This window comes from Psychromonas marina (assembly GCF_030161115.1).
Taxonomy (GTDB): Bacteria; Pseudomonadota; Gammaproteobacteria; order Enterobacterales; family Psychromonadaceae; genus Psychromonas; species Psychromonas marina.
The window spans coordinates 213989-329331 of sequence record NZ_BSPQ01000002.1 but is presented as its reverse complement, the minus strand read 5'-3'; the positions used below and the strand labels follow the sequence as shown (position 1 = coordinate 329331).

The following is a 115343-nucleotide window of genomic DNA, read 5'->3' as shown; positions in this document are numbered from 1 at the left end:
TTCATATCAAAAGCATTGGCACTAAAGGTTAAACTGTTTCGATTGGTCTCGTTGTTTTCTAACCACGTAGTTGCTAATGCAAAATTAGTTGGCTCTGACGCTAAATCGCTTACATCCCAGGCCCAAGCTTGGGTATCAAAACCAGGACAATATACTAAGTCATTATAATTATAACGATAATCATCTTCATCACTGTTATAACAGTCATTAAAACGATCATCATCGTCATCAGGGTATGAACGACTTGACGCACCAATCACTAATGTTTTTTCAGTACCATCCGTGTAGGTTACCTGCTGTAGTTTATAGGCACTGCTAAAACCACCATTGCTAGTAAACTCTGGGACGAGCTCAATTGCATTACCATCATAGTCTTCAATATAAGCACGACGTACAAATTCACGTTCACCACCGATGTAAGGCGCTGACGTATAGCCCACAAGGTAACGTTGGTTGCCCATTGTGTCGATTTCATCACTTACATCCGTGATTTTAACATCACTACTCGCATCAGAGCCAAAAACAGTATCCCTAGCATCATCACTTAAATCTAATAACGTATTGGCAAACATGTAACGTTCATAACCCGATGAAGCATCCGCTTGTGCATTTCGCCATGCTTTGTAAGCATTGTAATAACTAAAGTCAGCAGCGCTTTCACTGCCTTCAAATTCAAGCTCACAAATATCATCATCATATTGGCAATCACGATTAAAGGTAAACGGTAAACCGATATCTATGTTACGTGAAATGGCCGCTCTGATTGAAGCGGTCGCAATAAAATTTCCATCATCAGACATTGCTACTGGGTAAGCGCCAACGCTTTCGTCAAGACCATTATCAACATCGATAGGCACAATATTGTAGTATGGTAGCCCCTCTGCCCAACTGCTATTAGCCAATAGCAATGCTAATGAAGCAGACACTAATGTGAGTTTAAATTTCATGTAAAGTTATTCTCCGTTTTGTAACTCTTCTAAATGTTCCCAACGCTCAAAAGCAACTTCTAATTTTTCTTCGGTTGTTGCAAGTTCAGCAAGGAATTGATCCGCATCTTTTTTATCTTTAGTGAAAAACTCAGGAGTATTAATCGCCTCCTGCAACTCTTCAACGCGCGCCTCTAATTGCTCAAGTTCTCTTGGCAATGCATCTAATTCCAACTGCATCTTATACGATAATTTTTTAGTTGGTTTTGATTTTGGCGCCGCTTTTTCTACTTTTGCTTTCTTGTCTTCTTTTTTCTCGATAACCGGTGCTTGTTCACTTTGCGCTTTATGACGTGCAGCATCGGTGAAGCCGCCTACAAATTGCTCAATGTTACCATTACCATCAAAGAACCAAGTATGTGTTACTGTATTATCAACAAAACTACGGTCATGGCTTACTAATAATAGTGTGCCTTTATAGTCAGCTAATAGCTCTTCTAACAGCTCTAGCGTTTCGACATCAAGATCATTGGTTGGTTCATCAAGAATCAATAAGTTATTAGGTTTTAAGAAGATTTTAGCCAATAACAGGCGATTCTTCTCACCACCAGAAAGTGCTTTAACGGGTGTTCTTGCACGCACAGGGTGGAATAAGAAGTCTTGCAGGTAACCTAAAACATGACGTTTAAGGCCATTCACTTCGACTTCCTGCTTACCTTCAGCAAGGTTATCCATCACTGATTTTTCAGGATCTAAGGTATCGCGGTATTGGTCAAAGTAAGCGACTTCTAACTTAGTACCACATTTCAACGTACCAGAATCAGGTTGAAGTTGGTCTAAGAACAGTTTTAAAACGGTACTCTTACCACAACCATTACGGCCAACAAATGCAATTTTATCACCACGCATGATCGTCGTTGAGAAATCTTTAACGATAGGTAAATCTTCATAACCGTAAGAAACGTTTTCAGCTTCAAAGATAATTTTGCCAGAGCGACTTGAAACATCGATATTGATTTTCGCTTTACCCTGAACATTTTGACGATCTGAACGTTCATTACGCAACGCTTTAAGGGCACGAACACGGCCTTCATTACGGGTACGACGCGCCTTGATACCTTGACGGATCCATTTTTCTTCAATCGCTAATTTACGGTCAAACTCAGCATTTTGTTCATCTTCAACACGTAATGCTTCCTCTTTAGCCTCAAGATACTCATCGTAACCACCAGGCCAAGAACTCAAATTACCACGGTCGATATCGATAATGCGCGTTGATAAACGGCGGATAAATTCCCTATCATGGCTGATAAAAACAATCGAACCTTTAAAGCTCAATAAAAATTGCTCAAGCCATTCAATAGTACCAACGTCCAAATGGTTAGTTGGTTCGTCTAGAAGTAGTAAATCAGGGTCATTCACTAACGCTTTTGCTAGCGCTACTTTACGTAACCAACCACCAGAAAGTTCATCAAGGTTAGTATCAGGAGAGATAGCTAAACGATCTAGAATTTGATTAATTTTACTGTCTAGCTGCCATCCATCAAGTTGGTCTAGCTTCTCTTGAAGTTTCGCTAATTTACCGAGTTCTTTTTCGCTGTAATCTGTTTCGATAACCACTAGTTGGTGATGATATGCTTTTAATACTTCACCGACGTTATCCATGCCCGAAGCAACAAAATCGTAAGCACTCATGGTATTGGCAGTCGGCGGATCTTGTTCTAAACGTGCCACTTTTACGTCAGTATTAATAAGTAACGTACCATCATCAAGCTGAATACGGCCATCTAATACTTTTAACAGTGTTGATTTACCCGCACCGTTGCGTCCCACTAAACAAACACGTTCATTGGGCTCAATCACTAAGTTAGTTTTATTTAATAATGGGTTGTCACCAAAGGCGAGCTCTGCATTATGTAAGGTAAGTAGTGCCATTAAATTCTCTTTTATAAGTAACCACTTAGGCCGCGGCGCTAAGCGTTACTATGTTTATTAATAAACACCTAATAGGATGGTAAGGAGCGCTCTTATTAGGATGTGAATTGCTGTAACTGTTGCAGTGAAAACGGCCAGTTCAGTGTTGAACCTGATGCGTTTTCTACAACGGGAATTGTGGTTGCGTATAGCGTCACTAACCTATCTTGTTCGATGATATCTACTTTTTGATAGGTTAGCTTGAGCTGTTCTAATAACTTGATAGCGTCATCACAAAGATGACAACCATCGGTATAATAGAAGGTAACGCAATTAGTCATGCTTAGTTAAAATCCAGCATTGGTGGATTTTGAAGTTACGTTTAAAGTCTTCAGGAATAGACGCTTTAGAGATATCTTTAACGTAAAAACCCAATGCTTTAATCGCTTCAAGGTCTAACTTAAAGTTACGTTTATTATTTGAGAAGATGATTTCACCACCGTCATTTAAACGTTCACTTGCCGAGGTTAATAGTGCAACGTGATCATCTTGAACATCAAATACATCACTCATACGTTTAGAGTTTGAGAATGTAGGTGGATCGATGAAGATTAGGTCATACGTTTCATGGGCATGTTGTAACCATTTAATACAATCTTGCTGGATGAACTGATGTGCACCTTTAATGTTATTTTCAGCGAAGTTTTGCTCACCCCATGCAAGGTAAGTGTTTGACATATCAACACTTGTTGTTGATTTAGCCCCACCTAACGCAGCATGTACTGACGCAGTTGCTGTGTAACAGAATAGGTTTAAGAAATCTTTACCCTTAGCCATGGTACCAATTTTAAGGCGCACTGGACGGTGGTCTAAAAATAGGCCTGTATCTAGGTAATCTTGCAGGTTAACAATGATTTTTGCAGGCCCTTCGTGCATGATAAGTGACTGTTTTTTAGCATCCATACGCTCATATTGCTTACGTCCTTTTTGACGCTCACGCACTTTGATGACTAACTTGTCATCAGAAAGATTTAGCATGTAACGTACCGTAGAAACGACGTCTAAGAAACGGCGACGTGTTTTAGCTAGCTCAATCTCTTTTGGTGCGCGGTACTCTTGAATAATCACGTATTCACCGTAACGGTCAATCGCCACGTTATATTCTGGTAAATCTGCATCGTACATACGGTAACATTCTACGTTTTCACGTTGCGCCCATTTTTCTAATTTTTTAAGATTTTTAGTTAAACGGTTTGCAAATGCTTCTGAGTAGATAGCTGGTTTAATCTGCTGAACTTCTTTAAATACAATTTCAGATTCAGACTCTTGTGCCATCTCAAAACTTTCTTTAGGCTCAAGTTCTGCTTCATCACCACGACCCATTGTCCAAGGATTGATACTTTCAACAGCTTGGCTCTCTGTTTCGCTACTTTTGTGGTCGTGTTTGTTACTGTATTTACTGTTAATATCACCGTAAATATCAGTAGTACTTTGTTTGCTTTCAATTTGTTTTTCGTTTTGTTTTTCAACCACAGGCGCAACAACACCTTGAGCATTGCGTTTTGGTGAAATACGGTAGTTTTTAAGAACACACTCGATTGGACCATTGAAGAACTTGAAGCTTTTACCAGCACGCATACCTAAACAGCTTAATAGCTCAGTATCCATCGCAAACATCGATAGATTCCAGCCAGCAAATGCATCTTTAAAGTGTGCACCTAATTCAGTGTATAGCGTAATCGTGTCACTGAAACCACCTAAACGTTCACCGTAAGGAGGATTTGAAATTAACATCCCCGTTTCTAACTCTTCTGGTGGTAGAATTTTTTTCGCATCTTGCACAGAGAATTCAATCAGCTCAGCAACACCTGCACGTTGTGCATTTTGCTTAGCGATACGAATCATCTCTTGGCTTAAATCAGACGCATAGAATTTTGTATCACAATCTTGAACAGCACGACGGCCGTATACTTGTGCTGATGTTTTCAGTGTTTTCCAACACTCTTCATCATGCATTTTCCATTTTTCAAAACCAAAAGTAGGACGTAATGAACCTGGTGCAATATTCAATGACATCATAGCCGCTTCAATAATCACCGTACCTGAACCACACATTGGATCCATTAATGGTTCACCTTTCCAACCACTACGCTTGATGATACCCGCTGCTAATGTTTCACGTAACGGTGCTTCACCAGCAATCGTACGGTAACCACGGATATTTAGCGGTGCGCCAGAAAGATCTAAATAAATAGAAGCTTTATCTTTCCATAAACGACCATTAAAACGAATATCAGCATCACGCTTTTCAACATTAGGACGCTGTTCATCAAACTTTTTACGGAATCTATCAACAATCGCATCTTTAATTTTTAACGCACCAAACTGCGTATTACGAATTTCATCGTTGCTACCCGAGAAGTCGATTGAGAACGTGCTATTAATATCAAAGTGATCTTCCCATTTGATGTTGCTACAACCTAAGTAAAGATCTAAAGGCGTTAACACCTTGAATTCACTTAATTTAAGCAAAACACGTGATGCAAAACGAGACCATAAACAAACTTTATAGCCTTGCTCTAGTGAACCATTGAAGCTAACGCCACCGGTGATTTGTTTGGGTTCTTCAATTCCCATTTCTCTTAGTTCAACCTCAAGTAACGGGGCTAAACCTTTCGCGGTAGGGATAAAATAACTTTGCATTGTTTGCATAAATGGTTCTCTGGGATTGTATGAAAATAGTAGAAAATAAAACGTCCTGCATTATACGCTTTAAAAACAAAAAAACACGGTAAAAACCGTGTTTTTCATTTAAGCACGATTTAATCGCTAAGCAGAGATGATCTCGCTTAACATCAATACGCCATGGCCTTTACCGCCCGCGGCCCATAATCCATTCGCGCCGAGCTGATAACTGCCAGAAAGATCAAAATGTAACCAGTTTTTTTCCGGGGTTTTCACAAACTTAGCAAGGAACGCTGTAGCCGTTGAAGCACCAGCCATACCTTCACCACTTGAAATATTTGCAACATCAGCAAAAGAGGAGCTAATTTGTTCTAAATGAAACGCTTCAAAAGGTAAGCGCCATAGTTTTTCATTCTGCGTAGCAGCACTGTCGCTAGCTAATTGCGCAAACTGATCATCCATGGTTAATACACAGTTATAATCACGCCCTACCGCCATTTTAGCAGCACCGGTTAACGTTGCAGCATCAATGATGCGCACAGGATTATCATCCTGTGCCGCAATAAGCCCATCGGCCATCACTAAGCGTCCCTCTGCATCGCTGTTTAATATCTCTGCCGTTACACCGTTTTTATAGGTGATCACATCACCTAATTTAAACGCATTGCCACTCACTAAGTTTTCAGCACAACACAGGTAAAGCTTGATACGTTTTGGTAGACCATTAACGATAGAAAGTGCTAACGCACCGGCAAGTGTCGCAGCGCCGCCCATGTCACTTTTCATGATCGACATGCCAGCACTCGGTTTTAAACTATAACCGCCAGAATCAAAGGTGATCCCTTTACCAATCAATGCATATTCCACCAAAGCGTTTTTATCACCGGTTGGATTATAATCTAACTGTAACATCGCACCCGGACGTACACTGCCGCGCCCTACTTGATAGATACCATGAAATTGATGTTCTAGTAGCTCATCACCAGCGATAATTTTATAACTAAGGTGGGCTTTATCAGCAACCACATTATCAATTAAATCCGCTGACTTTTGACATAAATCCTGTGGAGAAAGTGCCTCTGGTCCAAGGTTGATGGTATTACGTACCCATTCCACAATCTGTTTACGCAGAGTCAATGTTTGTAATTCTTGATCAGCCAATTCAGTACCAAAATCAATATTAGCGCCTTTTTTAGCGTTAAATAATCCTTGGCTAAATGCCCAACGTAAATCGCAATCCCAATGCTCGCCCTGCAGTTTAATCTCTGGCAGTGACATACCATCTAGTTTACGTGCTGCTGTTTGGACCTGTGAGAATAACGCTTTGTCTTTATTGAGATGAATAACAGCATGGCCTTCTGAAAAACTTAATAATGCATTCTCACCCCATGTTGGTGACGCGCGTTCAAAACTCAGTGATACTAAAAAATTGTGGCTCATTTTTATTCCTTTTTTAAAACAAAAACGCAAACCAAAGGCCTGCGTTTATTTAACTTATTTACTAGCGATATTAGATCTCATCGATCCAGCATTGTTGAATCGCTTCTAGGATTCGTTCGCTGCAATGCGCTGGATCATCGCTAAATTCATCTAACGCTAACACCCAATCACGCAGGTCTGTGAAACGCACCTGTTGCGGATCTTGTAGCGGATATTTGTCGATTAATGCTAATGCTATCTCTAAAGAGTCTACCCATTGTATGGTCATATTGTTCTCCTTATCGCCTGCAACTAATGAGATGAATTTCCCTGTTATGGTCGGTAACTCACCATTGACTAACACGTTATTATTAAACGCTAACTATGCAATAATGGCAAGGGGTTATATTGAGCAGATGAGTTGCGAGATACAGGCTACGAGTTATGAGTTAGGAACATTGATATCGCAGTAACAAGATGAAAAAACGGAGCCGTTAAGCTCCGAAGTGTTTATTTGATAATGCGATGAATTAATTAAGCACGGTATAACCGCGACCAACAAGGCAGTTGTGCATTACACTATGCTGCTCATTACTATACTGTGCATTAGCATTACGCTTCTCTGCACCATGTCTTAGTAGGCCACTAACAATACCAACTCCAGCACCTATCTTTGCACCTTTCGAACCACTGCCGCCACTGATAGCACCACCAGCAGCACCAATTACCGCACCTTTCGCTGTTGAGCTAACCATATCCTGCCCAACAGAGTTGGTTTCGCCATACTGTACCTGTTGCGAAAGTTGTTGGCATTCGTACATATCAGCATGATATTTTTGCATATCGAGGTTTTGGGTATCAACGATGACGTTGGCAAAACTGGCACTTGAAAAAGCCACTAATAGCATTGAAATCGTGGTCGATTTGATGATGTTCATTTTGTTACCTTTTGCGGTTTAGATGTTTATGCGCAGAAGTATACGGGGCAGCCTGTCATTATCGATATCGCATATGACGCATGGAATCCTACAAGTAGGTATTTATATCAACCTAACTCAATACTTGGTCATATTAGTATAAGGAGATGTTAAGGGAGCTATATTCGTAGTTCAGCTTATACAATAGAAGATGTTTTATTATTCATTCATTTACAGCGTTTAATACGGTCAATTATGCTCAATCACAGACAGAATAAGTTTGACCAACTAACCACAATACAGATGTAACAAACTTCAGCGAAATAGGCACAATAAATTCCTTGGTAAAATTGAAAACTCTCTCCTCAAAAAACTTCACAACTATATCTATTACATTGATACAATAGGCAAAATGGCTTATTCAGCTACTTATCTTAAGGCACCCCATCGTGACGTTTAAATTTAATATCAAGAGCATCTTACTCGCTTGCCTCGTTATCAGTATTGGACAACTGAGCATGGGGCTTGTGATGCCAGCATTGCCTTGGATTGCAAAAGATTTTGCAATTAGCGTAGAGGAAGCACAGTTACTGGTCGGGGTTTACCTGCTTGGTTTTGGTCCTTCACAGTTTCTGTATGGTCCAATTTCAGATTCATTAGGTAGAAAACGCGTACTATTGGTCGGGCTGCTGATTGCCATTTGTGGTTTATTGACCATTATATTACAAGCAGATTCCTTTCAAGGTATGGTGCTGGGACGGTTTTTACAGGGGTTAGGTACAGGCTGTTGTGCGGTGCTTGCTCGGGCTACTGTACGCGATAAATTTAGTGGTAGCGAACTGCCAATGGCATTGTCATATATCATGATGGTGGCTTCCATTACACCTTTAATCGCGCCGATCATTGGTGGTTTTATTAACGTCTATTTTGGCTGGCAAATGGTGTTTATCTCGTTACTCGCCTATGTGCTGATTGCGTTCTGTGTGCTGCTTTTAAAGTTTAAAGAAACAGTCACGGAATATAAGCCAATCCCCTCTCCTAAAAAGATGCTCACACAGTATGCACAATTACTTCGTTCAAGATATTTTATCAGTTTCGCGAGTATCAGTTGGCTTAACTTTAGCTTAATGATCACCTCCGTTTCATTGATGCCATTTATCATGCAAGACCAGATAGGAATGGAATCCGATGAATATGCATTATGGGCATTAATCCCCGCCTTAGGTCTATTATGTGGCGCGACAATATGTAACCGTTTCAGAGTAAAAATCGGGAATAAAAAAATGCTGCTTTGCACACCATTTTTACACCTGATCTCGGCATTGTGGTTATTCTTTTGTCCCGTTGAGCCGCTTTATTTAATGCTAGGTGTGTTTTGGATGATCGTCGGTAACGGTATCGCACTGCCTTGCTCTCAGTCTCTGGTGATGCAACCCTACAAAGAAAATGCAGGAGCTGCGGCTGCGATGTCGGGTGGTGGTCAAATGATCGTTTCTGCTATCGTTAGTATGGGGTTAATGCAGCTTGGATTAGCCCAAGCTTGGCACCTTTCTGGTGTTATCTTACTATTTTCGGGCATTACCCTAATGAATATTATTCGCGGCTTTAACTGCCCAGAATTACAAGAAAACTAATAAGCGCTCACTTGATATCCGTTAAAAAATCAATCAGCGTTGTCGGCTCAGCACAGGGATTAGCTTGACGAACTACTGCGTAAAAACAAAAAAACACCATAAAACGTTTACAAGATAAACGCCCTATAGTGCTTTTTAAAAGCATTAACCGCTAAAGATTAATGATTTTCTGACACGATATTAACCGTATATTTTGGAATCTCGATAACCAGATCTTCATCTTTCACGCAGGCTTGGCAACCAAGGCGTGAATCAGGTTCAAGACCCCATGCTTTATCAAGCATATCGTCTTCAAGTTCGTCACTCTCTTCAAGGGAATCAAAACCTTCACGCACAATCACATGACAAGTTGTACAAGCACATGATTTTTCACAGGCGTGTTCAATATGGATATGGTTCTCTAGCGCGAGATCTAACACCGTATCGCCCTCTTTCGCTTCAACAACAAGACCCTCTGGGCATAACTCTTCATGAGGTAAAAATATTACTTTTGGCATTCCAATAACCTTTATAATTTAACTTTTAATTTTATGTGTGGCGACAAAACAGATGCTCAGGCCAACACCTGACTATTTATATTGTATCAACCGATTGCCCTGTTAAAGCGGCTTTAATCGATGCATCCATTCTTAATGATGCATAATGATCAGTTAACTTATCAATCGCTTTTAACGCTTCTTTAATCGCAGCAACATCTGTACCTTGACCAATTTTAGCTAACACGTCGATATTGTCTTTAATCACTTGGAACTCACCATCATCAAGAAGTTGATGACCATCTTTTTCAAGTGCCCCTTCAAGGTTTTCAATCACACGTTTAACTTCAACCTGTTGCTCGATCAACATACGCGCGTCGATATCTTGTTGTGCAAAGGTTTGCGAAGCACTTAACATCTCCATCACCTGTGCATCGCTTAAACCGTAAGAGGGTTTAACTTCAATATTAGCTTGTACACCCGATGATTTTTCCATCGCAGTCACACTCAATAAGCCATCGGCATCTACTTGGAAGGTCACACGAATATGTGCAGCCCCAGCCGCCATTGGTGGAATATCAGTTAATACAAAACGTGCTAACGAACGACAATCTTTAACTTGCTCACGCTCACCCTGTAAAACATGGATCAACATCGCTGTTTGACCATCTTTGAAGGTCGTAAACTCTTGCGCGCGCGCCACCGGGATAGTGGTATTACGCGGAATAACCTTTTCCACTAGCTCGCCCATGGTTTCAAGGCCAAGTGAAAGTGGTAAAACATCCAGCAATAACATTTCAGAATCTGGTTTATTACCAACTAAAATATCGGCTTGAATAGATGCACCAATAGCCACTACTTTATCAGGATCAATCGATGTTAATACTTCACGTTTAAAGAATTCACTGACCTTTTCACGCACTAATGGTACACGTGTAGAGCCACCGACCATCACGACCTGTACAATTTCATCTAACGAAATTTGCGCATCTTTGACGGCACGTTTACACGCACGTAATGTTTTTTTAACTAACTTTTCAATCAAACGTTCAAAGCTAGCTTTAGTTAAAGTAAGCGCGACTTCAATCGTCGTTAGGTTAATATCGACTTGTTCTTGCGCACTTAACTGTTGTTTCGCGGCGCGAGCTACTTGTAATAACTCTTGCTGAAGTTCTGGGCTTAATTCACCACTGATATTGGCTTCAGATTTGATCCATTCAACAATCGTATGGTCAAAATCATCACCGCCAAGTGCCGAATCACCACCGGTTGCTAATACTTCAAATACGCCTTTATGTAAGCGTAAAACCGAGATATCAAAAGTACCACCGCCTAAATCATAAACGGCAATCACGCCCTCTTGACCAGAATCTAATCCGTAAGCAATCGCAGCAGCTGTAGGCTCGTTTAATAGACGTAATACATGCAAGCCAGCTAAGCGCGCAGCATCTTTAGTGCCTTGGCGTTGAGCATCATCAAAATAAGCAGGTACGGTAATGACCACACCATCAAGCTCACCTTTTAAACTCTCTGTTGCACGCTGTTTAAGTGTTTTTAAAATTTCGCTCGAAGCCTGCACCGCATTAATCACACCACTGCGCGTTACAATTTGTGCAAGGCCACTTTCGTGCGCACTAAACTGATAAGCCGTGTGGGTTTGATCAAGTTCAGCCAAAGATTTACCAATTAATCGTTTAACTGATACCAGGGTATTAAGCGGATCAGTAATCAATTTTTGTTGTGCTGCGAGACCAGTCAATATTTGATTGTCTTCACCGTAATGAATGACCGAGGGCAGCATATCTTGATCATTTTCATCAACTAATGCACTTGCAACACCACTACGTACGGTTGCTACCAGTGAGTTAGTGGTGCCTAAATCGATACCAACAGCGAGTTTATGCTGATGTGGTGCAGCCGATAATCCCGGCTCTGCAATTTGAAGTAATGCCATAACAATTATAACCTTAAATTCTTAGTCGAAGAGCTTCTCTTCAAGTTGCTCAATTTCAGTTTGCAGTTTAAGCATAAATTTTAATTTACGAACACTATTCGCGGTTGCTTCAAGTGCTTCTTCCTGTAACTGTTGTCCAATGTTTGATTCTAAATCATTCACTTGCTGTTGTATATTAGCGCTGAATGCGTCGATTTCATCTTCATCATCTTCGCTGAAAGACTCAATCTGTTCGCGCCACATCATCTGCTGCATTAAAAAGTCGGTATCTTGCAGAGTACGTTGCTCTAAAGCGATATCAAGCCCTGCTAATAACAGCAGGTATTGTGCGCGTAAACAGCTATTCTTTAGCGTTTCATAAGCATCATTAATTTCGGTGCTTTTTTGCATTGCGGTTAATCGCTCTGCGTCTGAAAGCATCACAAATTTATCGGGATGATACTGCTTTTGCAGTTCACGATAGGTATTAGCAAGCACGCTTTTATCGACAGAAAAGGTTTCAGGCAGAGAGAAAAGTTGGAAGTAATTCAAAGTAAGATCCTACTATGAAAAAGAGTGAATAATAACAGGGAGGAGAATTGGAAAGTAATCATTTACAGCCTTACTTTCCAAAATATCAATTAAACGCTGAAGCTTTCGCCACAACCACACTCACCATCGGTGTTTGGGTTGTTAAATTCGAAGCCTTCGTTAAGCCCCTCTTTGACAAAATCAAGCTCGGTGCCATTAAGGTAAACAAGACTTTTTTTATCAACGATAATGCTAACACCTTTGTCGGTGAACATTTCATCGTCTTCGTTTAATACATCTACAAACTCAAGTACATAAGCCATGCCTGAGCAGCCAGAAGTTTTCACGCCTAAACGTAAACCTATGCCCTTGCCACGATTAGCAAGAAAATTAGCAACATGTTGTGCCGCTGGCTCTGTCATTGTGATAGCCAAAATAGACTCCTTTAACTCTGCTTATTAAGCGTTTTTACTTTTGTAGTCATCAATTGCTGCTTTAATTGCATCTTCTGCAAGAATAGAGCAATGGATTTTTACTGGTGGTAAAGCCAGCTCAGCGGTAATTTGAGTATTAGTAATGCTCGCCGCTTCGTCTAGTGTTTTGCCTTTAACCCATTCAGTTACTAATGAGCTAGAAGCGATTGCACTACCACAACCATATGTTTTGAATTTTGCATCTTCAATCACGCCATTGTCGTCGATTTTAAGTTGCAGTTTCATCACATCGCCACATGCTGGTGCGCCAACCATACCGGTTGCAACACTCTTATCATCTTTATCAAATGAACCCACGTTACGTGGATTTTCGTAATGATCTATTACTTTTTCGCTGTAAGCCATGATCTTATTCCTTTATTTAATTTAATCTTTCTAAAACAGTTTCTTAAATACATTAAATTGAATTGAGGCAAAGCAATTTCGTTTCAATACAAGGCGGAGGCGCGGAGCTTGGTGTACCAAGTGAGCACCTCTAACGCAGTAGTTAAGCGAAAGAGCGAAGCATCAATCAATTTTTAGTGGTGAGACCACTCAATACTGTTAATATCAATGCCTTCTTTGTACATATCCCATAGTGGCGACATGTCACGCAACTTACCGATATTTTCACGGATAATTTTAATTGCGTAGTCAATCTCTTCTTCAGTGGTGAAACGACCAATACTGAAACGGATTGAACTATGTGCTAATTCGTCATCACGACCAATGGCACGTAAAACATATGATGGCTCTAAGCTTGCAGATGTACATGCACTACCAGAAGAAACGGCTAAGTCTTTCAATGCCATTACTAATGATTCACCTTCAACGTAGTTAAAGCTGATGTTAATGTTACCTGCAATACGATGATCCATCGAACCATTCACGTAGACTTCTTCCATATCACTTACACCGTCTAACAGACGTGTACGTAGTTTTAGAAGACGTTCATTTTCTTCAACCATCTCTTCTTTAGCAATACGGAATGCTTCACCCATTGCTACGATTTGATGCGTTGGTAATGTACCACTGCGCATACCACGTTCATGTCCGCCACCGTGCATCTGTCCTTCAAGACGAATACGAGGTTTACGAGAAACATAAAGTGCACCGATGCCTTTCGGACCATATATTTTATGCGCAGAGAAAGAGATTAAATCGACTTTCATGTTTTGCACGTCAATTTCAATTTTACCGGCACTTTGCGCAGCATCAACGTGCAGAACAACTTTATTTGCACGGCAAATTTCACCAAACGCTGCAATATCTTGAATAACACCAATTTCGTTATTAACATGCATCAGTGATACTAAAACGGTATCTTCACGCAATGCAGCTTTTAGCTGTTCTGGTGTAACAATACCATCACTGCCTGGTTCTAAATAAGTGACTTCATAACCTTCACGCTCTAATTGGCGACAGGTATCTAATACTGCTTTATGCTCAGTTTTAGCGGTAATGATGTGCTTACCTTTTTTACCGTAAAAGTGTGCAGCACCTTTTATAGCAAGGTTATTTGATTCAGTCGCACCAGAGGTAAATACGATTTCACGCGAATCCGCATTAATTAAGTCAGCAATTTGCTCACGTGCAACATCCACAGCTTCTTCAGCTTGCCATCCAAAGCGGTGTGAGCGAGAAGCTGGGTTACCAAACTCGCCATCCATTGTTAAATATTTCATCATGATAGCTGCAACACGTGGGTCAACAGGTGTTGTAGCTGAATAATCAAGGTAAATCGGTAATTTCATTATTATCTCCACTACTTATCGAGCGATTTTCACGTCCAATTGTGCAGTTTGTTTAAATTTATTATTTTGAATTTCAGAAATCGTTTGTACATGGTCAGTGACCATTAATTCTTCTAGGGTAATACCATCTAAAAAGCTACTGATACGGTCGCTTAGTTGTTCCCATAGTGAGTGCGTTAAACATTGCACGCCATTCTCATTACAGCCACTTTCGCCGGTACATTTACGTACATCAACAGATTCGTTTACCGCATCAATAATCATCGCGACAGAAATTTCGTCACGTGTTTTGCCTAATTTATAGCCGCCACCTGGTCCACGCACACTGCTCACCAACTCTTTTTTGCGGAGTTTTGAAAACAATTGCTCTAAATAGGATAATGAAATCCCTTGGCGCTCAGAAATATCAGCTAATGGCACTGGGCCCATATGTTCTTTAATTGCAACGTCTAACATTGCAGTCACCGCATAACGGCCTTTCGAGGTTAGTTTCATAACACTTCACTTATATTAGAGGGTGAACAAGGTCACATACCTATGAACTTATAAGTGAAGTATAAATACCTGACTAAAATAGTCAACTAAAAAACCACAAAGTTTGGTCAAGTTTATTTTTTGTCTTCTATTTCGTTATTTTTCTCTGCCACTTTTTCTTCTTTTTGTAACGAGATCAATGACTTTTGGATGCTACTGAAGACGCCGCGCCACATACGTAACTCAACGACTTCAGGGCGTGCACGGTTAAAGAAGCGACGAAGTTTCGTCATAACTAGGCCGGGATGCGCGGGAACGATAAAGCGTGTATCAATTAAAGTTTGCTCAAGATGCTTAAACATACCTTCAATTTCATCTGCAAGCGGGTACTCTTCTACTTGCTCTGGATAAGCCTTTGAAGATAAAAACGCCATGCGAATTTCATAACTTAATGTTTGTACCGCCATTGCTAGATTTAACGAGCTATATTCTGGATTTGCAGGAATAAACACATGAAAATTACATTTTTGTAGCTCTTCATTAGTTAAACCGCTATTTTCACGACCAAACACCAGTGCAATCGGGTGTTTTTGACCTTCGATAACTGCTTGCTCACCCATTTCACGCGGATCTAGCATTGGCCAATCTAGTGTACGTGGGCGTGCACTTGCACCGATCACTAAGCCACAGTCTGCAATTGCTTCATCTAATGTATCAAAGCGTTGGTGGTTTTTAAGTACGTCACCCGCTCCCGCCGATAACGCAACAGATTTACCATCGATTTCACATTCAGGATCTACTAACACTAAATTAGATAAACCCATTGTTTTCATTGCACGCGCTGCGCTGCCAATATTACCAGGGTGAGAAGTACCGATTAGAATGATACGGACGTTATCTAGCATAAGTGTTCCTTGAAAAATTAATAAGCCGATGACAGCTTGCTATAAAATAAGGGCGAAGTTTATCAGAATATGTGCGACAAAAAAATAGAATAACGATACCCGTTGTGCTTTATTCAATCACTCATTTATACACTGGGTACTGTTGAAGTTTGCCCTTCGAGTTTGCCTCAAGACGTTCTGTATGACTCTATTTGACGACGCCAAACTGTACGCAATGCAAAAACTAGCATTTTGCACAGCGTCAGACAAAACTCGCTGAGATAACAAGAGCAGATCTCACTCCCCCACCTCCCCCTAAAGCGAACAAAATTTAAACAAAAAAGTTCAACGGAGGCTAATAAACATTTGCACAATTATGTGACCTGTGTATAATTTTGCGCCGAAGGAATCTCCCTTCATGTTCTTTTACAATCTAATGGTGATCCAATGCATCCAATGTTAAATATTGCAATTCGTGCTGCCCGCAACGCAGGTAAAGTAATTGTTAAAGGCTACGAAAGTCTAGAATCAGTTGAAGTTGAAGAAAAATCTCTAAATGACTATGTAAGTAGTGTTGATAAAGAAGCTGAGCTTGCAATTATTGGTACATTACAAAAATCTTACCCTGACCACAGCTTCATCTGTGAAGAGTCTGGTATTATCGAAGGTAAAGATAAAGATCACCAATGGATTATTGATCCGCTTGACGGCACAACTAACTTCATTCACGGCATTCCACATTTTGCTGTTTCAATTGCGTTAAAAATCAAAGGACGCACTGAAGTTGGTATCGTATTCGATCCAATTCGTAACGAGCTATTCTCGGCAGTTAAAGGTCAAAGCTCACAAATCAATGGTTACCGTACACGTACAAGCGATGTGCCAAAACTAGCTGGTACATTATTAGCAACTGGTTTCCCATTCAAGCAAAAACACCATACAAAAACTTACCTTGAAATCTTCAATGATTTCTTCTTAGACGTTGCTGATATGCGTCGAAGTGGTAGTGCTGCACTTGATTTAGCTTATGTTGCCGCGGGTCGTATGGATGGTTTCTGGGAATTCGGTCTAAAACCTTGGGATATCGCAGCAGGCGAACTACTTCTTAAAGAATCAGGCGCAATGATGACTGACTTTAATGGTGGCAATGATTACATGAAATCAGGCAACGTTGTTGCAGCTAACCCTAAACTATTAAAAGAGATGTTAACGATTATTCGTAAACATCACGTTTAATAGTCGCTAGCAGTGAGTGATTGGTAAAATTTCAACCGATGACTAAAATCTGAGCACTAATTATTGACTGAAGCCTCCAAGTTATCACTTTCTTGGGGGCTTTTTTGATCTACACCAACTTACGTTACTATTAATTTGCAATCCTAATTGAAATACCTATGATGAAACTTCCCCTATTCAAGAGAAGTGAACGATTATGATTAAAAATTATTCTGATACACTGTTTGATGAAATGCAATTACTCGCTAAATTCCCAACACACTCTCAATTAGAAGGCATAAAAATTCATAATGATGCCGCCCCAGCCGTCATTAATGCAGCGAAATCACTGTTCGATAAAGGTCTTATCTCACTTCCAGATGGCGGTTATTTAACCGACAGCGGTATTGAAATCGTTGATCATCTACATCGTGTATTAGCGACACTGAGCTAGAAACAGTTGAGTTTTTGAACTCACCACGCTACATTAGCCCTAATTTTCCATACATATGTGATTAGGGCTTTTTATGAAAGTTATCTCCTTTAATATCAATGGGCTTCGTGCTCGCCTTCACCAACTCCAAGCTATTATCGATAAGCATCAACCAGATGTTATTGGCCTTCAAGAGATCAAAGTACATAACGATATGTTTCCTGTCGAAGCAGTTGAAGCGATGGGTTATCACGTCTACTTTCATGGCCAAAAAGCGCACTATGGTGTGGCTATGTTATGTAAAAAGGAGCCTATCTCAGTACAGTATGGCTTCCCTACCGACGATGAAGATCACCAAAAACGCATGATCATGGTGACATTAGAGGATGATAATGGTGAAAAAACAACGGTATTAAATGGCTACTTCCCACAGGGTGAAAGCCAAACTCATGAAACAAAGTACCCATACAAACGTCAATTTTATATGGATTTAAACACTTACCTTAACGAAAACCACACTGCTGATGACAATGTTATCGTGATGGGTGATATTAATATCTCACCACTTGATTTAGATATTGGTATCGGTGAAGTCAATGCCAAACGTTGGTTAAAAACCAAAAAATGTAGCTTTTTGCCTGAAGAGCGTGAATGGCTTAAAAAACTGATGGATTTTGGTTTCACCGATACATTCCGATTATTAAACCCAGAGGTGAATGATCAGTTTAGCTGGTTTGATTACCGTTCTCGTGGTTTTGATGATAACCGCGGTTTACGTATTGATGTGGTATTAGCGACAAAGAAATTAGCTGAAAATACCGTTGATGCAGGTATTGATTACGAATTAAGAGGTATTGAAAAACCTTCAGATCACGCGCCTATCTGGACAGAGTTCGCATAACAATCCTAAACATCATATGAGGGCTTAATTATATTAAGCCCTCATATCAATTAACCAGCACATATCTAGTACTATATTAATACTAATAAAAAATATTTATGCACTTTGTTATTTTGGCTTATATAAGTATTTAAAAATAAACACCTATATCTGAACAGAATAAAGATTTAATTCCACTTTAAAAAACTGCTCAAAAAAACCCATAACACACTGAAGATAAAGGCATTTAGCACGCTTAGACTAAAAAATTAATCTCAGTATGGTATTTTAGACTCGCTATTGTTAAATTTGTTTTTTTAAAAATCATTTAAATTCGTTACACTAGCATCGATAAAAATGACCTATTTATCCTACAAATATAAGAGATACAATGAAATTAAAACACCTGAAATATTCTACCATCGCACTGGCCTTTTTAACCGTTGGTTGTACAACAACATCTGATGCACACAAAGGCGACATAGCTAGTGAGCAAGTTGCCCCTGCTCAATATGCTCAATTTTCACCAATACTAGCAGCATCAAAATTACAAATTTCTGTTCCTAATGCAAAACCAGGTAGCAAAGAGGAAGTCGCTGTCGATAGTAACTTCACCGGTATTGTTAACGATAACTTTTATGTTGATAAAAGCTCAGAAGCATTTGTATTCAAGATGGAAGGTTACAAACTACGTAATGAATTACGTATTATGGAAAACTTCAAAACCAATGATCCAAATACTATTCATCGTTTGAGTGCAGAGTTATTATTAGTTGACCCATATAATTCAATCAAAGATAGCCCTAAAAAAAGAAACGAGATGACTGTTTTACAAGTCCATAACAAAGGGACAGTTGACGACGGAAAACATGGTGTTGGTTATATCCCACACCCACTTCTTCGTGTTGTTTGGTTAGGCGATCGTAACGGTATAAAAAACCATTACTGGGCAGTCATCAAAACCAACGATCTTAACTGTAAGAAAATGGATGGAAAAGTATTGGATCCAGAGTGTAAAAATTCTTATGCAAAAATTGATTTAGGTGCAGCAAGCCCAACTGAAGCAACAAGCTTTGATATCAGTGTTGGTGCTGAGAAGTTAGTCATTGATGTAAATGGAGAAACAAAAGTTGATCACAGTTTAGATTATTGGACACATATGTTGAGCTACTTTAAAGCAGGTGTTTATAACCAATTTGAGAATGGACAAAGTGAAGCTCACTTTAACAAACTTGAATATGTGGTAGAAAATAAATAATCACTATAAATGGCCTTAGATCGTTTAAGCTAACGATTCAAGGCCTTTTTCCTCAATATGCTGTTACTCTAACTAAGCTTTAGGCCACGTTAACAGATCCACATTACCCAATAAATCTAACTGCTGTAAAAATGGCTGTGCTAAAAACAACGCGCCTGTTGTTGGTAAACAACTAAAACTAAAATCTTGTCCATATAAATTAAAATAGATTTGGTAAGCATGCAGATAACCGCGATCATACTGATTCTGTTTTTCCGCGTAGAGGTGATCACCGCAAATAGCACTACTAATACTTTTTAAGGCAACACGAATTTGGTGAGTTTTACCGGTTTTAGGTTTAACTACAAATAAACGTTGCCCTTCGGTTAACGGGTAACTAAAAAACTGCGTAACCGCTAAATTTTCTTTATTGTTGGTAAGTTTCCACATTGAGCGACGTGATTTTTCCATCCCACCTTTTATCAAACCTTGCTTCTTTTTAGGTTTTTTATCGCTTATCGCCAAATAATATTTTTGTATGTGTTGTTTTTTAAACAGCATCGACAGGTCGTTAGCAACCGCCGATGATTTGGCTAATAGTAATAAACCAGAGGTCATTTTATCAAGACGATGTACGCTGTATAATTTTTGCTTTAAGAATTTTTCCACTGCAACCACAACACCAAATTCACCATCTTCACTATGAAAGTTAATATTGTCATGCTTATTTATCACTACAAAATGGGCATTTTCTGAAACAATTGAAAAGTAGTCTTGATGATTCGTCATTATTTTTGTACCGCTAAACAAAGTTGGCCATAATGGGTTAATAACTCCGGTAGTAGCGCCACTATTTCACTGTTTGTTGGTAACTGTGTAAAAACTGCCATTTTTTGTGCGTCATCTGTTTCAAGTGTGGCTAATTTATCAAGCAATAAAAAACAAGTTTGCTGTAAGTTAGCCTCTGCACTGCCCTCTTCAAAATGACTGCTCTGCATGTTATCGATTAGGGTTAATGCTTGTAAGTAACCATTGGCAAAATTAAAAGTGGCATCTTGCTCGGCTGATATACTGTTTTGTATCATCAATTGTAATGGTAAACCTTGCTCAAAGGTTTGATTTACTTGCTGATAGATAGCGAGTACTGTTTGAGCAAAATCACTCGCCATACGTTCACTAGAAAAGCTACTTTCTCCGTTTACAAAAAGTAACGGCATCCATTGTTCAAGTTCCAGTTCACTGCTCGCCATCGCACAAATAAAAGCAAAACCAAAATCAATATCCACACAACGTTCATTTATCTCAGTTGATGCATAAAGTTTTTGTAAGTTGTTATAACTTTCAAGGCATTCACTATTTGACACTTATTAACTCCCATAAAAAAACCCACCAAAAGGCAGGTTTTTAAAATTTAAAACACTGTAAAAGGCTTAAAATAGCACGTTTGACAGTTCAAATAAATCTTCACGGAACGGACGTTTCATATCTTCTAGACAATGAATGATATCATGGTGAACCATTTTACCATTTTGAATACCGATACAACGCGCACTTTCGCCTTTCATTAGCAATTCAACACTAAAAACACCCATACGGCTTGCTAAAACACGGTCAAATGCCATCGGAGCACCACCACGTTGAATATGGCCCAAAATAGTTGCACGTGTTTCACGTCCAGTTTGCTCTTCAATACGTTTAGCAAGTGCATTAACATCTGTTACATGCTCAGTGATAGCAATAATGGCATGTTTTTTACCCTTCGCTTCACCGTCAGCAAGTTGTGCAAGTAACGCTTCTTCACAAAAATCTTTTTCAGGAACGATAACGTATTCACTACCACCAGCAACCGATGCCCATAGTGTTAAATCACCACAGTAACGGCCCATGATCTCAACAATAGAGATACGGTTGTGTGAAGATGATGTATCACGTAAACGGTCTACTGCATCAACAATTGTGTTTAAACAAGTCATGAAACCGATAGTGTAATCTGTGCCCGCAATATCGTTGTCGATCGTGCCAGGAACACCGATACACGGGTAACCCATTTCACTTAGTTTTTTAGCACCCATATAAGAACCATCACCACCGACAACAACTAATGCTTCGATACCGTGCTTCTCAAGGTTTTGAATTGCTTCGCGGCGAACTTGTTCTTCTTTAAATTCAGGAAAACGAGCTGTTCCTAAGAATGTACCACCACGATTGATAACATCAGATACAGAACGACGCTCTAGTTTTACGATTTTGTCAGCATGTAAGCCAGCATAACCATCATAAATACCATAAACTTCGATACCATTTGCTAAACAAGTACGTACCACTGCACGGATAGCAGGATTCATGCCTGGTGCATCACCACCACTTGTTAAAATTCCAATTTTTTTAATCACGCTTTACCTCAACCAATAATGAAAATTATTTTGAATTCAGTTTCACCGTTATACGATCTTTAGAAGGCATATTTATGACACAAGCCTAGTTAATAACAGTGAATGCTGCTGATATATTTTGTGTAAGTATAGTGTACCTTTTTTATATCCATATGCTAGATGCTGATTACATTTCGTTACATAGCAAACATCATAGAGGTACACTGATCACTTTTTCCTTGGCAATGATTATCTTACAGTAGATTGCCTATTTCTTTGTTCTTTCGCAATTTATTCGCTAAAAACAGTGTCATGATACTGTCATGTAAGCGCGTTAAGTTATCAACACTTAATAAATAGGAGATAAAAATGAAAAGTAAAAAGAAGATGCTGCGTAACAAACATATTTGGTACTGCGTGTGGAATAGTAAAAATGCGAACCAAAGCCCAAAATGTGATGCGGTTTATCAACCAACACGCCATTCAAGTAAATAAAACAGTGCATTAGCACTGTTTTATTATTAGCTTTCAAAAATAACTATCCAGACCTTCTCGTTTTACCCTTCAACTTTCATGCATTAAGCCAGTGTATCTGAAGCCACTTTATAAGATGGGTCTTCCATTAAATTAATCTCAACTAACACACCTGCTTTGTGTAATAACTTACGACAGTCTCGGCTCAAATGACGAACATGTACTTTGCGACCTTCACGTTTATAACGTTCCGTTAAAGTGGTAATGGCTTCAATGGCTGACTGGTCAACAACACGTGACCCAGCAAAATCAACAATCACATGGTGAGGGTCATTTTTAATATCAAATAGCTCTAAAAAGTTACTTGTTGAACCGAAGAATAAAGGACCATTGACACTGTAGGTTTTTTCATCTTTTTCTTCATCAAGATGGCTGATTGCGTGGATATGTTTTGCATGTTCCCAAGCAAAAACCAAAGCAGATACAATAACACCAACAAAAACGGCAATCGCTAAATCAGTCATAACTGTTACTGCACTCACGAGCACGATAACAAAAGCATCTTTTTTAGGCACATTCTTCATCATCTTAAAAGACGCCCATTCAAAGGTACCCAATACAACAATAAACATCACCCCTACCAATGCAGCTAAAGGTACAACTTCAATCAAACCCGATGCAAACAGTATAAAGGCAAGTAAGCCCAATGCAGCGGTAATACCCGATAAACGACCACGTCCACCTGAGTTAATATTGATCATCGATTGACCGATCATTGCACAGCCGCCCATACCACCAAAGACACCATTGACCATATTAGATGCCCCTTGCGCAATACACTCTTTATTTGCACGTCCGCGTGTACCGGTCATCTCATCAACAACGGTTAAGGTTAATAGCGATTCAATCAGCCCAACGGCAGCCAGAATTAATGAATAAGGAAGGATGATATATAGCGTTTCTAAAGAGAATGGCACGACAGGTATTGCAAAAGTAGGTAATGAGCCTGCAATCGTTGCATTTTCATCGCCTGACATACTGCGTAAAAAATCAACCACGGTACGTGTATCAAGCGCAGGAACAAAATAAACTAATAATGTAACAACCACAATAGCAACTAATGTCGAAGGAACTGCGTTGGTTAAGCGAGGCAAATAATGAATGATCGCCATGGTTAATAAAACCAGTGCAAGCATAATATAAAGTGCCGAACCCTGTAACCATCCAAATTCACCTGCGGCATTCTTTACTTTGAACTGCCCAAGCTGAGCAAGGAAGATAACAATCGCAAGTCCATTTACAAACCCCACCATCACCGAATGCGGCACCATGCGAATAAACTTACCGAGATGAAAAATACCAAACAGGACTTGTAATAACCCTGCCAGTAAAACAGCAGCAAATAGATATTGCACACCATGCTCAGAAACAAGTGACACCATCACAACTGCCATTGCGCCAGTGGCACCAGAAATCATGCCTGGTCGTCCACCAAAAATAGATGTAATTAATCCCACCATGAATGCGGCATATAAACCAACCATTGGGTCGACGCCAGCAACAAATGCAAAAGCAACCGCTTCTGGTACGAGAGCGAGGGCAACTGTTAAGCCCGATAAAATATCATTTTTAATGCTGTTATTGCTAACATTGGGAAACTCAAACACGCTTATTATCCTTAATTTTTCGCACAATTTTGTGGGCGCAAATTGTAGCGTTTTTTTCATGTAACAGCAAAGCAAACCTTTTTTATATCTTTGACATTAGGTTTACTTGGAAGTGGGTAACTTATTAGCAGTCATTTAAATAAGTATAAAGAGGATTAAAAATGGGAGAAAAAGTACCGCTAAGTTAGCGGCACTTAAATATGAACGCTTTTATTCTTGTTGTTCAGCTTGGGCTAACAGCTCCCGACTCGGCCAAGCATTGAGTACCGCTTTGACAAGGGTTGCTAATGGAATGGCAAAAAACACCCCCCAAAATCCCCATAATCCACCAAAGACCAACACCGCAATAATAATGACAACAGGATGTAGGTTTACTGCTTCAGAAAATAACAACGGTACAATTAAATTACCATCTATCGCTTGCACAATACCGTAAGCTATCATCAAATAAACAAAATCAGCAGAGAGTCCCCACTGAAAAAGAGCGACAACTGCAACCGGAGCGGTCACCGCGGCAGCACCGATATAGGGAATAAGAACAGAAAGCCCAACTAATACCGCAAGCAGCGCAGAATAACGAAGGTCCATAAAGAAAAACACAAAATAAGTCGCCACACCAACAATGAGGATCTCAATAACCTTGCCACGAATATAGTTCATGATCTGCCCATTCATCTCAACCCAAACTTGTTCAACCAGCTTTATGTTACTCGGTAAAAACTGTTTAATACTATTGGTTAGCTGCTGCTTATCTTTAAGCATAAAGACCATCATCAAAGGCACTAAAATTGCGTATACAATCAATGCTGCAATATTAAGTAGTGAGCTAAAGGAGTGTGATAACAAAAAGCCACCGCTATCCAGTATATAAGCGCGAATATTTTCAACTAATAGGGTGATGGTAGTGGGATCAATGGTATCCGGGTATTGAGCAGGTAATGTTGCCAAATAAATTTGTGCTTCATTAAACATACTAGGTAAATCACGGATCAACGCTGCTCCCTGCTTAAACACCGTCGGTAGAATGCCTAAAAAAGCAAATACCGCCAATGAAATAAACAGTAGCATCACTACAAAAGTGGACAGGGTACGGTTCAGCTTAAAGCGAGTTAAATAATTGACTGGCCACTCAAGCATATATGCGAGTATTAAGGCCACAAAAAGTGGTGCGAGGATACTGCCAAAAAAATAAACAGTAGCAAATGCACCGGTTAAAAGTAAAAAAAGAGCACTTAAGTTTGGATCTGCAAAACGGTTTTTATACCATACCGTTAACTGTCTTAACATTTCGCTGTACCTATATGATTAAGGGTGATAATTAATGAAAATGAATTTTCATATCTGAACGATTGATATACGTAGGACTTTTTTTCTAAGAATAAAATAATATCAGACATAGCAAGCTCAGTAGAAAAAATAAGTTTAAGTGAACTGTTGTTAAAATCATCTGTCTTTAATAGCTCACGCTTTAATAAAACTAATGCAAGTGGGCAGCGTATTGAGCTTAAATCCAATACGTTCATATTTTACCTCTACCACTAAAAAAGGCTATTATTACCTTTGCTTATAGATAAGACAATCAACACTTGTCATAAATTCGAAGTGGTGATTGTATTCGTCACATAATATTTTTCAGCCATTTTCTGAGCGGCTATTTTAACGTACTATAAGTATTATCTTTCTCTTTTCGCAAACGAGACATTAATGTGTTCAATAAATCAATAATTGTATCGCTGTATTTTTTATTTCTGTTTCTCTCAGCGCCGAGCAGCGCATCCAACTCACTGCCAGATATTGGCACTGTAGGCGCAGGTGCTCTCACCATTGAAAAAGAGAAAGAGTATGGTTGGGCATTTCGTTTGATGGCCAATCAAGCATTGCCTATCATCCATGATCCTATTTTAAACCATTATATTGAGGATCTCGGACAAAATATTGTTGGCCATGCAGACTCGGTCAAATTACCCTTTAGTTTCTTTCTTGTTGAAGACAGTGAAATTAATGCCGCCGCTTTTCTTGGTGGTAATGTAAAAATACATACCGGACTATTTTTATATGCCCAAAACGAGAGTGAACTAGCAGGCGTTGTTGCTCATGAGGTGGCGCATATTACACAACGTCACCTAGCACGTATGCTAGAACAGCAATCATACAGTAACCCAGCATCATTAGCCGCACTAGCAGGCTCTATTTTACTGGCACTCGTCTCACCCGCGGCAGGCATGGCAGCCATTAGCACCACCATGGCTGTGACCATGCAGTCGCAAATAAACTATACACGTTTACATGAATATGAAGCTGACCGCATCGGCATCACTACCTTATATAATGCAGGTTATGATCCTTATGGAATGGCAAACTTCTTTGGTAAGTTAGCAGAAAAATATAAATATGCATCCATGCCTCCTCAAATGCTATCCACTCACCCACTTCCAGAAACACGTTTAGCGGAAGCCCGTTTACGTGCAGGACAATTTGAACCTAAAAGAGTGAACAGTAATCTTGATTATCAGCTCAGTAAAGCACGCATCACAGTACGCTATAACAGTTTTACAGCGGCGACAGCTATTAATTATTATCAAAGTCAGCTTAAAAACAGTCGATATCAACTCAAAGCTGCCGCTGAATATGGACTAGCACTCGCTTATTTCAAAAATAAGGATTATCAAAAGGCAAATAAGCTAGCAGTACAATTACTAGAAAACGATCCAAATAACCTTTTCTATCTCGACTTTATTACCGATACGTTGTTGGCACTTAAGCAAACAGAAAAAGCGGTACAACTACTTACTCCTTATCAACAAAGAGCACCTAAGAATGCAGTCCTTACCTTGAATTTGGTGGTCGCATTACAAGAACAAAAGAACTACAAGCAAGCGGAAAAGCTATTAGAGAAATTTATACGTTCTCATCCTGATCATATACTGGCGCATATCGTTGCTATTGATCTTTATAAATTAATGAAAGAACGTGCAAAAGAGCATGCGACAAAAGCAAATTATCTTTCACTTCAAGGGCGCTTTAGAGAAGCAAGCCAAGAGATGGGTAGCGCATTGGTATACACAAAAAGTAACTTGGACCAAGCACGCTACAGCGCAAGTATCGACTACTATAAAAAGCAAGATTTACGCTTACAGGCACTACAGTAATAATGATTTAAGCCTCGAGAGCGAGGCTTAGAACAGTATGCTAAAAGACAACATTCCATTTAGCATGAGACTCGACTTTTAATATTTTAATCGTGTCCAATTTTGAAAGGTCGATTAACTTTCTTGGTATATAACTACGCGTTTTGGCATTTAAGAACACTTCAACCACAGGTTTTAACATGTTGTCATTAATATCAATGACCTTTGCTAAATGATGATTGTTCAGCATCACCAAACTACCTGCAGGGTAGATACCCACTGACTGAATAAACTCTCTGACTAAACGGGGGTTAAAATGTGTCCCTCCCCATTTGACTAAAAGCTTCAACACCTCTGAAGGCTCTTTACCTTCGTGATAACAGCGGTCAGCTGTTAACGCATCATACACATCAACAATAGCAGCCATTTGCCCGTAAAGACTTATTTGCCCCCCCTTTAAGCCAAGCGGATAACCATTTCCATCATATTTTTCATGATGTTGTGCAGCAATATCCATTGAAACCTTTGACAAACCAACTGTTTTTTCAAGTATTTTTCGACTATCTACTACGTGCTGCTTCATAATAACAAACTCTTCAGGCGTTAGTTTGCCGGGCTTATTTAATATCTCATCGGGTGTTAACGTTTTGCCAATATCGTGCAGCAAACCGCCAATTCCCACTTCGCAGATAATTTTTTCAGAAAGCCCCATGCTTTTTGCAAACGCCATCATCAACACAGAAAAACTCACTGAGTGTTCAAAGGTATAAACATCCATAGAGCGAATACGAGATAACCCCAGTAATGCATTCGGGTTACGTAAAATTGATTGACTGAGTTTATTAATAACGGGATTGACTTGCTCTAGCTCGATATGTTGCCCCATTTTCGCATTAGACATCATATCGGTGATGAATTCGCCCGCCATTGAAAAAGCAACTTTAGCCTTTCCCATCTCTTCTAGTGCAGTGAATTTTTTAGGTTGGTTATCCACTACTTTTGTTAATGGACTCTTTTCTAGCTGCGGTTCTTCAACCAAGAGATCCAGCCCTTTCTCCGTATCTATCTCAACAAGGGTAATACCTGCAGCAATAATCTTTCGTATTTCAGTGTCTGTTTTTAGTTTAAAACTATTTAAGACAAAGGGATGATTTAACCAATCACATTTTAGATCGTGGATATACATCCCTTCCCTCAACTGGCTAACACTAATTTTTTTTAACATGTCATTCACTATAATGTCGCCATCTCTATCTACCAAAAAATTGGTTAATAATGGCCTCTAAGTTATCTTCAAGTTGTTCTTCGAAACTGTCTAAACTCTCTCCAAAAAAAGAAAGATATTGTCCTGCTTTAGGTGAGGTTAGTTTTTTATTAACTAATTGAAACTCTAATTCAGGTAAATTTTTATCTAATCTCGGTGCAATTACCCAGATAAGATAGGCGTCAGAGCAGGCCTGCAGCTGAGTTTGGGCAAAATCACAAAACTCACTAATGTATTGGATACCATCAGGTCCTAATGAACCAGGTTCCATTCGAAAAATTACCGTCAATTTTTTATTTTCAGGGAAATTGTCTTTTGACACAAGCATTTACCTCCTCATTTTTAAGCTAATCATACAGTAGCCTCCAAATAAACCTAAAAAATATAATTGTCATCAGCGTAATTGGTGATCGACGCCCTAAAAACATCTATCAATAAAATTGATTCTCACATTTAAAACTATCAAATATTATTATGGAAATTTTAACGGTACTATAATTGGGCTTTACACTTAACGCATTGTTTATTAAAGCACAAAAATATATTCTTATTAACGCGTTATCTTTTTAACGCATTGTTTATTAAAGGAGAAAAAATGAAAATGGATAACCTTAACCTTATTAGCTATTTCACATGGAGCGTGAATTTTCACGGCGAGCACTATGCACTCTAACCCACTTTACTCAGTAAAAAGTCATCAACAAACGGGGAATCAACCCCCAGTAACGAATTCAAATAATGTATTCGAAATCGTTAAAGATTATGGCGTAGCAAAACAGAAAAAAGCGTTTTCTAACTCGCTCATTTTGGCTATTTTTGCAGGCGCTTTTATCGCCATTGCTTTTGTATTTTATACCACTGTTACGACGGGTGCTGGAGATGCGCCCTGGGGAATAATGAAGCTCGCTGGCGGATTAGCATTTAGCTTAGGGCTAGTGTTAGTGGTTGTTTGTGGTGGAGAACTGTTTACTAGCACCGTACTGAGCAGTGTTGCTTGGACACAGGGGCTGTTTTCAACGAAAGCCTTACTGAGCTGCTGGTTACGTGTTTACCTTGGTAACTTAATTGGCGCGATGCTGATTTTAGGCTTGGTTTTACTCGCAAAAATGCAACTTTTAAATGGTGGAGAATGGGGTATCAATGCAATGCAAATAGCCCAGCACAAACTACACCATAGCTGGGGACAAGCCTTTGCATTAGGTGTTTTATGTAACCTATTAGTTTGCCTAGGTATCTGGATGACATTTAGCAGTAAAGACATCTTAGCTAAGGCCTTATTACTGATTTTACCTGTAGCAATGTTTGTCAGCAGCGGCTTCGAACATAGTGTCGCAAATATGTTCATGGTGCCATTAGGGATCGCCATTAATGCATTTAGTCCAGAAAGCTACTTTATATCACATGGTTTTGCAGCGAATGCATTTGCAGACCTAACATGGGGGCATTTCATCGTAAATAATTTGATCCCAGTAACCATTGGCAACATCGTCGGCGGCGCATCTTTAATCGCACTCGCTTATGCCAACAAACCGAAACAAACAATAAATACAATGGAAGCAAATCATAATGCTTCCCCTGTTCAAACACATAAAAATTCTCAAGGAAATACACCGATGAAAAATAAATTAAACCAATTAACTGTTAGTGATGTTATGCAAAAAAATACACTTCAATTTTCAGCAGACCGTTGTATTTACCAAGCATTAGCAACACTTAGTGAGCACCCACTTAGCGCAGCTCCTATCGTTGACGATAAGGATCAACTTATCGGCTTTGTTTCAGAACAAGATATTTTACGTTTATTATGGTCTGAAGAATATTCAGCAGACCTTAGCTACCAACTAAAAGATGTAATGCAAACAGAAATATTAACGGTTGATGCTGCACAACCTATCTCTGCACTACTTGAGTTTATGGTGGTAGATAAAGAAAAGCTATTCCCTGTAAATCAATCAGGTATGTTGATGAGTTCGCAATACCAAAGTTACGAACAACGCTTAAAATCAGCAAGTGCGCAACAACCAAGTATTTACCCTGTTGTCCATAATGGTAAAATTTGTGGCGTAATTTCACGTAAAGAGTTGACCAAATTAATGGTTAAACAATACCAACCAAATGACCAAACGGGTAAACAAGCAGCATAAGTAAAAAATCACTCACGTTCAGATCTCTATAAGTTATAGCAGAGCATGATAACGTGCAGTTAAAAGCGAAAAGGCAAAACCTAAGATAGGTTTTGTCTTTTTTTATAGTTGTTAACAAGACGTTTTGCCTCAGCAATAATACAGCTACGTAGTGGGTTTTCCCCGACATCTTTACGCCATATCAATGCCAAATTTCGTGTCATGTTAAGATCCGGTGTTGGTAATATAACCAAACTCCCGTTTTTTACATCTTGTTCAACATCTAAGTAAGGTAAACACCCTAAGTAAATACCGTTCTTAACCAATGCTTTAATAACGGATACACTTTCATACTCTTTATAAACATCAATATTTTCAATTAATCCGTGAACAGCACCATCAAATATATGCCGAGTACCCGAGCCTTGTTCACGCAAAATCCACTGAGCCTGCTCAAGCTGTGCCATGTTCACTATAGGGAGGTTCGCATAAGGGTGAAAAGTACTACTGATAATAACCAGGTGATCTTCAAATAAATTCTCTTGATGAACACGACTATCGTCATTACGCCCCTCAATAATCCCCATTTCCTGATCGTGATTAATAACGCCATCAACAACATGCTCAGTATTCTCTATTGTTAGCTCTATACGAAGCTCAGGGAAATCAGTATCAATTTTACTGATAAGCTGTGGAAGTAAATGTTCAGCAAAAGTTTGACTAACAGAGAGTGTAAAAGTCCCACTTATAATTTGTTGGCCATGTAAACCTAACTCTATTTGTTGGGCATCTTGTAAGAGACGTTTGGCTTTTGGTCGTAACCAACGTCCCCAGTGGCTTAGCGTCAAACGGTTACCTTGCCTTATAAACAAAGGTCTATCGAGCACATTTTCAAATTGTGAAAGTGACATACTCACTGCCGATTGAGTCATTGATAATTTTCGAGCTGCAGCGCTAACACTCTCTTGACTCGCAACCGCATCAAAAACAGTGAGTTGTTTTAAGGTATATTTCATTAGTTCTCTCTATATAACCATCAATTAAAATGATACTAAGTAGCTTTAATATAACAAACCCTATATAACTAAACAAACCTTAATAAATCAGGGGGGAAGCAGTAAAAGTAATTATAAGATTAGAACCTGACAAGGGTACGAATAGAGCAGGCATCTATTTTAGCCTTGTACAACAGTAGGATAACTCAGATGCTGATTTGGATGTGTCGCGACACACGACATCTACCAAGCGACCTACCGCATCATTTGCGGTAAGCAACTTACCTAAAGCAAGTAATTGATACTCAGAGAGGCTTGTATTGAACATATTAGGCTCATTACACAATATCGTTGCTGATTGAGTCTGATCATTGATACAGCTATTGATATTCATCAGCACTTTCTTTGATAGAAAATATTATGCGGTTGCCGTATAGATAAGCTTTCATTACAGTTAGTTTTCGTAGTTCAAGGTAATTATTAAAAAGCAGTTGATGACGATTATTTGAACGCACAGATAAAGAAGATATTTATATGAATTTAGATGCCATTAACCACAACAGAAGTTAAAAAAGTAAACCGCAACTTATATAGATAAGTCGCGGTTGTATTTTAATCACTACAATTGCTGTGAACGATTAATTTTCTAGCGGCTTTGCTTTAATGGTGGTTGGTTCAGAAACAGGTTCATCTGCAATATGTTTACCTTTTGACGTTTTAATAACATAAGTCGTTATCATCAGCATCGCAATCACACCGAGTGTAGTGGCGATATCAATACCTAATCCAAACCCTAAGGTGCTGCTATTAAGAATAAACGTGATAACAACCGTGGTCATAAACATTGCAGGTACCGTCGCTACCCAATGTAATTTATTATGGCGCAATAAATAAGCAGAAGCAGTCCATAACATCATCACAGCAGTGGTTTGATTAGCAAACCCAAAGTAACGCCAGATAATACCAAAATCAACTTGCGTTAATACGGCACCAAGAACAAACAGAGGCAATGCCATTAATAAACGATTACGAATCGATTTTTGTGGCATATTGAAATATTCAGCCATGATCAAGCGACTTGAGCGGAATGCAGTATCACCAGAAGTTATCGGCAAAATAACCACACCCAGGAATGCAACAATACCACCAAACACACCTAACAGACCGATAGAAGTATCATAAACAATCGCACCAGGTCCGCCAGCACTTACCGCTTCCGATAACGCTTCAACACTACCAAAGAATGATAACGCCAGTGCACACCAGATAAGTGCGATAATACCTTCACCAATCATTGCACCATAAAACACAAAGCGACCATTACTTTCATTTTCTAAACAACGCGCCATGAGTGGCGATTGTGTTGCATGGAAACCAGAGATAGCACCACAAGCAATAGTAATAAATAGCGCCGGCCATAACGGCATATCATTAGGATTCATATTAGTGAACATCATGCTCATCTCGTAATCACCTAATAAACTATGTTCACTTGAGAAGCCTAATGCAACCACAAGGCCTACCGACATAAACACTAGTAGCGCGCCAAAGAAAGGGTAAAAACGACCAATGATTTTATCGATTGGCACGATGGTCGCAATCACGTAATAACTAAAGATGATAATAACCATCGTCAGCATCGGCATTGCTAAATCAGTTTGTTGATTAACCAAGTTAGTTAACATGCCAGCAGGCGCAGAAACAAACACAACCCCCACGAGCAATAGCAGTACTAATGCAAAAATATTCATGAAGTGTTTTGCACCATTACCTAGGTACTTACCGGTAATAGCAGGTACAGATGCCCCGCCATTTCGTACCGATAACATGCCAGAAAAGTAATCATGAACAGCACCGGCAAAAATACAGCCTAATACAATCCATAACATCGCAGCAGGCCCATATAACGCGCCCATAATAGGTCCAAAAATAGGCCCTACTCCGGCAATATTAAGTAGCTGAACGAGGTAAACTTTACTTTTTGACATTGGCACATAATCAACGCCATCTGTTTTACTAAAAGCAGGCGTTGTACGTTCGCTTTTTATACCGAATACTTTTTCTATGAATGCGCCATAGAAAAAGTATCCACCGAGTAACAATGCAACACAAAATAGAAACCACAACATATGTTTAATCCTTTAAGTTAATATAAGTAGTCGTTACCATTCAAGGTGCATCATTTTACTCAATGACAAATTACGTTGGTTGATAACGGGTAGATACACTTTCTATTAACCTAAATACAATGTCACTCAGCCATTAAGCCAGTGGTCATATATCAGTTTTAGTGGCAGCGATAATAAATTAAGTGGTTTTATTATATTTCAGGGTTTTCTTAATGTAGTTGGAATCGATCCTTAAGCATTTTCAGATAACGGCGACTTACTGGCGCCACAGCACCACTCACCGTCACGATTTCCGCCAGCGCATTATCCAATAATTTAATCTCGCGAATGGCATTAGGATTGATCAAATATTGTCGATGGCAACGTAATAATTCTGTTTTCTCCTCTAATATTTTTAAACTTAATGAGCAACTCGTTTCTGCTGCACCTTTATCACTTTGCTGGCTAATAATATGCACACCAGATTGATCACTATATGCGACCTCTATTTCACTCGGTTTTAATAACAGGTAGCGATTAAAACCTGCACAGGGGATCAAGCTTAACGGCTTATCGGTTAATACCTGATAATTTTCCTGCTGCATTTTACATTTAACGCGCTTTAAGGTTTTTCGTAAGCGACAAGGCTCAACCGGCTTAAGAATATAATCAAAAGCATTGTCTTCAAATGCTTGTAATGCATACTCATCAAAAGCAGTCACAAAAATCACTTTCGGCATAGTCTCAGGATCTAACATACCTAACATCTCAATCCCGTTGATTTGTGGCATCTGAATATCCAAAAAAATTAGATCTGGCTTTAACTGATTTACCTTTTTAAGTCCCTCGATAGCATTATTGCAGGATGCGACAACCTCTATAGTGACCTCCTGCTGCTCTGCAATGAGTGCGATTAATTCATCACGCGCATATTGTTCGTCATCTATCACGATCGCTTTTAACATCCTCATCTCTCCCCTTGTGGTGATTTGTTAAAGGGAAACTTGATTTTAGCGCAAGTAGTACTCCCTTTTTCGCAGGACATTCGCAGTCCATACTGCTCACCAAAACAATTCTTTAGGCGTTTATCCACAATTTGTAAACCCAAACCTTGTTGTAATTCATTATTATTTAGGCAATAGGTGCCTGCATTATCAATCACTTTCAATACGACAAGCCCATTTTGTAAATACCCAACAACATCAATAATGCCATTTTCAAGCTGTGTGGAGGTTCCATGCTTAATGGCGTTCTCCACCAAGGGTTGTAAAGTGAAAGTGGGTACATACTGCGATAATAATACTTCATCAATATTAATATTCACCGTCAGCCTATCTGAGAAGCGAGCCAATTCTATTTCTAGGTAAGCATGAATATGTTTCAACTCATCCTGTAGCGTAACCGACTCAATATTGTGCTTCAAATTACGACGGAAAAATTGCGACAGATGCACAATAAGCTGGCGTGCTTTATCAGGGTCTTGTCGTATCACGGCGCTGATCGTATTTAATGCATTAAACAAAAAATGCGGATTAACCTGCGCTTGCAGTAAACGCAGTTCAGCCTGTGTCAGTAAGGTTTGTTGATCGTGATAACGACTATTTAATATTTGATTGGAGAGCAGCTTTGCCAACCCCTCCCCTAAACTAAGGTTAAGCGATGAGAATAACTTCTGTTTTGGCTCATATAACTTAATTGTACCTAATACTTGGTTTTCACTGCCTAGTAGCGGAATAATTAATGCAGCCCCCAGTTTACAATGATCACTTAACGAACACTGATAGGCGATCTCATAGCCATCAGCAAAAATGAGTTCTGCATTATCGATCGCTTGCTTAGTATGTTTGGAAGAAATGACCGTTCCAGGAAGGTGGTGATCTGCCCCAATGCCAATAAACGCCATAATCTTTTGACGGTCAGTAATGGAAACCGCCCCAACCCCCGTTTCTTCATAAATTATTTGCGCTACTTTTTGGGTATTTTCTTGATTGAAACCACCACTTAAAATACCCACGGTACGCTCAGCAATGGTTAATGCTTTACTGGAAAAAGAAGCGGAGTACTTTTCATAAATGGTTTTTCTATCCTGAATAATACTCATAAATAATGCAGCGCCGACAGAGTTCGCGATAATCATCGGTAGTGCAATCGTTTCGACTAGGTCTAAGGCTTGCTCATAGGGCTTTGCAACCAGTAAAATAATCGACATCTGCATCACTTCAGCAATCAGCAAGACAACCAAAGCCAGAAAAGGGTTGAAAATTCTTTCTATTAAACCTCGGCGCATATAATAAAGGTGCACTAACCCACCCAGTAACCCTTCAGATGTAGTGGATATTGCACAGGCAACATCAGTAAAGCCGCCCATCGAATAACGATGAATCCCCCCGGTTAACCCAACCGCAAAACCAACCACGGGCCCGCCTAGCAAACCGCCCATCACCGCACCTATCGCACGAGTATTCGCAATCGCATTTTCTATTGCCAAACCAAAATAGGTACCAAGGATACAAAACAAGCTAAAGATGACGTAGCAAGTAAGTCGATGTGACAAACGACCAGAAAGCATTGTTAAGGGCATAAATAGCGGTGTTTTACTCAACAAGTAAGCGAGCACAAGATAAACGCTAAGTTGCTGTAATAATGAAAAGATAAGTTCCATAAACATTTTCCGAAAATACAAAGAAAAACAGCTAATTATTTAAAACTAACGCAATGGTTAATAATGCAACGCTGAATTGCCAACGATTTTATAATAGGCAAGCTAGCGACCGAGGAGCAACGGGTATATACTCCCGTTCTTTAAAAATTTTGCAATAAAGTGGTGATATAAATGAGTGTTGATGCAATTGGTTTATCTTCAGAGTTATTAAAAGCGGTTAAGGCTTGTGGTTACAAGACCTTAACGCCAGTTCAACAACAAGCGATTCCGATGATCCGTTCGGGTGTTGATATTCTTGCGAGCGCACAAACAGGTACCGGTAAAACAGCTGCATTTAGCTTACCGATTCTAGACCTAATCGCTAAAAACAGCGGTGATAAAGAAGCGAATAATCGCACGATTAAAGCGCTGATTTTAACGCCTACACGTGAGCTTGCACTGCAAGTCGCTAAAAATGTCAGTGAATACAGCCAATTTATGCCACTCACATCAGGTGTAGTAACGGGCGGTGCAAATGCAGATCCACAAATAAAAATGTTAAAAACAGGCGTTGATATATTGATAGCGACACCAGGGCGCTTACTTGAGCATCTTAATGCGCGTCACGTCAACCTGACTCACATAAAACATTTAGTATTAGATGAAGCGGATCGTATGTTAGATATGGGTTTCTTAACCGATATTCAGCAACTATTAGATGTCATGAAGCAGAAACATCAAACCGTCATGTTTTCAGCGACCTTCTCTCCAAAAGTGAAAACATTAGCGAACCAGTTATTACATACGCCAAAAACAATTGAAGTATCTCCATCTAACTCAACGTCAGGTAAAGTAAAACAACAAGTTTACTGGGTCTCTGAAGTACGTAAGCGCGAACTATTATCTGAATTGATCGGTGTTAAGAACTGGAAACAGGTATTAGTTTTTGCAGGTACAAAAGAGAGCGCAAACCTACTTGCTAAAGAATTAAAACTCGATGGTATAAAAGCAGCGGTTTGTCATGGCGATAAAACGCAAGGTGCACGTAATAAAGCTATTGAACAATTTTCACAAGGTAACGTACGTGTTTTAGTCGCAACAGATGTTGCTGCACGTGGTTTAGATATCCCAGATCTTCCTTATGTTGTTAACTTCCACCTCCCTTTCTTAGCGGAAGATTACGTACATCGTATCGGTCGTACAGGTCGTGCAGGTAAAACAGGGACAGCTATTTCATTAGTTAGCCCAAAAGATGAGCAATTCTTAGATAATATCGAAACATTAATTGGCCGTCAGTTCGAACGCATCATCTACCCAGGTTATGAAATGAGCGATCAATATGAATCTGATGATGGAAGCACCGTAAAACCGCTTAAGAAAAGCCGATATAAAGCAACACAAGAGCGTAATCAAATAATCGAACGTAAAAAAGCAGAAAACACCCCTGCAGCGATACGTCGAGCAAAAGCTCAGAAGCGTAAAAAGCGTTAATAAATAAGCAATAAGTACACGCATCAACCAGTTAATCGTTAATGCGTTTATTTATTGCTCATTCAAAACATTTAACGCAAATAATGTTTGACGAGACCCGCACAACTCCGTAATATCTCGTCTCGTTGACAGGGCAACAGCCTTTCAACACTAGTTACTAACTAGCAGATGTAAACTGTAAATACAATTTCGGTGATTAGCGCAGCTTGGTAGCGCACCTGGTTTGGGACCAGGGGGTCAGAGGTTCGAATCCTCTATCACCGACCAAATTTTTAAAATGTGTTTTAAACATGTTTCAGAAACCAGCTACGCGCCCTTAGCTCAGCTGGATAGAGCAACGGCCTTCTAAGCCGTAGGCCACAGGTTCGAATCCTGTAGGGCGTACCATTTTAAAAAGTATAGTGGCGGATGTAGCTCAGTTGGTAGAGCCCCGGATTGTGATTCCGGTTGTCGCGGGTTCAATCCCCGTCATTCGCCCCATCTTTTTTAAGAATGCGTGTAGAAAAAGAAGTAAAAGTTTAAATAGATGCGGAAGTGGCGGAATTGGTAGACGCGCTAGATTTAGGTTCTAGTATCGTAAGATGTGAGAGTTCAAGTCTCTCTTTCCGCACCATTTAAACAAAGTAACAAAGCAGTAAGTTCTCGGTGATTAGCGCAGCTTGGTAGCGCACCTGGTTTGGGACCAGGGGGTCAGAGGTTCGAATCCTCTATCACCGACCACATTTTAAAGGCCGCCTTTAAACGCGGTTTTTTCTGTCTTAGGACAGTGCAATGCCCTACTACTTAGATAGTTAAGGTATTGAATAAAAAGGTTAGTGGCGGATGTAGCTCAGTTGGTAGAGCCCCGGATTGTGATTCCGGTTGTCGCGGGTTCAATCCCCGTCATTCGCCCCATCTTTTGATGTAAAAAGCAGTAAAGTTTAAATAGATGCGGAAGTGGCGGAATTGGTAGACGCGCTAGATTTAGGTTCTAGTATCGTAAGATGTGAGAGTTCAAGTCTCTCTTTCCGCACCATTTAAACTAATAATGGATTTTGAGAAAATCGGATTTAGGTTCAGCTATTCTCAAAGTAAGCGTAAGAAGTTAGAGTTCAAGTCTCTCTTTCCGTACCATTTAAACATATTAAAATTAATTAGTGATTAACACCCCCTACTAATAAATTTTAAAAATTCGGTGATTAGCGCAGCTTGGTAGCGCACCTGGTTTGGGACCAGGGGGTCAGAGGTTCGAATCCTCTATCACCGACCACATTTAAAAAAACCGCTCTTGTAGCGGTTTTTTTATGTCTAAAATTTACCTTATAAAGCTGATACCAATTACAGTAAATAGTTGATCTATTTTACTGGTTAAAACAACTTACTTCTACGTTGTAAATTTCGCAAAGGGAACAACCATTTACGTCAACTTACGCCTTGAATTAAGCTGTTTTTCCTGCGCAAAATTTAGATCACATAATTAATGTAATCGGTATTAGTTTCTACATAAGACACCTCAAAAATTCGCCCTATTTTTGGCTAAATTTACAACCTTCAAAACCCGTAAATTACAATCGGTGTCCAAAACGTATTAACAACTAGTAAATAATGCCTCTGTTTATTTATGTTTAAATAAACAATAGCCCCAAATTTACAGAAATATATTAAAGGAAAGATTAAATGAAATGCCCTACTTGTGAAAAACAAATTGGCTTAGATTGGCTTGAGGATGAATGCATTGAACCAAATTTAGATTTTGATTGCCCACATTGTGATGAAGTACTTCGTTATGAAATAGATGAAGGGACCTACCTTGGTGCGCAGCATATCACTATAGAAGTAGTTGATGATTAAGAACTTTCTTCAAACTTTACAATGAAGAAAGTACTAAACGATATGCTTGGTTACCTATTAGAGAACAATGTCATCAAATCAGATAGGAAAGTAATACAGCTCTGTTTATAAAAGTACTATATACCTAATGGCAATTTGAAGACAAAGACCCATAAGATTAAGAAAACACTCCACATTAATAAGAATGATAAGCTAAATGGCAGCATCATCGATACCAGCGTACCAATTTTCGCGTTAGGGTTGTATTGCTGTGCAGTGGCCAAAATAATACCTAAGTAGCCGAATAGTGGGCTAATAATATTAGTGACAGAATCACCGATACGAAAAGCAACTTGAGTCAGTTCAACCGGTAGTCCTGCAATCAACATGGTGGGGATAAATACTGGAGCCATCATACTCCACTGCACCGCGGGCGAGCCCATAAAAATATTCAATATCGCACTGCTGATGATAACAAATAACACTAACAGGATAGGGTGAATCGAAAAGCTTTCTGCAAAGGCACCAAAATTAGCAGCCAGAAAACCTGAGATCTGACTCAGTTTAAACACATAAATAAGCTGTGATGCAAAAAAGATAAGCAATAGAAACAATCCCAGCTGACCTAAGCTTTTTTGACAAGCAGCAATAATATCTTTTTCAGTTTTAAAGGTGCCCGATAACCAACCAAAAGTCAGTCCACTTATCCCGAAGAGAAATGAAACTAATACCGGCAACCCTTTCACAACTTCACTGCGCCCCAGCATAGTCCCCTCAGCAGGGCTTAACCAACCATCAGGATGAATCGCTGCGACGAGTATTAGCGTCAGTGTGCTAAAAAAAACAATCGCGGTGAAAAGTAGCGCCCTATCATCATCTGTATTTGGCAAGATAACGTCATCGGTCCTATTAATATCAATATTAGCCAATCTCGGCTCAACGATTTTTATCGACACCAGAGTACCGACCATAATCAATAAGATAACGCTAGCTGCAAGAAAGTAATAATTAGCTAAAGGGCTAACGATAATGGCAGGATCGACCAATTGGGCAGCAGAAGTACTGATGCCAGCAATCACGACGTCATAAGTAGTCATAAAAATAGTGGCATGTGTACCGCCTGCTACGCCTGCGAAGGCAGTGGCAAGACCGGCAAGAGCAGGCCTCCCTGCAGCCTGATAGGTACGACAAGCGAGTGGAATCAGTACAATATATCCCACAGAACCAACCATATTAGATAAAACGCCAAGCAATAAAATGGTTGCAGTTAATTGCCATGTCCCGGCTTGTTTTACCGCTCTTTGAACGCTGTAACCAATCAGACCAGAAGAATCAGCAAGACCAATACCAATAATGGCGACGACAATTATCCCCAAAGGCGGGAAGCGGATAAATGCTTCAACGGAGCCACCAATCCACTCTCGTAAAGCCGCGGGCGAAATTAAGTTCTGAACAAATTGCTGCTCTTGTCCGGGTAACTGATAATGCCAACCTGCATAATGACCTACACAGGAAAGTACAATGACAAAAATGGTTAGTAATATAAATAAAAAAACAGGATGAGGTAACTTATTACCCCAATGCTCAATACGATCAAATATCGATTGCCTGCTATTTTGATTTATACTTTGTTGCCTAGAAATCATAGGTTAAGCCAGCATAATAGGTCGTGCCTCTAATAACCTCTGAGTAAGCTGCTGTGGTTGGATCTGAGATATCTTCATTAGTGATATTATTGACACCTAATTTAATAGAAGCCGCATAATTAATAGCATATCGAAGACCTGCATCAAGTGTCATGTAAGCATCATTAGGCGTTAAATCCTGTCCTAATTCACCAACATGTTCACCGCGGTAATGCACGCGCGCAAACGTATCTAAATCATTAGTGGCAAACCATGTTATCGCGGCTGTCGCTTGATGCTTTGAGGTACCACGAACGGTACTGTTTGTATCATTATCAATGGCGTCTAAATAAGTGTATGAGAGATCAAGCATAGCGCTATCAAAGCCCTGATTAAACGCAAACTCGGCACCTTTAATCGTTGCGCTACCGATATTATTGTAACGGTAATCATTACCGCCTAAAAATTCAGTTTGAATCATATTGTCGATATTATTATAAAATACCGTGACATTGGCAGTGGTGCGATCTAATTCAAAATAGGCACCAATTTCATTAAAGTTACCCGTTTCAGCTTCTAAATCTGAATTACCAGAAATAGTGCCTCCACCTGCAACAGGTGCTGAATACTCATCATAGCTTTGGACTATTTGTGGGGCTTTAAACGCAGTGCTATGGCCTGCTTTTAATGTCCATTGCTCGGTTAGTTGACTGGCAATATAAACACGGTAAGTAAATTCTGTTCCATACATTTCATCATTATCAACGCGCCCACTCAAGGTTAAGACTGAATCATTGTTTATATTCAGATTTGCCTCGGCAAATGCACCTAATTGCGTACGGTGAATAACGTCATTATTAAAGAAATTTGCGGCGCCCGATAGTTCAGTGCCACGTGCATCAAAACCAAATGCGATACCATGTCCAGCTACATCCATTGATGCTTTAGAATCAATGCCATAAGTCGTTTCAGAAATGTCAGAGCTCGGCGTATCAATATATTGAACATCGTAATCATCGTAAAATACACGGCTGCTTACTAAACCATTCGCAAAATGGTAATTGTGCATTGCACTTAATTTAACCGTTTGTCTTTCTTGCTCAAAAGCACGCCCACCAAAAACCTTATCGCCAAGTTGGTCTTCTTCAGAGACTTGTAGTTCGAGCCCTACATCATGATCATCATTAATTTGATAATCTAGCTGATTGAAAATATTGTAATTATTACGCTCACGCAATTTAGTAAAGCTAGGGTCTTGTTCGTAAAAAGCTTGGTCGACATGTAAGTAATTACCAAATACCGTCCAGCTTAATTGTTCAGTCAAAGGCGTTGATAAATACAAGCCTATTTGCTCACCATTACCACCTTTGTCTTGAGCATTGTATTGCCCCTCAACACTGATAGCCCCCTCAGTAAAACCGCTATTTTTTCGGGTTTTAACACTGACAATACCACCCATCGCATCAGCACCATATAAAGAAGACATAGGGCCTCGAATCACTTCGATATTGTCCATTGCGATAGTTGGGATAAAACTCAACCCACTGTCGTTACCACGAAACATTGCTTCGCTACTGTAGTTGCGGTGACCATTCATCAGTACTTGTGTATAACCCGAGTTAAGTCCGCGAATTGCAACTCCACGTGTGCCATTGGCATTGTTGCTTACTGTTACACCAGGGGTACCGACTAATACATCACCAAGATCTTGAGAGAGTTGTAACTGATCGGCTTCATCTGGCGAGATAACGCTAACAGTGGCTGGTGCCATTGCGATCGTTGCATCTTCACTTGCACTAGCAGTAATAACCATGACATCCCCCACTTCTGTCGATTGCTGAGCGTTGACCATAGAGGTTAAGAATAGGCCAGAGAGTGGGATTATTTTTTTCATGTAAAGCGCCATCGTTATAAGATTTTTAATGATAACGATTATTACTTAGTTAGTAATAGAATGATATATTACGCAATGATTTTAAAGACAAAATTTTATATCAAAAAACAAAAGGCAACAGAAAGGCGAGTTATTTAAAGCTTACAGCGTTTATTTTAATATTACTGACTGAAGATACACGGCGTAATATTAGAGAGCCATTCATGTCGCACCTTATCTTGTTATTAAGTTCCCAACACAGATCAACCAATGCTTACACAAATATCCAATACCCCCCCCCGCTACCATAAACTAGCAAATATAAAAGCAGCGCCATAGGTCAATTCCCCATGAAATACATAACAAAATAAAAGCAACAACCAAAATAATAACCATTATCTCTTTCGGTTCTAGTTTTTTAAAAAGGCTTTTCAATAAATGCTGTATAGTAGGCAAACACGAGGTATAATAAAAAAATCAAAATCATAAAGGAATTAATGATGGAAAAAACAACCCATCCAGAGGCAGTTTCCTCAGTATTAAAAGTTTTCAGTATTCTTCAGGCATTAGGGGATCAGAAAGATATTGGTGTTTCGGAATTATCACAACGCCTGATGATGTCTAAAGCAACAACATATCGTTTTCTACAGACAATGAAGATGCAGGGTTATGTCGCACAAGAAGATGAAGCGGATAAATACTCTCTCACGCTGAAACTGTTTGAATTAGGTTCGAAGTCACTTGAATATGTCGATCTCATCAGTTTAGCTGATAAAGAGATGCAACTGATTTCTGAAAAAACCAATGAAGCACTACATTTAGGTGCTTTGGATGAAACTTCGATTATCTACATTCATAAAATTGACTCTAATTATAATTTAAGAATGCAATCAAAAATCGGTCGCCGTAACCCAATCTACAGTACTGCGATTGGTAAAGTGTTACTTGCAGATAAAGAAGAATCATTCATTCGTGAAAAATTATCTCATGTCGAATTCATTAAGCACACAGAAAAAACATTGGAAAATACCGACCAACTTTTGTCTGAACTGCAGGTAGTTAAAGAGCAGCATTATGCAGAAGACAACCAAGAGCAAGAGCCGGGTTTACGATGTATTGCAGCACCTATTTACAATAGATTTGGCACTATCATTGCTGGTTTATCTATCTCATTCCCTACTATTCGTTTTGATGAAAAAAGAATGCCTTATTACGTAGGTCTGTTACATCAGTCGAGTAAAAACATTTCAAATCAGCTTGGGTATCACGATTACCCAGTGAAATAAATCGCCGCCAGACTACTGCATTTTTATTCTTGTTTAGTCGCGTCGATTGTATAGTTAAGGTTTACGGAACATTTTGCCGTATTGGGAACAGTTATTTAACTGTTCAGCCTTAACTAGCCTCAGTTCAAACAGCCCACTTTTTAAAAGATATGGACCATATAAAAGTAGAAGATCTTCATTAACAATATACAAAGTTCATTCCAAGCTAAAGCAATGATTATCGACTCTACTTTAGCGCGACAATAGAGATCACAAGCAACCAATATTCCTTATTACCCGTATATTTCTCACGACTTCCTCCTTGCTTACTCAATTTTTTAACTACTCTACAAATTTATTGACCCAATCGAGATCTCCCTCTTAAGGTTTGCGCTACGGTAGTTTTTTTGAAGAAAAAGAGTATCCAATGAAAAAAATTAATCAAGATAGACTTATTCAGCACTTTATTGAGCTGGTAAAGATAGACAGTGAATCAGGAAATGAATTAGCTATCGCAGAAACACTCAATACACAGTTAACCGCATTAGGGTTTTCTGTTCAAAAGCTGCCAGTGCCTGCCGATATCTCTAATGGATTTAATATTTACGCACGCTTACCGGGCACATTACCCGGTAGCATTTTACTAAGCTGCCACATGGATACTGTCAGCCCAGGTAATAATATCGAACCTATCATCATTGACGGTGTTATCTATTCAAAAGGTGACACGGTATTAGGGGGCGATGATAAATCAGGCATTGCTGCCATTATGGAAGCAGTTCGCACACTACAAGCAAACAAGCTCGCGCATCAAACCATTGAACTTGCGTTTACTGTGTATGAAGAAGGTGGATTAAACGGTTCTAAAAACTTCGATATTAGTTGTATCAAGTCTAAACAAGCGATAATTTTCGATTCAGGCGGCGACATTGGTACGATGATCACGGTTGCCCCTGGCCAACAGAACTTACGCGTGAAAATCACAGGTAAACCTGCACATGCAGGGCTCGCACCAGAATTAGGTATTAATGCGTTAACCGTTGCTGCCGATGCTATTTCTCAAATGAAACTGTCACGTATTGATCATGAAACCACTGCAAACATTGGTATCATCAATGGTGGTAATGCGACCAATATCGTTATGCCATCACTTTACCTCGAAGCTGAGACACGATCGCTTGATGATGCAAAATTGAATGCACAAGCAGCACACATGGAAGCAGGTTTTAAAGCCAGTGCGTTAAAATTTGGTGCTAAAATTCAAATACAATCAACACGCTCATATAATGCTTATCAAATTGCAGAACAAGATGAGCTGGTGACAGGTATTGCAGCGGCATTTACAGCCAATGGCATCACACCACAAACTAAATCAACCGGTGGCGGCAGCGATGCCAATATTTTCAATGAAAAAGGGATCAAATCGGTCAACTTATCAACCGGAATGGCGCAAGTACATACAACTGAAGAGTACATCAGCATTGCAGATATGGATGCCATCACTGAGTTTTTGGTTACCTACCTAAGCATGACCAAATAAGTCAGTTAATCACCGCAACATCTTAAAGCCACATCTTATTGTGGCTTTTTTATACCGAGTAAAACTAACTCACTTAGCGTTACTTATTAACCCTTCATCGCCCTATTCAAAGCATTTCTTTACTTCCAACGCCCTTTTCCTATTATTAACAGAGAAAAAACCACTGGTATTACAATATTACTTAACAATAAACTCATAAATTGATGAGAAACAAATATTCAACTAATAAAGATTGATAGAGTTTCTCGGTTCCAGTGATAAAAACTAGGATAAGTTCCCCTTAGCTACGGCTAAAAAGGGATATTTAGCATAAAAATAGATTTTACAGGAGATAATATGACAAGAGCAGAGGGAGGCATTCAAGCAGTTGATTTAGCTGTTAAACCATTTGGTTGGCTATTATTAGCAATATTTGTCGTGGGTTACTATTTTATTGCTGCCGAAGAAAAATACCATATCAACAAAGCAAAACCAGCACTGTTTACCGGGACATTTATGTTCATGTTACTGGGCGGTTATTACGCAGTAAATGGACTAAATTTTGCAGCATTTGATACCGAAATAGCACACCTCATTTTAGAAATAGCAGAAATTTTCTTTTTCTTATTCGTGGCGATGACATTCATCGAAGCACTTATTGAGCGCAACGTATTTGATGCGTTAAAAGAGAAACTGCTAAAAGCAGGTTATAACTATAAAAAACTGTTCTGGGTAACGGGTTTATTAGCATTTTTCATCTCCCCAGTTGCAGATAACCTCACCACGGCACTGATTCTATCAACCGTCTTGATCACCATAGAGAAAAACAACAAAGCATTTTTAGTACCTGCTGCGATAAATATCGTTGTGGCAGCCAATGCTGGCGGCGCTTGGTCTCCTTTTGGAGATATCACCACGCTGATGGCATGGTCTGCAGGCAAAGGCTCATTTATTGACTTCCTATTTTTATTCCCTGCGTCGATTATTGGATGGGGTATTACCGCTTTCTTACTGTCCCGTTTTGTGCCAGAGGGAACACCTGAAAAGATTGAAGGTAGTGAACCCGTGCAAATTCATAAGGGTGGTAAAGTGATCATTGGGTTAGGTATTTTCACCATCATTTGTGCGGTATTAGGAAAGCAATTGATGCATTTACCACCTATGTGGGGCATGTTATTTGGCCTTTCATTATTACAACTTTATGCATACAGACTTAAAAAATATCATAATAACGATATTCAGATTTATAAATCTGTTTCCAAAGTTGAAAATGACACATTACTATTTTTCTTTGGTATTTTAGCAGCCGTTGGTGCGCTTCACTTTGCCGGTTTCTTAAGCCATGCCGCTAAGTTATATACGATGTTTGATCCGATGTATGTAAATATGGGCGTTGGTTTCTTATCCGCGATTGTTGATAATGTCCCAGTTATGTCCGCTGTTTTAAAAGCAGCACCAGATATTCCGTTAGCACAATGGATGTTAGTCACATTAACCGCTGGTGTCGGTGGTAGCATGATCTCTTTTGGATCCGCTGCTGGCGTAGGTGTAATGGGCAAACTAAAAGGCGTTTATACCTTTGGTGCGCACATGAAATATTCATGGACAATCGTTATCGGGTACTTTGCATCCGTTGCCGTTTGGTACGCTCAATATGAAGTATTAGGTTTTTATATTAAACCCGCAGTGCAAGTTGTTGCCGGCCACTAAATAAAAACAGTGTATCACTTAATGATAGGTTCTCGGACTTACTGAGAACCTACTTATTTGTTAACGATCAAATCCCCTTCCACTCATAACACTAAAATGATGAAAAACTCATAATCGTGATAGACTAAGGATCAATTTTAAGGAGAGTCAACATGGCTAAACAAAAGAAACGGGTAAAAGCGCTAGCGCAACAACCTGAACAAACACAAAAACAGGTAGACCTCGGACGAGGCACGATTAACCACTCTGCACTTGGCGCGCTGGTCACTAGTAAAGTATTTAGTATGAGAGTTGAAAAAGCGAAGAAAGGTAAAGGTTCTTTTAATCGTAAAGCAAAACACTCAGGGAAAGAGTGTTATCAAATAGCCGCTTAACCATCAGCGATGATTTGATAACACTTTTTTAATAACCGTTTTTAAATAGTGTTTTCAAGAAAAATCTTTAAATAACATTCTTTAGAGCAAACCTTAAAGCAAAATAAACGAGCCCCAATCATCACCTTCACGGGACTCGTTAATCAATAAATTAAAGCGCAGCTAACACTGTTTCTGCACTGCTCGCTTCAAACTTCTCTGCTTCTTCAACGTTTAATAGTGTGACAACACCATCTTCAATGACCATCGCATAACGCTGCGAACGTACACCACCAAAACCTTCTGTATCCATGCTCAGCCCCAAAGCCTGAGTAAAGCTAGCATCACCATCGCCTAACATTAATAACTCAGAGGCGTTATGCACTTCGCCCCATGCTTTCATGACAAAGGCATCATTCACCGAAACACAAGTGATTAAATTCACACCTTTAGCTTGGAACTTATCAGCAAGCACCACATACCCTGGTAGATGCGCTTCAGAACAGGTCGGCGTAAATGCGCCAGGCACAGCAAATAAAACCACTTTTTTATCCGCAAATAACGCGCTAACATCGTGATTAACCATTCCATCAGCGGTTAACTGGCTTAAGGTTGCTTTTGGAATTTTTTGTCCTAATTCGATCATGTTGAAATCCTTTAATGATGTGAACAATCTAAAATAATGTGTTGTTAACCCATTGGTTAACGCTGACAAACTGACTTATTGTTTCTTGCCTATTAACTACAATTTCCGCTTAGTCATTCAGGTGTCGCTTCACTTTGCTTAACTAATAACAAAGCGGTTTCATGTTGAGCATGCACAAACGCATTGATCGCGAGGTCAGATAACGCACTCTTTTCATCCAAAGTATTAATTTTTACTATTAGATTCGCTTGTGGGTGATACTCCAATACCGACTCACAAATTATCTGTATATTTCTAATCGAGTTAACGGTTAAAATAATACTCGATGAAAGCTCTATTTTCAGTGATTCCAGTACCGGTTGTTTATCTAAATGCCCAAAGTAAGCGTTATAGCCTCTTTTTCTAGCCAGCTGCACATGCTGTAAATTATCAGAAATGATCAAGAATTTTTTGTTTTTACCTGCTAACTCCTCGGCCACGATACGACCTAACGTCGCAAAGCCACAAATAACAATATGATGGTCAATTTTCACCGGAGTGATTTTATCCGCTTCAAAAAATTCAGTAACAAACAGCGCGGCAATCTTATAGATATTATTGACCATAAATGGCGTGATAATCATCGACAACACCGTGACTAAAATCAGAAAGCCACCGAGCTCCTGCGAAAGTAGTTGTTGGCTTGTCGCCAAGGCAAAAATAGCAAACGAGAACTCCCCGACCTGACAAAGCGCTAACGCAGATTTTATCGCATCACTTTTATTCGACTCTTTTCTTATCAAGAAATACACAACCAGCGCTTTTATCAGCATCGTCGACACTAATACCGCAGCAACAATATGCAGATGACTCAAGAAATATAATACATCTATCTTAGTACCAATCGAAAAGAAGAACGCCCCTAATAACAAGTCTTTATAGGAAGCAATGTCCGATTCGACTTTGACATGAAACTGACTTTCAGCAATGATCATTCCCGCAATAAAAGCGCCTAATGAGTAGGTAAAGCCCATCTCATGTGCCAATAACGAAGCACAAAGCACAATAGTCAGTACCGAACCAAGAAACATCTCCTCCATTCGTGCACGACTAGAAAAATGTAATAACCACTCAATGATTTTTTTGCCTAAGGTGAACATAAAAACAATCACCAATAGCGCATAAAGTGATGTTTTTAATAACACATCGCCGACCGATAATCCCTCTTTGGCTAAAAATCCGATCAATAACAAAATAGGAATAACAGCGAGATCTTGGAAGATTAATATCGCCACTGACTTTTCGCCATAGGGTGTCACGATATCTTTAGATTTTTTAAGGTAAGTAACCACAATCGCTGTGGACGACAAGCTAAAGGCAAGCGCAATAATAATCGCCGAGGTGAGATCCAGCTGCACAGCATAAAATGCAATCAAGAAAATAATCACAGCACTGCCAACAACTTGCACAAAACCATTAATAAAAATGATTTTTCTGAGTCTTTTAAGTTTATTAAAAGACATCTCCAGACCAATCGTAAACATTAAAAAAACAATGCCAAATTCACCAATTAATTCAAGGGCACTAAGGTCTGATTTACCATTAAAATCAAATATATTACTGATAATGGTACCAGTAATAATGTAACCAACGATGTGCGAAATAGAAAACTTGGTCAACACAATATTGATGATGCTAGCAATTGCCAACGAGATAGAAATTATAATAAGTATCGAGTCCATTCTGTCCCCTTAGAATAAGTATGGTTACTATGATCAATAAGTTACACGTAAGATCTACAATAAACTCTTTTTTAAGAAAACAAAAGATAAAAAAGTTACCAATTTGAATTTTAAAAAATCCCATGAGCGCCCCAATCAAGAGAAACACTTAAATGAGATAAACAACGATATTTAGCCATTTCTTATTTTTTACCTTATACTGTAAAAATTGAATGCGGCATATAATGTCAACAATCAACAAAATAATACTTTACCTAGATTAAGGAAATAGAATGAGCTTTATTACAACTCCGCTGGTGATCTTCCTCATTTTCGTCGCACCGATTTGGCTCGTGCTTCATTACCGAGCAAAAAAACAAAGCAATCAAGGCTTAAGTGCTGACGACCAAAAGAAGATGCAAGCATTAATTGAACGCACCGAAACACTACAAAAACGTTTAGTAACACTAGAGCAAGTGTTAGATAAGGAAGCACCGAATTGGAGGAAGAATGATTGATAAAAAACTTTATCGCGATCCGAGTAATGCTAAATTAGGCGGAATTTGTGCAGGATTAGCACGCTACTTCGACTGCGAAATCTGGTTAGTAAGATTAATCACCTTTTCACTGTTCCTCTTTAGCTTAGGTACATGGGTGATCGTCGCTTATATCGCTCTCTATTTTATCTTAGATGAGGCGCCACAAAAATTTTCAGAAGAACAAGCGTTTGCCTCGGCATACCAGATGAAAAATAAAGCTTGGAAAACCGGGCAAAGTGCGCATGACATTCTAGAAAAAATAGACCAAGACCTGAACAAGTCAGAAAAAAGCATAGAAAATTTAGAGTCTTACGTCACCTCATTTCGCTTCACTATGCATCAGAAATTTAAATAATATGGCTAATGGGGTTTTATCAGACGAAAGGTAAGATTAATACGTGGGGCAACACTACGCTGCGTTTTAGGAATACTGTGTTGCCAATAATGCTGCAACGCTCCATGCATTAAAATCAGACTATTATGCTGAAGTTCACAGGCGACCTTCTGCAATTTATCGCTGTTATGTTTTAATAAGAAACGGCGCGTTGCGCCTAAACTGTAAGAAGCGATCACCGGGTTTATCCCTAATATCTTCTCATCATCGGCATGATAACCAACTGAATCTTGCCCATCGCGATATAAGTTCGCGAGCACACAATTAAAATGATAACCCGTCAGCCTTTCTATCTCTGTTTTTAACACCATTAAGCGCGGTGTGAAATCAACCGTTTGAACTAATTTCTCATACCCACCATCGGCACTCACCCCATATTCACCATACCAAGCGGTTAAACGAGGTTGCAATAAACGTTTACCGTATAAAGTAATCGTCTCTTGCTGCCAATTATTCACATTTAAAAGCTCTTCAAATAGCGCCGTTGCTTCTTGATCGGGCAATAACAGTTGCCAACAAGTGATCATTCCATCGCTGTTAATCAGTTCAATTGGCAGTTCATCTTCAAACAGTGATAACGTCATTATCTATTCTCATGTTATTTATCTCTGCCAAAGAGAATACGATAAACTCTGTATTGATGGTAGCTCATTAACAAAACCAAGGCGTCGGGCTAAAGCCACGACCTACAAGGAATGATGAATTTCGTAGGTTGGTCTTTAGGCCAACGGGTTTAATGGTTTTGGTGTTATTTTAAAATCATTAAAACTACGATGCTGCGCGATTTATAAACCCAAAAAAACGTCGGACTAAAGCCACGACCTACAGGGTATCGATGGTTTTCGTAGGTTGGTCTTTAGGCCAACGGGGTTTAATGGCTTTAGGTGTTATTTTTAAAACAATTAAAACCACGATGCCGCACTATTCATAAACCTAAAAAACGTCGGGCTAAAGCCACGACCTACAAGGAATGATGAATTTCGTAGGTTGGTCTTTAGGCCAACGGGTTTAATGGTTTTAGGTGTTATTTTAAAATCATTAAAACCACGATGCTGTGCGGTTTATAAACCTAAAAACGTCGGGCTAAAGCCGCGACCTACAAGGAATGATGGTTTTCGTAGGTTGGTCTTTAGGCCAACGGGTTTAATGGTTTTAGGTTTATTTTAAAATCATTAAAACACGATGCCGCACTATTCATAAACCTAAAAAACGTCGGGCTAAAGCCACGACCTACAAGGAATGATGAATTTCGTAGGTTGGTCTTTAGGCCAACGGGTTTAATGGTTTTAGGTGTTATTTTAAAATCATTAAAACTACGATGCTGCGCGATTTATAAACCCAAAAAAACGTCGGACTAAAGGCACGACCTACAGGGTATCGATGGTTTTCGTAGGTTGGTCTTTAGGCCAACGGGTTTAATGGCTTCGTAGATATTCTTTTTTAAAATCATTAAAACCATAATGCGACAGCAACTCATAAAGCCTAAAAAACGTCGGGCTAAAGCCACGACCTACAAGGTATCGATGGTTTTCGTAGGTTGGTCTTTAGGCCAACGGGGTTTAATGGTTTTAGGCATTATTTTTAAAACAATTAAAACCACCATGCTGTGCGGTTTATAAACCTAAAAACGTCGGGCTAAAGCCACGACCTACAGGGTATGACGAATTTCGTAGGTTGGTCTTTAGGCCAACGGGGTTTAATAGCTTCGTAGATATTATTTTTTAAAACCATTAAAACCATGATGCTGCGCGATTTATAAAAAACACAAAAAGTCGGGCTAAAGCCGCGACCTACAAAAAATACTGTCGCCCACTTAATCAGATTCGTTTTGCAGGTTTCGCTCTTTTAATGCTTTTAGTCGGTATGATGCAACTTATAAATGCTTGCACATCGTTCATGTTGCGTGGTTTTAATGTCTCTAACTCTGTAAAAAGATAATCAGAGAATTTCAGCATTGACTCGTAGGTCAACCAATTAATCTCTGCCTTAAAGTTTATTTCAAAACCACAAAGTTCTGACGCATGTTGCGTAACAGTCGGCTTAATGAAAAGATATTGCTTAGGCTGCGTAACAAACAGAAAATAAGAAACGATTGTCCACTTCGCGATATTAAACTCTTCTAAAACGCGGCTGAAACTTTCAAAACGCTCCTGCAGTGGCTCTTTAGAATACAAAAGCTGATACAGAGATAATGACAGTTTCTTCTGTGCATTTTTCTTTGCTAACGTTTCTCTTAACTCTTTTTTTTCTGCAGCAGGAATCAGTCTACTCGCATTCACGACAGCGAGAATATTATCGCTGATCTGCTGATAGTCAGCAGTAATAATGCAATCAATTAACAACTCTTCATTTAACAGTTTTTGTGCTTGTAGATGTGCTTTTTGAGTGTCGTTATGCAGCTCTTTTTTTAAATCTTCACTATAAAACCCATCAGGAAAACGTGTTAAAAAGCATGAAACTAATTGCTTTAAACTCTGATATTTGAATTTAGATTCCGACTTTTGAGTGTGCAAATTATCTAAAACAGGATGATGGGCATTTTTATACTCAACATGTTCAAGCTGGACATGTTTTAACGATAATACCTTCTCGCCTGCACCGACAAAAAAAACTTTAACGCTGTCATCACAGCTATTAGCAAGTACTTGCCCAAGTCCCCAATCGGCAATCTTTGGATGTCGAACGCGTTCGCCTTTTTTATACTCCACTTTCTTGTTCCTTTTTTTGCATCTGAAATTTAAGGTAGAAAAAGCGTAGTACCTGGTCATTATTTAATCAATAAAATCGGATAAAAAACACCACTTTTATTGATTAAAGTAACAGCTGTTACCTGCTTATTACCCGTTATGTAGGGCTTCACTGCCCACTATACACTGACACACCATTATTAACTCAAGATACTGATTTTTATATGTGCTGGCAGTTGATAGAATCGATGTTCACTATTCTAAATAAGAACATTAATGGCCAATTTTAATACTCATTTCAATGTCGCTGCAGTAGCAACCTGCCTAACAGCCGCAGCCCTGTTATCAGCCGAGCATATCAACCTTAATACGGCACTTGGCTTATGGTTTTTAGGCACCATCGGCGGATTATTACCGGATATAGATTCCGACAACTCCACCTCTCTGGATATCATTTTTAATTTATTTGCCTTTAGCGCAGTGTTAATTATGCTGCGCTATGTGAGCACTGATATCGTTAGCGCGGCAGGAATACGACGATTCAGCTTGATCGAACTCATTGCTCTGCCCATTCTTACCTACGCGATAATGAAATATGTGATCCGTCCAATATTTGAAAAAATCACCGTACATCGCGGTAGTTGTCATTCATTACTGTTTTTACTGTTAATGGCACTCATTACCACCCACTTAGTGTGGCGATTAACTTCGCAAGTGAGCGAACAAACAATCCTCATCGCTTGGCTTGCAGGCGGTTTTATATTTCTGGGTGGCGTTATACACCTGCTGCTAGACGAGTTATACAGCGTAGATTTAAGCAATATCAGAATTAAACGTTCATTTGGTTCAGCACTGAAATTAGCTGAATTTAAAAACAAAACCATCACTCTGCTAACCATTATCGCGATTGCTGGACTCGCCTATACCGCCCCACCACCAACCGAGACACTCACTACATTAACGAACTGGTCGAAACTCAAATTAATGCCTAACACAACCAAGGCAGAGTAATCACAATGAGCAACACTATGCCAAGCATCAACTGATCACAGGCATCCACCCAAGGGCAAACAGGGTGATTTTAAAAATATTATTTTACTCAGGCAATTTCATCTTGAAGGTCAACCTAACATTGTTAGGCGAACACCTGCTGAGGATAGTTTTCTATCGTCTTTTAAAACAAAGCTCACAGGGCGAGAAACTAACGCCTTGCATTGAGTTGTATTAAGTAACTTTTGCAGTTTTATTGATTGGCGCAAACAAGCAAATTATCTAAGCGGCCTGTCTGGTGTCTGACTGTAAATAAGATAGTATCACTAAAAAAATAGCTTACAACATGCCATTTCACCCAAAAGATTCAAGTGCTTATAACACATTGTTTTTGTATTACTTTTAAACAAAAAAATAAAGGTAAAAACCAAGTACCGAAAAAATCTTCAATGGAAATGACAACAACTTCCGTTGTGAAACCTAAACCACCAGTGAGTTTTAGAGAATCAAAAAACCATTGGATTCGAAGCAATACGCCATCGGCAAGAGATAAAAAAAGAAGTAAACGACCGCCGTGATATTACGACCGCTTTTTTATAGCAACTACAGTAAATAGTTGCTTTATTATGCTGGTTAAAATCGTTCAAGCAGATAACACATTTAACCAGCAACATGGATGGGTGGATATACTCACACTAAAAACGATAACCAAGACCAAGCATAAAGCTACTGCGTGTACCAAAGCCCGCTTCCATCAGTAAATCGATGTTAGGGGTTAAGCCAACTTGCCCACCAATTAAACCATTCCATTTATCTTCAAGATGCTGTTCAACAACAAATTTACTCGAACCAAGATCCCCATCACCACCGATCCCAATATCACGCAGTGTACCGGTAAATTTTTGCTCAACGTTTTGATACATCGCACCAACCCACACCTGAATCGCATGTTGTTTATATTTGGTCATATAACCAACTCTTGGCGAAATAACAATTGAGCTGATCTCACCATCTAAAATATTCAGATCAGTAAGCGTATAATTACCATCTACCATCGCAAACCAATTACCGATACCACCCACTAAGGTCGCACCTACACCATAGGTTGGACCATCAAATTCCAATTCAAAATCAAACGGTATCGGACCAATTCCCCCACCTATACCGCCAGGAAACAAAGTAACGGCGACAGGTGCGAGACTACTGCCTCGTGTATAACCAAGCACACCATACAGATTTAAAAAGGGCAAAACCCACGCATCGGCTCTTAAGGTTAATGTTTCCGACTCTTGGTGTGCATTACTGGTCTCAATATCAACAATCCCATCAAAGCTGCCACCATTAGGTCCATAAAAATCGACGGAATCAACAATCAAAGGTTGATTCATTTTCATGTAATTAAAACTAAAGCCATAGGGTTTAGGCAATTCATAACCACGGTCAATCGCATCTTGGGCTAAAAAAGGCAAGCTTCGGTTGTAGCGTTCAGAGGAAATATTAGTGACGGTTGCATGCACCTGAACACTAACCAATAGCGTCGTTAGCAATGAAAAAATGCGAGGTATTTTGAACATAAATTATTGCACCTTTAAAAGTCATTATTCAGCAATTAATACTGAATGATAGAAATATATAATTGATTGTAGTTAACAAGTTTGTAGAACAAGCGTGATAAAGGTCACGTATTTTAGACTATTTTGATTATTAAACATATATATTTATCTAGCTAAATCATTCTGTTGACTGGTTTTTGAGCGGAATATTCTTTTTTTAGTATGGTAAATTGCCAAATCAAATAAATGACTAGGATTTAAATAATGAATAGAATTTACGCGGGGAAAATGATGACCAACAAGACGAGGGTAAACGCCTTTCGATAGATGAGCGGCGTTAATCGTTATTATCATGTCAGAAGTTGTAACGCAGTGTGGGGGAGTTAATAAGTAAAAATAATGATCTTGTTAGTGCTTTTACACTCAGTTAAAAATAACCTCAATGCAGGATAAAAAGAGCATTGAGGTTATTCCGAGTTTAGGCGCTTAAATACTCATGCCAAGCACCTTGGTACATCTGCATTGATTCCTTTCTTAGCTTCGCAATCGTCGCTCTTTCTATATCATTTAAGGCGCGATTCTCGCTGATTTTCTTACGTTCAATGTGTTGAATCTGTTCATAGTTCTCATGCTCTGCCCCATTTTTAATGATTGAGAATGCTTCAAGGTGCAATTGCACTTCCGCAACAATCTGAGTTTCAGGTAAACGCACTAATAAACTTAAATCTCTGTAGCCCGATGCCCCCGGGGTTTTAAAACGATTTTTTATACGTAATATTTCAGTTTGTTGTTCGAGTGATTCAAATACATTCACCAATGCAGAGACATCTGATGAAACAATCGAAGTACGCGCCAGATCAGTTATCTGCTCGCTATGACCACCCAGTTTACTATTGATTTTATTCATCGCACGCGCTTCTGATTTCACACCAGACGACAGCGCCTGTGTGCCCGTTGCGAATGCAATAAGTTCGGTTATATTTTCTAGTTCACTTTGCCCTGAGATTGCACGTTGATAAAGCAGTTCAAAGTCATTAAAAGGCTGGTTAATATCAAGCGCCTGAAACGATTTAATACTGTAAAGGCCTTGAAGGTTTTTAGCATAGCTATGTTGAAGGTTGGATTGAGTGAAAGGTAAAAGCTTACTTTCATCAATACTCTTAAACTGTTTAACGGGGGTTGCATGACTCTGAGAAGAGATAGCAAATAAGACAAAAAGGGTTTGAAATAATTTATTCATTAATGCTCCCAATCTAATAAGAGGCCAGATTATTCTGCCCTCTTACCCATCATGAGGCTTAATATGTCATTTTCAACTAATACAGAGAGGTAAAGATGCAAGCTGCGACAGCGGTCACAAAATACGGTTCACCCGCTATTATCTTTACATTTGATAGCGCCTATCACAGTCCATTTTGCTAGAAATTAGCACTTCAAACCACACCATCATTGGTCATCATATTCCCCCTCATTACGCAATTTTTTGGTCAGTTTAATATTATAAAGTGATTTGAAATTGGGAAGCTAACCAACGACAACCCTTGTTCATGCAGAAACCACCATGCTTGTGATGAAGCATCAGTTTACAATTGAGAATGCTCTGCCTATAAAATCAAGCATCAAAAAACTAAGCAGTAACACACGATAAAAATATCGTTTCTGCAACGCAAGAATTGAGTGATTCAATGCTGGTTAGTCTTATTAGACGATAATGGATTAGCCCATAAAGACAGATTAACTAATCGCTGACAGTCAAAAATATTGCTCATTCAGATAAAACCACCTAGAAAGTAATGATTAAGGTGCTATTGTTTACAATCAATGAATTAAGACTAATATTGATTTATTATTCACTTTTTTAAAGAAATGCAATTAAGGCGACATAACCAAACCATGTAATGAAAATATCACATAAGTTAAAGGTCTGATTCGCTTCTATAAAGCACAACAACCTTTGCAACAGCATTTAAATCTATTTAGTCCGTCACCATTTACAAGCTTTCAATAAGGACAATAATGCACAATAAAATAATTAACTGGTATCAGCATAAACATATCGATTATCAAGGTAAGAACAACCTCTTTCAGCGAGAGTCGCAGTTAGCAGTGCAGCAGCTCTGCGAAAGCCTACTTGAACCGATTGAAAAACAATTCGGTAGCGTCACGATCACCTATGGTTTCACCTCTTTTGAACTGCTTAAATACATTAAAAAGAACAGTCCTGGCGATATGTCACCTCAACTTGACCAACATGCAGCCTATGAATTAAACAGTCTAAAAAATAGAATATGCCAACGAGATGGTGCTGCTTGCGATATTCTCGTCGCAGGTTACGAAAACCAGATGCATCTTATTGCAGAGTTCGTTATCAATGAATTACCTTTCGATAGGTGTTACTTTTATGGTAGTGAAAGCCCGCTTCACATCTCCTTCGGCCCAGACAACAAACGTTATTTACACGTTAAGCAACGAGCTAAAAATGGCAGGCGCAATATAGGCAGAGGTGCAACAGGAAAAAAAGCACTCGTACTACTGCAAAACTCAATATAGATAGGTAAACATCGATGTACAGCAATAAATACCCCCATAAATCAGTTTCCAAGTAATACCAATGGAATTTGATAGGTGATCAGAGTTTGCGCAGGAAAAATTATTACTAATAAGGCGTGAGTTGCAGCCTTTCGAGAGATTAACTTCGTTAATCCTCTATCGGAGAATTAAATTAAAGACTTTAATTCTTTAATAGTTGTTCTCACTTCATAAAATCGTATGGAACGATTTTGAACAGCTTTAGCTGGCCACGCAGTGGTGGAGAACAGGATGTTCGGAATAAAACTCACAACGCAGTTAGGGATGATTTTAACCAGCAAGAATGATCACTTTATTAATTCCTTTGGTATAAGTACTTGGACACTGATTTACAAAATATTCTTCGCGATTTACTGGTTAGAATATGGCAACATTTATTTATTCAAATCTAATCAAGTAATTCTCGTAAAAATAGATAAAATTTGCTATATTCCGTCACCCTTTGAATTTTGTAAGTTTATCGGTACTGATAACTACTATCAAAGTGGTAAAAATTTCTAACCGGAGTGTTGCAATGAAAGTTCGAGCATCCGTTAAAAAAATCTGTCGTAACTGCAAAGTTATCAAACGCCACGGTGTGGTGCGTGTTATCTGTGTAGAGCCAAAGCATAAACAACGCCAAGGCTAATCCAGATTTTGGATATCAAAAGATTCTAGCTTTATAGACTAGAATAGAGTTTTTTATAATCATCATTTGTAGAGCATCCTTTCGGGCTTTTCACAAATGAATTTCACTTAATTTAAGGAGTGCATAGTGGCCCGTATCGCTGGCATTAACGTTCCTGATCATAAGCATATCGTTGTTGCATTAACTGCAATTTTTGGTATCGGTAAAACAAGCGCACAAAAAATCTGTGTTGCAACTGGTTTTGCTGAATCAACGAAGCTTAAAGATCTGGAAGAATCACAAATCGAAGCTATTCGTACTGAAGTAGCTAATTTCACCGTTGAAGGTGATTTACGTCGTGAAGTTTCTATGAACATCAAGCGTCTTATGGACCTTGGCTGTTACCGTGGACTTCGTCATCGTCGCAGCTTGCCTGTACGTGGACAGCGTTCTAAAACGAATGCTCGTACTCGTAAAGGTCCGCGCAAAGCAATCAAAAAATAAGGGTAAGAGATAATGGCTAAGACTCCAACTCGTGCTCGCAAGCGCGTTAAAAAGCAAGTTGCTGACGGTATGGCTCATATCCATGCGTCTTTCAACAACACAATCGTCACTATCACAGATCGCCAAGGTAATGCTCTTTCTTGGGCAACTGCAGGTGGTTCTGGTTTCCGTGGTTCTCGTAAATCTACTCCGTTCGCTGCACAGGTTGCTGCTGAACGTGCTGCAGAAGCAGCTAAAGAGTACGGTCTTAAAAACGTAGAAGTTTTTGTAAATGGACCAGGACCTGGTCGTGAATCTTCGATTCGCGCACTAAACGCGGCGGGTTTCCGTGTGACTAATATTACTGACGTTACACCAATCCCACATAATGGTTGTCGTCCACCAAAGAAACGTCGCGTTTAATCGCAACTTTCTAAGGTAATTGGAGAAAGAACAATGGCAAGATATTTAGGTCCTAAGCTTAAGCTTAGCCGTCGCGAAGGCACTGATTTATTTCTTAAATCTGGCGTTCGAGCGATCGATTCTAAGTGTAAAATCGATAACGCACCTGGTGTACATGGTGCGCGTAAACCGCGTCTATCTGACTACGGTTTACAACTACGTGAAAAGCAAAAAGTTCGTCGTATGTACGGTGTACTTGAAAAGCAATTCCGTAACTACTACAAAGAAGCAGCTCGTCTGCAAGGCAACACTGGTGAAAACTTACTTCAACTTCTTGAAGGCCGTTTAGACAATGTTGTTTACCGTATGGGTTTTGGTGCTACACGCGCTGAATCACGTCAATTAGTAAGCCACAAAGCGCTAATGGTTAACGGTACAGTTGTAAACATTCCTTCTTTCAATGTGAAAGCTGGCGATGTTATTTCAATTCGTGAAAAAGCTAAAAAGCAAGCACGTATTGGCGCTGCATTAGAAATTGCTGGTCAACGTGAAACGCTTGGTTGGGTTTCTGTTGATACAACGAAGATGGAAGGCACATTTGCACGCCAACCTGAACGTTCAGATTTATCTGCTGAGATTAACGAACAGTTAATCATCGAACTTTACTCTAAGTAAAGTTAACCGCTAAGAGAGGACATAAATGCAGGGTTCTGTAATTGATTTTCTAAAACCAAGATTAGTTGATATCGAACAAGTCAACGCAACGAGAGCAAAAGTGACTTTAGAGCCACTTGAGCGTGGTTTCGGCCACACGTTAGGTAACGCACTTCGTCGTATCTTATTATCGTCTATGCCTGGCACAGCGGTAACTGAAGTCGAAATTGATGGTGTACAACATGAGTACAGCACCAAAGAAGGCGTACAAGAAGATATCCTTGAGATTCTTCTTAACCTAAAAGGTCTAGCTGTTAAGCTTGAAGGTAAAAACGAAGTATTAGTTAGCTTAACTAAATCTGGCGCTGGCCCTGTTACTGCAGGCGACATCATCCATGATGGTGATGTAGAGATAGTCAACCCAGAACACGTGATCTGTCATTTAACGGGCAATGCTGAAATCAGCATGCGCATTAAAATTGAATCAGGTCGTGGTTATGTACCAGCTTCATCACGTATTCATACTGAAGAAGATGAGCGTCCAATTGGTCGTCTATTAGTAGACGCGACATTCAGCCCTGTTGAGCGTATCGCTTACAATGTTGAATCAGCTCGTGTTGAACAGCGTACCGATTTAGACAAGCTTGTTATCGATATGGAAACAGATGGCACACTTGATCCGGAAGAAGCAATTCGTCGCGCAGCTACAATTTTAGCTGAGCAATTAGACGCATTTGTTGATTTACGTGTAGCAAGTACGCCAGTTGTTGAAGATGATACGCCTGCGTTTGATCCAATTCTTTTACGCCCAGTAGATGATTTAGAGCTAACGGTTCGTTCTGCTAACTGTTTGAAAGCAGAAACGATTCATTATATCGGTGATCTAGTACAATGTACTGAAGTTGCACTTCTTAAAACGCCTAACTTAGGTAAGAAGTCATTAACTGAGATCAAAGATGTTCTTGCGTCTCGTGGACTATCTCTAGGCATGCGCTTAGAAGACTGGCCACCAGCAAACCTAATCGAAGATTAATAAACTAATCGTCGAATAACAAATAATAAGGATTAAGTCATGCGTCATCGCCACAGCGGACGTCAACTTAACCGAAACAGCAGCCATCGTCAGGCTATGTTTCGTAATATGGCAAGCTCAATTGTTGAACATGAAGTAATTAAGACTACTTTACCTAAAGCAAAAGAACTTCGTCGTGTAGTTGAACCTTTAATTACACTAGCTAAAACGGATAGCGTTGCTAACCGTCGTTTAGCTTTTGCTCGCACGCGTGATAACGCGGTTGTAGCTAAACTATTTAATGAATTGGGTCCTCGTTACGAGGGTCGCCCTGGTGGTTACACACGTATCATTAAATGTGGTTTCCGTACTGGTGATAAAGCTCCTATGGCTTACATCGAGTTGGTTGACCGCCCAGTAGTAGCTGACGAAGAAGCGTAAGCCTCTTTTAAGGATCGTTTTATAACGATCCCTAAGTTACTTTAAAAAAGCCGAACTTATGTTCGGCTTTTTTGTGTCTGGAATAAAGTTTTCAGTTTTTAGCTGTCAGCTATCAGTAAATTAAAAAGGTCCCAGATCTTTTACCAATCAAGTAAGGACACGAATATATTGATGAAAACTTATTATATGCGTGTCTCGTGCAATTTTACTCTCGCGATAAAAACCAAGCTAGGGCAATCCATCAAATTGAACTACCTGCGTAAATAGAGGTTGTAACTCCAATTTTAAAGGCAGTTTTTTACCGTTTTGATAACGAAAAGGGGCAATGAGCGTAAAGCCAAATAAGGTCATAAAACGATTAATCAAACGCACTTCGATAATCGATTGCAATTGCTGTTCTTGAGGAGAATATTCACAGTGCGGTAGCTCTTTTGCCAACCATGGAAACGCTGTATTAATCTCTTTACCTAACTGTTCCACGTTACCATGTTGCTGTAAACGCCAAAAACTAAAAGCCCAACACATTGAAATCATCGCATCATCAGAATAACCGTCTAAGTAGCCCCAATTATATTCATCAATATAATAGTGAAGCAGAGGAACAAAAAACGCATGAAGCCCCTGTGATTGATAAAGCGTTTCCCCCTTTTTAGTGAGACTAAAAACACCTTTTTGCAACTTAATAAAACCAGATTGCTGTAATAAAATATGGGTAACATGCATGGCGTTAAACTTATCTTCCGTGCCGCCAGAAAACTCGCTGATACTTAGCGTTTTTTCATATTTAGCCACCACTAAATGAGGCAACAGTGCGGCCGCTTTTTTAACTGTTTTAGTGGGTAAGTTGCCCTTTGGTGTCGCCTTAAGCTTGCCACCATTTTCAATAATGTCAGTAACAACCACCTCAACATAAGCCAATATAGGTGCGTGAAAGGTATCGCACTGCGGTGCATTAAAACGCACATTAAGCGCCTCATTGCACTTAGCATTTATCCAACTGTGCATTATTTCAGCCGATAAACCACAAAAGTCCTCAATACTCTGTTCATTGTGTCGTTTCACTTTATGGTCTAAAACAACCTGCAAATCATCCGCCGATAAATCAGGGTGCATTAGCAGCGTATTTTGCAGTACTTGCGCGATGTTTTGCTGTATAACAGCACCACTGTTCATACAAAATTTTTTATATTTCTTACCACTGCCGCACGGGCAAGGGGCATTCACTTTTACTTTCATATCAAATATTGCCTACTATCTGGTTAATTTTTAGATTAAAAACAGCATTATTGCAAAACACACTATGCTAACGGCTTTTGTTCGCTTATAAAAGCCTATAAACACTAACAATGAGCTGGTCCCAACAGACAAAGAGCGCATTCGCTTCCATAAAGCACAATAACGTTTTGCAAAAGCATTTGAATCTATTTAGATTATTAAAGGCCGTAATCATTTACGGCCTTTCTCATAAGGATTCAAATGTTCAATAAACTACTCAACTGGTATTAACACAAGCACAATGAATACCAAGGTAAAATCAACCTATTCAAAGTGAATCACAAATAGTACTACAACAACTTTGCGCTAACCTACTTGAGCCGATTGAAAAACGATTTGGTAAAATCACTATCACCTACGGTTTCACCTCGTTTGAATTGCTTAAATACATTAAAATGAACAGCCCCGGTGATATGGCCCCTGAATTAGATCAACATGCAGCTTTTGAGTTAAACAGCATGAGTAATCGCATTTGCAAACGAGATGGTGCTGCCTGTGATATTTTTGTTGAGGGTTACGAGAACCAGATGTACATCATTGCAGAGTATGTGATCAATGAGTTACCTTTTGATAGGTGTTATTTTTATAGAAGTGATCGCCCTATTCACATTACCTTTGACCCTGAACATAAACGTTACTTACACGTTAAACAGCGAGATGAAAATGGAAAGCGAAATGTCGGCAAAGGCGCGACGGGTGAAAAAGCACTAACTTTACTACAAAACTCAATTTAAGTAGGTAAAACATGGATGTACAACTGTTTACAAAATTGGTTAAAGAGATAAAAGTCGGCAAACAGTTACCCGATGCCGTTTACCTACACAAAGATGCATTCAGCGCACTGCCTAAAACACTCAAAGGTTTTATTCCTGCAGTCGCTAAAGCACTTAATATCGAAGAAGATGAGTGGAATTTAGTAAAATTATTCAAGAAAGACTTTCGTTTATCACTGCTTCACTATCCAGACTTTTATCAAGATTCATACCCCGCTTTAAAGAAAAGCATTAACGTAGATTTAAGTAAGTTATCTCATCGCATTACAGAGTACGCCAAGTCAGAAAACCCACCGATTCTACACCGAAAAGAAACCATGGTATTAACTGACAATACGTATTATGAGCATTTCACACAACTCACATCAGAGGGTGAAAATGCAGGATTATATGAGAACACGCGTTTGATTGGCTTTAAACAATCTTGGTTAAACTTAATAACTCGTCATGGTTATGAACTCGTCGATGGACGACTATTTCGCAGCTCTGCCGTGATGGAAGCGACAAACGAAAACAGCATTGACCGCCATAAAACAGCGATCGTGCGCCATGATTTATCTGCACCAATGAAAACACTCGCCAAAAGTGGTTTTTTAGAAGGCGATTACAGCATCTTTGATTACGGTTGCGGGCGTGGTGATGATCTGCGTGAACTACAGGCACACGGGTTAGATGCGATAGGATGGGATCCAAAATTTCAGCCCGATAACGATAAAGTTACCTCAGACATTGTAAACATAGGGTTTGTTCTTAACGTCATTGAAGACCAAGATGAACGATTAGAAGCACTATTAGGTGCATGGGAGTTAGCCGAGCAGTTTTTAATCGTATCGGTAATGCTTGCCAACGAGAGCTATATCAGCCAATTCACCCCCTACAAAGATGGCGTTATTACTTCACGTAATACCTTTCAAAAATATTACGCACAAAGTGAAATTAAAAGCTATATCGAACGCCATTTAGACGAAGTAGTAGTAACAGTTGCCCCCGGCATCTTTTACATATTCAAAGATAAAATAGCAGAGCAACATTACTTACAAAAACGTTATAAACGCCATAGTAGTTGGAAACAGCTCTCCTCACCTGAGCCAACCAATACCCGCGTACTACAAAAAGATAAAGCCAAATTGCTTATTACACAAAATGAGTCGCTTTATAACGATTTTTGGCAAACCTGTTTAGCACTAGGACGTATACCTGCCAATGAGGAATTTGAACAAGCAGAACAAATTAAGAGCCTTACTGGTGCATTTAAAAAAACCTTTGCGCTACTTGCCGAACTTTATGACACTTCAGAGTTTGAACAAGCACAAAACAAACGTAAAGAGGACTTACTTGCCTACTTTGCGATGAGCCTATTTGAAAAGCGTAAACCTTATACTCAACAACCAGAAAACTTAAAACGAGATATAAAAGCCCTATTTGGGGAATACAAAACAGCACTTAACCTAGCCAAAGAACTACTTTTTGCTATTTCAGATGTGGAATTAATAGAGCCGCAATGCATAAAAGCACACCAAGCACTTCCTGCAAGTGTGCTCAATAAAGGCCACTCTCTTTTACTACATAAGAAGTTTTTATCAGAGCTACCTTTATTACTAAGAATATATGTAAATGCTGCCCTGCAGATGTACGGCGAGATAGATGACGATATCGATTTAGTTAAAATCCATATCACGTCAGGAAAAGTGACACTCACAGGTTACGACGATTTTGAAAATAAAGCAGTCCCTTTCCTAAGAGAGCGCATCAAAATAAAAATGGCAGAGCAAGATATCGACTTCTTTGATTACGTAAACGAAAACAGAAGACCACCACTGCTTAACAAGGGGGCTTATCTTGATGAGAGTTTCGCTAATTACAAAAAACAAATTAGTTTTGATAGACGTTTAGCAAAATTATTAGGCTACGAGAACGGTAACGATGTACTACTGTCAAGAACCGAGTATGATTTTAAATTACATAAAGAAAACAAACACCAAAGTGGTTACACTTTAAAATCAAATTAGACTTGGATACATTCAATGCAAATAGATAATGCCCACATATTACCCTCATCAAGTTCTCTTGATATCCAAGCATTTAGTCGTATTTTTAAACATACAACAAACTCATACAAACTAGTATTCTTTCGTGCATTATTAACAACACTAGAAACAGATAGAACGGTGGAAATTAATTCACAAAATCTAGTCTGCAATATGCTAACGCATGCATGGTTTCCTGCGGTTCATTTTAAGCTTAACCTTGGCTCTCAGGACATGATTTTAAATACACTGGCTTCACTTAATCTTACTCAAGTGAATATTGCGAACAGTAAAGGTTCACCTTATTTAAAAGTGTTTTCAGAGGTTAAACAAGTTTTAACAGATGATGTTAACAACCAATTACTGACATATGTACCTTATCGCTTATTACAACCTTTTTTTCATAACGAGCTAAAAGGTAAGCCAGATCAGAAAAAGAACGCTATCACTGCAGAGCTATCCATAACACGCTTTCAAACCGATAAGCCACTATATAAAATTGAACAATGCACAAATAAAAAATCATTAAAACTCACATTGCATCCAGAGTGGTTTGAGTATTTGAATAATAATTTAATCATTATAAAAAGCTGGGTCGAATTAAACTGGTTACAATATCTACAAACTAAAAACCCAAACTCTCCAGCAATCAGCAATAAACTTTGCTTACCTAGTAAAAGAGAAGCACTGACGAACCAAAGAGCATTTTGGAATGAACTTTTGAAGCAAGAGAGCATGGCCTGTATTTTTAGTAATGCAAATTTAACAACACAGAATTATGAACTAGACCACTTCATCCCTTGGACATATGTAGCACATAATCAGTACTGGAATTTATTGCCAATATTAGACGCTGTAAATTCATCTAAGAGTAACCACTTGCCAGCTAAAGGTAAAACGGTGGATCAATATGTAGATGCACATTACAGAGCAATAATACTTGCAAATAAGTTACAAAAAGAAAAAATAATTGACGATTACATTCTCGTTTTACAATGTTCTGAAAGTGATTTATTTAATCACTCAGTGTTTAAAGAACGCTTCACTCGCATGCTTGAAACACTCATTGATTCAGCAGCACTTCAAGGCTTTCAGACAAGCTGGATCTGGAAAAGACCTAAACAACACACCAACACTTGTATAAAAACACACCACGCAACCACTTGACGTTTTAGATTTATTTTTATCTATATTTGATGCCCTAGTTAATGCTATTCAGGCTATAATTTTATAGAATACCAATCTTTTCTGTTATTCCAATAACGTCTAAGCAAATTCAGGCACGTTAAGGGTAACAAACTATACTTATTATTACGTCAAACTTAACGTAAAAGGTGTATTATGAATAATTCTCAAGATGGATACTGTTTTTCATTCCCAGCAGTAAGTGGTATGCAAGCAGGCAAACCTTTCTATATTGCAACCTGCCCCCTTAGTACTATTCCCAAGATATTCGTATTCGATGAAGATGAAGTACCGCCAGAACTGCGTGCACAACGTACCTTAAATAAATCCCGTATTCCTGAAATGGTGCGTTACTTAATCGAAAACCCCAAAGATTACGTTTTTTCTGCATTAACCGTTTCAGTCGCTTCAACGGTTACCTTTACTGAATCTGGCATTTCAGGGCTTGGTACATTAAGCGTGCCTATGGATGCACAAATCCTTATCAATGATGGTCAGCATAGACGTGCTGCAATAGAAGCTGCGTTAAAAGAAAAACCTGAATTAGGCCACGACAATATCGCAGTACTATTTTTTGTCGATGAAGGCTTAGAGCGAAGCCAGCAAATGTTTGCAGACTTAAATAAATACGCAATTAAACCCAGCCCTTCTCTTGGCGCGTTATACGACCTTCGCGATGAAAGTTCAGAACTTGCTCGTTACCAAGCTAAACATATCAAGCCTTTTGTTGGTTTTACCGAGATGGAAAAGTCCAGCATCAGCTCTAAAAGTAGTAAATTATTTACCCTAAGTAGTTTAAAACAAGCGAATCGCGCACTACTGGGTAAAGGCATGAAAGAAGGCTTCTCAGAAGAAGAAAAAATACTATCAAATGAATATTGGCAAACCGTATTTCAAGCAACACCAGAGTGGCAAATGATATTAAATAAAGAGCTGTCACCCTCTCAATTTCGCCAAGAATATATCCATGCACATGGTGTCGGTTTACACGCACTCGGATCATTAGGTTGTGCTTTATTAACAGCCAAACCAAATGATTGGAAAGAAGCGATTAAGCAACTCAAAAATGTAGATTGGCGTAAGTCTAATCCGCAGTGGGCCCAACGTAGTATGCTACATGGCAGACTTAGTAAAGCCTCAACCAATATTATGCTCACAACCAATGCGTTAAAAATGGCATTGGGGTTGGCGTTAACGCCCGATGAGCGCACCTTAGAAAATAAACACATAACAGAAGCAGAGGCCTAACATGGCAGACTTATTCAGAGCCGATGGCCTAGATGAAGAGCAAGTAGATTATATTGAGAACGAGTTTTTTGCTGGTTTTCAACGCTACAACAATCATAAAACATTACCAGAGCAACTAAATCAATACAGTGCGCTTGATGACGAACTCAAAAATGCAGTGAGCGCCAACCTGTGTCGAGACCTATTACGTGAAGAGCAAAACCACGAAGGGTTTACACTTAAGCATTTTATCAATGATGTACAAACAGTTTATTGTGCCGATAACCGCCCTTGGGTAATTGGTTATAGTGGTGGTAAAGACTCCTCTGCAGTCGTTACCTTAATCTATCTAGCACTATTAGCACTCGATGAAAATAAACGGACTAAAAATATTTTCGTGGTTGCATCTGACACCTTAGTTGAGACACCACTGGTTATTGATCATGTTAATAAATCGTTAGAGAATATTGGTAATCAAGCTCGACGCGACAACTTACCTATCACTACACATAAGGTATTACCTAAACCAGATAAAACATTCTGGGCTTGTTTGTTGGGTAAAGGCTACCCTGCCCCGACACAAAGCTTTCGTTGGTGTACAGAGCGAATGAAAATTGATCCTGTGAGTGACTTTATTAAAGATAAAGTGGCTCAACACGATGAAGTGATTGTTATCTTAGGATCTCGAAGTCAAGAAAGTGCATCACGTGCGCAAGTTATCGCGAAACACAAAATAGAAAATACTCGCTTAGCTCGTCATACAACTTTAGCAAATGCATTTATCTACACCCCAATTGATACTTGGAGCATGGATGATGTATGGAAAATATTGCGTGCTTGTAGTTTAGATGTGACAATTTCACCAATGGGTATTGGTAAAAAATGGTCAAACAAATATGACCTAGAATGGGAAAACCCGTGGGGCTCAAAAAATATGACCCTGTGGAATTTATACAAAGATTCATCAGACCAAGGCGAATGCCCGATGGTAATTGATGACAGTACCCCTTCATGTGGTAACTCACGTTTTGGGTGTTGGACTTGTACCGTGGTCACCAAAGACCGCGCGATGGAAAGCCTGATTAAAAATGGTGAAGAATGGATGCAACCATTATTGGATTTTCGCAACATGCTTGCCGAAACCGGTATTCCAGAGAATAAATCTAAATATCGAAATTTCAAAAGACGTACGGGTCAAGTTAGCTACCAACGCGCTAAAAGTGATGAAGCACTGACAATAGATCGTGCTCATGTACCAGGCCCCTACATGATGAAATTCCGTAAAGAATGGCTAGAGCATCTACTCACCCATGAAAAAAAATTCAATGAAGATGGATATAAAGTTACTTTAATAACTAAACCTGAACTGCATGCAATTCGCCAAGAGTGGTTAAACGACCCGAATGAACCAGATTGGGCAGACTCACTACCTACTATTTATCATAATGTATACGGCAAAGCTCTCAATTGGGTCATCAATGATAATAACAATTTTGGTGCTGTAGAAGCTCAAATTCTTCATGAGTTAGGTGAGCAACATGATGTCTCTGCAGAGATGATCCAAAAGCTACTTGATTTAGAGATTTCCTTAGAAGGGCTAAGTCGCCGTACTGGTGTTTTTGATAAAATTGGCAGTCTTCTTAAACGAGACTGGGGTACGCTAGAAGAGATAAAAGAAAAGCATAATAACCTACAAAGTAAATCTGATTTTGATATTCATAAAGATCAGATTCAGCAATATGAAGTAGAGCTTGCTAAATTAGAACAACAAAGCAAGGTGGAGATATAACATGATAATCAAAAACCTCATCGTCAATAACTTCCGTGTATTTCGTGGCGTACATGAAATTGATTTAGCACCTCGTACTGAAAAAAAAGCGAACAGTGCTAGTCCAATCATCTTATTTGGTGGTTTAAATGGCGCAGGTAAAACGTCTATTTTAAGTGCTGTACGTGTCGCACTATACGGCCGTATTGCTTTTGGCCGAGGCCTATCAACACCAGAATACCAAAAAGAACTGGATGCATTAATTCATAATGGTGTAGGTATTTCTGATAAAAAGTCCTCGATTGAGTTGGTATTCACCCACAGCCATAACGGCATTGAGAGTGAGTACAAAGTTACAAGGGCATGGGAGCGTGGTAAACGCGACAAATTGACCCTAAAACAAAACGACGCAGAACTGACACAGCTTAGTTACGACCAATGCCAAAGTTTCTTAACAGAGCTTATTCCAACAGGTATCGCTGACCTATTCTTTTTTGACGGAGAAAAAATTGCCGATTTAGCTGAAGACGAATCAGGCCAAGTATTACAAACAGCGGTTAGACGCTTACTCGGTATTGATATCGTTGAACGCCTACGCAATGACTTAGCTATTTACTTAAAGCGACATGATGCGGCTGCCATGCCAGCGAATATCCGAATTCAAATTGAGAAATTAGATAAAGCGCGATTAGACGCAGAACATGAAGCGATCGCATTAACCAATGAGGCCTCATTAAGCCGAGCAAAAATCGATCTCGTTGCTAAAGAAATTGATAATGCGGAAATCGAGCTATCTTCTCGCGGTGGTGCTTGGGCAAGTAGCCGTGAGCAAGAAAAAGTGAAACAGCTTACATTAGATGCGGAGCGAAAAGAACTTGAAAAACTGTTGCGTAGCGAAATTGAAGGCGACTTACCTTTTTCATTTGCACCTAATACATTAAAAAAATTGCTAACCCAATTAAGTGAAGAAAAGGCGGCTAAGCAAACAAATAGTTTTAACAAAGAGCTCACAGTGTTTATGACAGAGCTAAGTTGGAAATTAACTGCTGAGTTGGGCGATGCAACAGCCGCGATTAAAGCCATTGAAAACAGTTTAGGTGAACGGGAATCAAATCAAAAAAACACCGAGATTAAACTCGACATTTCAGACCGTGAGTTAAGTCTTATTGAGTCTAAAATCAACGTACAATCTCCTGCATCTTTTAAACGGTTTGATAATGCACGAACACGTTTATCAGAAGTTGAAGAGCTAATTGCAGCTCTCTCTGTCAATATCGCGCGTGCACCAGAGCAAGAGCAGCTTGAAACACAACTGAATAATGTTAAAGCGTTAACAACAAAACGTACTAAAGCAATTCTAGAGCATAAAGAGAAAACAGAAGCGGCAAAAAAACAGTACCGTGAGGCGATTGATTTAGCGCGTAAGATTCAAAAATTACACGATAAACATAAAGTCGCTTTTAATGCCGAAACGTCTCTCGTCAATGCACAAAATGCACATATCATGCTATCTGACTTTAGCGAGCAACTCACTGCGGTACGTGTTAAACAGCTAGAAACTGAATTTATTAAAAGCTATCAAAAACTAGCTAGAAAAGACGATTTAAAGCTTTCTGCACGCATTAATACCACTACCTTTGATGTAGAGCTGATTGATGACAAAGAGCATGCAATAAGCCGTAAAGCGCTCTCAGCGGGTGAAAAACAAATTTACGCGATTGCTATTCTTGAAGCGTTAGGTAAAACATCGGGTAAGAAACTACCGATTATTATCGATACACCATTAGGTCGATTAGATTCAAAACACCGAGACAAACTCATTGAACATTATTTCCCAGAGGCAAGCCATCAGGTAATTATCTTATCAACTGATACAGAAATTGATGAAAGCTACTTTAATAACAAATGCTTTAAAGATGAAATTTCTCATGCCTTTGAAATTCAGTTTGATGGTGCAACCAAATCATCAAGCCTGAAAGAAGGTTATTTCTGGGAACAAAATAGTAAAGCTACATTGGAGGTAAATTAAGATGCTACCCAACCGAATGAACTTAAATAGAACCACTGAAGAGCAGTTAAAAAAACTAAAGCAGTTTACAGGCATTTCACCGAATGTATCGTCACGTATCGCGTTTTACCGCTCGATTGAATCTGATTTTAGGTACTCAGCGACAAGTGCTAAAAAGCTAGATGGCAGTTTGGTATTAGATAAAGTGACGTGGTTAGGTGATACGCAGCTAGTGACGGAGTTGACACTAAAACTGGCTTATCCAGATTTTAATGAAAGAGAGAAAATGGCAGCTTGGGCAGCACATGTAGAAGATGGGATTGCTTCTTTGAGGAATCATAAGAACATTGCAAGCATTACAAATGCATTATAATTACTTCATTTGTGAATATGCTAACGCATTGAATCACTAGTTAAAATAGGGCTAGTGGCTTATTGTTTAAAAACAAAAGCCACGCCTTAGAATATTTAGAAGTGCATTAGACATGATGACAGATCCAGTAGCCACTACAGCTTGCTAGTTCTATTTAGACGCATTTTAAAAAATAAGCTGGTCTTTAATTCAAGCTGTTACAGCATGGTCTATCAACTCACTTTTGATAAGAGAGTACTAATCTTTTACAATTACCATGCACACTTGAGAAAAAAGTAGGGGAAGACTCCCCCTAGATTAATAACACTACAGAGCTTCAATATTTGGATATTCAGAAAGGTCAACAGTTACATTTTCAGGAAAATAACATCCAATACTAAAGTTTTTAAATATGTGAGAGGCTAAAGGTAAGCTAATTTGAACCAGCTCGGTACTTGTTTGTAAATGTTTTCTTAGGGCTTGTAAGTCTTCTAAACAAAAAAACTTAGATCCATCTAAAATTCGCCAATCAACTTTATCTTTAAGATAACACCTCATCCCCTCAGAACAATCAATAGTATTGATTCCATCTTGAGGAGTGCCATTATTACAGCCAACAATTATGACCGCATCGAAGGGTGAGCACACAGTTTTTTTTGATAACTTTGTCATATTTTTTCCTTTTAAGCGGGCTACATTATTAGTGGCCGGCTTTACAATTATAAGGCTTATTATTGTGGGTTCGGCAATTTTAGCCTAGATGGTAAGACCAATTGACCATCATAATCAATTGTCTCCCCATCAATAGTTCTAGCTGCGGCAAAATCTGATTGTAGCTCTTTTCTAGATTTATCAACCAAGCCACCATCTAGCACATAAGCAAGTAGCCTTATTGCTAATTTTTTACCTGAAACAAGCATTTTCTTCTTAATAGGTTCATAGATAACGCCATACCAGACAGAATGTGGCTTATCAATTGCACTAAAGAAGCCTCCTTCATCCAGTTTTTGAATTTTATGTATTAAGTCGTCTAAACTCTGCGTTGAGCCTTTAGACATGATGCCACCTATTGTCGCCGCAAATATTTGCTGGCCGACAGGGCGAAAAAATAAATGGCCTTCACCATAGAGTTCTGAAGATTTAGATACTTCCTCATATGTAAATTTTCTTAATTGGACTGAACTAGTCCCCTGCACCGCACGCTCGACATTTGGTAAGGTTAATAAGCTATCAATTAAGTTATTAACCTCGCTTTTACCAACTTCAAGTTCATCATCACTTGGCCTAATAGGAACCACTCCTTTAATTGACTCCCCCCAGAAGGGAAATTTATGACCTAAGTAACCTTCAGCCATATCCTTTATTGTTTGCAGAGTTGTGAAATTAACACTTCGGCCGCTAATTGTATTGTTATCCATATTTACAACTTTAGGTTTTGCTAAGTATTCATGATGAACTGATACATACTTTGCCACTAAAGCAAAACCATTGTCTTCATCAAGCTGGTTCAGTTGTCCTTGCGTAAGGCTAGCTGCCATTTTATTTACATGAACAAATATTGATCTTACTCTTCGCTTAGACTGTTCACGAGTTTCACCTTTGACAACAGCTGATATAAATTCAATGCCCATTTTTTCTGAAGCAAGAGCTTTAATTTCTTCTTCTGTTACTTGATATATTTCCTCTAAGGTCTCACGTTCTAATACACTATTAACAAGGTAAGCTCCCTTTTTATCCCTTAATTGTAATTTTCCCTCCTTAATTAGTAACAATAATCCTTTAACACCTAAAAGCCGATGCTGTCCATCTAATGCATATAGTGAAATATCTTTGTCTGTATCTTTTTTTGATACATCTAATAAACCGTAGTGGTCATTTTCGTCTAACGGGGTAAATGTTGCACTACTGATCTTAGCTCTCCCCTCTTCATCCCAATTATCTGATGAAGGGTCATCAACCCACTTCTCAGAGATAACCACCAATACAGCAGGGAATTTGTGCCCAGGCTTTCCAATAAGATATTGCGCTAATGATGACTCGCGGGTAAAATCTAACGGTCTTTGAAGCACTTCATCTATGGTGTCTTTATCCTTAATAATTTCATTTGTTTCAGGATCGAGTTTGCGTCTAAAAAGAGGTAACTCTCTAGCAAAGTTAACTTTATTCCCAAACCATTCAAGATCAACAGCTCCAATAAATGATTCAGTTCCCCCCATTATCATCTTTTGAACAAGCATGCTATCGCTATGAAATGCGTGTCTTTTCATGAGAGTTCTTAACGTATCTATTTCTTCTTTATCTCGCTCTTTAAGTACAATATTAGTTATGCTCATTCTCTACTCCTCGGTAAATTTAATTTTATTTATAGTTGGATTCAATTCTCTAACTAGCTCTTTTTCTGCTAACCTCGATTGCTTTTTTGTTGCCGTAGTAGCAACCCAAACTTCAATATTGTTATAATGACTAAAAATCCATTTTTTCAATAAGTCGTTTTTTTCATTTTTAGGTAAATGTTCAGTTAATCTTCGATTTAACTTGTCACTTCGGCCTATATACCCCCAATCGACAGAGATTGATAGCCCATATACCTTACGGTTTATACATAAAGCATAAACCCCCGGTTTCGTAGGAGACATTAGTGCGGCACTTGTCAAGCTACCGTACTTAACCCATTGAAGACATTCAATCTCATTATTACTCGCAATACTTACCATGCTAATTAGCCACGTTAGAAATAATTGCGACAACTAACCCTCTAACCTCCAATGCACTCAAAATCCGTTTTGATGGAAATTCAGAAAGGAATTCCACGATACTGGTTAATAGTTTTGACCTTAGTTCGTAAGAAAAGTCTTCTACATCATCAAACATATCTGACTCTATTACTTGAAAGTAACACTCATCATATGCTGCTTCTAGGTTTTGATAGATAGCATTGTTATTGCTCATACCCTCATAACAAAGCTCATTTAAAATTTGACCTAACTCTCCATCATGTGGCAGAATTAAGTTGTTTGTAAAACTAGTGATATTAAATATTCCCATTTTATTACCTCGTTATACTTTATGAGTCCAGTTGGTAGCCGTTCCTCATAATAAAAATTCGAGTACATTGCAGTACATCCTGTATTTGCAAACTGAGGTTTGTTTTTAAAAACAAACCTCAGTTCTTAAATACATAATAGCTCCAAGGTAATTAATGTCAAGCATTAATCTTAATGTTTTTAAAAACAAATGCGAATAGAGTGTTATTTGTTGGTATGTTTTTAAATTAACAACTGCTTGTCAATTCAAAAAATATAACGCCTTAAAATAATTACATTACAAACTCAGAAAAAAGCTCTTCTAATAACTCACTGTAGTATTGCGAGACAGGAATGTTTCCATATAATTTATTGCTTGTGGTAGGCGTCAAATTCAATTCAAAGTATATAACTAGAGAAGATTGCAATGATTGTGGAAAATAGTCTTTGATGAGTGAAATAGATAATAGATCTATTGCAGGTTTGTTATTAATTAACTAATCATAAATGAAGTTTTCAATCGATTAGATTCAAAACACCGAGACAAACCCATTGAACATTACTTCCCAGCGGCAAGCCATCAGGTAATTATCTTATCAACTGATACTGAAATTGATGAAAGCTATTTTAATAACAAGCACTTTAAAGATGAAATATCTCATGCCTTTGAAATTCAATTTGATGGCGCAACCAAATCATCGAAGCTGAAAGAACGTTATTTCTGGGAAGAAAACAAAAACACTGCACTGGAGGTAAATTAAGATGCTACCCAACCGAATGAACCTAAACAGAACAACCGAAGAGCAGTTAAAAAAACTAAAACAGTTTACAGGGATTTCACCAAACGTATCTTCACGTATCGCTTTTTATCGCTCTATAGAGTCTGATTTTAGGTACTCAGCAGAATCGGCGAAAAAGTTAGATGGAAGCTTGGTATTAGATAAAGTGACGTGGTTAGGTGATACACAGTTAGTGACAGAGTTGACACTTAAACTGACTTATCCTGATCTTAATGAAAAAGAGAAAATGGCAGCCTGGGCGGCACATGTGGAAGATGGCATTGCTTCTTTGAGGAATCATAAAAACATAGCCAGCTTTACAAATGCATTATAGGCACTTAATTTATTTATACGGGAAGGTCATTAGCAACTAATCACCTTGATTTTGATATTATATAGAGCATTAACATAATTCTTTTAATGCTCTATATAACTGACGTGGTTAGGCGAAACACAACTAGTGACAGAGTTAACGCTTAAACTAACTTACCCTGAAAAAATGGCAGCCAGGGCTGCACATGTGGAAGATGGGATTGCTTCATTGAGAAATCATAAAAAGCTACTTGATTTTTTTATATGACCTAAGTCAGATACCTTAGCTAATTAAAAGTAGTTATTAGGCTTTAATGCGTTTTCCCATTTGTGTGCCGAAACCGCACCAATTTACATTTATAACTACATAGTTATACGCAGACAGAAGAAAAGATTATTTATCCATATAATTGAAATATATCTTTATATAATCTTTCAACTTGAGCGTCTAACCATAAACCAGGTTTATTCATTAGATCTTCCCAAGGATAAGAGTGAATGTCAGAGCTTTTAACCATATTATGATAGCTACATAATGAAATTCTATTTGCACCAATTGTGGGTCCTCCTAGTGAATATGGGAACAAATGATCCTGTTGCATTTTCCCTGGTAAACTACAGGTATACCCCCATATCAACTTAGAGTTACAGCTTTCATTTTGGTTATTACTCGGAAACCCTCTTTTCCCTTGGATTTTTTCTTGAACTTTGAGCTTACTAAGATGGCAAGGTAAGTCTATTTCTTCCAAATGTTGAGGATGTAATAAAGCAAGTTTATCAAAAAGACTTTTATTCGGCAGAGTAAAAGTCTCAAGCCAGCCAATATTTAGAGATTTTTGTACTGCACTTAAATAAATTTCAGCAGCTTGTATTCTTGATCTCATTTCCAATCACGTAATGTAATATTTATTTCTTCTTCATTTCCACCATAAAGCGTAAATTTAATAGTTAAACATAACGGGTCCTGCGAAGGTTTATTTAGATCAACTTTGGGCAGTTTTAAATACTCGCCAGTAGGTTTAAATTTTATAGCATCTGCGACACTGCTTTTTGAATCAACAATAACAAAATGCATTGCACTCAATGATTTTTTAGTTATTTTAAAATACTTTCTACTAGCCATTGGTATTGTTTTCTTTGCCCCTCTTTCAACCCTTGTTGTTGAGCTATTTTTTTGGATAGCTTTACCATTTTGATTAATATGTTTAGATTCAATTTCTATAAACAACTGATCTCCTGATAAATAGTCCCATATATCATATACTTTCGCCGGCAAGCTACCTTGTTCAAATATACTTTTAAATACACCTATTGCTAATTTTTTAGATTTCTCAACCCACCGAGTTCCTTTTTTCACGTACTGGGAAAAATTCCAATCTGTTGTGTTAAAGTTTAGACTTAATAATAAATCTTCCCACTCATCAGAGTCTGGTGCTGAGTTTCGATTGGCTAGATACGAAAGTACACCAACAATAAATGCATCACACATAATTTTGTGGCAGTAATCTCCTGTACCAAAAAAAACAGATTTTTCTTGAGGAAGCTTGACGCATTTTTTTAGTTCATCAAATGCCATTGATATTTGATTTGCAAGCTCAGCAGGCTTCAACTCATTTGTTAATATAGACTCACTGTAATAATTATCAGATATAAGTTTTGAAAGATACTTACAATCATATTGGTGACCTAAATATTTTGGTGAGGTTGGTAAAAAATCATTAAACCTTATATCATCATGGAAGCCATTTGGTTTGTTCGTAAAACTGTTAAGAGACTGCTTGCAAAGTGTTGCAACTGCCTCCATTGATTTATGACTTGGGCTATTCTTAGTGTAGCCATCCAGATGAAAGGCAAATGTTAACCACTCTTTATGGAGGCTTGCTAACGGTGTTGCTTCTGTAGTCACTTGTGCAAAAATTTTTGCAAGGTTTCTGCCATTATAAAACTGCCCACCATTATTTAGTAATAAAACAACAGGTATCGGGTTATCTCTTTGTACACATTTAGAGTCACCTAACCCTGTTATCCTATGTTGACCATCAATTATCCACAATGGAAAGTCTTTTTGGGAAGAAGGCAATGGTATGTCTATCTCAATAATATCTGTTGCAATGCCAGCTGCACTTTTCATTTGCTCTACTTGGATCTTAGGAGGGTTTCCAACACACCGCTCAGATAGTAATACAGGATTAGGCATGAATTCTCCAGTACCATTAAATGTAGCCGTAATTCTATCTTTATTGGCTTTTATTAACGGTCTTTGCCATTGTTGTACAGGCGGAGCTAATACATTTGATGCAATATCAATATTGTGGGTGTCATCTTTGAAGTTTGGAACTTCTGCAACAGAAAGAAGCTCTTGTGCCGTTAAAAAACCTATATATATTGGAAACTCTTGATTTCCAGATACAATGTTTTTTTGTAATGCATGGATTTTCATAAAATACCTAAATAATTAATAGTTTATAGTTTATAGTTTATAGTTTATAGTTTATAGTTTATAGTTTATATAATATACACTAACTAATTGATATTTATACCACCTATAGACATGCAGGATATAAATAATAAGAGAAATCAGTCACACTTCAAACTCAGAACACAACCCTTCGATTATCTCACTGTAGTATTGTGGAACAGGCGCATTTTCACATGCCTTATTAGTTGAAATAGATGTTAAATTCAGTTCAAAATATTGAATTAAAGAATTGTGTAAAGAATGTGGAAAATAGTCTTTGATGAGTGAAATAGATAATAGATCTATTGCAGGTTTGTTATTAATTAACTTATCATAAAATGAAGTTTTAAATCCTCCTTCAGCTTTCGTTTCAAAAAGCTGCTTCTTAGGTGCATCACCACTAGAGGTAAGCACAATATTTCCTTGTAATTTAACTTCCCAGAAGCCATCTTTTTGTAAACGCCAAAATGGATATTCAGGTCGCTGACTCTTTATTTTTTGACCATATATCTCAAGCAAAAACTTTAGTTGATCATAAACTTCATACTGGAAGTTAAATAATCGTTGGTGGCCATTCTTGTACTGATTAAGTACATATAAAATCAATAAGGGTTTGTGTATTGCTGTTTTTATGCCTAACTTCCAACGTTTAATACCAGAAAGCTTTTCTTCTAAATCTAACATTTCCATACTACTCATTACACAAACCCCGAACCACTCATTTATTTATACATTATCATTATCTTATAATTTAAGATCGAAGAAGAAATCAGAAAGCATTCTTCCCCAATTGCCACGTATATCTTGCATATCTCGGCGCACTCGCTCCATTGCCTCACCTTCACATCGTGCCCATGAAGAAAGTAACAGTTTCAATAACTCACGATGTTCATCAGATAGCTTATTATAAAACTCATAAAACTCATGATCTTCATTGATAGTCACTAAAGTCACACCCGCTTTAACCGCAACATCAAAAAAAGCGCGACTATCTAATTTTGCTTCCAAGAACTTCAATTTTTGGTTATTTTCAATTGTTTCAGTTGCTTTTTGTTTTGCTTCTTTTTGAGGGATACTACTTGTAAACTCAAACTCTTTTGCCAGCTCAGAAATTTGATCTACTTTACTTGTATTTGTTGCAAGCTCTTCTGATTTAGTTTTATAACCCCCATCAACACGAGAGGTAATAACGGCATCAGATACTTTTTCTGCATAAGACACTTCTGTTTTCGCATTTACACAGCCGACTAAGCGTTTATCGTTAGGCATTGCTTTACGCAAGTGTTTAATATTTCGCTTTATCTCAGAAACGATTTGATGCATAAACCAACGATAAGGATCTTCCTGTTTGAATACTTTCAGAAACTCTATTTCGTTATCTTCATAACCATTTAAGTGCGCTTCTTTTTTAAGATCAATATCTTCGAAATTTACGGCAGCTTGTTTATTATTAGTGACACCAAAGAATTCATCCAAAGCAGGTTCAAAGGCGACTTCCACTCCCCACCAGCGTTCTTGTGGTTTTCCATTTGTAAGAATTTTAGTTAGCTCTAACTCTCGTTTGGCACGGACAATAGAGATACCAATATTATCGGCACAGTGCTTGCCCCACTCAGTCCCGCCTACTTCTGTTTTTATGTCAGGAAGTGAACGAATACTGCCGTGACATTCTTTATCTACATGTGAATAGGTAATCGTTACTGTCGATGACTTGCCTTCACCTAAATCAATCTCGATCTCTTCTGGCTGTTCAAATTGCTTAAACAAACAATTTTTTTCATATGGCGTTGGTAGCTCTTTTAACGAAGTATTGTTTAACAAATATAGTGGGTCATTAGCTTTAAACGCTTCCTCTATAGTAATCGTTAAGGCTACTTTTTTTACATAGGACTTGAACAATATTTCACATCTATTTTCTTGGATGAAATGGCGATACATCCGCCCTACTAATCGCTCAGAATGCGTATATATTGATTTACTGGTTTTCCAGTTTACACGGTCTAATTTTGACCAAACAATTAACGTACCAGTGTTAGATTGAGAAGCTTTACTTGCCTCTAACCATTTTGAAGGTATTTTTTCTTCTACCGGTACTGGTACTGATTCAATATCACCCGACTCAATTAAATCAACATCTAAAAATGTTTTATATGTTTTCCCATTTTTCCAACTCCATACATCGACCCTTCTACATTGAGAAATTGATGCATTAGGAAGTCCCATTCCAAATTTACCAATACCATTGGGATCATCTTTATGGCTTGAACCACCAAATTGCAATGCTTCTTGCAAAATTTTAGGGTTCATACCAATGCCATCATCTAAAATGGCAATTTCTTCTAACTGTTGAAGTTTGCGCTTTGTATTGACGGTATAGCCATCGATACAAAGAAGTTGAACTGTTTTAGCTTTTGCTTGAATACTGTTATCGATCAATTCTGCGATTGCGTGAGCAGCTGTTTTATAACCGTTATCACGCATTGATTTTATTGCCAGTGACGCAGGGATGATGTTATGTGACATTTATATTTCCAGTAATTTTTCTTATTTAAAATTAAACAATTAACATCAATGTTGGTCGTTTATCTATACTCTTTGCTAATTAAAACTGCGCTTTACCTTTACCAATCTTCAAACATATTTTCAGTGCTGCCTTCTTCAGGTTCTGCAATAATAGATTCAATAGAAGTCAACGCTGCGGTAGGGTCTAACACTGATTTAATATAAGCAAGTCCTCCATTTGCATACTCTTCAAATATTAACAGCGCTTCTTTAAAATTAGCTTTTGCCATCATTGAAATATCATCTGTTTCTGCTAATGCCAATGAATAAATAAATGGGATATCTGAAATATCATCAAAAATGCGTAATGGTATTGGCTCACTACTTTTTGAAAATTTGTATCGTTGTTGCTTTTTGTACCCCAAGGATGCTGCAAAAACTAGAGCGCTTTTATTTGATGGGAATAACTTTTCTTTTTTTAAAATTTCGAGTAAATCTTCATGCTCTTCAGGTCGACGAACTCTAATATCATCGATACGTTTTGATTCAATAGCCATTATGCTTCCTCTAAAGTTGAAAATTCGAAACCTTCATCTGAATAACGTAAATATTCATTGTCTTCAATGTTTTTAGCCACATCCGTTGTTGAATGATGTATTAATCGATATGAGTTACCAACACGTTCAGCACAAGCGCTTTTCACTGTGCCATTCCACTGAGAATTAGATACGAAAATAATGACTTGGTCTGCAAGATTAGCAACACGTTCAGCTACTTTAAAGCGATAATCATCATCTAGTGCGCCGAATGGTGAGTCCATGACTAATGGGTACAAACCTCCTTTGAAGAACTTACCGCCTTGCTCATGTTTTTCTTTAGCTAAAGATATAATGCTCGAGATAAATGATAAACTGGTTACTTGCTTTTCACCTGTCGATTGCTCTTTTGCTTCAATATCACCATATTGAGATCGCTTTTCAATTTTTAACTGAAAATCATTATCTATAAACGCCCTTACATCTTTTCTAATTATTTGACTAAAGGTTTTGTTAACTCGATCAGATAAATTTTCTCTTACCTGATTAGTAAAACTTTCATTTAATTCTATAAATGCTTTCGCCACATTATTTGCAGCTGTAATCCTCCATACAACGAGTGAATGCTCTTTTTGTTTTTTTTCTAGTTTTTCTAATGTTTTTGTTTCTTGAATAAGCTTCGTATTTAATTCTGGAATTTTTTCTTCTAAATGGTAAATATCCCTATTAAATGCTGTTAACTCTCTTCCTAATTCTTTACTTAAGTCTTCTAACGCATTTATTTCATTATGCTTTATCGACCCAATCTTCAGACCAAGTTCTGATATTTTATCTTCGTTATCTTTTTTAGTCTTACGATTTTTACTTTGCTGCTCTGATAATTCTTCTGTATTTTTTTTATAATCTAAAAGATTATTTTGTTGATTCTTAATTAAAGATGAGACACTCGAATATACCTCATCTAATTCATCATTACCTGCTGATTCTTTTGCTTTGGTTAATGCTATAAGCACCTCACCTTCACCATGAATTGGCCTACCGCAAATACAACTATCTTGTTCAATCAGATCGTCAATAAATGGAGCTCTGACCTTGTAAGGCAATAATCCTTTTTTACGATTAAGGTCTACTAGCGCTTCACACTTATCAACTAACGTTTGTGATAAAACAACAGCTCTATGTTTATCTATAAGCTCTTTTCGTAAGCGTTCATTGTTTTTAATATCATCCTCTATTCTTTCGTTTTCATTATTGAGTAACGAACGTTGTTCTTGAAAGTGCTTGGATTCTTTAAAGCCTTCTAACTTTTTCTCGACGTCATCTTTGCGTTTTACTTTTTCCTGTTTATCTTGTTTTAACTCAGCCAATTTCTTATTGAAATTATCTAAATCAGTACCCATTTGTGCCACATCGCCAGATAACGTTTGATAGCGTTGGTCAGATGTTTTTGCATTTATTTTACGAAAACTTTCAGAAGCTTTTTTCAGATGTCGTTCTGCACGCTCTATTTGCTTAAGCCCCATCAAACGTTTGATTGCATCTTTTATTTGACCACTCTCATTTACACCGGCTAACTTTTCTATTCGTTCGCCATTAAAGAAAAAATAAGGGTGTAGACTTTCAGGTAATACCTTATTAATTTCAGAAGTTGGAGTTGTAATAGGTTTGGTCTGCCCATCTTGTTCTGTTTTATTTATTTTGAACTCTATAGTTTTTAGATCTTCGACTTCATTATTCGGCAACTTCCTAAATTTAGCACTCCGTATAACTTCGTATTTGTAGCCATCTTCTTCAAAATTAACAGTGATGCTGAGTTCAACAATTTGACCGGTGTTAGCATTATGTACTGACGCTTCATTTAAAATATGCTCAGTCCCAGTATCAAAATCAGTTTTCCCATAAAAACACCACTTAAATGCATTTAACAAAGACGTTTTCCCGCTTCCGTTAGCCCCATGGATAACGGTAACATTTTGCTTGGGAGAACAAGCAAAATTGAGTGTCGTTTCTTTCCAAAACTGTCGGAAGTTCTTAATGGTAATCTTTTTAATTTTCACTCTTCACTACCTTTTCAATTAATTTAACGACACTTTCAATTGTTTCTTTTTCTTTTGATTTATTTTGCTTTAAGTCTGAGATATATAAATTTGTTTGCTCAATGGTCATTACACTGTGCAGAATCTGTTGCTCTTCTTTAGTGAGCCCGTTAATAATTTCTTTTTGAGTTTTCATTGCAACTGTACTCCGTGCATGTCAGCAAGGTTTAATAATAGGGTTTCATTTTCTTTTCTGTTTTCAGCCAGATAATTGTATTCCAAGCCGCGTCTAACTTCTTTTTCAATAAGTGCAGGATTCGCATCTTCACCGTTAGGGGGCACGACAATGAAATCGTAAATTACGGCCTCTTCTTTACCAGGAGAGCGCCTTAGAACTCTTCCTCGGCGTTGTATAAACTCCCTTGGATTTGAGGTTGAAGAGATAACAAATGCTTGTTTAGTGGCAGGCACATCAACACCTTCATCTAGACATTTAATCGCTACGATGGCATCAAGTTCGCATCGTGCAAATTTATCTAAAATATTCTTTCTTTCTTCTAAGCTCTCTGTCGCTGTAAATTTTCGTGTTTTTATGCCTAATTCTTGCCCTAACATACTTAATACTTTTTCAATCTGACGGCTACCTTCATCATCAGTATGAGAGCCACAATATATTAACGTATGTTGCAACTGATTATTTTTTTGTAGTTCTTCTAATTGATTTCTAAGAATAATTAACTTATTAGATGCACCACCTAACAGTAAGTCCATCTCGTTCTCTGCTTCCAATTTACTCTGTTCATCATTTTCAAGTTTTTTTGTAATAGCTTTATAGTCTTGGTATTCGTCATAGTTAAATTCACAGACAGATGGGTAATAACGATATTTAACTAGATAACCAGCATTTATCGCATCTTCTAAAGAGAACTCAAAAACAGCATCACCGAAGTAATCAAACAATGCTTCAGTACCTTCTTCGTCATTATGCCTAAATGGTGTGGCTGTTAACCCTAAACGATACTCTGCATTCTTCGGTAATGCGTCTAAATAAGTAGGAGAACCTAAATTATGAGCCTCATCAGCCACAATCATGATGGGTACTTTCACACCACGTAATAAACGCTGAAAATTTTCACTCGCCAATGTCGCATTGGTAACCATTGCTTTGACAATACCCGATTTGTGGATTGATTGATGTGATAATTTTTCAGACAAAGTCTCTCGCCAATTTAAGCTTTTTTCATAGCATTTTGTCGCTTCAAAACCAAATTCTGCAGCCTCATCATGCCATTGATCAAGTAAATGTTTCAGAGGCAATACAAATACAATAAACAAAGGTTGTTTTTGCTTTATAAATTTATTTTTTAGTTTTTGAACTGTTGCCAAGGCAGTAATTGTTTTGCCTGAACCTGTCGCCATTACATACATACCATGGCCTTTATTTTCGCTCCAATTTTGCATCGCTTTTTGCTGGTAAGGCCGTAAATTAATATGTGTACCTTCGTTTTTCTTCGGATAATTTTTTTTCTTTGCATCTGAAAAGCTATCAATACCTGCTAATAATTTTTTAGAAGGAGTGAATACTTGATAAAATGCGTCTTCGCCAATCCATAAAGTATTAAATCGATCTTGAATTGAAATAATACGTTGTTGCTCTCTAGTTGTTTCATCAACATATACATCAATATATTCCCAATTACTCTTAGCATTGCCGGTTAAATTGAAAGAGCCATTGAATGCAATTTGGTTATTTTCAACGTCGGTAGCAATCCCCATTTTTGCATGAAATAGATTATTTCCACCGCTTAATGGATACGATATTTTAAAGTCTAAAACTCCCGCGACAATCAAATTACTTAAAAGAGTACGACTATCTATATCCATTAATGCCAACTCATCTAAAACAAAGCTTTCTAACTCATTTTGCATTTGATCAATAGACTTAATTTCAAACCCTTTATTCATCGCTTCCGCATCTTTCACATTAAGGTTAGGGGAGATAATCCAGCGACTTCTCCCCTCATTTAATGCAAATTGGTGAATACCATTTTTGACATCTGCAAGCCAGTTTGACGAGAAATAACCGACACCGACATCAAATGTTTTAGCACACGATAAAACTGGCGAAAAAAAATCATCGTTAGGATTTTGATAACCAGTTGTTAAATTAAGTGGGATAGAAAGATTTTTAAACGTCATTAGAAATTCTCAAATTCATTAATCATTTGTTCAAAAGAGTCATCAACATCAATAATAAATTCTGGTTCGTTTATACCTTTTAAGTTATTACGTGACTCTAATGCTACATTTTTATTTTTAGCATGTGCCCTTAAGTCTCTAGCAACTGTATTAGTGGGAAGGTCAGATAGGCGGTAAAATTCATACAAGAATAATCTTTCATTACGATCTATGTAGTGATCTGCTATAGCAATATCTTTAGCGATAGTTAAAGCTTGATTTTTGGCTCGAGGTGATAACTTTGAAAAATCTCGCATTAAATCTTCTTTAGTCGATTTTTGTTGCAATGCGTAGATACTGCGAATAAAGACTTTGTATTTTTCAGATTCACTCAAGAAAGATAGTTTATAAATATCTTTTCTAATTTGCCTTATTTCTTCTTGGGTAACTTGGCCATCAACTTTAGCCATAACTGCAGCTATTTTCCCAACTAATAAAGCATACTTTATATCATTACTTTTGTGATTTAAACGCCCAATTTTATTAAAAAAAACAATAGGGACCGCAATTAAAGACTTCTCAATATTAGCAACAGATCCATTAACAATTTTTGGTAAACACTCTAAACCTGAGTTGGTTAATAGGTCTTCAAATTCATTAAGTCCTGACGAGACTTCTATATCGATAAATTGAGCTTCATCTATTAAATCCCAAGTCCCAACAAAATAACCTTCATTTTGAATTTGAGAACTTATCTCTGCTAATAACATTAGCTTCTCCTTGGTATGCACCCACAATCAAAAATCAAAATCAAAATAAAATCACACACGCACCACAAGATAAAGTAATAGTAAACACCTGATATTACACAACAAATTATCAATTGCATACAATTCTGCGGAAGAAAAAGCAAAAAAATTACTTGTTATTCATCTATTTTTGAAGATTCATTTTCATCTACTTTTATTTTTTACATTTGTGTTTATAAAATGATGGATTTCATTTGGAAGCTTTGTTTGTCGATCTTTGTAAAAATTCGACTATTACCTGTAGTAGTAATGAAACACATACTCAAATTCAATTAGATTTTTTATTCCTGTTAAGAGTTTAAAATAACTCATACTGAACAGGCTTATTCATTGGAAAATAAAAAAACAGCGCTCAAAGGGCTTTGAGCGCTGTGATAATTGCGTTACTAACTATTACACTTTAGTAAAGATTAAGCGTTCTAGTTCTAGTCCCACTTTTACAAAGTTTAGGTCTAGTTGGTACAAGCCTTTCTCTAGTTTAACTTGCAGGCCTTCAACGGTAATCACTTTACCGTCGGTGCCGTTCACGCCGAGTGACATACTGAAAATGCCATTTAAGCTTAAGCTACAAGACGATTGTGCTAGTGAGTTACGGTCGTAACTAATCAAACCACTACATTGGTAAACACCCGCTTCGGCAACTTCAATAATAAGCGTTTTATTGGCTTTACAGTTAAGCTGAATATCGCTTTCAATCGCAATAACATTATTTGCTACAAGCTCGCTGCTTGCTGCAAACGCTTTAATCGGCTCGTAGGCTTTCAGCGGGCGATTCATCACTGGCGTATCGATAATGAAACGACAGATGTTCATTGCACAACGTTGCAGTTCACCAATGGTTAATGTGCCCTTTTCTAATGCTTCAAGGGTATCGTCGCCCATGCTGTTACTTTCTGCACCATCGTTTTCAACCACCATGTATAGGTCGTTTTGCGAGCGAACCATGTAAGAGGTATAGGTTTTATCCTCTTTGCCCGCTTCAATTGGACAGTTCATTTTCGCCCACCAGTCGGTCATCACGATACCTTGATAACCCCATTCTCCACGTAATACAGTGGTGTTTAGGTCATAGTTCGATGCGGTCCAATGTCCGTTGATTGGGTTATAGGCACTCATGATGGTTGTTGCTTGTCCCTCTTTTACCGCCATTTCAAAGGGTTTAAGATGAATTTCACGTAACGCACGTTGCGACATCACACTGTCTACATCCACGCGCGCTGTCTCTTGGTCGTTCGCTGCGTAATGTTTGATTGTGCCTGAAACGCCCGCTTGTTTAAGGCCACGTGTCTGCGCTGCGCCCATGGTACCGGTCATTAATGGGTCTTCTGAAAAGTACTCAAAGTTACGACCATTTAATGGGTGACGGTGAATGTTAATACCAGGGCCTAATAATGTATCGATATGATTGGCGTTTAGCTCTTCACCGATAAGGTTAAATAACGCTTCGTTTAACGGTGTATTCCACGTACAGCCTAATAATGTACCGATCGGAACTTGTGTTGCTTGATGTCCACTGTCCATGCGAATACCAGAAGGGCCATCGGCAGCAGCGGCAACCGGAATACCTAGATTAAACAGGCTATCGGAAACACCACCAAATGCAGAGGCGGTGCCCGGTGTGACTTTAGGGCTACACATGCCTTCGCCACGGACAATCGTTGCCAGTTGCTCTTTGCTCATCTGCGCGACAAAATCGGTTAATGAAGCACGACCTTGTTTCACATCGATCAGTTTAATGCCTGTATCACCCGTGATTGGGTGTGAGGTTGGCATGTTATCTTTGATGCGATCAGCTAATGATATGGTACGTTGTGGTACGTCTTCAAAGGTAGCTTGATAAAGACCATTGTCACTTAATACGCCCGGTTTTAAACGGATGAAAGGTTTAACTGGCGCTAATACTTCACTTAACGTTTCAGTCACTAATAGCTTTTCTAATTCAAAGGTCGATGAAAGTGCTTGTGCGTCACGCACACTGCCGCCGCTATAGAACTGATAACTGCCCGCTTCTAATACGTAGCAGTTTGCATTACCCGTTACGCCACTATCGTCAAAAGAGGCAAGTGTAGTGAGTGCAATTGAAAGTCGTAATGTTTCATTTTCGCCCGGCTGTAAGCTTTTGGTTTTTGCAAACCCTACTAATTTACGTGCAGGTTGACCCAGTTTGCCTTGCGGTGCTGAGACATAAAGTTGGATAACCTCTTTACTGCTATGCACTGCCCCCACATTTTCGACGTTAATATCAAAATGCAGCACTTGTTCCGCGCCGATGCCTTCAACATAATGCGCAACAAGCTTCTGGCTAAAGGTGGTATATGACAGGCCAGCACCAAAAGCATATTGTACGGCTTGCGGGTTAAATGTTTCGAAGTAACGATAACCGACATAGATGTCTTCTGCGTAGAAGTTGTAATCTAAACGTCCAAAGTTGGTTGATGATGGGTAGTCAGCCAATTGATAAGCGATGGTATCGGTCAAACGGCCGCTTGGTGAAACATCACCGCTTAACAGGTCTGCTAGCGCATCACCGCCTTCCATACCTGCAGCCCAGCTGTATAACACCGCTTGAATTGCGTGTTTGTTTGAAATGCTATTTAACCATGACATGTCCATAATATTGGTGACATTAAGCACCACAATGACGTTATCGAAATGGCTTGTTACTTTTTCAAGCATCAATAGCTCTGTTTCGGTTAATCGGTAGCTACCTGCTGTATCGGCATTATCTTGGTCTTCACCTGCGGTACGGCCGATAAAAAACAGGGCTTTATCTGAATTTTCTGAGGCTTGTTGAACGATTTCATCTTCAAGCAGCATCTCTTGTTGGAACCAAGGTTCCGCAGCCCAGCCGCCACCGCCATCATCAAAGGGATGATCTGCAATCCACGTTTCGTAGATGCTCACAAGGGATTCATTGATCTCAATAGCGGCATTAGCGCGCAGGCCTTCAAGCGCACTCACTGCATATGGCACATTCACCGCACCGCCCGAACCGGTACCACTGCGGTATGTGTTTATTTGACAGCGACCAAAAAGTGATACTTTCTCACCTTTTTTTAACGGCAATGTCTGATTTTCGTTTTCTAATAATACGATACCTTCACTTGCGGCTTGGCGACTTACAGGTACAAGGTTTTTCTGAGCGATGCTAATTTTTTCAGTTTGCATATCTGTCTGTCCAACTCAATAAATGGGAAATAGGATGTTTTCAGTTAGTTTCGCTGGTTATACCAAAGGAATTAATAAAGTGATCATTCTTGCTGGTTAAAATTATTCCTAACTGCGTTGTGAATTTTGAAGTGAGAACAACTATCTCCTGCAACTCACGCCTTATTAGTAATAATTTTTCCTACGCAAACTCTGAACACCTATTAAATTCCATTGGTATTAGGCGTTGCCTGCTGGTAGATTTTAAAGCGCGACAACACTTTAAAATCCCCTTTCGGTGCAACTCTCTATACCCATTGCCAATCAATATCAAAAATAGAGAGGCCCTGTAGGTTGGGATTTATCCCATCATTCCTTTATTGACGGCCTAAAGACCGACCTACATGAAAAGCATTAACAAAAATGCTGGGGTTAGATAGCTTTCCTGCTTACAGGTTGCCAACTTTTACTGCTACTGAATAAATTTTTTATCGTTATCATATTCGCAGCTTGTTGCGTTGTACTAACGTTGAAAAATATTCTAGAAGGTATAGAACGCTTTTGTGATTAAAAAGCGTCAAGTACTAATACTATCGTGTCACCCTTTATTAACCGTGAAACCCAACAAACCAATTAATGATCAATGCATTCGCCAAGTCGATAAAGAAACCACATACCAATGGAACGACGATAAACGCACGATGGGCAGCACCATACTGCTGTGTTACTGCGGTCATATTAACGATTGCAGTGGCGGTTGAGCCTAATGTTATTCCTCCAAAACCTGAGCTGATAACGGCGGCCTCGTAATCTTTGCCCATAAAGCGGTAAACGATAAAAACGGTGAACAGAACCGATAATAGCGCCTGTAAAATCATCACGGTGCTTAGGTAAGCGAGTGCACTTTGTAGTTGCCAAAGTTGCAAGCCCATTAACGCCATGGTTAAAAACATGCCCAAGCAGATATCGGATATCAGGCTCAGCCCTTTTTTGGTGCCCGCCTTTATCTCTCTTTTTAGGACTAACGTTCGGAAGTTACCAATACATATCCCTGCGATCAGGCAGGATACAAACATTGGCAGTTGTAATCCGGTTTCTGCAATCGCAGCATCTAATAAGTAGCCAATCATCAAGCTGACGTTTAACATTAACCACGCATGCAATACAGAGAAGTGATCCAAGTTAACGTGATTTTCGTGGCTGATACCAATGTCTAAATCATCATCTTTATTGGTTTTAAGTTTATGACGATTGATCAGGTAGTTGGCAATAGGACCGCCCATTAAACAGGCAAAGATCAAACCGATCGTATTACTGGCAATCCCAATTTCAGAAGCCCCACTTATACCCATCTGTTCAAAAATAGGTGCCCAAGCAACGGTTGTTCCGACACCACCAATCAGTGAGATAGAGCCCGACATCAAGCCTAATATTGGCTCTAAGCCAAAGGCAGTGGCGACACTTACCCCTAATACGTTTTGTAAGAGAATATAAATAATGGCCAAGGCGGTTAAAATCAGCAGCGGTTTTCCGCCTGAGATGAGGCTTTTGAAATCGGCATTCAAACCAATTCCGGCAAAGAAATAGAGCAGCAAGATATCTCTAACCGCTAAATCGAACTCTATCTGTTTATCTAAAAAATAATAGAAGAGCGCGACAACCGCAGCACAAACAAAACCACCAATCACAGGCTCTGGAATACTGTATTTTCGTAACAGCGGCGAATGCTGCGTGGCGAACTTACCTATAAACAGCAAAATGATTGCTAAGGTAAAGGCGACAAATCCTTTAACATTAATGATTTCCATAATTTTCCTAAATTAAAATGGCGATAACTGAATTAACGCCATGATATATAATTTACTATTATGATGTCAGCACTTTCCTCTCGTTTTAATGGTTGAAATTGTGTTACTGGTCAATAACCCCACTAGATTTTATTCCTCACTGTCATTATTCTTAACACTCAACAATGTTAATGAATTGTTATTTGCCAAGTGGCTGTTAACAAGTTAAGTTGCCTTTACTATTAAATTCAGGGAAGAATATGAAAATGCCACAAAGAGATATTACGCTGCGATTTTTAGCGGAAACACAGGATGTGAATTTTGGCGGTAAGGTGCACGGTGGTGCCGTGATGAAGTGGATCGATTTAGCGGCTTATGCCTGTGCTGCAGGTTGGAGTGGTCGTTATTGTGTAACCGCTTATGCGGGTGGCATTCGTTTTGTTCAACCGATTCATGTCGGTAGTTTAGTCGAGGTTGAAGCGAAGGTTATTTATACCGGTAAGTCATCAATGCATATCGCGTTAGAGGTGAACGCCTGTGATCCTAAATCGCTTAATCGCCGTTTAACCACCCACTGTATTGTGATTATGGTGGCGGTGGATCAGAATGGACACTCGGAACGTATTCCTGAATGGGTACCAGAAACAGAAGCCGATATTAAACAGCATGATACGGCAATTAAGCTAATGAATATGCGTAAGAAGATTGGCGAAGAGATGCAAATTTTTGTGGAATAGCGACCTCAAACACCTTTGGCTTCAATACAGTCAAAGGTGCGTTGCCTCCCCTTTAAACAAGCGCGCTTTTATCTAGCTCATTTTGCAACAGTTCTCGGCCATTAGTTTCGATATGTTCTAGAAACGCAGAGGCGATGAGCGTTGGTCTTTTTGAGCTCGACCACATAAAAAACCAATGTGAATCTATCGGTAACTCATTAACAGGTAAACGCACCAACCCGCTTTGTCCCCCATAGGTTAAGGTATGTGCTGAGATAATAGATATCCCCAGTTTCGACATCACCGAATGTTTAATCGCTTCATTACTTTCAATGGTCATCTTTATATTTGCTTGCAACTTATGTTGTTTAAGCAGTGATTCGATAGCATAACGGGTGCCCGACCCTTTCTCGCGCATCAAAAAAGGGGCTTCACATAATTGTGCGAGACTAATGGTGCTCTGTTTAGCCAACGGGTGATCTTGATGTGCAATGGCGACCAGTGGGTTTTCTAAAAACTCAAGGCTGTGTGCTTCGATATCACGCGGAGGATGGCTAAACACATAAAAGTCATCAATCCCCTGCTTCATGCGTTCAATGGTTTGTTCTCGATTACCGATGGTTAACTGGATATCAATATCTGGGAATTGCTCACAAAACGGGCCAAGCAGATGTGGAATAAAGTACTTTGAGGTCGTTACCACCGCCAGCCTGAGGGTGCCTGATTTAAATTCACGTAGGTTACCGAGGGTCATATCTAATCGGCTGAAGCTATCGAGCACTTCAACTGCTGTTTTTACTAACTCTAAACCTACCTCGGTAAACACTAAGCGTCGATTAACATATTGATACAAAGGCTCGCCAATCGCATCACTTAGTTTACGCATCTGAATAGAAACAGTTGGTTGCGTTAAAAACAGTGATTTGGCAGCTTCATTAATGCTGCCTTTATCGTGCACTGCTAATAATATTTCCAACTGCCTCATGGTGCCAACATGGGCATGTAATCGAGATTGCATAACGACTCACTTATTGCGCTGATTAGAGTTTTATTCAATATAGATAATAATCTATATTGCAATTAGATTATATCTATTTTCATCTATCTTTCTTTTTTGCAATACTGCTGTCATTAACAAGAAACAAGCACTTGCGCTGATGTGGGCTGTTTTACGCTTGCTATAACTCTCTTAGTATATTGATTTTGAATGGCAATGAAGAATATAATAGCGCCAATCTTTACCACCTCAATACACAAACGCTAATAGGGAAGTAACAATGAGTAAATTTAAAGTCGCTATCATCATGGGTTCTCAATCTGATTGGCCTGTAATGCGCAATGCTACCACGCTGCTTGAAGAATTTGGTATCCCCTTTGAAGCGATGGTGGTCTCTGCTCACCGTACCCCAAAAAGATTATGCGAATTCGCTGAATCTGCTGAAGGCAAGTATGACGTAATTATTGCTGGTGCAGGCGGCGCGGCACATTTACCAGGCATGGCAGCAGCAATGACATGTGTTCCTGTGATTGGCGTTCCTGTGCAAAGTAAGGCACTAAAAGGAATGGATAGCTTGTTATCTATCGTGCAAATGCCAAAAGGTGTTGCTGTAGCAACGCAAGCGATTGGCGAAGCGGGTGCATTTAATGCGGGCCTATTAGCGTCGCAATTACTGGCTATGCATGATGAAGAATTAAAAAGCAAAGTGAAAGCTTGGCGCCAGAAACAAACTGAAAGTGTTGCGTGGGAGGTAGAATAATGCGCATCGCGATAGTGGGATGCGGACAGCTTTCTCGCATGATGGCCCTAGCAGGTTTACCGATAGGTCTTAAATTTAGTTTTATTCACGATGATGCAAGCCAAAATTTAGACTGTGTTGAAGGTTTAGGCATTATCGAACGTTCACCTAATCCGACAAAAAATGCAGACGGCACAAACAGCTATGATGCTGATGCAATCGCCGCGCTTTATGTCGCACTGGGTGAACCTGAATGTATTAGCGTTGAAAAAGAACAGGTTGATCTTGCTTTAATGCAAGCCCTAGCGAAATGTTGCCCTATCTACCCAAGTGTTGAAGCGATTGAAGCTTGCCAACACCGTGGTAAAGAGAAGCAACTGTTAACTGATTTAGCTATTCCAACCTCGCCTTATCTTTATAACGCAAGCGCCATCGAAGCAGGTCAAAAACTGGGTTACCCAGCGATGGCGAAGTCTTGTACTGAAGGTTATGACGGTAAGAATCAGTGGGTCATTAAAAATGACGCAGACGCGCAGGCTTTCGACAAACTTGCAATGACTGATTACATCATCGAAGCGTTTGTGAAGTTTGAAAAAGAGATCTCACTGGTTTCTGCACGCAGCCAAAGCGGTGAAATCGTGCATTATTCACTTGCTGAGAATCATCACGAGCAAGGTATGTTAACGCACTCAATTGCGCCGGCACTGAATATTCCAGCACATCTTCAGCAACAAGCTCAAGATTACATGGAAAGCCTGCTGAACAACTTAGAGTATGTTGGCATTCTAGCGATTGAGTTTTTTGTGGTTGGCGATGCACTGATGGTCAATGAATTAGCACCACGTGTTCACAACAGTGGTCACTGGACACAATTAGGCAGTATTACTTGTCAGTTTGAAAACCATGTTAGAGCGTTAGCTGGTTTAACATTAGGTAGCACAGAGCAAATTTCGATGACCGGTATGTTTAACCTTATCGGTACCGCTCAGCCTCCTTTGGATGCACTAACAGCAAACAGTAAGCTGTACTGGTACAACAAAGAACCTAAAGTGAAAAGAAAACTGGGTCACATTAACTTTATTGTTGAAAATGAACAACAGGTTAGAGAACAGATAGCACAATTAGCGGCGAGGGATTAATCACCAAACCGACTCATTACCTTTCTACCCTCCCCTAAAAATGACTGTTAGTCCTTAACAGTCATTCAAGTTCATTTCCAGCAATGATAAGAGCACAACAATTTTTATTGTGTTCTTTGCATGCAATTTTTTTATATGGAGATGGATTAAATGCTTGGCAATCGTTTTGAGAATATTAACTTAAAGGGAGATATCTTTGGTGGTGTGACAACCGCAATCATCTCTTTACCCTTAGCACTCGCCTTTGGTGTGGCTTCTGGAGCCGGCGCAGAAGCGGGTCTTTGGGGCGCTATTATGGTGGGCTTTTTTGCTGCCCTTTTTGGTGGCTCCAATACGCTCATTTCCGAACCTACCGGCCCAATGACGGTGATCATGACGGCGGTATTAACCAGCATGATGGCAAAATACCCCGAGACGGGCATGGCGATGTCGTTTACGGTGGTGATGATGGCCGGTGCCTTTCAAATATTACTGGGTACGCTGAAACTCGGAAAATATATCACCCTAATGCCCTACAGCGTAATTTCAGGATTTATGTCTGGTATCGGGGTTATCTTAATTATTCTGCAGTTATCCCCTCTTTTAGGGCATTCAGCCCCTGCCGGTGGTGTTATTGACACGCTATCAGTCCTTCCTGATACCGTGCTTAATATGGATGTCAGTGAGCTCTTTTTAGGACTACTTACCCTAGGCGTTTTATTTTACTTCCCTAAACAATACAGAAAATATGTGCCCGCGCAGTTGGTGGCATTAGTCGCAGTGACGTTGTTATCGGTTCTGTTTTTTGATGCCGACAGCATTCGCCGTATTGGTGAAATTCCTGCCGGTTTGCCTTCGCTGGTGATGCCGCACTTTAACGCAGAGATGATCACTAACATGGTATTAGATGCCTTAGTGTTAGGTACATTAGGCTGTATCGATACCCTACTAACGGCGGTTATTGGTGATTCACTGACACGTAAAGAGCATGACTCAGATAAAGAGCTACGCGGCCAAGGTATCGCCAATATGATCTCTGGTCTGTTTGGTGCATTGCCTGGTGCAGGTGCAACAATGGGCACAGTAACCAATATTCAGGTCGGTGCCCGATCGCCTGTATCTGGCATGGTGCGTGCGCTTGTTTTAGCATTAGTCGTGTTAGTCGCAGGTGGCTTGACCGAGCCGATCCCGATGGCCGTGCTAGCGGGTATCGCGGTATATGTTGGTTTTAATATTTTAGACTGGAGCTTTATTCAACGCGCCCATAAGGTCAGCCTACCCGGTATGGTGGTGATGTATGGCGTGATGTTATTAACCGTGTTTGTGGATTTGATTGTGGCTGTCGGTCTCGGGGTATTTATCTCTAATATCATTATCATTGAACGACTCAGCCGCGAGCAAGCACGTAAAGTAAAAGCGATCAGTGATGCCGATGAAAACGATGTACCACTGACGGATAATGAACGCATATTGTTGGATAAGGCCGATGGCAAGGTACTGTTTTTCTATCTTTCAGGGCCGATGATATTTAGTGTCTCAAAAGCAATATCACGCCAACATGCGAGTATTTCAGATTATCAGGTGATGATTTTAGACCTCTCAGATGTCCCGATGATCGATGTCACCGTTGGGTTAGCGCTTGAAAATGCAGTAAAAGATGCGCAGGATGCCGATTGTGAAGTATTGCTATTATGTCCGAATCAGGAAACGCGTCAGCAGTTAGAGAAGTTCCATGTGCTAGATTTAATCAACAGCCAACACCATTATCATCACCGAGAAGAGGCACTACGTGTTGCACTTGAACATGTAAGCGATAGGTGATCCGCCCTACTGTTCGCAACGTATAATTAGGTAAGCGATGGTATTTCCCCTGCTATCTTAGAGGAAATACTATACTGTTTACAACCATCACGGTGACAACGATTTAGGGGAATATTATGATGCTCGTTTTTTATATTATTTGTGGCTGTTTGGTTTTTGCACTCTCAGGTTTATTGATGCAATTTAATCGCCGCGCCATTTACCGACGTCGTATCATTCGTCACTTTGCAGCGCAAACTCACCCCAAGTTATTCACTCTTTCACAAGCGCAAGAAGATAAGATAAACCAATGCTTTTTAAAACGCATAAGTATTCAAGAGTGCATTGACCAGTTGTAGTTTGATCTGTATCGCTTATAGCAGGCCCTTAAAGTAGGAACTGAGCAGATGCTTAACCTTGAGTCGGTTCAGGATGTTTGAATTGCCAATAGGTATGTGCAGCAAGCGTGGTTAATACAATGGCAGCACCAACCATATCACTATTACTTGGGGCATCTCCCAGAATAAATAAGACATAGAGTGGGCCAAAGAATATCTCCCCTAGCAGAATAAAACTCACCTCTGGCGCGCTAATTAACGCTGATGCTTTGGAAACCAACAAATAAGCAGCGGGTAACATAACCCCACCCATTAGGAACAGATAGATATATTGCTGCATGTTTAATTGCAAAGGTGACGCACCGTTAAACCCTGCAAAAATCATAATGATTATGCCTGCAATAAGAAGGATCAGCTCTGCATTACGCCCTTTATTGATACTCAAGCAGATAAGGTAAATAGCAAAGAAGATAGCGCCAATCAACGCATATAAATCCCCTTGCCACAGTGACTGACTCGGTGCAAAAGCAAAAATAACCCACACACCGGAAATAACCGTCGCAATCGCAATTAATGTAGAGCGAGCAATACGCTCCTTGAGAAAGAAAAAGGATAATATTACGGTAAATAGTGGCGCAGTATTAAAAATAGTCACCGTACTTGAAACCGTGGTTTTATCCAATGCCATCACAAATCCGATCGCACCAACTGCAAATCCGATACCGGCGACGAATGAAGAAACATTTAGTTCACGTACATTGCTAAGCAGCTTTTTAGGTGAACGTAATAACAACACAACCGACAGTGACAAGGCCATAAAACCACCTCGCCAAAATAACAGATCCCAGCTAGCAGCTTGGGTTAGTTCGACTAATAGGCTATCGGCACTAACAATCAGCATACTGGTGAGTACCAGTAGATAACCTGATATTTTTTTATTGAGCATGGGTGTTCCTATAATAGAGGGGAGCTTAAAGAGTAGATATCAAAGCATTATTTCACACGTATTAAATGATGCGATAGCCCTGCGACATCAACAACTAATACTTGAGAGCGCTGCATCTTGTCGACTTGGTCAATTGCTTGCTTGGAGTAATCACGTTGATGCATCCACGACATCGGAGTTGAAAAACTATCTTCACTGACAACAAACGTATCTTTGAACATCGCATCAGTATCACCACCCGCACTATCGATACTCACAACCCAAGCGCGTTCTTGAAATACTTGTACACTTTTACAAGCGACAACAAATTGTGACCATTTTTTTAATAATTGAGTTTGGATATTATGTAACTGAATCATGATAATCGGCTTTAGATGAGGTAAGTGTTTGAATCTATGTACTCTGCTTCGGCTACATAGTTTGGATGCCTAATTTATAGATTAAAAGCGCTTAAATCTACTACAAATGAAAAATAACTGATCCACCTGTAGGTCAGACTTTAGCCCGAAAAATGAAAGCAGTTGTTAGCTGTTAGCTATTAGCCGTCAGTAAGTTCAAATGCAGCCCTCCTGTAGGTCGTGGCTTTAGCCCGACAGATTTTTAAGCGGCGGGTTGCGTGTAGCTAGCAACGAAAGTCAAAACAACGCCCTTGGCGTGTCGGGATAAATCGCCGACCTACGAAATTCACCGATCCCCCGTAAGTCGCGGCTTTAGCCCGACAAATGAAAGCAGTTGTTAGCTGTTAGCTATTAGCGGTCAGTAAATTCAAATGCAGCCCTCCTGTAGGTCGCGGCTTCAGCCCGACAATCATCATAAAACCTATAAACAGCTCCCTAGTAGGTCGCGGCTTTAGCCCGACAGGTTTTTAAGCGGCGGGTTGCGTGTAGCTAGCAACGAAAGTCAAAACAACGCCCCTGCCGTGTTGGGATAAATCGCCGACCTACGAAATTCACCAATCCCCCTGTAGGTCGCGGCTTCAGCCCGATAGGTTTTTAAGCGGCGGGTTGCGTGTAGCTAGCAACGAAAGCCAAAACAACGCCCCTGCCGTGTCGGGATAAATCGCCGACCTACGAAATTCACCAATCCCCTGTAGGTCGTGGCTTTAGCCCGACAATCATCATCAAAAACAAAAAACGCTCCCCTGTAGGTCGCGGCTTCAGCCCGACAGATTTTTAAGCAGCGGGTTACGAGTAGCTAACAACGAAAGTCAAAACAACGCCCCTGGCGTGTCGGGATAAATCGCCGACCTACAAAATTCACAGCGCCCCTGTAGGTCGTGGCTTGAGCCCGACAATCATAATCAAAAACAAAAAACGCTCCCCTGTAGGTCGCGGCTTCAGCCCGACAATCATCATAAAACCTATAAACAGCCCTCCTGTAGGTCGCGGCTTTAGCACGACAAATCACCAAAAACAGTTCCTCTGTAGGTCGTGGCTTTAGCCCGACAATCATAAAATCTGCGAAAGACAAATCAAGTTCACCGACAAAGCCCAACACTTTGTAAGGCTATTTTGTGATCCAGTTGGATGTTTTTTAAACAAAACGCTTAAAAACACAAGATTGTTGACAATTTGGTTGTTTTTTAATCTATAAAGACTATATTTCCAACAAATAAATAACAAACTGTTAACAAACAGGCAAAGAATGATAGAAACTAAAGAGCAAATAAAATCAGATAATTTAACCGAACGCTTAATAGAAGCGATCGTAAATGGTGAATATCCTGCCGGTAGTAAAATATCTGAGCCGGAGTTAGCACGTGTCTTTAATGTCAGCCGTGGGCCATTACGTGAAGCGATGATGCGCGTTGAATCGCTTAATTTAGTTGAACGTATTCCCCATGTCGGCGCACGAGTTGTGACCCTGAGTTTAGGAAAATTAGCGGAAATTTATGCGGTACGTGAAGCGTTAGAGGGAATGGCTGCCAATCTTGCATGTAAACATATTACCGATTCAGAGATAGCAACCTTAGAAGAGTTATTAAACCGTCATCAATCCCATATCGAAGAGGTAGATGGCGCTTCCTACTTTTACCAACAGGGTGATTTTGATTTTCACTACCTAATTATTAAAGCCAGTAAAAATCACCAGCTAATCGCACTATTATGCGATCAGTTGTACCACTTAATCCGCATGTACCGTTTCCAATCACCACGTTCAAAATCACGTCCAGAAAAAGCCCTATATGAACATTTTGCCATTTTAAACGCGATCAAAGCACGTGATCCTGAATTGGCCGAAATGTTGATGCGCAGACATATAAAAAGCAGTCGCCTTTTAATCGAAAATGAATTGTTAGAGGAGTAACACAATGAGTCCAGGTAAAAAATTTAGACAAGCGATCATCAATAACAAGCCGCTACAGGTTGTTGGCACGATCAACCCTTACTGCGCGATGATGGCTGAGCAACTGGGACATCAAGCTATCTACCTTTCAGGTGGTGGCGTAGCAAATGCTTCTTACGGTTTACCCGATTTAGGCATGACCTCACTGAATGATGTGATTGCTGATGTGCAACGCATTACATCGGCAACAAGTTTACCTTTATTAGTGGATATCGATACCGGTTGGGGTGGCGCATTTAATATCGCGAAAACTATTCGTGATATGGAAAAAGCCGGTGCTGCTGCGGTACATATTGAAGATCAAGTAGCTCAGAAACGTTGTGGTCATCGCCCAAACAAAGAGATCGTTTCAACTCAAGAGATGGCCGACCGCATTAAATCCGCGGTGGATGCACGCAGCGATAAAGACTTTTTTATTATGGCCCGTACCGATGCATTCGCCCAAGAAGGATTAGAAGCCGCAATTGCACGTGCACAAGCTTATGTCGCAGCGGGTGCCGATGGCATTTTTGCTGAAGCGATTAAAACCGAAGCCCATTACCGCGCATTTGCTGCAGCGATAGATGTACCACTGCTTGCCAATATTACCGAGTTTGGCCAAACCGAACTTTGGAATAAACAGCAACTGGGTGAATGGGGTTGTGCCATGGTGCTCTACCCTCTTTCAGCCTTTAGAGCGATGAATAAAGCGGCGGAGTTAGTTTATAAAACCTTGCTTGCAGATGGCGATCAAAAAGCGGTTGTAGATATGATGCAAACACGCATGGAGCTTTATGAATACTTGGGTTATCACGACTACGAGCAGAAGTTAGATGCGCTGTTCGCAGATGAAAAGAGTAAATGAAAAACATAGCTGTCAGTAAGCAACAGCTGTCAGTGGTTAGCTATCAGTTAAAAGTCGCGAGCTACGAGATACGAGCAGCGAAAACAAAAGTTCAAAGCTTGAAGCTAGAAGGCAATAAAGTTTGCGTGTCGGCATAAATACCGACCTACAGGGGAAGCTCAATGTTTTGTAGGTCGCGGCTTTAGCCCGACGGTTTTTCAAGCTTCGCTTGCTTGTCGGCATAAATACCGACCTACAGGTGAAGCTCAATGTTTTGTAGGTCGTGGCTTTAGCCCGACGGTTTTTCAGGCTTCGGCTTGATTGTCGGCATAAATACCGACCTACAGGTGGAGTTGAATCTTTTGTAGATCGTGGCTTTAGTCCGACGGTTTTTTTAACGCTTCGGATTGCTTGTCGGCATAAATACCGACCTACAGGGGGAAGCTAAATATTTTGTAGGTCGTGGCTTTAGCCCGACAGCAGGTGGAGTTGAATGTTTTGTAGGTCGCGGCTTTAGCCCAACAGCAGGTGGAGTTGAATGTTTTGTAGGTCGCGGCTTTAGCCCGACAGCAGGTGGAGTTGAATGTTTTGTAGGTCGCGGCTTTAGCCCGACAGCAGGTGGAGTTGAATGTTTTGTAGGTCGTGACTTTAGCCCGACAGCAGGTGGAGTTGAATGTTTTGTAGGTCGCGGCTTTGGGCCGACGGTTTTTTAACACAATAAGTAACTAACAACTATTAAGGAAAATATGATGGGTGATAAGAATATTGGTGGTGCAGGACTACGTGGACAAAGTGCTGGCGAAACAAAATTATGTACGGTCGGACAATCTGGAAGTGGTTTAACTTATTGTGGATATGATGTTGCTGATCTTGCCGCAAACGCCACCTTTGAAGAAGTTGCTTATCTGCTCTTTAATGGTGAGTTACCAACACAACAACAGCTTGATGATTACAAACAAGAGCTGTTTGCGCTGCGCGATCTACCCGATGCATTAAAAGCGGTGTTAAGACTTATTCCTGCTGATGCGCATCCGATGGATGTGATGCGTACCGGTTGTTCATTTTTAGGCAACCTAGAGCCTGAGCAGGATTTTTCACAACAGGTACGTGCAACTAATCGTTTATTAGCGGCCTTCCCTGCGATCATGTGTTACTGGTACAAATTCTCACATGAAGGCGTAGAGATAAATTGCCAAACAGATCAAGCCTCACTGGGTGGTCACTTCCTTAAACTGCTTAATGGAAAAACTGCCTCTGAGCAACATCAACGCGTGATGGATGTATCACTGATTTTATACGCAGAGCATGAGTTTAACGCTTCTACTTTTGCGGCACGTGTCTGTGCTTCTACCCTTTCAGATCTATTCTCTTGTATCACTGGTGCGATTGGTACGCTACGTGGCCCACTGCATGGTGGCGCGAATGAAGCGGCGATGGATATGATTGAAAAGTTCAGTTCTCCTGAAGATGCTAAAGTGAAAATGGCGGGTATGTTAGAGCGCAAAGAGAAAATTATGGGCTTTGGTCATGCCGTTTATCGCACCTCGGATCCGCGTAATATTATTATTAAAGAGTGGTCGGAAAAATTGGCGCAGGAGAATGGTGATAGCAGCTTGTATGATATCTCTGTCGCCTGTGAAGAGTTTATGTGGGACACCAAAAAGCTATTTTGTAATGCCGATTTTTTCCATGCATCGACCTACAATTACCTCGGTATTCCAACCAAACTGTTCACTCCTATTTTTGTCTGTTCTCGCCTTACAGGTTGGGCGGCACATGTGATGGAGCAACGTGAAAATAACCGCATTATTCGTCCAAGCGCAGATTATACCGGCAGTGAACCACGTATCGTGGTGCCTATTGAGCAACGCGAACAGCACTTCCAACAGTTAGCGATGCAGGGGTAATTTATGAGCACTACTATGAATAGCAATTACCGTAAACCTTTACCGGGTAGCAACCTAGATTACTTTGATACGCAGGAAGCGGTGAATGCAATTAAGCCCGATACTTATCAAAAACTACCTTATACATCACGTGTATTAGCTGAAAATTTAGTACGTCGCTGTGCTCCAGACGATCTATTTGATGCGCTAAGTCAGTTGATTGAACGTAAACAAGATTTAGACTTTCCCTGGTATCCAGCACGTGTCGTTTGTCATGATATTTTAGGGCAAACCGCATTAGTTGATTTAGCTGGCCTGCGTGATGCTATCGCAGAGAAAGGTGGCGATCCGGCGAAAGTAAATCCGGTTGTTCCCACACAGTTGATCGTGGATCACTCGCTCGCAGTAGAACATGCCGGTTTTGAGAAAGATGCCTTTGATAAAAACCGTGCCATTGAAGATAGACGTAATGAAGACCGTTTTCATTTCATCAACTGGACTAAAAACGCCTTTGAAAATATTGATGTTATTCAGCCCGGCAATGGCATTATGCATCAAATCAATTTAGAGAAGATGTCACCCGTTATCCAGAGTCGCGATGGCGTTGCATTCCCCGATACCTTAGTCGGTACCGATAGCCATACGCCACATGTTGATGCGTTGGGTGTTATCGCCGTTGGCGTCGGTGGTTTAGAGGCAGAAAGTGTGATGCTCGGTCGCGCTTCCTACATGCGTTTACCCGATATTGTAGGCGTTAACCTATTTGGTAAACGCCAAGAGGGAATTACTGCCACCGATATTGTATTAGCGATAACTGAGTTTTTACGTAACCAAAAAGTAGTTTCCTGTTATCTGGAGTTTTATGGTGAAGGTGCTGCGGATCTCACCCTCGGCGATCGCGCGACTATCTCTAATATGACCCCTGAATTTGGTGCTTCTGCGGGCATGTTTTATATCGATCAAAAGACCATTGATTATCTACGTTTAACCGGTCGCGATGAGAAACAGGTTCAATTAGTAGAAAACTACGCTAAACAAACTGGCCTTTGGGCAGACTGCTTAAAAGAGGCGCAATATGAACGTGTATTAAGTTTTGACCTCTCTTCTGTAGGACGGAATATCGCAGGCCCTTCTAATCCGCACCGTCGTGTGGCAACCGCAGACTTAGCCAGTAAAGGGATCTCGGGTGTTGTCGAGAATGAAGCGGGTAAAATGCCCGATGGCGCGTGTATTATTGCGGCGATAACCAGTTGTACTAACACCTCTAATCCACGTAACGTGATTGCTGCGGCGCTGTTAGCCAGAAATGCGAATAAGCTTGGATTGACTCGTAAACCTTGGGTAAAAACCTCCCTCGCACCCGGCTCAAAAGCGGTACAACTGTATCTTGAAGAAGCCAATTTATTAACTGAACTAGAACAGCTCGGCTTTGGTATTGTTGGCTTTGCATGTACCACCTGTAATGGTATGAGTGGCGCGTTAGATCCGAAAATTCAGCAGGAAGTCATTGAGCGTGACCTTTATAGTACGGCGGTACTTTCTGGCAACCGTAACTTTGATGGTCGTATCCACCCCTATGCAAAACAAGCGTTTATCGCGTCTCCACCACTGGTTGTAGCCTATGCTATTGCCGGGACGATACGTTTTGATATTGAAAAAGATGTGCTGGGTATTGATGCACAGGGTAAAGATATTCTATTAAAAGATATCTGGCCAAGCGACGCTGAAATTGATGAGGTAATTCAGCAAAGCGTCAAACCTGAGCAGTTCAGAGCGGTCTATGAACCAATGTTTGATATCAAGGTAGATTATGGTGATGATATTTCAGGTACTGATCCGCTTTATGATTGGCGCCCACAAAGTACTTATATTCGCCGCCCTCCTTATTGGGAAGGTGCATTAGCGGGTGAACGTGCACTTAAAGGGATGCGTCCGTTAGCCGTACTGGGTGACAATATCACTACCGATCATCTCTCCCCTTCCAATGCAATTATGCTCGACAGCGCAGCAGGCGCTTACCTCGATAAAATGGGTTTGCCGGAAGTTGATTTTAACTCCTATGCAACGCATCGTGGTGATCACTTAACCGCACAACGCGCCACTTTTGCGAACCCAAAACTGTTTAATGAGATGGTATTAGAAAATGGCGAAGTAAAACAGGGATCACTCGCACGTGTCGAACCAGAGGGCGAAGTTAAAAGGATGTGGGAAGCGATTGAAACCTACATGCAGCGTAAACAGCCATTAATTATTGTCGCAGGTGCGGATTATGGCCAAGGTTCATCACGCGATTGGGCGGCAAAAGGCGTACGTTTAGCAGGTGTTGAAGTGATTGTTGCCGAAGGGTTTGAACGTATTCATCGTACTAATTTAGTCGGCATGGGTGTGCTTCCCGTTGAGTTTATTAATGCTGAAAACCGCCATACCTATGCGATTGACGGTACTGAAACCTTTGACGTGATTGGTGAGCGTAGCCCCGGTGCCCTATTAAGACTGGTCATCAATCGCACTAATGGAGAGAGTATTAATGTTGCTGTTAAATGCCGTCTTGATACCGCTGAAGAGGTCTCTATTTACGATGCAGGCGGTATTTTACAACGCTTTGCACAGGATTTTCTGGAGTCGTCTAAAGCAAGGGTTGAGGTATGAGTGAGTCACAAACAACATTCAAACCACAATTAAAAGTCCCTGCGACTTATATGCGTGGCGGCACCAGTAAAGGTGTGTTTTTCAGTTTATTAGATCTGCCTGAAGTAGCACAAGTTGCCGGAGAAAAACGCGATGCGCTGTTACTGCGTGTGATTGGTAGTCCTGATCCCTATGGCAAGCAAACCGATGGTATGGGCGGCGCAACTTCAAGCACCAGTAAAACTGTAATTGTTTCAAAAAGTGATAAAGCTGAACACGATGTTGATTACCTATTTGGACAGGTCGCTATCGACAAAGCCTTTGTGGATTGGAGCGGAAATTGCGGTAATTTATCCGCCGCCGTTGGCGCCTTTGCGATTAATGCAGGGCTCGTAGACTCATCACGCATCCCTGAAAATGGGGTTGCCGTGGTGCGTATTTGGCAGGTTAATATCAGCAAAACGATTATTGCACATATCCCTATCTGCAATGGCGAAGTGCAAGAGAGCGGTGACTTTGAACTCGATGGTGTGACTTTTCCTGCGGCTGAAATCAGCGTGGAATTTATCAGCCCATCCGATGCAAAAAATGCGATGTTTCCTACAGGAAAGTTAATCGAAACCTTGGCAGTACCAGAGATTGGCAGCTTTCAAGCAACCATGATTAATGCGGGAATTGCCACGGTGTTTTTACAGGCCGACGCACTTGGTTATTTAGGCACAGAAGGTCAAGAGGCGATCAATTCAGATCAGAAAGCACTGCAACGCTTTGAAACGATTCGTGCTCATGCGGCATTAAAAATGGGGTTAATCGACAACCTCGCAGAAGCCGTAACACGCCAACATACGCCTAAAATAGCCTTTGTCAGCCCTGCTCAAGCGTATCTTTCGTCGAGTGGGAAAAGCATCAGTAGCGAGCAGATAGACCTCAATGTACGCGCATTATCGATGGGTAAATTACACCATGCAATGATGGGCACTGCAGCCGTTGCCATCGGCACCGCGGCCGCAATACCCGGTACATTAGTCAATTTAGCCGCAGGTGGCGGAGAACATACCTCGGTTACTTTTGGTCACCCCTCTGGGACGTTAAAGGTGGGTGCACAAGCGAGTCAACAGGATGGGCAATGGGTTGTTGAAAAAGCGATCATGAGCCGCAGCGCACGTATATTGATGCAAGGCTGGGTGCATGTTCCAGCTTCAACAATCTAGGTTAACGAGTTCGAGATTAAGAAAAGGAAAATAATCATGTCAGCATATCAAAATGAGTTTGAGCAAGCTAAAAATGATCCACAAGCGTTCTGGGAAACACAAGCAAAAGCGATTGAGTGGTATAAATTTCCAAAAACTATCTTACATAAAGATGAAAACGGCATCGACCGTTGGTATGCAGATGGTGAACTAAATACCTGTTTTCTTGCTTTAGATTACCATGTGTTAAATGGGCGAGCCGATCAGGTCGCCCTAATTTATGACTCACCGGTAACGGATCAAAAACAGCAATATACCTATAAGCAACTGACCAATGAAGTCTCGCGCACTGCGGGCATGTTGGCCGAGATGGGCGTTGTTAAAGGTGATCGAGTGATTATTTATATGCCGATGATCCCTGAAGCGGCAATCGCGATGCTTGCCTGTGCACGATTAGGGGCGGTTCACTCGGTGGTATTTGGTGGCTTTGCCGCAAATGAATTAGCTATTCGCATTGAAGATGCTGAACCAAAGGTGATCATGGCGGCTTCTTGTGGTGTCGAAGTACAAAAAATAATCCCTTATATGCCGATGGTCAATCAAGCGATTATGGATAGTCGCTGGAAACCTGAAAAAGTGATCGTTTATCAACGTTCGCAGTGCCCTGCTGAGCTTAATGCGAGCCCATTAGTTGATGATCGTGATGTCGATTGGTCGGCACAATTAGCGCTTTCTAAACCCCATGACTGTGTGCCCGTTAAAGCAACTGATCCGCTGTATGTATTATATACTTCAGGCACCACGGGTAAACCCAAAGGCGTGGTACGTGAAAATGGCGGCCATGCGGTGGCGATGAAATACAGCATGTCGACCATCTACGATGCAAAACCGGGCGAAGTGTACTGGGCGGCATCAGATGTGGGTTGGGTTGTTGGCCATTCATACATCGTTTATGCGCCACTTATTCATGGCTGCACCACGGTATTATATGAAGGTAAACCAGTACGAACACCCGATCCCGCGGCTTTCTGGCGCGTCTGCCAAGAGTATGGAGTGAATATTCTATTTTCAGCACCCACTGCGTTTAGGGCGATAAAAAAAGAGGATCCTGAAGGTGAGTTAATCAAACAATACCCGATGCCTGAATTGCGCACTATTTTCATGGCGGGTGAACGCTTAGACCCGCCGACATTGGCATGGGTTGAAGAGAAAACACAACGACCTGTGGTAGATCACTGGTGGCAAACCGAAACGGGTTGGGCGATTTCTGGCAACCCACTAGGCTTGCAGCAGTTTCCACAAAAACCGGGCTCTTCAGCGAAACCTACACCGGGTTTCGACGTGCAAATTTTAGATGAAATCGGCGAACCAGTAGAAGCGAACAAACAGGGCTTTATTGTAATTAAACGCCCGCTTCCACCGGGTTGTTTAGCGACGGTATGGCGTAACCACGATCGCTTCCAGAGTGGTTATTTAACCCAGTTCCCCGGTTATTATGTTTCCGGTGATGGCGGTTATATCGATGAAGATGGTTACCTATTTGTAATGGGACGTATCGATGATGTAATTAATGTCGCCGGTCACCGTTTATCAACGGGTGAAATGGAGGAGATATTAGGCGGTCATAACGATGTTGCTGAGTGTGCGGTGATTGGAGCTCATGATGATCTGAAAGGTCAGATTCCCTTTGGCTTTGTGGTACTCAAAGATGGTCACTACAGTGTTGATGGCAATATCGAAAAAGAGTTACTGCAAAAAGTACGAGATGAGATAGGCGCAGTGGCCAGTTTTAGAAACGTGATGATTGTAAATCGTTTACCTAAAACGCGCTCGGGCAAAGTATTACGTCGCACCATCAAACAGGTTGCCGATGGCGATCAATATGTCATTCCATCGACCATTGATGATCCAACTAGCTTAACCGAAATAGAGAATGCGTTTAATCCCCTCTAACAGTTAGTCATTTTTTACTAAATCCATTCTTGAGGTTTCATTACCTTAAGAATGGATCCATCACTCCCCAATCGTGATAAATCAATTTCCTTTAATAAAGCTGTGATCAACCTAGCATGCAGTGCAACTCAACATAGTAAAAAGCATTATTTATCCAATACTTAAATATCAAACGATAGGAGTATAAATAGTGCCATTAAAAACATTCAGCCAAGGCCGACGCATCACCCTGATTTGGCTGTTTTTATATTGCTTAACCTTAGTCGCCAGCGTGCATTGGTTATGGCAATTTAGCTATCAGCAATTGCAAACCCAAAATCAGCAGCAGCTAGACCGTTTTAGCCGCCACCTCGAAAGTCAACTTGGCCATTATGCCTATATCCCACAACTACTATCTCATCAAGAGATTGTCATTAAAGCATTACAACTGGCTGACAACAGTGCTCAACTAGAATTAACCAATCGCCACCTTGCCTCAGTCAATAATATTATTGGTTCATCGGACACCTACTTGTTGGATGCCACAGGGACGACGATTGCAGCGAGTAATTGGCTGACAGCGACCACTTTTATCGGTAATAACTTTGCGTTTCGCCCTTATTTTCAAGATGCAAAACAGGGATTAAGGGGGCGTTATTTTGCGCTTGGTTCGACTTCCGGTAAGCGTGGTTATTACTTTTCTTATCCGGTTATCTATGCAGCGGAAGTGATCGGAGTGATTGTCGTAAAAATGGATATGTCATCGATAGAAAAAGATTGGCTGGGTAAAGAGCAGCTATTTTTAGTCACCGATAGCAACGATGTGGTGTTTATCTCCTCGGAAAAAAAATGGCTTTTTAATAGTTTATCGCCCCTTTCAGATAACATAAAAGAAGAGCTGTTAAAAAGCCGTCGTTACCTTGACAGTGCGATCAACTCGCTTTCTACGAAGGGAGATTTTAGTGAAAATTCAACACTATTAAGTGTACAAAACAAACATTATCTATCGCTGATCAACGATACCAGCCGTGAGGGGTGGAATATTCGAGTATTAGCGCCTATTACGCCGATATTATTCAATATATCCATGCTGATCATGTTTATCTCTTTACTCTATATGCTGTTGTATTTAATCACTACGCTAATCAAACAGAAACAAACAAGGCAAGAGGAACAAGTATTAGCGGAGGTGAAAGCCAAACAACAGTTAGAATTTACCGTAATGCAACGCACATCAGCGCTGCAAGCTGAAATAGAGGAACGCCATAAAGCGGAACGCGCTTTACGTTCGACACAAAAGGAGCTTATTCAATCCGCCAAATTAGCTTTATTAGGACAACTGTCCACCAGCATCAGTCACGAATTGAATAACCCGCTAGCGGCGATACGTAGCTATGCAGAAAATGCAGTCACATTTTTACAACGTGATAATTTAGAGATGGTTGAAAGCAATCTATCACGTATTATTTTTCTCACCGAACGAATGGCAAAAATCAGTGCTCAGCTTAAATCATTTGCACGTAAATCCGATGGTCAATTACATATTATCAGCTTGCAGCCAGTGATCTTAGCGGCGCATGAACTGTTAAAACCACAATTTAAAGCCAGTCAAACCACCTTAACAATGCAACTTCCGGAGCAGCCGATAGAGGTAAAAGCTGAGCCTATTCAGTTGGAGCAAATTATCGTTAATCTGCTTTCAAACGCGATGCAAGCGATGCAAAAGAGCGAGCATAAACAAGTTGAAATAACACTGACTATCGAAGCTAATATTGCCATCATCAAGGTGCTTGATAGAGGGACGGGGATTAATAAAACAGATTTACCCCATCTTTTTGAACCCTTTTTTACCACCAAAGAAACGGGATTAGGATTAGGTTTATCTATTTCACAGCAAATTATCACCAACATGCAGGGTAAATTATCCGCACGCAACCGCCACTCACAGGGCGCGGTATTTAGTATTTCGTTACCCATTGCAAAACAGAAAAACACCAACAAGGAAACCCTATGAGCGCAGTATTTTTTATTGACGATGAAGTTGATATGCGTTTGGCTAATCAGCAAACCTTTGCATTAGCGGATATTGAAACACTGTTTTTTGCGGATGCAGAATCGGCACTGTTAGCGATGAAGCAAGAGCTGCCCCTAGTGGTCATTTGTGATATTCGTCTGCCCGGCATATCTGGCGAGCAGCTATTAACCACCTTGCAACAGCGAGACAGTGACCTACCGATTATTCTTATTACTGGGCATGGTGATATTTCGATGGCGGTACAAGCGATTAGAAATGGCGCTTATGATTTTATCGAGAAACCTTTTTCCTCGGATAGGTTGATCGAAATAGCACGCAAAGCAATTGAAAAACGTCAATTAACTTTAGAGAACCGAGAGCTTAAAAAAGCGTTACAAAGCAAAGAAACACTCGGCCCACGCATTATTGGTAATACGCCTAGTATTGAGCAATTAAAACAGATGATCTACCGTGTTGCCGATAGCCACGCCGATATTCTGTTATATGGTGAAACGGGCACCGGCAAAGAGTTAGTGGCACGTTCATTACATGAACAAAGCCAACGTAGTGCCAACAATTTTGTCGCGGTAAACTGTGGCGCAGTCCCTGAAAACCTGATTGAGAGTGAGCTGTATGGTCATGAAAAAGGTGCTTTTACCGGTGCTGACTCTCGCCGTATTGGTAAGTTTGAATATGCACAGGGCGGTACCCTTTTCCTTGACGAAATAGAGTCAATGCCGATGCAAGCACAGGTACGCTTATTACGTGTATTACAAGAGCGCAGTGTTGAACGGATCGGCTCTAACAAAGCAATAGATTTAGATATTCGTATTATCGCGGCGACCAAAATAGATCTCAAAGAGGCACCCGATTTCAGACAAGATCTCTACTACCGTCTTAATATGGTCACGCTCGATTTGCCGCCATTGCGACAGCGTAAAGATGATATTCCTAGACTGTTCCATCACTTCTTATTAGTCGCAGCAGCACGTTACGGAAAAGCCGCTCCTGCCCTGCCCGCCAATGCATTACAAGCACTGCTAAGCCATGATTGGCCGGGTAATGTGCGTGAGCTGAGAAATGCCGCAGAACGTTTTATTTTATTAGGGTCGTTATCGGATTTGAACGAATCAAATAATGATGTCAGTGCTGGGTTAAGTTTAGCGGAGCAGGTCGAAGCCTTTGAAAAAACCTTGATAGAGCAAGCCTTAAGCATGACCAGTGGCAGTATTAAAAATACCATGTCAGCGCTCAATTTACCGCGTAAAACCCTTTACGATAAAATGCAAAAGCATGGTTTGGAGAAACAAAACTTTAAGGGGGAATGAATAATAGCTGTCAGTTTTTAGCTGTCAGCTATCAGCTATCAGCTAATGGCTGAAAGCTGAAAGCTACTTTTATCTATTTGGTAATTATCTCCGGTCCCATCATCATGGTTGGTAACCAGGTTGAAACCCATGGTACATAGGTGACGATAATCAGGAACAGGAACATCACGCCTACTAACGGTAATGATGCTTTTACTACTTTCATCATCGACAGTTTGGCGACCCCGGCGGTGACAAATAGGTTTAACCCCACCGGTGGCGTTATCATGCCGATCTCCATATTTACCACCATCATAATACCGAGGTGAATCGGGTCGATACCTAATGCAATGGCAATTGGGAATACCAATGGCGCAACAATGATCAACAGACCAGAGGGTTCCATGAATTGACCACCAATTAAGAGCAGTACATTCACTACAATCAAGAACTCAATCGGTCCAAGCCCAGCTGATAACATCGACTCTGTGATCATTTGCGGAATACGTTCTTCCGTTAATACATGTTTGAGGATCAGTGCGTTAGCAACAATCAGCATCAGCATGATAGTTAGTTTACCCGCTTCATACAGGGTGCGACGTGTATCTTCATGACAGAATACGTGTGAGGCTTTTCTCCACCACGCTTTATTGCGCTTCTCTTCCGGTTCATTCTCAGAAAGCGGCCCCATATCTTTATAGATAAAGTTGGAGATAAAGAAGGCATATACCGCTGCTACTGCTGCCGCTTCTGTTGGCGTAAAGATACCGCCATAGATACCACCAAGAATAATAACGATCAGTAATAAACCCCAACCTGCATCTTTTGCTGAGTTTAATACTTCACCCCAGCCTACAAAGGGTTGCGGTGGGATGTTTTTATAACGTGCATAAATATAGATAGCGATCATCAACATCAGACCCGCTAACAGTCCAGGAATAACACCACCGAGGAACATGCGCCCCACCGATACATCGGTCGCCGCAGCATAAACAACCATTACGATTGAGGGAGGAATCAAAATACCTAGGGTACCCGCGTTACAGATAACGCCCGCAGCAAAATCTTTGCTGTAACCGTTCTTAACCATACCGGCGATAACGATACCACCAATGGCTACTACCGTAGCTGGGGATGAACCAGACAGCGCGGCAAACATCATACATGCCACCACCGAGGCCATCGCTAAACCACCGCGTAGTGAACCAACCAAGGCAATCGCAAAACGGATAATACGTTTCGCCACCCCACCCGTCGCCATAAAGCTAGAGGCAAGAATAAAGAAAGGAATCGCTAATAACGTATAGTGCCCAGCAAAGGCGTTAAATAACGTTTGTGCCACAGAAGCAAGTGAAGCATCTGAATGCACAAGTAGGAATACAATGCTTGATAACCCCAGTGAAACCGCAATCGGTACACCTATCATCATCAATACAATTACCATTAAAAACAACATTAACATAGCCATTAGTTGTTCCCCTT

103 protein-coding genes and 8 tRNA genes (2 of these 111 running past the window's edge) are annotated in these 115343 nt (G+C 39.7%); 55 read left to right on the top strand and 56 right to left on the bottom strand.

Annotated elements, in window-relative coordinates; all coding sequences use genetic code 11:
* The 7 genes from QQK09_RS05635 to QQK09_RS05605 form a co-directional block, all read right to left on the bottom strand.
* Positions 1-947, bottom strand: the 5' portion of a protein-coding gene (locus QQK09_RS05635; RefSeq protein WP_284203132.1) for a DUF3466 family protein. Its footprint begins 874 nt before the window's first position; only the first 947 of its 1821 coding nucleotides appear in the window; its start codon is at positions 945-947; its stop codon lies off the left edge, out of view.
* 6 nt (positions 948-953) lie between these two features.
* On the bottom strand, positions 954-2861 hold the full coding sequence (gene uup, locus QQK09_RS05630) for an ATP-binding cassette ATPase Uup (protein ID WP_284203130.1): 1908 nt from the start codon (positions 2859-2861) through the stop codon (positions 954-956).
* 95 nt (positions 2862-2956) lie between these two features.
* Positions 2957-3181, bottom strand: a complete 225-nt coding sequence (locus tag QQK09_RS05625; RefSeq protein WP_284203129.1) for a glutaredoxin family protein — start codon at positions 3179-3181, stop codon at positions 2957-2959.
* Positions 3174-5543 carry a bifunctional 23S rRNA (guanine(2069)-N(7))-methyltransferase RlmK/23S rRNA (guanine(2445)-N(2))-methyltransferase RlmL gene (rlmKL, locus tag QQK09_RS05620; protein ID WP_431312581.1) on the bottom strand — a complete coding sequence of 790 codons (2370 nt, stop codon included), beginning with the start codon at positions 5541-5543 and terminating at the stop codon, positions 3174-3176. The genes QQK09_RS05625 and rlmKL overlap by 8 nt, the downstream gene beginning before the upstream one ends.
* 126 nt (positions 5544-5669) lie before the next feature.
* Complete coding sequence (gene pepB, locus QQK09_RS05615; protein WP_284203127.1) at positions 5670-6965, bottom strand: aminopeptidase PepB; 1296 nt, start codon at positions 6963-6965, stop codon at positions 5670-5672.
* A gap of 70 nt (positions 6966-7035) precedes the next feature.
* Positions 7036-7233: a Fe-S cluster assembly protein IscX gene (gene iscX, locus QQK09_RS05610; RefSeq protein WP_284203126.1), complete on the bottom strand. Its 198-nt coding sequence runs from the start codon at positions 7231-7233 to the stop codon at positions 7036-7038.
* Positions 7234-7474: 241 nt separating this feature from the next.
* Positions 7475-7882, bottom strand: a complete 408-nt coding sequence (locus QQK09_RS05605; RefSeq protein WP_284203125.1) for a glycine zipper family protein — start codon at positions 7880-7882, stop codon at positions 7475-7477.
* A gap of 428 nt (positions 7883-8310) precedes the next feature.
* On the opposite strand from QQK09_RS05605, the gene QQK09_RS05600 reads away from it, so the two are divergent.
* Positions 8311-9495: a multidrug effflux MFS transporter gene (locus QQK09_RS05600; protein ID WP_284203124.1), complete on the top strand. Its 1185-nt coding sequence runs from the start codon at positions 8311-8313 to the stop codon at positions 9493-9495.
* 158 nt (positions 9496-9653) lie between these two features.
* Here the strand turns inward: QQK09_RS05600 and fdx are convergent, their stop codons facing one another.
* From fdx to trmJ, 8 genes are all read right to left on the bottom strand, one after another.
* Positions 9654-9992 carry an ISC system 2Fe-2S type ferredoxin gene (gene fdx / locus QQK09_RS05595; protein ID WP_284203123.1) on the bottom strand — a complete coding sequence of 113 codons (339 nt, stop codon included), beginning with the start codon at positions 9990-9992 and terminating at the stop codon, positions 9654-9656.
* A 76-nt stretch (positions 9993-10068) separates the two neighbouring features.
* Positions 10069-11925, bottom strand: coding sequence for a Fe-S protein assembly chaperone HscA (gene hscA, locus QQK09_RS05590; RefSeq protein ID WP_284203122.1), 1857 nt, complete (start codon positions 11923-11925; stop codon positions 10069-10071).
* A gap of 21 nt (positions 11926-11946) precedes the next feature.
* Entirely contained in the window at positions 11947-12456 is a 510-nt protein-coding gene (gene hscB, locus QQK09_RS05585) for a co-chaperone HscB (protein ID WP_284203121.1), read from the bottom strand.
* Positions 12457-12545: 89 nt separating this feature from the next.
* Positions 12546-12869 carry an iron-sulfur cluster assembly protein IscA gene (gene iscA, locus QQK09_RS05580; RefSeq protein WP_284203120.1) on the bottom strand — a complete coding sequence of 108 codons (324 nt, stop codon included), beginning with the start codon at positions 12867-12869 and terminating at the stop codon, positions 12546-12548.
* A 24-nt stretch (positions 12870-12893) separates the two neighbouring features.
* On the bottom strand, positions 12894-13274 hold the full coding sequence (iscU, locus tag QQK09_RS05575; protein ID WP_284203119.1) for a Fe-S cluster assembly scaffold IscU: 381 nt from the start codon (positions 13272-13274) through the stop codon (positions 12894-12896).
* A gap of 173 nt (positions 13275-13447) precedes the next feature.
* Entirely contained in the window at positions 13448-14662 is a 1215-nt protein-coding gene (locus QQK09_RS05570) for an IscS subfamily cysteine desulfurase (protein WP_284203118.1), read from the bottom strand.
* Positions 14663-14677: 15 nt separating this feature from the next.
* Complete coding sequence (gene iscR, locus QQK09_RS05565; protein ID WP_284203117.1) at positions 14678-15157, bottom strand: Fe-S cluster assembly transcriptional regulator IscR; 480 nt, start codon at positions 15155-15157, stop codon at positions 14678-14680.
* A 113-nt stretch (positions 15158-15270) separates the two neighbouring features.
* Positions 15271-16041, bottom strand: coding sequence for a tRNA (cytosine(32)/uridine(32)-2'-O)-methyltransferase TrmJ (trmJ, locus tag QQK09_RS05560; RefSeq protein WP_284203116.1), 771 nt, complete (start codon positions 16039-16041; stop codon positions 15271-15273).
* 426 nt (positions 16042-16467) lie between these two features.
* On the opposite strand from trmJ, the gene suhB reads away from it, so the two are divergent.
* The 4 genes from suhB to QQK09_RS05540 all read left to right on the top strand — a co-directional run bounded on the left by suhB (position 16468) and on the right by QQK09_RS05540 (position 19806).
* Positions 16468-17256, top strand: a complete 789-nt coding sequence (gene suhB / locus QQK09_RS05555) for an inositol-1-monophosphatase (RefSeq protein ID WP_284203115.1) — start codon at positions 16468-16470, stop codon at positions 17254-17256.
* 196 nt (positions 17257-17452) lie between these two features.
* Positions 17453-17689, top strand: coding sequence for a TIGR02647 family protein (locus QQK09_RS05550; RefSeq protein WP_284203114.1), 237 nt, complete (start codon positions 17453-17455; stop codon positions 17687-17689).
* Between the two features lie 73 nt (positions 17690-17762).
* A complete protein-coding gene (xthA, locus tag QQK09_RS05545; protein ID WP_284203113.1) occupies positions 17763-18569 on the top strand; it encodes an exodeoxyribonuclease III in 807 nt (268 codons plus the stop codon).
* 370 nt (positions 18570-18939) lie between these two features.
* Complete coding sequence (locus QQK09_RS05540) at positions 18940-19806, top strand: polysaccharide lyase family 7 protein (RefSeq protein ID WP_284203112.1); 867 nt, start codon at positions 18940-18942, stop codon at positions 19804-19806.
* A 72-nt stretch (positions 19807-19878) separates the two neighbouring features.
* Here QQK09_RS05540 and QQK09_RS05535 read toward each other — a convergent pair whose 3' ends face one another.
* From QQK09_RS05535 to pfkA, 3 genes are all read right to left on the bottom strand, one after another.
* On the bottom strand, positions 19879-20574 hold the full coding sequence (locus QQK09_RS05535) for a TIGR01621 family pseudouridine synthase (protein ID WP_284203111.1): 696 nt from the start codon (positions 20572-20574) through the stop codon (positions 19879-19881).
* Positions 20574-21149, bottom strand: coding sequence for a UPF0149 family protein (locus tag QQK09_RS05530; RefSeq protein ID WP_284203110.1), 576 nt, complete (start codon positions 21147-21149; stop codon positions 20574-20576). The genes QQK09_RS05535 and QQK09_RS05530 overlap by 1 nt, the downstream gene beginning before the upstream one ends.
* A 66-nt stretch (positions 21150-21215) precedes the next feature.
* Positions 21216-22178, bottom strand: a complete 963-nt coding sequence (pfkA, locus tag QQK09_RS05525) for a 6-phosphofructokinase (RefSeq protein ID WP_284203109.1) — start codon at positions 22176-22178, stop codon at positions 21216-21218.
* A 348-nt stretch (positions 22179-22526) separates the two neighbouring features.
* Here pfkA and QQK09_RS05520 point away from each other — a divergent pair, with 348 nt between their 5' ends.
* A complete protein-coding gene (locus QQK09_RS05520) occupies positions 22527-22652 on the top strand; it encodes a hypothetical protein (RefSeq protein WP_284203108.1) in 126 nt (41 codons plus the stop codon).
* 83 nt (positions 22653-22735) lie between these two features.
* On the opposite strand, the gene QQK09_RS05515 is transcribed toward QQK09_RS05520, so the two are convergent.
* Together QQK09_RS05515 and QQK09_RS05510 are read right to left on the bottom strand one after the other, a co-directional pair.
* A complete protein-coding gene (locus QQK09_RS05515) occupies positions 22736-24298 on the bottom strand; it encodes a SulP family inorganic anion transporter (RefSeq protein ID WP_284203107.1) in 1563 nt (520 codons plus the stop codon).
* Positions 24299-24508: 210 nt separating this feature from the next.
* Positions 24509-25585: an AI-2E family transporter gene (locus QQK09_RS05510; RefSeq protein WP_284203106.1), complete on the bottom strand. Its 1077-nt coding sequence runs from the start codon at positions 25583-25585 to the stop codon at positions 24509-24511.
* 419 nt (positions 25586-26004) lie between these two features.
* Between QQK09_RS05510 and bepA the strand changes: the two genes are divergently transcribed.
* Entirely contained in the window at positions 26005-27447 is a 1443-nt protein-coding gene (bepA, locus tag QQK09_RS05505) for a beta-barrel assembly-enhancing protease (RefSeq protein WP_284203105.1), read from the top strand.
* A 40-nt stretch (positions 27448-27487) separates the two neighbouring features.
* On the opposite strand, the gene QQK09_RS05500 is transcribed toward bepA, so the two are convergent.
* Positions 27488-28651: an HD-GYP domain-containing protein gene (locus tag QQK09_RS05500; protein WP_284203104.1), complete on the bottom strand. Its 1164-nt coding sequence runs from the start codon at positions 28649-28651 to the stop codon at positions 27488-27490.
* A gap of 25 nt (positions 28652-28676) precedes the next feature.
* The gene (locus QQK09_RS05495) at positions 28677-29012 is read right to left on the bottom strand and encodes a hypothetical protein (RefSeq protein ID WP_431312578.1); all 336 of its coding nucleotides are present in this window, start codon (positions 29010-29012) and stop codon (positions 28677-28679) included.
* A 340-nt stretch (positions 29013-29352) separates the two neighbouring features.
* On the opposite strand from QQK09_RS05495, the gene focA reads away from it, so the two are divergent.
* Positions 29353-30834 carry a formate transporter FocA gene (gene focA, locus QQK09_RS05490; protein WP_284203102.1) on the top strand — a complete coding sequence of 494 codons (1482 nt, stop codon included), beginning with the start codon at positions 29353-29355 and terminating at the stop codon, positions 30832-30834.
* Between the two features lie 80 nt (positions 30835-30914).
* On the opposite strand, the gene QQK09_RS05485 is transcribed toward focA, so the two are convergent.
* The 5 genes from QQK09_RS05485 to QQK09_RS05465 all read right to left on the bottom strand — a co-directional run bounded on the left by QQK09_RS05485 (position 30915) and on the right by QQK09_RS05465 (position 36578).
* Complete coding sequence (locus QQK09_RS05485) at positions 30915-31829, bottom strand: LysR family transcriptional regulator (protein ID WP_284203101.1); 915 nt, start codon at positions 31827-31829, stop codon at positions 30915-30917.
* Between the two features lie 154 nt (positions 31830-31983).
* Entirely contained in the window at positions 31984-32202 is a 219-nt protein-coding gene (locus tag QQK09_RS05480) for a hypothetical protein (RefSeq protein WP_284203100.1), read from the bottom strand.
* Between the two features lie 244 nt (positions 32203-32446).
* Positions 32447-33937: a carbon starvation CstA family protein gene (locus QQK09_RS05475; protein ID WP_284203099.1), complete on the bottom strand. Its 1491-nt coding sequence runs from the start codon at positions 33935-33937 to the stop codon at positions 32447-32449.
* A gap of 209 nt (positions 33938-34146) precedes the next feature.
* Entirely contained in the window at positions 34147-34887 is a 741-nt protein-coding gene (gene btsR / locus QQK09_RS05470; protein WP_348532700.1) for a two-component system response regulator BtsR, read from the bottom strand.
* Positions 34884-36578, bottom strand: a complete 1695-nt coding sequence (locus tag QQK09_RS05465; RefSeq protein WP_284203098.1) for a sensor histidine kinase — start codon at positions 36576-36578, stop codon at positions 34884-34886. Before QQK09_RS05465 ends, btsR begins: the two co-directional genes overlap by 4 nt.
* Positions 36579-36749: 171 nt before the next feature.
* Between QQK09_RS05465 and QQK09_RS05460 the strand changes: the two genes are divergently transcribed.
* From QQK09_RS05460 to QQK09_RS05415, 10 genes are all read left to right on the top strand, one after another.
* On the top strand, positions 36750-38048 hold the full coding sequence (locus tag QQK09_RS05460; RefSeq protein WP_284203097.1) for a DEAD/DEAH box helicase: 1299 nt from the start codon (positions 36750-36752) through the stop codon (positions 38046-38048).
* Positions 38049-38238: 190 nt separating this feature from the next.
* Positions 38239-38315, top strand: a tRNA-Pro gene (locus QQK09_RS05455).
* Positions 38316-38358: 43 nt separating this feature from the next.
* Positions 38359-38435 (top strand) — tRNA-Arg (locus tag QQK09_RS05450).
* A 17-nt stretch (positions 38436-38452) separates the two neighbouring features.
* A tRNA-His gene (locus QQK09_RS05445) sits at positions 38453-38528 on the top strand.
* A 48-nt stretch (positions 38529-38576) separates the two neighbouring features.
* Positions 38577-38661, top strand: a tRNA-Leu gene (locus QQK09_RS05440).
* 30 nt (positions 38662-38691) lie between these two features.
* A tRNA-Pro gene (locus QQK09_RS05435) sits at positions 38692-38768 on the top strand.
* Positions 38769-38866: 98 nt separating this feature from the next.
* A tRNA-His gene (locus QQK09_RS05430) sits at positions 38867-38942 on the top strand.
* 36 nt (positions 38943-38978) lie between these two features.
* Positions 38979-39063: transfer RNA gene (locus tag QQK09_RS05425), tRNA-Leu, on the top strand.
* Between the two features lie 157 nt (positions 39064-39220).
* A tRNA-Pro gene (locus tag QQK09_RS05420) sits at positions 39221-39297 on the top strand.
* Between the two features lie 407 nt (positions 39298-39704).
* Positions 39705-39878: a hypothetical protein gene (locus tag QQK09_RS05415; RefSeq protein ID WP_284203096.1), complete on the top strand. Its 174-nt coding sequence runs from the start codon at positions 39705-39707 to the stop codon at positions 39876-39878.
* A gap of 116 nt (positions 39879-39994) precedes the next feature.
* Here the strand turns inward: QQK09_RS05415 and QQK09_RS05410 are convergent, their stop codons facing one another.
* Together QQK09_RS05410 and QQK09_RS05405 are read right to left on the bottom strand one after the other, a co-directional pair.
* Positions 39995-41503 carry an AbgT family transporter gene (locus QQK09_RS05410; RefSeq protein ID WP_284203095.1) on the bottom strand — a complete coding sequence of 503 codons (1509 nt, stop codon included), beginning with the start codon at positions 41501-41503 and terminating at the stop codon, positions 39995-39997.
* A complete protein-coding gene (locus QQK09_RS05405; RefSeq protein ID WP_284203094.1) occupies positions 41493-43376 on the bottom strand; it encodes a TonB-dependent receptor plug domain-containing protein in 1884 nt (627 codons plus the stop codon). The genes QQK09_RS05410 and QQK09_RS05405 overlap by 11 nt, the downstream gene beginning before the upstream one ends.
* Before the next feature lie 479 nt (positions 43377-43855).
* On the opposite strand from QQK09_RS05405, the gene kdgR reads away from it, so the two are divergent.
* The 4 genes from kdgR (at position 43856) to QQK09_RS05385 (ending at position 48223) form a co-directional block, all read left to right on the top strand.
* Entirely contained in the window at positions 43856-44641 is a 786-nt protein-coding gene (gene kdgR / locus QQK09_RS05400; RefSeq protein WP_284203093.1) for a DNA-binding transcriptional regulator KdgR, read from the top strand.
* A gap of 406 nt (positions 44642-45047) precedes the next feature.
* Positions 45048-46160: a M20/M25/M40 family metallo-hydrolase gene (locus QQK09_RS05395; RefSeq protein ID WP_284203092.1), complete on the top strand. Its 1113-nt coding sequence runs from the start codon at positions 45048-45050 to the stop codon at positions 46158-46160.
* A gap of 336 nt (positions 46161-46496) precedes the next feature.
* Positions 46497-47849 (top strand): sodium:proton antiporter NhaD, encoded by a 1353-nt coding sequence (gene nhaD, locus QQK09_RS05390; RefSeq protein ID WP_284203091.1) that lies wholly within the window; start codon positions 46497-46499, stop codon positions 47847-47849.
* Between the two features lie 152 nt (positions 47850-48001).
* Positions 48002-48223 carry an alternative ribosome-rescue factor A gene (locus QQK09_RS05385; protein ID WP_284203090.1) on the top strand — a complete coding sequence of 74 codons (222 nt, stop codon included), beginning with the start codon at positions 48002-48004 and terminating at the stop codon, positions 48221-48223.
* 151 nt (positions 48224-48374) lie between these two features.
* Here QQK09_RS05385 and QQK09_RS05380 read toward each other — a convergent pair whose 3' ends face one another.
* The gene (locus tag QQK09_RS05380; protein WP_284203089.1) at positions 48375-48848 is read right to left on the bottom strand and encodes a peroxiredoxin; all 474 of its coding nucleotides are present in this window, start codon (positions 48846-48848) and stop codon (positions 48375-48377) included.
* Between the two features lie 113 nt (positions 48849-48961).
* On the bottom strand, positions 48962-50569 hold the full coding sequence (locus tag QQK09_RS05375; protein WP_284203088.1) for a cation:proton antiporter domain-containing protein: 1608 nt from the start codon (positions 50567-50569) through the stop codon (positions 48962-48964).
* Positions 50570-50841: 272 nt separating this feature from the next.
* Between QQK09_RS05375 and pspB the strand changes: the two genes are divergently transcribed.
* Together pspB and pspC are read left to right on the top strand one after the other, a co-directional pair.
* Positions 50842-51066, top strand: a complete 225-nt coding sequence (pspB, locus tag QQK09_RS05370; RefSeq protein WP_284203087.1) for an envelope stress response membrane protein PspB — start codon at positions 50842-50844, stop codon at positions 51064-51066.
* Complete coding sequence (gene pspC / locus QQK09_RS05365) at positions 51059-51442, top strand: envelope stress response membrane protein PspC (RefSeq protein WP_284203086.1); 384 nt, start codon at positions 51059-51061, stop codon at positions 51440-51442. The genes pspB and pspC overlap by 8 nt, the downstream gene beginning before the upstream one ends.
* A 5-nt stretch (positions 51443-51447) precedes the next feature.
* Here the strand turns inward: pspC and QQK09_RS05360 are convergent, their stop codons facing one another.
* Together QQK09_RS05360 and QQK09_RS05355 are read right to left on the bottom strand one after the other, a co-directional pair.
* On the bottom strand, positions 51448-52065 hold the full coding sequence (locus QQK09_RS05360) for an alpha-ketoglutarate-dependent dioxygenase AlkB family protein (RefSeq protein ID WP_284203085.1): 618 nt from the start codon (positions 52063-52065) through the stop codon (positions 51448-51450).
* A 1233-nt stretch (positions 52066-53298) separates the two neighbouring features.
* Positions 53299-54189 carry a DUF3553 domain-containing protein gene (locus QQK09_RS05355; protein WP_284203084.1) on the bottom strand — a complete coding sequence of 297 codons (891 nt, stop codon included), beginning with the start codon at positions 54187-54189 and terminating at the stop codon, positions 53299-53301.
* Positions 54190-54444: 255 nt separating this feature from the next.
* Here QQK09_RS05355 and QQK09_RS05350 point away from each other — a divergent pair, with 255 nt between their 5' ends.
* On the top strand, positions 54445-55179 hold the full coding sequence (locus tag QQK09_RS05350) for a metal-dependent hydrolase (protein WP_284203083.1): 735 nt from the start codon (positions 54445-54447) through the stop codon (positions 55177-55179).
* Between the two features lie 674 nt (positions 55180-55853).
* Here QQK09_RS05350 and QQK09_RS05345 read toward each other — a convergent pair.
* Complete coding sequence (locus QQK09_RS05345) at positions 55854-56732, bottom strand: virulence protein (RefSeq protein WP_284203082.1); 879 nt, start codon at positions 56730-56732, stop codon at positions 55854-55856.
* A gap of 457 nt (positions 56733-57189) precedes the next feature.
* Entirely contained in the window at positions 57190-57951 is a 762-nt protein-coding gene (locus tag QQK09_RS05340; RefSeq protein WP_284203081.1) for a nucleotidyltransferase family protein, read from the bottom strand.
* Between the two features lie 776 nt (positions 57952-58727).
* Between QQK09_RS05340 and QQK09_RS05335 the strand changes: the two genes are divergently transcribed.
* The 7 genes from QQK09_RS05335 (at position 58728) to rplQ (ending at position 62899) form a co-directional block, all read left to right on the top strand.
* Entirely contained in the window at positions 58728-59261 is a 534-nt protein-coding gene (locus tag QQK09_RS05335) for a hypothetical protein (protein WP_284203080.1), read from the top strand.
* Between the two features lie 553 nt (positions 59262-59814).
* The gene (gene rpmJ, locus QQK09_RS05330; RefSeq protein WP_011770886.1) at positions 59815-59928 is read left to right on the top strand and encodes a 50S ribosomal protein L36; all 114 of its coding nucleotides are present in this window, start codon (positions 59815-59817) and stop codon (positions 59926-59928) included.
* A gap of 126 nt (positions 59929-60054) precedes the next feature.
* The gene (rpsM, locus tag QQK09_RS05325) at positions 60055-60411 is read left to right on the top strand and encodes a 30S ribosomal protein S13 (protein ID WP_284203079.1); all 357 of its coding nucleotides are present in this window, start codon (positions 60055-60057) and stop codon (positions 60409-60411) included.
* A gap of 12 nt (positions 60412-60423) precedes the next feature.
* Positions 60424-60813: a 30S ribosomal protein S11 gene (gene rpsK, locus QQK09_RS05320; RefSeq protein ID WP_019613697.1), complete on the top strand. Its 390-nt coding sequence runs from the start codon at positions 60424-60426 to the stop codon at positions 60811-60813.
* A 33-nt stretch (positions 60814-60846) separates the two neighbouring features.
* Entirely contained in the window at positions 60847-61467 is a 621-nt protein-coding gene (gene rpsD, locus QQK09_RS05315; protein ID WP_284203078.1) for a 30S ribosomal protein S4, read from the top strand.
* Positions 61468-61492: 25 nt separating this feature from the next.
* A complete protein-coding gene (locus QQK09_RS05310; RefSeq protein WP_284203077.1) occupies positions 61493-62479 on the top strand; it encodes a DNA-directed RNA polymerase subunit alpha in 987 nt (328 codons plus the stop codon).
* Positions 62480-62518: 39 nt separating this feature from the next.
* The gene (gene rplQ / locus QQK09_RS05305) at positions 62519-62899 is read left to right on the top strand and encodes a 50S ribosomal protein L17 (protein WP_284203076.1); all 381 of its coding nucleotides are present in this window, start codon (positions 62519-62521) and stop codon (positions 62897-62899) included.
* Positions 62900-63127: 228 nt separating this feature from the next.
* Here the strand turns inward: rplQ and QQK09_RS05300 are convergent, their stop codons facing one another.
* Positions 63128-64135 carry a YecA family protein gene (locus tag QQK09_RS05300; RefSeq protein ID WP_284203075.1) on the bottom strand — a complete coding sequence of 336 codons (1008 nt, stop codon included), beginning with the start codon at positions 64133-64135 and terminating at the stop codon, positions 63128-63130.
* 452 nt (positions 64136-64587) lie between these two features.
* On the opposite strand from QQK09_RS05300, the gene QQK09_RS05295 reads away from it, so the two are divergent.
* From QQK09_RS05295 to dndE (QQK09_RS05265), 7 genes are all read left to right on the top strand, one after another.
* Positions 64588-64908 (top strand): hypothetical protein, encoded by a 321-nt coding sequence (locus QQK09_RS05295; protein ID WP_284203074.1) that lies wholly within the window; start codon positions 64588-64590, stop codon positions 64906-64908.
* Positions 64909-64919: 11 nt separating this feature from the next.
* Positions 64920-66956, top strand: a complete 2037-nt coding sequence (locus QQK09_RS05290; protein ID WP_284203073.1) for a DNA phosphorothioation-associated putative methyltransferase — start codon at positions 64920-64922, stop codon at positions 66954-66956.
* Between the two features lie 159 nt (positions 66957-67115).
* Positions 67116-68141: an HNH endonuclease domain-containing protein gene (locus tag QQK09_RS05285; protein WP_284203072.1), complete on the top strand. Its 1026-nt coding sequence runs from the start codon at positions 67116-67118 to the stop codon at positions 68139-68141.
* A 174-nt stretch (positions 68142-68315) separates the two neighbouring features.
* On the top strand, positions 68316-69407 hold the full coding sequence (dndB, locus tag QQK09_RS05280; RefSeq protein WP_284203071.1) for a DNA sulfur modification protein DndB: 1092 nt from the start codon (positions 68316-68318) through the stop codon (positions 69405-69407).
* Position 69408: 1 nt separating this feature from the next.
* A complete protein-coding gene (gene dndC / locus QQK09_RS05275) occupies positions 69409-71175 on the top strand; it encodes a DNA phosphorothioation system sulfurtransferase DndC (protein WP_284203070.1) in 1767 nt (588 codons plus the stop codon).
* 1 nt (position 71176) lies between these two features.
* A complete protein-coding gene (gene dndD, locus QQK09_RS05270) occupies positions 71177-73183 on the top strand; it encodes a DNA sulfur modification protein DndD (protein ID WP_284203069.1) in 2007 nt (668 codons plus the stop codon).
* Position 73184: 1 nt separating this feature from the next.
* Positions 73185-73535, top strand: coding sequence for a DNA sulfur modification protein DndE (dndE, locus tag QQK09_RS05265; protein ID WP_284203068.1), 351 nt, complete (start codon positions 73185-73187; stop codon positions 73533-73535).
* Positions 73536-73841: 306 nt separating this feature from the next.
* Here the strand turns inward: dndE (QQK09_RS05265) and QQK09_RS05260 are convergent, their stop codons facing one another.
* Genes QQK09_RS05260 through QQK09_RS05245 form a run of 4 tightly spaced genes read right to left on the bottom strand, consistent with a single transcriptional unit; the run spans position 73842 to position 76559 of the window.
* A complete protein-coding gene (locus QQK09_RS05260; protein WP_284203067.1) occupies positions 73842-74186 on the bottom strand; it encodes a hypothetical protein in 345 nt (114 codons plus the stop codon).
* Positions 74187-74245: 59 nt separating this feature from the next.
* Positions 74246-75847: a DGQHR domain-containing protein gene (locus QQK09_RS05255; RefSeq protein WP_284203066.1), complete on the bottom strand. Its 1602-nt coding sequence runs from the start codon at positions 75845-75847 to the stop codon at positions 74246-74248.
* A gap of 3 nt (positions 75848-75850) precedes the next feature.
* Complete coding sequence (locus tag QQK09_RS05250) at positions 75851-76228, bottom strand: GIY-YIG nuclease family protein (protein WP_284203065.1); 378 nt, start codon at positions 76226-76228, stop codon at positions 75851-75853.
* A gap of 1 nt (position 76229) precedes the next feature.
* Positions 76230-76559 carry a hypothetical protein gene (locus QQK09_RS05245; protein ID WP_284203064.1) on the bottom strand — a complete coding sequence of 110 codons (330 nt, stop codon included), beginning with the start codon at positions 76557-76559 and terminating at the stop codon, positions 76230-76232.
* A gap of 740 nt (positions 76560-77299) precedes the next feature.
* Here QQK09_RS05245 and dndE (QQK09_RS05240) point away from each other — a divergent pair.
* Positions 77300-77650 carry a DNA sulfur modification protein DndE gene (gene dndE / locus QQK09_RS05240; protein ID WP_284203063.1) on the top strand — a complete coding sequence of 117 codons (351 nt, stop codon included), beginning with the start codon at positions 77300-77302 and terminating at the stop codon, positions 77648-77650.
* A 376-nt stretch (positions 77651-78026) separates the two neighbouring features.
* On the opposite strand, the gene QQK09_RS05235 is transcribed toward dndE (QQK09_RS05240), so the two are convergent.
* The 11 genes from QQK09_RS05235 to gltS all read right to left on the bottom strand — a co-directional run bounded on the left by QQK09_RS05235 (position 78027) and on the right by gltS (position 93102).
* A complete protein-coding gene (locus QQK09_RS05235) occupies positions 78027-78512 on the bottom strand; it encodes a hypothetical protein (protein WP_284203062.1) in 486 nt (161 codons plus the stop codon).
* Positions 78509-80068 (bottom strand): ParB N-terminal domain-containing protein, encoded by a 1560-nt coding sequence (locus QQK09_RS05230; protein WP_284203061.1) that lies wholly within the window; start codon positions 80066-80068, stop codon positions 78509-78511. Before QQK09_RS05230 ends, QQK09_RS05235 begins: the two co-directional genes overlap by 4 nt.
* Before the next feature lie 141 nt (positions 80069-80209).
* Entirely contained in the window at positions 80210-80776 is a 567-nt protein-coding gene (locus tag QQK09_RS05225) for a phosphorothioated DNA-binding restriction endonuclease family protein (protein ID WP_284203060.1), read from the bottom strand.
* Between the two features lie 54 nt (positions 80777-80830).
* Positions 80831-82609 (bottom strand): ATP-binding protein, encoded by a 1779-nt coding sequence (locus QQK09_RS05220; RefSeq protein WP_284203059.1) that lies wholly within the window; start codon positions 82607-82609, stop codon positions 80831-80833.
* A gap of 98 nt (positions 82610-82707) precedes the next feature.
* The gene (locus QQK09_RS05215; protein ID WP_284203058.1) at positions 82708-83145 is read right to left on the bottom strand and encodes a DNA phosphorothioation-associated protein 4; all 438 of its coding nucleotides are present in this window, start codon (positions 83143-83145) and stop codon (positions 82708-82710) included.
* The gene (locus QQK09_RS05210) at positions 83145-85181 is read right to left on the bottom strand and encodes an AAA family ATPase (RefSeq protein WP_284203057.1); all 2037 of its coding nucleotides are present in this window, start codon (positions 85179-85181) and stop codon (positions 83145-83147) included. Before QQK09_RS05210 ends, QQK09_RS05215 begins: the two co-directional genes overlap by 1 nt.
* Positions 85171-85356: a hypothetical protein gene (locus QQK09_RS05205; RefSeq protein WP_284203056.1), complete on the bottom strand. Its 186-nt coding sequence runs from the start codon at positions 85354-85356 to the stop codon at positions 85171-85173. Before QQK09_RS05205 ends, QQK09_RS05210 begins: the two co-directional genes overlap by 11 nt.
* Complete coding sequence (locus QQK09_RS05200) at positions 85353-87359, bottom strand: DEAD/DEAH box helicase family protein (protein WP_284203055.1); 2007 nt, start codon at positions 87357-87359, stop codon at positions 85353-85355. The genes QQK09_RS05205 and QQK09_RS05200 overlap by 4 nt, the downstream gene beginning before the upstream one ends.
* Positions 87359-88108, bottom strand: coding sequence for a tellurite resistance TerB family protein (locus QQK09_RS05195; protein ID WP_284203054.1), 750 nt, complete (start codon positions 88106-88108; stop codon positions 87359-87361). Before QQK09_RS05195 ends, QQK09_RS05200 begins: the two co-directional genes overlap by 1 nt.
* A 432-nt stretch (positions 88109-88540) precedes the next feature.
* Positions 88541-91315, bottom strand: coding sequence for a glycoside hydrolase family 3 protein (locus tag QQK09_RS05190; RefSeq protein WP_284203053.1), 2775 nt, complete (start codon positions 91313-91315; stop codon positions 88541-88543).
* Positions 91316-91902: 587 nt separating this feature from the next.
* Positions 91903-93102: a sodium/glutamate symporter gene (gltS, locus tag QQK09_RS05185; protein ID WP_284203052.1), complete on the bottom strand. Its 1200-nt coding sequence runs from the start codon at positions 93100-93102 to the stop codon at positions 91903-91905.
* Positions 93103-93341: 239 nt separating this feature from the next.
* On the opposite strand from gltS, the gene QQK09_RS05180 reads away from it, so the two are divergent.
* A complete protein-coding gene (locus QQK09_RS05180; RefSeq protein ID WP_284203051.1) occupies positions 93342-93818 on the top strand; it encodes an acyl-CoA thioesterase in 477 nt (158 codons plus the stop codon).
* 52 nt (positions 93819-93870) lie between these two features.
* On the opposite strand, the gene QQK09_RS05175 is transcribed toward QQK09_RS05180, so the two are convergent.
* Positions 93871-94815, bottom strand: a complete 945-nt coding sequence (locus QQK09_RS05175; protein WP_284203050.1) for a LysR family transcriptional regulator — start codon at positions 94813-94815, stop codon at positions 93871-93873.
* Between the two features lie 259 nt (positions 94816-95074).
* On the opposite strand from QQK09_RS05175, the gene purE reads away from it, so the two are divergent.
* The 4 genes from purE to QQK09_RS05155 all read left to right on the top strand — a co-directional run bounded on the left by purE (position 95075) and on the right by QQK09_RS05155 (position 98810).
* The gene (gene purE, locus QQK09_RS05170) at positions 95075-95554 is read left to right on the top strand and encodes a 5-(carboxyamino)imidazole ribonucleotide mutase (RefSeq protein ID WP_284203049.1); all 480 of its coding nucleotides are present in this window, start codon (positions 95075-95077) and stop codon (positions 95552-95554) included.
* Positions 95554-96672: a 5-(carboxyamino)imidazole ribonucleotide synthase gene (locus QQK09_RS05165; protein WP_284203048.1), complete on the top strand. Its 1119-nt coding sequence runs from the start codon at positions 95554-95556 to the stop codon at positions 96670-96672. Before purE ends, QQK09_RS05165 begins: the two co-directional genes overlap by 1 nt.
* Before the next feature lie 150 nt (positions 96673-96822).
* Positions 96823-98472 (top strand): SulP family inorganic anion transporter, encoded by a 1650-nt coding sequence (locus QQK09_RS05160; RefSeq protein WP_284203047.1) that lies wholly within the window; start codon positions 96823-96825, stop codon positions 98470-98472.
* 116 nt (positions 98473-98588) lie between these two features.
* The gene (locus QQK09_RS05155; RefSeq protein WP_284203046.1) at positions 98589-98810 is read left to right on the top strand and encodes a hypothetical protein; all 222 of its coding nucleotides are present in this window, start codon (positions 98589-98591) and stop codon (positions 98808-98810) included.
* Positions 98811-98862: 52 nt separating this feature from the next.
* Here QQK09_RS05155 and QQK09_RS05150 read toward each other — a convergent pair whose 3' ends face one another.
* Together QQK09_RS05150 and QQK09_RS05145 are read right to left on the bottom strand one after the other, a co-directional pair.
* A complete protein-coding gene (locus tag QQK09_RS05150) occupies positions 98863-99735 on the bottom strand; it encodes a DMT family transporter (protein WP_284203045.1) in 873 nt (290 codons plus the stop codon).
* A gap of 47 nt (positions 99736-99782) precedes the next feature.
* On the bottom strand, positions 99783-100094 hold the full coding sequence (locus tag QQK09_RS05145) for a hypothetical protein (protein ID WP_284203044.1): 312 nt from the start codon (positions 100092-100094) through the stop codon (positions 99783-99785).
* Between the two features lie 1285 nt (positions 100095-101379).
* On the opposite strand from QQK09_RS05145, the gene QQK09_RS05140 reads away from it, so the two are divergent.
* The 10 genes from QQK09_RS05140 to QQK09_RS05095 all read left to right on the top strand — a co-directional run bounded on the left by QQK09_RS05140 (position 101380) and on the right by QQK09_RS05095 (position 113882).
* Complete coding sequence (locus QQK09_RS05140; RefSeq protein WP_284203043.1) at positions 101380-102042, top strand: GntR family transcriptional regulator; 663 nt, start codon at positions 101380-101382, stop codon at positions 102040-102042.
* Positions 102043-102046: 4 nt separating this feature from the next.
* Positions 102047-102925 carry a methylisocitrate lyase gene (gene prpB / locus QQK09_RS05135; RefSeq protein ID WP_284203042.1) on the top strand — a complete coding sequence of 293 codons (879 nt, stop codon included), beginning with the start codon at positions 102047-102049 and terminating at the stop codon, positions 102923-102925.
* Positions 102922-103062, top strand: a complete 141-nt coding sequence (locus tag QQK09_RS05130; protein ID WP_284203041.1) for a hypothetical protein — start codon at positions 102922-102924, stop codon at positions 103060-103062. Before prpB ends, QQK09_RS05130 begins: the two co-directional genes overlap by 4 nt.
* A 249-nt stretch (positions 103063-103311) precedes the next feature.
* The gene (locus QQK09_RS05125) at positions 103312-103617 is read left to right on the top strand and encodes a hypothetical protein (protein WP_284203040.1); all 306 of its coding nucleotides are present in this window, start codon (positions 103312-103314) and stop codon (positions 103615-103617) included.
* Between the two features lie 36 nt (positions 103618-103653).
* Positions 103654-104811, top strand: a complete 1158-nt coding sequence (gene prpC, locus QQK09_RS05120) for a bifunctional 2-methylcitrate synthase/citrate synthase (protein WP_284203039.1) — start codon at positions 103654-103656, stop codon at positions 104809-104811.
* Between the two features lie 15 nt (positions 104812-104826).
* Complete coding sequence (gene acnD, locus QQK09_RS05115) at positions 104827-107439, top strand: Fe/S-dependent 2-methylisocitrate dehydratase AcnD (protein WP_284203481.1); 2613 nt, start codon at positions 104827-104829, stop codon at positions 107437-107439.
* A complete protein-coding gene (gene prpF, locus QQK09_RS05110) occupies positions 107436-108629 on the top strand; it encodes a 2-methylaconitate cis-trans isomerase PrpF (protein WP_284203038.1) in 1194 nt (397 codons plus the stop codon). Before acnD ends, prpF begins: the two co-directional genes overlap by 4 nt.
* Positions 108630-108644: 15 nt before the next feature.
* A complete protein-coding gene (locus QQK09_RS05105; protein WP_431312580.1) occupies positions 108645-110561 on the top strand; it encodes a propionyl-CoA synthetase in 1917 nt (638 codons plus the stop codon).
* 190 nt (positions 110562-110751) lie between these two features.
* Positions 110752-112554 carry an ATP-binding protein gene (locus tag QQK09_RS05100; protein WP_284203037.1) on the top strand — a complete coding sequence of 601 codons (1803 nt, stop codon included), beginning with the start codon at positions 110752-110754 and terminating at the stop codon, positions 112552-112554.
* Positions 112551-113882 (top strand): sigma-54-dependent transcriptional regulator, encoded by a 1332-nt coding sequence (locus QQK09_RS05095; RefSeq protein ID WP_284203036.1) that lies wholly within the window; start codon positions 112551-112553, stop codon positions 113880-113882. Before QQK09_RS05100 ends, QQK09_RS05095 begins: the two co-directional genes overlap by 4 nt.
* A 73-nt stretch (positions 113883-113955) precedes the next feature.
* Here the strand turns inward: QQK09_RS05095 and QQK09_RS05090 are convergent, their stop codons facing one another.
* Positions 113956-115329 (bottom strand): TRAP transporter large permease, encoded by a 1374-nt coding sequence (locus tag QQK09_RS05090; RefSeq protein ID WP_284203035.1) that lies wholly within the window; start codon positions 115327-115329, stop codon positions 113956-113958.
* On the bottom strand, positions 115329-115343 hold the final stretch of the coding sequence (locus tag QQK09_RS05085) for a TRAP transporter small permease (RefSeq protein ID WP_284203034.1). It continues 612 nt past the right edge of the window; the window shows 15 of its 627 coding nt (coding positions 613-627); its start codon lies beyond the right edge, outside the window; it ends in the stop codon at positions 115329-115331. The genes QQK09_RS05090 and QQK09_RS05085 overlap by 1 nt, the downstream gene beginning before the upstream one ends.

Bases quoted from the DNA above. Each gene is read 5' to 3' on its own strand.
- uup (WP_284203130.1), bottom strand. From the start codon at position 2,861: ATGGCACTACTTACCTTACATAATGCAGAGCTCGCCTTTGGTGACAAC.
- QQK09_RS05625 (WP_284203129.1), bottom strand. From the start codon at position 3,181: ATGACTAATTGCGTTACCTTCTATTATACCGATGGTTGTCATCTTTGT.
- rlmKL (WP_431312581.1), bottom strand. From the start codon at position 5,543: ATGCAAAGTTATTTTATCCCTACCGCGAAAGGTTTAGCCCCGTTACTT.
- pepB (WP_284203127.1), bottom strand. From the start codon at position 6,965: ATGAGCCACAATTTTTTAGTATCACTGAGTTTTGAACGCGCGTCACCA.
- iscX (WP_284203126.1), bottom strand. From the start codon at position 7,233: ATGACCATACAATGGGTAGACTCTTTAGAGATAGCATTAGCATTAATC.
- QQK09_RS05605 (WP_284203125.1), bottom strand. From the start codon at position 7,882: ATGAACATCATCAAATCGACCACGATTTCAATGCTATTAGTGGCTTTT.
- fdx (WP_284203123.1), bottom strand. From the start codon at position 9,992: ATGCCAAAAGTAATATTTTTACCTCATGAAGAGTTATGCCCAGAGGGT.
- hscA (WP_284203122.1), bottom strand. From the start codon at position 11,925: ATGGCATTACTTCAAATTGCAGAGCCGGGATTATCGGCTGCACCACAT.
- iscU (WP_284203119.1), bottom strand. From the start codon at position 13,274: ATGGCTTACAGCGAAAAAGTAATAGATCATTACGAAAATCCACGTAAC.
- QQK09_RS05570 (WP_284203118.1), bottom strand. From the start codon at position 14,662: ATGAAATTACCGATTTACCTTGATTATTCAGCTACAACACCTGTTGAC.
- iscR (WP_284203117.1), bottom strand. From the start codon at position 15,157: ATGAAACTAACCTCGAAAGGCCGTTATGCGGTGACTGCAATGTTAGAC.
- trmJ (WP_284203116.1), bottom strand. From the start codon at position 16,041: ATGCTAGATAACGTCCGTATCATTCTAATCGGTACTTCTCACCCTGGT.
- suhB (WP_284203115.1), top strand. From the start codon at position 16,468: ATGCATCCAATGTTAAATATTGCAATTCGTGCTGCCCGCAACGCAGGT.
- QQK09_RS05550 (WP_284203114.1), top strand. From the start codon at position 17,453: ATGATTAAAAATTATTCTGATACACTGTTTGATGAAATGCAATTACTC.
- xthA (WP_284203113.1), top strand. From the start codon at position 17,763: ATGAAAGTTATCTCCTTTAATATCAATGGGCTTCGTGCTCGCCTTCAC.
- QQK09_RS05540 (WP_284203112.1), top strand. From the start codon at position 18,940: ATGAAATTAAAACACCTGAAATATTCTACCATCGCACTGGCCTTTTTA.
- QQK09_RS05535 (WP_284203111.1), bottom strand. From the start codon at position 20,574: ATGACGAATCATCAAGACTACTTTTCAATTGTTTCAGAAAATGCCCAT.
- QQK09_RS05520 (WP_284203108.1), top strand. From the start codon at position 22,527: ATGAAAAGTAAAAAGAAGATGCTGCGTAACAAACATATTTGGTACTGC.
- QQK09_RS05510 (WP_284203106.1), bottom strand. From the start codon at position 25,585: ATGTTAAGACAGTTAACGGTATGGTATAAAAACCGTTTTGCAGATCCA.
- QQK09_RS05500 (WP_284203104.1), bottom strand. From the start codon at position 28,651: ATGTTAAAAAAAATTAGTGTTAGCCAGTTGAGGGAAGGGATGTATATC.
- focA (WP_284203102.1), top strand. From the start codon at position 29,353: ATGCACTCTAACCCACTTTACTCAGTAAAAAGTCATCAACAAACGGGG.
- QQK09_RS05485 (WP_284203101.1), bottom strand. From the start codon at position 31,829: ATGAAATATACCTTAAAACAACTCACTGTTTTTGATGCGGTTGCGAGT.
- QQK09_RS05480 (WP_284203100.1), bottom strand. From the start codon at position 32,202: ATGAATATCAATAGCTGTATCAATGATCAGACTCAATCAGCAACGATA.
- QQK09_RS05475 (WP_284203099.1), bottom strand. From the start codon at position 33,937: ATGTTGTGGTTTCTATTTTGTGTTGCATTGTTACTCGGTGGATACTTT.
- btsR (WP_348532700.1), bottom strand. From the start codon at position 34,887: ATGAGGATGTTAAAAGCGATCGTGATAGATGACGAACAATATGCGCGT.
- QQK09_RS05465 (WP_284203098.1), bottom strand. From the start codon at position 36,578: ATGGAACTTATCTTTTCATTATTACAGCAACTTAGCGTTTATCTTGTG.
- QQK09_RS05460 (WP_284203097.1), top strand. From the start codon at position 36,750: ATGAGTGTTGATGCAATTGGTTTATCTTCAGAGTTATTAAAAGCGGTT.
- QQK09_RS05415 (WP_284203096.1), top strand. From the start codon at position 39,705: ATGAAATGCCCTACTTGTGAAAAACAAATTGGCTTAGATTGGCTTGAG.
- QQK09_RS05410 (WP_284203095.1), bottom strand. From the start codon at position 41,503: ATGATTTCTAGGCAACAAAGTATAAATCAAAATAGCAGGCAATCGATA.
- QQK09_RS05405 (WP_284203094.1), bottom strand. From the start codon at position 43,376: ATGAAAAAAATAATCCCACTCTCTGGCCTATTCTTAACCTCTATGGTC.
- kdgR (WP_284203093.1), top strand. From the start codon at position 43,856: ATGGAAAAAACAACCCATCCAGAGGCAGTTTCCTCAGTATTAAAAGTT.
- QQK09_RS05395 (WP_284203092.1), top strand. From the start codon at position 45,048: ATGAAAAAAATTAATCAAGATAGACTTATTCAGCACTTTATTGAGCTG.
- nhaD (WP_284203091.1), top strand. From the start codon at position 46,497: ATGACAAGAGCAGAGGGAGGCATTCAAGCAGTTGATTTAGCTGTTAAA.
- QQK09_RS05385 (WP_284203090.1), top strand. From the start codon at position 48,002: ATGGCTAAACAAAAGAAACGGGTAAAAGCGCTAGCGCAACAACCTGAA.
- QQK09_RS05380 (WP_284203089.1), bottom strand. From the start codon at position 48,848: ATGATCGAATTAGGACAAAAAATTCCAAAAGCAACCTTAAGCCAGTTA.
- QQK09_RS05375 (WP_284203088.1), bottom strand. From the start codon at position 50,569: ATGGACTCGATACTTATTATAATTTCTATCTCGTTGGCAATTGCTAGC.
- pspB (WP_284203087.1), top strand. From the start codon at position 50,842: ATGAGCTTTATTACAACTCCGCTGGTGATCTTCCTCATTTTCGTCGCA.
- pspC (WP_284203086.1), top strand. From the start codon at position 51,059: ATGATTGATAAAAAACTTTATCGCGATCCGAGTAATGCTAAATTAGGC.
- QQK09_RS05360 (WP_284203085.1), bottom strand. From the start codon at position 52,065: ATGACGTTATCACTGTTTGAAGATGAACTGCCAATTGAACTGATTAAC.
- QQK09_RS05350 (WP_284203083.1), top strand. From the start codon at position 54,445: ATGGCCAATTTTAATACTCATTTCAATGTCGCTGCAGTAGCAACCTGC.
- QQK09_RS05345 (WP_284203082.1), bottom strand. From the start codon at position 56,732: ATGTTCAAAATACCTCGCATTTTTTCATTGCTAACGACGCTATTGGTT.
- QQK09_RS05340 (WP_284203081.1), bottom strand. From the start codon at position 57,951: ATGAATAAATTATTTCAAACCCTTTTTGTCTTATTTGCTATCTCTTCT.
- QQK09_RS05335 (WP_284203080.1), top strand. From the start codon at position 58,728: ATGCACAATAAAATAATTAACTGGTATCAGCATAAACATATCGATTAT.
- rpmJ (WP_011770886.1), top strand. From the start codon at position 59,815: ATGAAAGTTCGAGCATCCGTTAAAAAAATCTGTCGTAACTGCAAAGTT.
- rpsK (WP_019613697.1), top strand. From the start codon at position 60,424: ATGGCTAAGACTCCAACTCGTGCTCGCAAGCGCGTTAAAAAGCAAGTT.
- rpsD (WP_284203078.1), top strand. From the start codon at position 60,847: ATGGCAAGATATTTAGGTCCTAAGCTTAAGCTTAGCCGTCGCGAAGGC.
- QQK09_RS05310 (WP_284203077.1), top strand. From the start codon at position 61,493: ATGCAGGGTTCTGTAATTGATTTTCTAAAACCAAGATTAGTTGATATC.
- rplQ (WP_284203076.1), top strand. From the start codon at position 62,519: ATGCGTCATCGCCACAGCGGACGTCAACTTAACCGAAACAGCAGCCAT.
- QQK09_RS05300 (WP_284203075.1), bottom strand. From the start codon at position 64,135: ATGAAAGTAAAAGTGAATGCCCCTTGCCCGTGCGGCAGTGGTAAGAAA.
- QQK09_RS05295 (WP_284203074.1), top strand. From the start codon at position 64,588: ATGGCCCCTGAATTAGATCAACATGCAGCTTTTGAGTTAAACAGCATG.
- QQK09_RS05290 (WP_284203073.1), top strand. From the start codon at position 64,920: ATGGATGTACAACTGTTTACAAAATTGGTTAAAGAGATAAAAGTCGGC.
- dndB (WP_284203071.1), top strand. From the start codon at position 68,316: ATGAATAATTCTCAAGATGGATACTGTTTTTCATTCCCAGCAGTAAGT.
- dndC (WP_284203070.1), top strand. From the start codon at position 69,409: ATGGCAGACTTATTCAGAGCCGATGGCCTAGATGAAGAGCAAGTAGAT.
- dndD (WP_284203069.1), top strand. From the start codon at position 71,177: ATGATAATCAAAAACCTCATCGTCAATAACTTCCGTGTATTTCGTGGC.
- dndE (WP_284203068.1), top strand. From the start codon at position 73,185: ATGCTACCCAACCGAATGAACTTAAATAGAACCACTGAAGAGCAGTTA.
- QQK09_RS05260 (WP_284203067.1), bottom strand. From the start codon at position 74,186: ATGACAAAGTTATCAAAAAAAACTGTGTGCTCACCCTTCGATGCGGTC.
- QQK09_RS05255 (WP_284203066.1), bottom strand. From the start codon at position 75,847: ATGAGCATAACTAATATTGTACTTAAAGAGCGAGATAAAGAAGAAATA.
- QQK09_RS05250 (WP_284203065.1), bottom strand. From the start codon at position 76,228: ATGGTAAGTATTGCGAGTAATAATGAGATTGAATGTCTTCAATGGGTT.
- QQK09_RS05245 (WP_284203064.1), bottom strand. From the start codon at position 76,559: ATGGGAATATTTAATATCACTAGTTTTACAAACAACTTAATTCTGCCA.
- dndE (WP_284203063.1), top strand. From the start codon at position 77,300: ATGCTACCCAACCGAATGAACCTAAACAGAACAACCGAAGAGCAGTTA.
- QQK09_RS05235 (WP_284203062.1), bottom strand. From the start codon at position 78,512: ATGAGATCAAGAATACAAGCTGCTGAAATTTATTTAAGTGCAGTACAA.
- QQK09_RS05230 (WP_284203061.1), bottom strand. From the start codon at position 80,068: ATGAAAATCCATGCATTACAAAAAAACATTGTATCTGGAAATCAAGAG.
- QQK09_RS05225 (WP_284203060.1), bottom strand. From the start codon at position 80,776: ATGGAAATGTTAGATTTAGAAGAAAAGCTTTCTGGTATTAAACGTTGG.
- QQK09_RS05220 (WP_284203059.1), bottom strand. From the start codon at position 82,609: ATGTCACATAACATCATCCCTGCGTCACTGGCAATAAAATCAATGCGT.
- QQK09_RS05215 (WP_284203058.1), bottom strand. From the start codon at position 83,145: ATGGCTATTGAATCAAAACGTATCGATGATATTAGAGTTCGTCGACCT.
- QQK09_RS05205 (WP_284203056.1), bottom strand. From the start codon at position 85,356: ATGAAAACTCAAAAAGAAATTATTAACGGGCTCACTAAAGAAGAGCAA.
- QQK09_RS05200 (WP_284203055.1), bottom strand. From the start codon at position 87,359: ATGACGTTTAAAAATCTTTCTATCCCACTTAATTTAACAACTGGTTAT.
- QQK09_RS05195 (WP_284203054.1), bottom strand. From the start codon at position 88,108: ATGTTATTAGCAGAGATAAGTTCTCAAATTCAAAATGAAGGTTATTTT.
- QQK09_RS05190 (WP_284203053.1), bottom strand. From the start codon at position 91,315: ATGCAAACTGAAAAAATTAGCATCGCTCAGAAAAACCTTGTACCTGTA.
- gltS (WP_284203052.1), bottom strand. From the start codon at position 93,102: ATGGAAATCATTAATGTTAAAGGATTTGTCGCCTTTACCTTAGCAATC.
- QQK09_RS05180 (WP_284203051.1), top strand. From the start codon at position 93,342: ATGAAAATGCCACAAAGAGATATTACGCTGCGATTTTTAGCGGAAACA.
- QQK09_RS05175 (WP_284203050.1), bottom strand. From the start codon at position 94,815: ATGCAATCTCGATTACATGCCCATGTTGGCACCATGAGGCAGTTGGAA.
- purE (WP_284203049.1), top strand. From the start codon at position 95,075: ATGAGTAAATTTAAAGTCGCTATCATCATGGGTTCTCAATCTGATTGG.
- QQK09_RS05165 (WP_284203048.1), top strand. From the start codon at position 95,554: ATGCGCATCGCGATAGTGGGATGCGGACAGCTTTCTCGCATGATGGCC.
- QQK09_RS05160 (WP_284203047.1), top strand. From the start codon at position 96,823: ATGCTTGGCAATCGTTTTGAGAATATTAACTTAAAGGGAGATATCTTT.
- QQK09_RS05155 (WP_284203046.1), top strand. From the start codon at position 98,589: ATGATGCTCGTTTTTTATATTATTTGTGGCTGTTTGGTTTTTGCACTC.
- QQK09_RS05150 (WP_284203045.1), bottom strand. From the start codon at position 99,735: ATGCTCAATAAAAAAATATCAGGTTATCTACTGGTACTCACCAGTATG.
- QQK09_RS05145 (WP_284203044.1), bottom strand. From the start codon at position 100,094: ATGATTCAGTTACATAATATCCAAACTCAATTATTAAAAAAATGGTCA.
- QQK09_RS05140 (WP_284203043.1), top strand. From the start codon at position 101,380: ATGATAGAAACTAAAGAGCAAATAAAATCAGATAATTTAACCGAACGC.
- prpB (WP_284203042.1), top strand. From the start codon at position 102,047: ATGAGTCCAGGTAAAAAATTTAGACAAGCGATCATCAATAACAAGCCG.
- QQK09_RS05130 (WP_284203041.1), top strand. From the start codon at position 102,922: ATGAAAAACATAGCTGTCAGTAAGCAACAGCTGTCAGTGGTTAGCTAT.
- prpC (WP_284203039.1), top strand. From the start codon at position 103,654: ATGGGTGATAAGAATATTGGTGGTGCAGGACTACGTGGACAAAGTGCT.
- acnD (WP_284203481.1), top strand. From the start codon at position 104,827: ATGAATAGCAATTACCGTAAACCTTTACCGGGTAGCAACCTAGATTAC.
- prpF (WP_284203038.1), top strand. From the start codon at position 107,436: ATGAGTGAGTCACAAACAACATTCAAACCACAATTAAAAGTCCCTGCG.
- QQK09_RS05095 (WP_284203036.1), top strand. From the start codon at position 112,551: ATGAGCGCAGTATTTTTTATTGACGATGAAGTTGATATGCGTTTGGCT.
- QQK09_RS05090 (WP_284203035.1), bottom strand. From the start codon at position 115,329: ATGGCTATGTTAATGTTGTTTTTAATGGTAATTGTATTGATGATGATA.